The organism is Parapedobacter brassicae (genome assembly GCF_051400755.1).
In the GTDB taxonomy this organism is placed as follows: domain Bacteria; phylum Bacteroidota; class Bacteroidia; order Sphingobacteriales; family Sphingobacteriaceae; genus Parapedobacter.
In genome coordinates, this window is the sequence record NZ_JBLFFL010000001.1 from 634385 (window position 1) to 749727 (window position 115343).

Consider the following 115343-nt stretch of genomic DNA (forward strand, 5'->3'; position numbering starts at 1 on the left):
ATACCCAATGAGAACAGCCCATCTGTCTGGAAAGATTATATCACAGCAGGTATAGACGGAATTTTTGTTGATGATGTCGAAGAGTTCCATTCTTATATTGACAGCTTAACACGTTAATGATTAGATACTTAAAAGATTATGGTCTACATAGTCAGTCAGATGAAATATAATTTTTCAGGCATTCTCTTACTGCTTCTGTGTACCGTGGGCTGCAATGTCGAAAAGGCCGGGAACGACGTATGGGAAGTCACCGGCGGCGACAGAAGCAACATCAAGTACTCGACGCTAGATCAGATAGATACGGCTAATGTGGGTAATCTGCAGGTAGCCTGGATCTATCACTCCGAGGGAGGCGACTCTACGAGGTTCGGTCCGATGGAGTGCAACCCCATCATTATCGATAGCATACTTTACGGGGTTTCTCCCAAGCTCAGACTTTTCGCACTACATGCGAGCACCGGAAAAGAGATCTGGCATTTCGATCCGGCCGACTCGTCGGTCAACAAGACCTGGCACCGCAATAGCGTCAATATGAATAGGGGAGTTACTTATTGGCAGGACGGAGCGGACAAGCGGATACTGTATACCGTAGGGCCTATCGTATTGTCCGTGCATGCCATGACCGGGGCATTGGTTTCGACGTTTGGCAAGGATGGAGGCATCGATCTGCGCAAAGGCTTGGGCATAGACGAAGAAAAAGCATCGGTAAGTGTCACCTCGCCCGTCATGACTTATGGCGATTTGTTTTTCCTGAGCGGATATACGAGCGACGAAACCCCCGGGCATATCCGCGCGTTCGATGTCCGCACTGGGGAGCAGAAATGGATATTCCATACGATACCGCATCCAGGGGAGCCCGGCTTTGAGACGTGGGAAGATTCTACGGCCTACCGGCGCATGGGCTCTACCAATAGCTGGTCGGGTTTCAGCCTTGACGAAGAGCGGGGAATCCTGTTTGCAGGAACCGGCAATCCCACCAATGATTTCTATGGCGGAGACCGATGGGGCAAGGGGCTGTATAGCAACTGCATACTGGCTTTGGATGCCATGTCGGGCAAGCTGATCTGGCACTTCCAGACGGTGCATCACGACGTCTGGGATATGGACATCTCCAGCCCTCCCATCCTGGTGCGTGTAAACCGTGAGGGCAAAAAGGTCGATGCCATTGCGCAGACCACCAAGACCGGCTTGGTCTTTCTTCTGGAACGGACTACCGGCAAGCCGCTGTTTCCCATAGAAGAGCGGCCCGTCCCCACAGACGGCGTCGCCGGCGAAAAGCTGTGGCCTACCCAGCCGTTTCCGGTCTTGCCCAAACCCTTTGCCAGGCAGATCCTGACAGCGCGCGACCTCAACACCCTCGTCGACGACTCCTCTTATCAAGACATCAAGGCACGCTTTCAGTCTTATCGTTCGCAGGGGATCTACACACCGCCTACCAAAGAGGGGACCATAATTTTTCCGGGATACGATGGCGGGGGCGAATGGGGAGGTCCCGCTTTTGACCCCGAATCGAACATCCTATACGTTAATGCCAACGAAATGGCATGGGTCTTGAATCTGGTGGAAAACAAACCTCCAAAACCCACCACACGCACAAACCTGCAGGCAGGCGCCATCTTGTATGACAAGCATTGCATGGTCTGCCATGGCCCCGAGCGGCTGGGCAGCGGCGACTACCCGTCCATTGTCGGTGTGGAAAAGAAATATTCAAAGCAGCAATTTGCCAATTTGCTGGCAGCAGGCAGGCGCATGATGCCCGGATTCAACCATCTGAGCGCCGAAGAAAAAGAAGCCATCGCTTCCTTTGTTCTTGATTTGAAAGCCGAACAGCAGAAACCTTACCAAGGACCGATTGCTGCTGACGCGCCATCGGCAGCTACAGAGAAGCCCTCCTACGGTTCCACCGGATACAATAAATTCCTGACCAAAGAAGGGTACCCTGCGATTAGCCCACCGTGGGGCACATTAAACGCCATCAACCTGAATACCGGAGAATACGCATGGCGAATACCGCTAGGCGAATATGAAGAACTGAAAAACAAAGGAGTGCCCACAACCGGACGGGAGAATTATGGTGGCCCGGTCGTTACGGGTGGCGGTCTGATTTTTATCGCAGCCACGGCCGATGGAAAGTTTCGTGCAATAAATAAAAAAACTGGAAGCATTTTATTTGAAACCTCCCTTCCGGCTCCCGGAGTTGCTACACCAGCTACCTACGAAGTAAAAGGCAAGCAGTACGTAGTGATCGCCTGTGGAGGCTCAAAATGGGGAGGAGGCTCAAGCGATGCCTACGTAGCTTTTGCCTTACCAGAAAAATGAGAGAAATTCTATCCCGTGTATTTCATGCCGTATACGCGGTACGCCGTCAGGCCAGAAACGGATGCAGCAAAGCAAGCAGATACAGTGAATCTTTTAATCTCAGCGAATTGCGGAGCGCAGCCACGGCACGTGAACGATTGATATAAACTGCTGCCGTGCTCATGTTCAGCTTTTCGCTGATTTCTTCTGCCGTAAGGTCTTCCAGATAGGTGAGATTAAAGACATCGCGCTGTTTGGCCGGAAGCATGGAGGCCTCTTCGAAGATGGTCTTGAGCAGCTCCGTGCGAACCATCCGGGTAAAGGCGTCCGTATCTTCGCTCAACAGGTATTCTGCCTCTTCGATCGGATCCAACACAACGCTTGTACCCGGGGTCCTCAGGTGGTTCAGGCAAGCATTTTTGGTAGAAATGTACAAAAAAGCCCGTAGCTTGTCCAAGCTTTCAAACCGAGTCCGCAGCTTCCATACCTTGATGAACGTATCGGCCACGATCTCTTCGGCCGCCTCGCGGGTCTTGACATACTGCATAGCAAAGTACATGAGGGAGCGGTTGTACAGGCGATAAGCTGCTGTCAATCCCTCTTCTCTGCCTTGCTGGAGATCATGTATGAGTACCGAGTTGTCCATAAACCGTTAGATTTATATATTGCTTGTGCAATGAGAAAATAAAGATACTAACATTGCATGAGCGACCGCAATGAAATAATATAAATAATATTCGGATAACATCATGATAATATGCTAGTTGTCTCATCAAGGTGGTTTGTCCGACTTAATTAGCATCTCCCGCCGCAATTCGCATGTAAAGGCATGTTAATGATGGAGCAAATAATTGCAAATAAATTTGCGCAACCCAAAAGTTGCATATATATTTGCAACCTAAAAGTTGCGTAATTTAATTGTTGAAAAATGAAACAGGATCTATTTCAAGCCATAGCTGACCCAACACGCAGGGCTATTTTAACGTTACTCGCTATGCAAGCATTAACACCAAATGCAATGGCGGAAAAATTTGATATGAGCCGACAAGCCGTATCAAAACATATTAAAGTATTACAAGCATGCGAATTGATTAAACCGGAACAATCGGGCAGAGAAATTTATTATCACTTTAACCCAAAAAAAATACAAGAGATTGACAATTGGTTGTCCCAATTAAGGAAAATGTGGGAAACTCAGTTCAATCAACTCGACAACGTATTATTGACACTAAAAAAAACAGAAAAATGAAAAACAATTTGCTATTTGATTTTACCGTTGACAAAGCAGCGAAAACGGTATTCATAACAAGAGAATTTGATGCTGAACTTTCGCTGGTATGGGATGCATTTACCAAAGCAGAAATCCTTGACCAATGGGTGGCACCTAAACCCTGGACATCAAAAACAAAATTTATGGATTTTAAAGTTGGCGGACGAAGATTTTATGCGATGGTAAGTCCGGAAGGACAAGAGCGTTGGGCAATTCAGCAATACACGTCCATTAGCCCAAAAACCAACTTCAAACTATTTAATGCTTTTGCAGACAAAGATGAAAACCCTGAATTGCCGGGTTCTGATTGGAATTACACTTTCAGCGAACAAGACGGAAAGACAAAAGTCAGTATTACTATTTATAATGAATCGCTTGCCCGTATGGAGAAGATGATTGAAATGGGCTTCACAGAAGGATTCAACGCATCAATGAAAAATTTGGAAAATCTGTTGGCGGGTTTATCGCAAAAATGATGTTCGTTTTCAAAACGGCAGTATTACGTTGCCTGCTGCGTGGCTTGGCGGAAAAATGGCAATTAAAAAGTAATTTAATATGAACACACAAGAACAAATCAAAACGTATATCAACAACCAACCCGTAGCCAAACGCGCTGAAATGCAAACCTTGCACGAACGCATTTTGCAACTAATGCCGAGATGTAAATTATGGTTTTTAGACGGCAAAGACGATAAAGGTAAAACCGTTACCAATCCTAACATCGGCTACGGAACGCAAACCATAAAATATGCTGACGGAACAAGCAAAGAGTTTTATCAAATTGGTATTAGTGGCAATACTACAGGAATTTCGGTTTACATTATGGGGCTTGAAGATAAAAAATACTTGCCCGATACTTTTGGAAATACCATTGGCAAAGCGAGTGTAACAGGTTATTGCATTAAGTTCAAAACGCTCAAAGATATAAATCTTGAAGTCCTTGAAACAGCAATAAAATATGGTGTTGAACAGAGCGGTAATTGTAAAAACGATACGCGAATTGGACTGACATAAACTTAAAAATATGAGAAAAGTAATTGCAGCAATCAATATGACGCTTGACGGGTTTGTGACCATACAGCAGGTGATGAATACCAACTTTGTGTTCATCCTGTTGTTGTAGGAAGCGGTTTGCCATTATTTGAAAACATAAACGACAGAACTATTCTTAAACTCATAAAGACTAAAACCTTTCGTGGTGGTGCAGTAACGCTTTACTATGAGCCAACCAACGAAAAAACGATGAACGGCTAACAAGGTTAGCAAGCCCACTTGCCCCTAAAAAATTGGATAAAATATGGCTACTATATAGATATTTCATATCTTTATGCCAGTCTTTTTAGGATAAAATATAGATATTATATGGATAAATTTATTCGGAAACTAAATTTTGACTTTGCTGCCAATCAGCGAGTATTGCAACTTATCGGCTACATTGACGGCTTTAAGGGCAAGTGGAACATTGTAGAAAACAAGGAAAACCGCTACTTGAAAGAACTGCGGAAAATTGCTACCATTGAAAGCATTGGCTCTTCTACAAGAATTGAGGGAGCAACACTTACCGATAAAGAAGTACAGGAATTGCTGAACGACATCAAAACTACAAAGTTGAAAACCCGTGATGAACAGGAAGTAATCGGCTATTACGAAGTACTGGAGCTCATCTACGACCATTACACCGACATACGCCTTTCCGAAAGTTACATCAAGCAGTTACACCAAATGTTATTAAAGTATAGCAACAAAGACGAACGACATAGAGGCGGTTACAAACATTCCAATAAAGTGGTTGCCACTTATCCCACAGGAGAACAACGCACCATTTTCGCCACTACCGAACCTGCATCGGTGGTAGGAGAAATGCAGGAATTGGTTGAATGGACAAACAAACAATTTGAACAAAAGACCATTCATCAGTTAATTGTAGTCGGTAATTTTATTTACGATTTTTTGAGCATACATCCTTTTCAAGACGGCAACGGCAGGCTCTCCCGATTGCTTACTACACTTTGTCTGTTACAGAACGAATACGCTTTCATTCAGTACATTTCGTTTGAAAATCATATCGAACAACACAAAAAAGAATATTACGAAGCCTTGATGGCAGGACAGAAAAATCGTGGAACAGCGCAGGAACGTATTGACAAATGGCTCATTTTCTTTTTGAAAAGTTTAAAATCGCTTACCGAAAAATTGGAACAAAAATATGACGTGTTCAAATCCAAAGGCGGATATTTAAACGAACGGCAAAAGCAAATCAAAGATTTTATTATAGGCAACCAACCCGTTAAAGTAAGCGATATATCAAAGCATTTTCCCGAAATACAATTGAGCACACTGAAAAAAGATTTACAATACTTACGCGATGAACAAGTGCTTACAATGATTGGCAAAGGCAAAGGAACGGTTTACGTTATACGAGAGAAAGAATAAAAGTGAAACATACAGACATCGCATTCAAAGAATGATAAAGACCGCACAAAGAAACCAATCCTAAAAAATGAATAAATTATGACAAGAACAGTGGCTCAAAAAATGGGGATAAAAGAAAACTCAAGAACAATTATTGTCAACCCTGACAATAATGCTATTGACAATATTGAACTGCCTGATCTTGTTCTCTCTAATAAATTTGAAGGAGCGTTTGACTACATTCATTTATTTGTAAAAACCCAATCTGAATTTATAGACCATTTCCCGAAACTCAAACAACATTTAAAAACCAGTGGAATGCTTTGGGTTTCTTGGCCAAAAGGCGGAAAATTAGGAACCGACCTGAACATTAAAATAGTAATAAAATTAGGTTATGATTTTGGGCTTGTAGAAAGCACTTGCTTGAGTATTAACGACATTTGGTCGGGTCTGAAATTTACTCATCCAAAAAAAGGAAAAGTTTATGATAACAGTTATGGAAAATTGAATGTGTAAAAGAACAACGAGCCGCTATTCAATTGACATAATCAATAACCTTGGCAATCAACTTAATGATCAGATACGCATAGGCGATTGATATCACGATGATTACAATCCAAGTGGCTTGTTTGGTCCGGTTAATTTTCTTCATACGTTTAAATTGGTCGCGCTGAGCAACTAATAGTGCAACGAAAACCAGCTCTATAAGCGTGCATATTGAGCAATTCTTCCGCCTCCCCAGAAGCAAATGCCCATTTATGGAATGGCTTAGGTTGCTACTGCTACTTACTCATCAATTTTCTTCCTATTATATTCTCCCTGCAATGCGTATATTCCAAATACAATGAGTCCTCCAGTGATAATGGGCGTGAGAATAAAGGTATAAATAATCGCCGGAACCAAGCCTTCCGACTGATTGCTCTGAAACTGGGGGATTGCCTGGCTAACTAAAAAATAATAACCGGCCGCAAGCCCCAGCACGATCCACACGATGCCTAAAATTCTTCTGATGCTGTCCATCTTATGCGTTCTTAACTGGTTTCTTCAATACTATTCGATGATATTCCGTTTCTTGTTGCTCACATATAGCAAGCCGATGATAAAACTGGTACCGGCGATGATAATGGGATACCATAAGCCTTGGAGGTGTGGTTTATCCACCGGCGCTGCCTGCCCTGCGGCCACGGCCGCTTCGTTGATTTGCTGGGATTTGGTGACCAGGTAGGTGGCAATCGCCGGCAAGAGGCCGCCGAAAATACCGTTGCCGATGTGGTAGGGCAGCGACATCGAGGTGTACCGGATCCTCACTGGGAACATCTCTACTAAAAAGGCCGCGATGGGGCCATACACCATCGTCACGTACAGCACCAAGATAAAAGAAAGCAGCGCTAATGTCCAGAAGCTGCTCGTGCCCACGTGAATGCTCCGGGTGGCGGCTATGGGCGCTGCTACATCGGCATTCGTCAGGTGTTCGCGTGTCGTCTCCTCCAGGACACTGCCATCGGTGTATGTCGTTTTGGTCACGGTGGTCCGGATGATATCCGCACTGTCGTCTGCTTTATTTTCTGTTATCTGTGGGGGTGTGCGTTCGGCGACCTCCTTATTGGTCACATCTGCGGTTTGGTAAATCTTGTCGAAGATGGGGCGGTAAGTGAGTATGGCCAGCAACATGCCGGTAAGCATCACCACTTTCCGGCCGATCTTGTCGGAAAGCCAGCCGAAGACGACGAAAAAGCCGGTTCCCGCCAGCAGCCCGGCACCGATGATGTAGTTGGTCTGGTCGAAATCTACCTTACATACATTCTGCAAAAACGACAGGGCATAGAACTGACCTCCATACCATACCACGCCTTGTCCCATGGCGGCACCGAAAAGAGCCAGCAGGACAAACTTGAAGTTATAGCGGTGGCCAAAGGATTCCTTCAGTGGGTTGCGTGATGTTTCTCCCGCTGACTTGGCTTTTTTGAACAAGGGCGACTCTTCCATGTTCTTCCGGATGAAATAGGAGACGACCACCATCACGACCGATATCAGGAAGGGTACGCGCCAACCCCAGTCTTGGAAGCTTTGCTCAGACATGCTGTTTCTGGTCACCATGATCACGCCCAGGGAGATGAAGAGACCAAAAGTCGCTGTCGTCTGTATCCACGACGTCCGGAAACCCCGCTTATTCGGCTCGGAGTATTCCGCTACATAGGTAGCTGCTCCGCCATATTCGCCCCCGAGGGCAAGCCCCTGCAGCAATCGGAGGATCAGCACCAATATCGGTGCCGCAAAGCCGATGGTTTCGTATCCGGGCACCAGGCCGATGGCAAACGTAGAGATGCCCATGATCAATAAGGTGACCATGAACGTATATTTACGGCCGATCATATCACCCAGACGCCCGAAAACCAATGCTCCGAAGGGGCGCACCACAAACCCCGCCGCAAAGGTAGCCAGGGTAGAGAGGAATGCCGCCGTTGGATTGTCAGCCGGAAAGAACTTGGTGGAAATCACGATGGCCAGACTGCCAAAGATGTAAAAGTCGTACCACTCGATCAACGTGCCCAACGATGATGCTCCGATGACTTTCCATAGGGTCTTACTATCGGCTGCCTTTGCTGTTGCTAATGCCATAATCAGGTTCCAATATGTGCGTTTACTTGGCTTGGGGCTAAGATATTTAAAAACTATCCGAAATACGGCCATTTTTTTTCGTTTTTTTTATTCACACCGCCACATACATGTGAATGTTGCCCTCCAGTGTCCATCAATGAAACAAAAAAGGCCGTCGCGAGACAGCCTTTTTGAATGATTGACGAAGCCGTTAGTCCATTGTTGGAGGTTCGGCAATCCGGTACGACCCTTGCTGGGTAAACGTCCGGCCAAACATATCGGTAGCCCGCACTTCGATTTGATGCTCGCCTACGGATAGGTTGACGGGGATGCCGCCCCGCCACAGGTGCGTGCTGTTTACGGCGTTGGATGGCCGCCGTCCCGGCATCAGCTCATCGGTCACATCCCATTGGTACAGCGACCACACATAGGCAGGATCGGGCTCTGCTACATAGTCCATCGGCCGCCACTCGCCTCCGTCAATCCGATATTGCACGCTATCGCCCTCCCGTCCCATAAAGAAGTTGGCATAGATGCCCGATGAGGTGCCGCGCTCGTGCGCCACGACCTTGGGGTGGAATAATTTGATCTGTGTTTCTTTCGGCTCGCCTGCCACTTTGTAATCGATGCTGTAGCTGTTTCCTTTGATGTGAAGGAATGCATATCCCTTGGGAGTGCCATCGCGCATGGTAGAAGCCGGTACACCCGCCTTGTTGAATTCGCCAGAGTACCAATCGCCGGAGGTCGTGCCTGCGTTGTACTCATGGTGCGGCTTTTCTTGTTGCCAGCCGTCTTCGCGGCCATAATAATTCTGGCGTTGCAGGTGCGTATGGGCCGACATGGACAGCGTGTAGGGATAGTCCTTGAGCAAGTCGAACAGCCGCTGCCGGTTGGCGTTGCGGAATGCGTCTTCATTGTCGTGCAACAGGGGGATGTGGAACGCCAGCACGATCAGTTTGTCTTTACTCACATGCTTCAGGTTGTTCTCCACGAAATCCAGTTGGTCTTTGCGAAACCCGCCCCAATAGCCACCGCCATCGCGCGGATCGGGATACAGGATATCGTCTAGCACGATGAAATGCGCGTTGCCGTAATTGAACGCATAGTTTGCGGGACCGAAGCTGGCTTCGTAGGTCTCATCGGCCAGGGAATCGGCGGTCGCATCGTAGTCCATATCGTGGTTGCCCATCAGGTTGTACCAGGGGATCCCCACCTGCGCTACCGCCTTTACATAAGGACTGTGCAGCGCCAGGTGGTCGCCCACCAAATCGCCCAAGCTCAGTCCGAACGCGATATTTTTGATCCCCTGTACCTCGGAGACCACGCCCTTAGCAAAATAACCGATTTCGTCTTCGTTATACGCCTGGGGGTCGCCGAAGATCAGCGCCGTGAAATCCGCGGGCTCTTCTTGCTGAACCAGCGCAAAATCCACCGATTTCGGCAGCGGTCCGGTGGGTTTGACGCCTCCGTATTTCAGTTTCGGGGATCCGTCTGGTTTGTGGATGTAGTAATATTGGGGCTGGTTATTGTCGTCAACCGGCACGGCGTAGCCAGCGGGTTTGATAACGAATATGATGTTATCCCGGCCTACAGGCAGTTTGTACCGGCCGTCGTCATCGGTGGTCACCACCTCCACACCGTTGGTGACCGAAACGCCCGCAACACCGCGCTCACGGCGATCGCGCTTTCCATTGCCGTTGCTATCGTTGTAAACGCGCCCCGCGACAGTTGATTGGGCATAGAGCACGTGCCCGAATGCCAGCGCTAAGAGAATGAAAGTTAACTTTTTCAAGATTGATCTGTTTTTAGTTTTTAGACAGACAAATTAACAGCCAAAAGTCCAATTAAATGTTAAACCTATGCTACGTTATTGTTAAGTTGCATCGGGCGTCGCATTTGATTTGTGGCATGGAGCTATGAATCAGCCGTGCTGCCTGGCCGGAAAAGGATCTGAAAGCCAATTGGCAGGAAAGCCGTTAGCGAGCTTACGCAAAACAATCGGAGGAAACAAGTGTATCCGCTGGACGCCACAGCGGCACTTCAAACCGTTCGAACAAGACCGGTTCTGCCCGTTTTTGCCGCATCGCATGCTGGTCAAGCGTATGGTACTCCCCGATCAATAACAACCCTTCCTCTTTCTTCTCGATCGTCATGTGCAGGAAGCCATACCGATCGTCGCAGAAATTTTCCAGCCGTACCTGATGGGCAGTGGGCTGAAGTGCTTCCACACGTGGGTCATTTACCGCAGCAACCGGGTGCAGATCCGCATAGCCTCCGGCGCCGGCCACCACATAAGGGATGACCGTACCGTCTTCATATGCCTTGGAAAACCGCTGGTAATTGTGCACATGCCCACTGAAGACAATATCCGGTTTCACCCCCGCCGCTTTGAAGGCGCTTTCCAGAAAGGCAATCATGGCCGGACTGGAACCATGGTTACTATCCGCCGAATATGGTGCGTGATGTACGCAGACAATGATGGCCTGGTCGGGCCGCCAGGTATCGGCATAGCGGAGTTCCTCGATAAACCATTCCCGTTGGTCAGCATCAATTGTACCGTGTTTCGTCACATTGCCATACAGTCCGATGATACGGGCGAGCGGGGTCTCCAATGTCCAGTACACATGAGGCTGCACCATGCTCAGCCGCCTGCACCCCCGTCCAAACATGATCCTGCGCCGATAGGTATCGCAAAATACATCTACGAATGCATCCAAACTTTGATAGGCCAATTCGCTGTCCGGATTGACATCTCCGTCATGATTGCCTGCGATCGCAAAAATCGGTGCCGGATACGCCTCATACGGACCCAGGAACTGCTTGGGATATTCGCTAGCCTCTCCGTGATTGTACACGATATCACCCAAGTGGAAAAGGAATGCCGGGCGCGCCTCGATGGATTCGCCCATTTTCGCCTGCTCGGCCAACGCTGATGCAACCAGCGGCTGGAATACCGAATCCCGCACGCTGCCCGTGTCACCGATCATGTGGAAACTCATGCGCTCCTTCAAAAACCAGGAAGCATCACCTACCACATGCCGGAGATTCAGCCGATAAGGCGCCAGTCCCGTGGGGCGGGGCAATGGCTTGAATAGATGCGAATCATCCGAAATGTGGGTTAAAAAAACCGGTTCTGTCCGTTGTGCGTTCTTCATAGTGCAAAGTTGGTGTTATGAAATTGTTATCAACGCCCTGCGTAGAGCACCGCCGCGATGACGGTCAGCACCGTCGCCAGCACCGCTATCCAGATCACCGCCCGTTGCTTAGCCCGCCGGGACGACAATAAGTATTGCGTACGAACATGATATTTGAGGGCCACAAGCATTTTCCGCGCTATCCGCAGTTCATCATCGGTCCCAAGCGAAGGATCGTTCATTACTCCGGCCTGCCCTTCAATTTTCCGTTTTGCCATTTATACCTCAGCTGTTTATCTTCCAGGAGGGTACCCAACACATGGGGCAACCTCCGTACGCCTCCCCATGCATCCTCCATTAAGTTCATCAAATTCCACAGCGTGTCACCTCGGTCAAGGCCGCGTAGCCCATCACGAAGAAAATATTCCTCCGCCGTCGCGGTCATGTCAGGCAGGCGCCGCCGCCTATCCCAAAATTCCGCAAAAAACCCTTTCACCCACTCAAACGCAGCATCCTCATTGCCGATTTCCATCAACGCATGGGCATACAAGGATTTCCAATGCCGACGGCAGAACACATAAAACGCCTCCTCATCCGAATTCCGTATCCGCACTACCAGTTCGCTGTCGGTTAACTTTTCCACACAGCAAAGTTAGGATAGCAATGTAACGTAATGAGGTATAGGATATTACGTTTTTGTTAAGAACTGCTTTTTAATTGATTTCACCGTTATTTACGCAAATAACATGATTAATGCCCCAATGGCTTCGGCGATCATGCGGTTATTCAACCTCAATGTGTTCGCCCCAAGCCATTACAATAGCGGGTTTATGGAGCTGTTTGATCCTCCGGAAGGTCAGCCAATACGCCTCCCGATGATCGATCGTATGGCTCATTTCGTTTTCATGGCCGAGTATCACGAGCTTAGGGTCGATGCCTTCAACGATTTGTTCCATCGGGCGCATCCAGCAGTGCGCCAAGAGAATATCAACGTCGAATTGCTTGCCGATCGCTGTCAAAGCAGGAACGTCTTCGTCATTTGATTGGTCGCCGGTATGGGCGATGGTTTTCCCCTCGGGTGTAGAGACGATGTATACATTATTGGCCACCTTGTCCTGATGCCCTGGGAATACGGCAACATCAAGCGACACGTTGCTCTTAGTCAGTGTCAGCGTCTTCGTGGCGATACCCTTCTCCTCGCGGAGCGGTTTGACGTATGGCGACACTCCCTCCCATAGGCCGGTGGGCACGATCACTTCTTTTCCTTGATCGTAAAACATACGTGCCACAGCCGGGTCGGCGTGGTCTCGATGCTCATGCGTGACAAACATCACATCACAATGATCAACAATGGCCTGCATCAGGGAGTCGGCGAAAAATGGCTGGTCAGCACTTCCACCCCGCACCAAATCAAACGCGATGGTCACACTGGGTGTCTGGATAACGGCCCCTTGATTGTAAAACCGGTGTACCCGGATTTGCCCGGTCGGCACATCGGTCTTGAGTGTGGTGAGCATCCGTCTGCCCACACCGTCCATGTAGCGGTAGAGGGACGCCCCGTCATCCAACCGGGTATCGTGGAGCAAGGCATCAAGCGCGTATAGCGCCAGTTTCCGTTCATCACTTGGTTCCGCAGATGGGGGATGTTTTTCCAGTACGGCATAGGATTGCTGAAAAAGCAACGATGACTGCTCCTGCAATAGGCCTGGCACATCTTGCCAATAGTCCATTTTTTCCTGCGCCATCATCGGCGTGCTTCCAATGCTTGAAAAGATCCATAGCAACAGCAACGTGGTCAGTTTATAACGGTGCATCATAAGGGCGAAGTTAACATGATAATATTACCTTAATGTTATCTTTGACGGTGGATATCGCGGCGTTCCACCGTCCCCAAAAATTGGCTATTGGAAAAACATTTTTCCTCCCGGTCGCCTACGCAGGTATAGACCAACAATTGGCTTCCAATCGGTTCGTCGGCAATGTCCACACTGACACTTCCTTCGGCACGAAGTGCCTCGGCTACCGAAAAAATCTTCTTCTCGGCATTATAAGCTATCAAAAAAACCCGGTCATCGTTGAATGCATTCTTCTTGTTTGCATTAGGCGTCCAGCGTAGCTGTAGTTGATTATTGACGAGCTCCATTTCGATAGCTTCCACCCCTTTCAGGCTGCCCTGCGATAGCCGCACCTGCTCCGGCCTAATGGATAGGTTTGGGTATTCCCCATCCAAGGCGTTGTGATAAATATGCGAAACCGCCCGGTTCATGGCTGCTGTTTTTGAATACGAACCGTATGAAGATGCAAAACCACGATGAATGACGGTCTGAAGCGGCGTCAAAAATCCCATCACCAGTTTCATTTTTTCCCGGGCCTCCAGCTGTTTTGCTGACGGCGGTTTGTTAGACTTCTTCGGTCGGCTACGCACATAAAATCCAAATGGCCCTTTACAACCAACCAGGTCGCCAATGGTTCCTGAAAATGCAAATAAATCATTAAATTTTGCCATATCGTTTTCTTTTATCTCAGGCAAACATAAAAATCCAAGGGATAACCGCCAATAGCGAACGTGCGAATGTCCCGTAAGTGTCCCGCAAAACCCGCATTTTGTCATGCAACTGTCCTATAACTGTCCTACTCGACAGTCGTCTGTTCCGGCAAGGCCATCATCTAAATCACGTGTGGTATCGTCCCCTATTCGGCTTGTCCCCGGCTTCGGTGGAACCATGCGTGTCAAGGGCATTCCAAAGCGGACTCGATAGCGATGATTGCCTTTCAGTCGGCATCAAATTAGCATGGAGCGGGCATCAAGCTGGCCTCCGGCATCCAAGGCGTATTCAATCGGGATACAGCCGGTGTATGCATGATGATTCCCGTGCTTTGGCTACAGTCGGAGATAAGTCAAATCACTTCATATCCGTTTAGCGCATCACCCGTACTTTGTACATATTGATCTGCGGCACCTGCACCACGCCCGTCGGCTGCTGGAAGTAGATGTTGTGCGTCCACCAGCTGATTTCGCCTTTGGTATAGACAAGCGCTTGGGTCTCTTCGTTGTAGTGGGCAGACTTTACGTTATGTACACCCTCCAGTGGTTTAAAGATGGTGAAATCTCCTTGATTTATATCAAACAGCCATACATTCTCATGGGTGGTCAACATGAGCGTATTGCCCGATACTCGCGAAAGTTCGTGCCCGCCGATGTCCGGCAATGCCCATGTCTCCTCCAGCGCCAGCTTGGGCGTATCCGTCTCCCACTCGGCCAACGTATACGCCCGCAGCTCATCGTAGCCTAAGGCATACAGGCGCTCGGTTTCGGGCAGCCATACCACCCCGTGGCCCGAATATAGGCTGTCGCTGAATAGCACCTCATCCGGCTTGTCACCGTCGTATAGGGCGATGCTGTTGCCCGCTGGGTTCGTAGATAGCGCCACGACGATGCGGCCACCGGGCAGGGCTTCGATGGAATGCGCATTGGGTGCCTTGGCATAGAATAATGCTTTTTTCGTTTCCCGCTCCAACATCAGCGCCGCTCCTGAAGAGGCGGTCAGCAGCAGTGTATCCCCGTTCCCGACGGGTTTGCAGTCGTCCATCGTTTTCAGCAGGGGCAGGTATTCTGCGGGCAGGTCCACGGTCTCCGAAGCCTGCCAGGTCCATACAGTATCCACTTGGCTGAAAGCGGTGTCGGTTTCGATGAGGATGACCTTGTCATCGCCGCAGGCGAATACAGTCATCTTTTCTGCGTTCGTATTTCCGGTAATCAGTTGGCTGCATGCGGCCAATGCGAACAACGCCGCTAAATAATAAGATTTTATCATCTATACTAAAGCTTATCTCGGCGATAAATATAGGCACGTTATGTGATGTTAATGTTAATTATTCGCTGTCGATAGGTTGGTCAATCACTTTAATAAAGATATACTAAATACGGAAGTGCAGATACTGTATCCAAAAGAGTATTGAAAAGGAACGCGCCAAGGCCCAGGCCGAGAAGCTAAAAAGCGCTTTGGAATTCAAAAAATGGGCACCCCTATCGCTGACAAAAGGACTAGGGCTTGCCATCGAGAACCTCGAAAAGCTTTAAAAGCGGTATTTCCAAAAAAGCCATCGGTATCACAACGCAATCGTTTCAAAAGGGCACATATAGGATGTTGCTTTCTTTTTTTTTGGTTGTTGGATTGCGAATGGTATTGGATTGTTAATGTCATTCGATCTTATGAAGCCCTTCAAATGCCCAATAGTGTTTTTTAATGCCGATCTCATCCATTAACTCCCGGATTTCGATGGTTTCCCAGGTATGTGTATTGTAGCCCTTCCCGGCGTCGTTGTCGTGCAACCAGCGCGGGGTGGGCCACAAACAGGCTTTGAAACGGATATTGCGATAAAAATCCTTACGGACACCATTCTGTCCGTGATGGGCCATCTGCAAATAATCGCAGTTCAACTCTCCGCGGTAAGGCCCGTTCCACAGTTTATCCCCTGCTTCTATCCCGATATCCCCTAAGAAAAGTACCGATTTTTGATTGTCCCACACTTTGATGACCATACTTTGATTATTATATGGGTTGTTGGTTATTTCCTCATTTTTAACCCCTAATATTTTGAAGTGGGTGTCCCCGATATCAATCACCATCCCCGGTTCTGTCAAATTCACAACCTTTCCGCTAAAGTTGCCGAGGGTAGCATAATAGGCAGCGGTCAGCTCCTTATGCCCGAGTTCGTGCTGTTCGTAGAACGCCTTTGACAGCTCGGAATGGTAAATGGTATGGATCGTTAACCCATTTGGCGCTTTCAGAATCTCATTCAACGCCCCCAAATGGTCCTGATGCGGATGCGAAATAAACCAGGCCTCCACCTCGTTTCCCAACGCGGCCAGAAAACCCCTCAAGTAAGGGGCGTCCCCAGCCATTCCTCCATCCATGACGCATACTTTGCCATTGTCCGTCAAGAACACATAGGAATTCATTTGGGAGGGGGTTTGCGGTGGCAATTGCCACAACGTAAAACCTTGCTTTGCCGATGCGCCGAACGATAAGGCGGTATTCAACAATGCGAGCAAAACAATGAAAAAACGATGATTCATACTATTAAACATGCTCTGGCAGTAAATATAACAAGTTCATGTGAAGATCACGTTAAGCCATCTCTTCAAGAATAGCCATTTCAGGCCGGTATTGCCTTCCGCCAAGGTCAGCAATACGTCGGCATAACGCAGTACATACAGATTTTTACCGCTGGCCTGCCCATTGGCTTCCATATCCCAGAATTTGGGGCCATACCAAGCGCGGACCACCTACTTTCATGAGGCACTTATATCTCCCATGGATCCACCAACGCTAAATCAGAAATATTATTGAAATCGGATAAATTACGGGTTATCAGGGTCAACTCTCGACCCCTTAATGGCAGTTTGCCATTGGCCTAAATAGCTCCCTCGAAATCAACGGCTCCATGGTACGTAGCTTTATACAAAGCTAGGCCTGCCGCATTAAACTACGGTTAAGCCAGAATGAAGATAGTGGCCATGGGCAAGATTACGATTTAGAAACACTGTCTTAACACGATGTTCATGTGACTTCTATATTCTTGCTTTATACTTGAAAAATAAACTTAACGAAGATGATGAAAGGTAAACATTTACTGCCCCTGATCACGGTTGCAGCACTGTCTGCATGTGTGAAGGATGACGATGCAACAACACCCATATCGAACGAAGATCCCGCTACGTTTGCCGAAATCGGCACCCTGGACATCGGCGATGTAGGTGCGGCCGAAATCAGTGCTTATGATCCGTCTACCAAGCGGCTATTTGTGGTGAATAACGGTGGTGTGAACAAGATTGATGTGATCGACATGGCCGACCCCAGCAACCTGACGGTCATTCATTCCATCCCGACCAACAGCGGGGCCGTCAATAGTGTGTCTGTCTACAACGGCTTATTGGCCGCAGCTATCGAATCGCCTAACAAGCAGCAACCCGGCAACGTAACGGTGTACCATACCAATGACTACACCGAGGTCAAAACCGTCGCGACGGGCGCCTTGCCGGATATGGTGACCTTCAGCCCGGATGGCAATTATATCCTCACGGCCAACGAGGGTGAGCCCAGCAGCGACTACAGCGAAGACCCGGTGGGTTCGGTATCGATCATCAGTGTGCAGGAGAACTACAGCGTGGTCAATGTCGATTTCAGCGGCTTTGCTTCGCAGCAAGCGGCACTGCAACAACAAGGACTACGCGTGTTCGGTCCCGATGCGTCGTTTGCGCAGGATATGGAGCCTGAATATATAACGATTTCGCCCGATGCCAAAACCGCATGGGTGACCTTGCAGGAAAACAATGCCATCGGCCAGATTGATTTGGCCAGCAAAACTGCTACGGCTATCTTTCCGTTAGGTTTCAAGGACTATAGCCAAGAGGCCAATGCCATTGACCCTTCCAATGAAGACGGTGCGGTCGACTTCAACCCTTGGCCGGTAAAAGGCATCTATATGCCGGATGCGATCGCGGTGCTACAATCTGGTAGTACGCCTTATCTGTTTACCGTGAATGAAGGCGATGCCCGCGAGTACGACGCCATCGAAGAAGCCGAACGCATAAAAGATATTGAACTCGATCCTGCCGTTTTTCCAAATGCAGCGGAACTGCAAGATGATGCCCAACTGGGCCGCCTGAACATCACGACCACATTGGGCGATGATAATGGGGATGGCCGCTATGAGGCGCTTTACTCCTTTGGCGCGCGCTCGTTCAGTGTGTGGAACGGGACCGATGGCGAACTGGTGTACGACAGTAAAAACGAGCTGGACGTAAAAACCAACGAAGCGGGTTATTACGACGACGACCGCAGCGATGATAAGAGTGTCGAACCCGAAGGCATCGCCATCGGACGGATAGGCGATAAAGACATCGCGTTCATCGGCATGGAGCGGGTAGACGCCGTCGCAGTGTATGATGTCACGAATCCAACTTCACCAGTATTCCTGCAGATCCTGAAAACAGGCGATGCACCGGAAGGTGTTTTGTTTGTTCCGGCGGCCGACAGCCCTATCCAGAAGAGTTTGTTGATCGTCAGCAGCGAAGAAGACGGGGTGTTGAAAGTTTACGCGCCTGACACGCTGTAAGCAGGCGCTCAGTTTTTGAAAAAGGGTTTCCGCACATACTGCGGGAGCCCTTTTTTAATGATTACCCAACGCCTTCGCTACCTCCACGGGTAGATCCGACTCCAGCACCGTGGCGCCGTCGCGGATGATGTCGCGATAGGCGGCGGCTCGTTCTCCCTCCGTTTCCAGTTTGTCATAGGTGGGGGCAGCCGATATCATGCATCGAATACCTTTGCCGTGGAGCAAGCGGTACAGCGGCTGGTTAGCGGGTTGTATCTTCGGACCGATATAGGCGATCATCTGGGAAGTGGGTATTCCAACACGTTCATAGGCCGCTAACGCCTCGGGTGCCTGCACAAAGGCAGAGAACATGCGTTGTGGATTGTCGTCGTGGTAGAACTTGGCGTCTTCGGCATTATGCACCGTGACCATCACCCAGGCATCCGCCTGGTGTTTGCGGATGATGGCGGCAATCATCGGCAGGGGGACGTCCTTCTTATCGAAGTTCAATACGGTTTTCCCCTTCGCCCATTTGATCATCTCGGACAGGGTGGATATCCGGTAGGGCGTGACACGCCCCGAGCGGTCTTTCAGCCTTAGTTTTTTCAGTTCTTTCCAGGTATAGTCGGATACGTTGCCGGTACCATTGGTGGTGCGATCAAGCGTGGCATCATGCAGCACCACGATCACGCTGTCTTTTGTGAGCCGCGGGTCGATCTCGAAGAACGCTGGGGTGTGTGCCAGCACATATTCCAAACCTGCGATGGAGTTTTCGGGCATGCCCGATTCAACCGTGCCCCGGTGGCCGGCAATGATGGGCGCGGCGTCTTCGCGATAGGCGAAAAAGGAATGCAATTCGGCGGGGGTAGAAAAGGAAAGGTAATGCTGCTTATCCTTCCCTCCTTGCCCGAAGGACAGGAGGGAATGGAAAAGCAGAGCCCATAGGTAGATGGCTTTTGTCTGTATCATTTATTTCAATGTTATGGTCACCGTAGGATGCTTGTCGCTCCGAATATAGGCAGAAATGAGCTCATATTGCAAATTACTTTGCCCGCTCCCGGCCGTGATCGTTTGTGAAGAAGACGGATACAACACGATGTTTTGGGTGCCCTCGCCCGATTTTAACGCAAGTTCGAAATAAAGGTCGCTATTATTCTTGATTTCATAATAGTTGGTTTCGATCGCATTGCCCGATACGTCTTTGCCTGTTTTGGTGTGGTATGGGGCACTCACCGCGACAGAGGCGTCAAATAGGGCTATGATGTGTTCTTCCCTGCCTGCGAGGTATTTGCTGGACCAAGCGACAGTACGCCCGGCTTCGAGTGCCTCCCGGATGGCTGTGGCGCTGCGTTCCTTGGCCAGCACCAAGGTCATGGTACGGTGTACATACTCGTTCTCCAGATCATAGTCATGCGCAATCAAATTGTGGATATCTGAGGTGCCCATCACCGTCAGTCCTTTGTCCATGGCCCAATCCAGTGCCTTCTTGTGGAATCCAAGTCCGTTGAACACCTCAATGCCACCTAAAATACCTTCTTGGTGGAGGTTGTCGACAAAGTCTATCCATTCGTAGGACCCGTCGATGGAGTTGACTTTCCAACCCGGGTGGTTCCAAAAGATAAAAGCGTCCTGAGAAGCCGCTTTCATGATGGCTTCCTTGTCTTTGTTGCTGTCATTGTCCGCGATGTAGCCGGAAGCATCGCCGATAAACAGCGCATTGAAGTGTCCCGGAGGCGTATTACGAGTGATTTCCGTGCCCCTGACCAGGATGATGTTGTTCTCCGCTGCCATGGTTTCGGCGAGCTCGTATGAGCGGGTATTGTCTACCTTCACGTCCGCTTTGTGCGGCGTGTACTCCACATGCTCGGTATACGCGATGGCATCCAGTCCCTCATTCCACGCTTCCTGCACGCGTACGTTTGGCCAAACATGACCATCTGAGAAAACGGTGTGCATGTGGAAATCTACTTTCAATACCTGATATCCATTGACATCGGGAATATAGACGATCTCCCGTTTCTTGGGTTTCGCAAATTCACGCATGCTGAACATCCCATTGTCTTGTGCGGTACCGATGATCGAAGCCGCTAATAACGGCATCACTAACGCAATTTTTTTCACTTCCATAATGCTGACGATTTAAACATAAAACAATTGCTTACTTTTTTAGGGTTTCCGGATGAGTTCATCCACCACATGCGCCTAATCCCTTGTCTCCACGCCGGTCACCGCCTTCGGCAAGGTGCCGCCGGCGCAATGCAGTATTTGAACTTTTCTGAGGTAGTGTAAACACGGTGTTTATAAAAGTGTTATCGACGGGCGAAGCTAAGGCAATGATGTTAAGCCAAGGTTACATTTGTGTTTAGATTACACATTATTTATTCGTCAAACCGTCATTTGGTAGCCTCCAGCACGCCCAGATAAGCCTTCAAGGCAGCATGAGTTTGTCCTACCGAAGAATAAGCAACGGAATACGATCATTTCATATGATATTAGCGTGTCTTATGCTTCTTTTGGAAATCCCATCAGGGGATCAGTGATGCTGGGTTTCCCGGTTTCGACATGGCCTGCAAAACGTTGGCTGAACTCCGGAAACCCATCTACCTCTACCTGCACATCATACCATCCGCCAGTGGACGACAGGTCGATCCACAGCGGCTTACTGGTACCCTTCACGGTCAGCCGGTGCTCGCCACTTTCATATGATAGGTCGCGGATACGCAGTTGCAACTTGCTGGGTGCAATGCCCGCCACCTTCAGGTTGCCGCTTCGTGCGTCAGGCGTGACCAGTACCTGCACCTGCGGATCCCGTGCATTGCCGCTGAACTCGGTAAAGAAACCATTGGGGCCGTGCACCCGCAGTTGGTACTGTCCACCCTCGAATGCTGTGAGTGGCCAGGTATATGTCAGGGGCTCGTTTTCACGTACGGCAAAATCCCACGTGCGGCCCGGCTGGGTATCGGGCAAATAGGGTACCATCGCGTTCACGTGGAGCGGCACGCCCACCACCTTGGTTTTTGGCAGGTCACCCGCGGCCGTGAACTGCATGGAAAAGCTCCCCGTTGCGGGGTCCACACCGGCTGTCACCCTCAGGTTATAGGGGATCGCACAGGCCGGCTTGGTACCCGGTTCCTGCTTGGGCATATGGGGCGATGCCGGATCGAACAGCTTGTAATTACCGGGCAGGCCCTTCGTTTTTGCTGAGAATATCCGCTCCACTTCATCGTTGCGCACCAAGGGCGCCAACGCCGGTTGCTCGTCGGTGGTGGCCGGTCGGAATACGGATGTCAGGTTACCGCACACGAGGCGGCGCCAGGTACTGATATTGGGTTCGGGCAACTGCTTTCCCGTCTTTTTCTCCAGAAAATGTTCCAAGAATTGCAGGGGCGATGTGTGGTCAAACACCTCGGAGTTGACCCATCCCCCTTTGGTCCACGGCGAGGCGACCACCAGCGGCACCCGGAACCCCAGACCGATGGGACTATCCAACGTTGCCTCCGGATTGTTAGCACGTACTTTCTCCTGTTCGGCTGTAATATATTCGTCACGGGTATCCACGCCCGTGGCCACGGCTCCGGCACCTTCCCTACCGGAAAGCGGAGGTACAAACGGTGGAACATGGTCAAAATAGCCGTCGTTTTCATCGTAGGTAAGGATGAAGATGGTCTTCTTCCACACCTCGGGGTTTTTGGTCAGGATATCCAATGCCTCTGAAATATACCACGCCCCATACCAAGGGGCACCCGGATGGTCAGAGAAATTGCAGGGTGCCACCAGCCAGGATACGGTCGGCAGCGTACCCCCTTGCACATCCTTGCGGAACTGGTGGAAAATATCGCCTTTCGGTACTTGAACGCTTTTCGTTCCTTCTTCATCCGTATACGCGATGGTTTCCAGGTCATGGTAATCGGGGTCGTCCGTGTTGGTGGCAAACGCCCGGCGGTGGATTTCCCGCTCGAACGGCGACAACGCCTCGAAGTTCGCTGCGCTATACCGCTGTAGGTCGGCTTTCAACTGGGTCAATTGCTTTTGCTTCTCGGCCAACGCCTCGGGCTCCGTTCCGCCTTCGGCCAGCGCTTGTTCCAATTGCTTGACGCGTTTCTCCATAAAGGTCCGGTGGGCGGGATGGAAGCGTACGTTGTATTGCTGGTGGAACTCCAGGTTATTATCGGTAAAGTTGGCCAGCCAGTCTTCCTCCTGGCCCTCGAACCCTACGGGCAGGCTCAGCTCATTTTGGTGTACCTTCCACGAGACACCCGCTTCCTGCATCCGCTCGGGATAGGTTTTCCAGCGGACGTCCTTATAAACGATCTGCCCGTTATCCACATGGGCAATCGAGTCGCCGTTGCGCGGTTCTTCCCGGATGGTACCCGACCAGAAGTAGGAACGGTTGGCGCTGGTGCCGGTGAGGGAGGAGCAGAAGTGCTGGTCGCATACCGTAAAGGCATCAGCAAACGCATAATAAAAGGGGATATCTTCCCGGTCGTAATAGCCCATGGTGAGCGGCATGTGCTCGTATTCGGGATTACCGGCCTTCTTTGCTTCCAGCCAGGTATCCATTTTGCCCACATGGCGGGCATGCACCATGTCATGCCAACCGTGCGGCAGGGAGCCCATCCAGGTGGCTTTGGTATTTTTGATGTCCAAACGGAACGGTGCATAGCGCTCCCCCTGAGCATTGGTTTGCACCCATACCGGGTCGCCGTTGGGCAGTGTGATGGCTCGGGGGTCATTAAAACCCCTGACGCCCCGCAGCGTACCATAGCAATGATCGAACGATCGGTTTTCCTGCATCAGGAACACGACGTGTTCGGCATCCAGGTAGGTGCTGCCTGCCGCTGCGTCAATGGCCAGCGCCCGTTGGATGGAGGGAGGTGATGCATTAGCGGCCGCTGCGGCTCCAGCCAACAGGGATGCTTTTTTTAAGAATGACCGTCTGGATTCCATGGTTATTAGTTAGACATTAGACAGCAGACATTAGACATTAGACAACAGATATTAGACAACAGATATTAGACATTAGACATTAGACAGCAGACATTAGACAACAGACAACAGACATTGGGCTTTCGAACATGCGGACGTATGACTTAGGGGTAAAAAATATGCTCCGCCAGCCCAAAAGATAACGCCATCCCTGTCTGCCAGTTCCTGTACGGTAATCCCTTTGCTTTTTCTTCGCTCCCTGATCTGATTCCCAATCTGAATTAGAATATCTTCTTTCATTCGGTCATTCCTTTTGCCAGCAAAGATATTCCATTTCAGGAGAATGACAAATCCTCCGTTCGCTCAAGTCGTTGGCACACTAAATCAACCTCATTTGTAAAATTATCATCGATTCATCACGAGGGTTTCCATAATCATGCCTATATTTAGCGGTACTAACCATGAGAAATGTTAACGATACAATTGTTATGAACAAATCCCTCATCCCATTAGTCGCCATCATTCTATTATGGGGCTGCCGACAGCAAACAGCCAATCTGCCCCTGAAGAAAATGGATCCAGCCCGGACAGCCCAATTAGCTGCCGATGTCGAAGGGCGTGTCAAAGCCGAACTCGACAGTGGCCTCACGCTGAAGCTGTGGGGGATCGACTCTTTGGTCGTTTCGCCCATCGCCATCGACGTCGATGATCATGGCCGGCTATTTTATACGACCACCGACAGGCAAAAAAACTCGGAGTTTGATATACGGGGCCATGTTGATTGGGAAATACCGTCGATCAGCCTGCAAACCGTGGAAGATCGGCGAGCCTTCCTCCGCGAGGAGCTGTCGCCGGAAAACAGCGCACGCAATACCTGGCTTGCCGACCTCAATGGCGACGGCTCCCACGACTGGCATGACCTGACGGTACAGAAAGAAAAGGTATATCGCGTGGAAGATGTTTCCGGTGATGGGGTAGCCGATCAATCCCAATTGATCGTGGATGATTTCCATGAAGAGGTGACTGACGTGGCGGGCGGCGTGTTTGCCGATGGCGACGACCTGTACCTGGCCGTGGCACCCGACCTGTGGCGGATGAAGGACAAAAACGGGGATGGTATTCCGGATGAAAAGGAGTCGATCTCGCACGGCTACGGGGTGCATGTCGGATTCAGCGGTCACGGCATGTCGGGCGTGAAAATGGGACCTGACGGCCGTATCTACTGGCAGATCGGCGACATTGGTTTCAACGGCACAGGACCTGACGGCCAAAAATGGGAGCACCCCAACTCTGGTGTCATCGCCCGTTCCAATCCGGATGGCAGCGATTTCGAAATCTTTGCCTACGGCCTCCGCAACACCCACCAATTTGTATTTGACGAATACGGCAACATCATCAGCGAGGATAATGATGGCGACCACGCCGGGGAAAAAGAACGGTTGGTTTATATTGTGAATGGTTCGGATGCCGGATGGCGCAGCAATTGGCAATATGGCAAATACCGCGATCCGGATAACAATACCTACAAAGTATGGATGGATGAAAAAATGTACCTCCCCCGTTTCGAAGGCCAAGCGGCATACATCACGCCTTGCATCAGCAACTTTGTGAGTGGTCCCACCGGATTGGTATACAATCCGGGTACGGCGCTGAGCCCCGCTTATAAAAACACGTTCTTCATCGCCGAATTTGTGGGCAATCCTTCCAGCTCGGGCATCCACAGTTTCAAACTGAACCCGAAGGGCGCGACGTTTGAGCTGGGGGAGCATAAAAAAATATTGGGCGGGGTGCTGGCTACCGGGCTGGATTTCGGACCGGACGGGTCGCTGTATGTCGCCGATTGGATAGACGGCTGGGGGACGCATGACTATGGCCGCATCTGGAAAATGGATGATGCGGATGGCGCTGCACAGGCCATCCGCGAAGAAGTCAAAACGTTGCTGGCCGCCGATTTCGGCGATAAGGCTGACGATGAATTGGGCGACCTGCTACGGCATGAAGATATGCGCATCCGGCAGAAGGCGCAATTTGCGCTAGCGAAACGCGGCAAGAAGGGCCTGCAGATCTTTCAACAAGCCCTGGCACAACGGGATAATCAGCTGGCCCGTGTACATGCCATATGGGGCATCAGCCAGCTGGCGCGGCAAGATGAGCAACATGCGGCGCTTCTGCTGCCTTTGCTGACCGATCGCGACGCAGAGATACGCGCACAAGCCGCCAAATGGCTGGGCGACATGCGGTACCAAGCCGCGGGTACGGCGTTGATTCCGCTTCTGAAGGAAGAGAATAACCGGACACGGTTTTTTGCCGCCGAAGCACTCGGCCGCATCCAGCACAAGCCGGCCGTGCAGCCCCTTATCGCGATGCTACAGGAGAATAATGACGACGACGCCTTTTTGAGGCATGCGGGTGCGCTGGCGCTGGCCCGTATCGGCGAGGCGGGACCGGTCGCGGCGCTGGCCAACAGTCCATCTCGCGCCCTGCGGATAGCCGCCGTGGTGGCGCTTCGGCGCATGGGCGACCCGGGTGTCGCGGGTTTTCTCCAAGACGAGGATGAGTTTGTGGTCACCGAAGCCGCTCGTGCCATCAATGATGACCTTTCCATCGAGGGGGCACTGCCAGCCTTGGCCGATATCTTGAATACCACGCCGTTTGCAAATGAAGCCTTGATACGCCGCGCCATCAACGCCAATCTACGGGCGGGGAAACCGGGCAACCTGCAAAACCTGATTCAATATGCGCAGGGAAACCACCCCCCACTGATGCGTACGGAAGCCGTAGACGCCCTCAGCACATGGGCCAAGCCTTCGGTGGTCGACCGCGTGGACGGCCGCTTGAGGGGGGTTATCAAGCGCGATGCCGGGGAGCTCAACAAGCAGGCTACGGATCTGCTTATCGGCATGCTCACCGACGGCCAACTGCCGGTACGGCTGAGCGCCGCTAAAGCCATCGGCAAGTTGGCTATCAAACCGGCGGCTTCCGCCTTGCTGACCAGCCTGAAACAAGACCGTGAGGCGCTGATGCGCGTGGAGTGCTTGAAAGCACTCGTGAACCTGAACGATCCGCAGCAAGAGCAGGCGATCAAGCTGGCCCTCGCCGACCGGGAGAAAGCCGTGCGCGTAGCGGGACTCGAACTGCTGGAACACATGAGCATTCCCCCACCAGTGATGGTCGAGCTGCTAGCCGATGTCATCGCTACCCGGACCATGGAAGAGCAGCAGGCCGCCATTATTAGTCTGGGCAGGCTGCCGCTTGACCACACGGGCGACGTATTTGGTCAACTCCTGGATGATATGGAGCAGGACAAACTGGATAGGAACCTCTACCTGGAACTTGGCGAGGCCATTGACAGCACACGTTCTGAACAGCTCATCGCCCGTTATAAAGCGGTCAGTAAGCAACTTTCGCCCGACGAGCTGCTGGCGTCATACACCAGCAGCTTACAAGGGGGCAATGCCGATCGGGGTAGGCGGGTTTTCTTCCAACACCAACAGGCACAATGCATGAAGTGCCATGCGTATGATGACCGAGGCGGCAATGCGGGTCCGCGTCTCAACGGCGTTGGCAACATGCTGTCGCGTGAACAACTGCTGGAAGCACTGATCGACCCCGGTAAACGCATCGCGCCCGGCTACGGTGTAGTCATGCTGGAATTGAAAGACGGGCAAAGCGTATCGGGCATTTTCCAGGGCGAGGATGAGCGCGGGGTTAAGATCAAGAAAGGACAAGCCGACCAGCTGATCCCCCTAAGCCAGATCGCGAAAAAGACCTTCTCGCCATCGAGCATGCTGGATATGAAAACGATCTTGTCAAAACGCGAAATCCGCGACGTCGTGAGCTTCCTGGCTACGCTGACGGAGGGTGACTGACGAACGTCATGCACTCCGGAGCCGGCGCTGATACGCCGGCTCCGGACCATGCGTGTTGCTAAAGCGTGTAGCGGAATCCTCCGTCGCGTTCCCGGCCGGTCACCGTTCCGGTTTTCAGGAGGTGATTCAGCCGGAAGGCCACTACTTTCTTGAGCTTGGAAAGCCCGTAGTCGGGGTCCAACCCATTGAGGTGGTCAATCAGTTCTTCCTTGGTGCTATCGGGCTTTTTTTCCAACGCATAACGTATTTTTTGATCCATCGTAGCCGAGGGGTCAAAAGAAGCTTTCCTTCTGGGCCTTTTTACCGCCGTAGCGGCAACCGTAGCAATGGCCTCGGGTGTAGCCGTTGTCCGCCGCTTGCGCCGTGCCGGCTGCTCTTTTGGCTCTTTTACCGCCGCAGCGGCCACCGTAGCAATGGCCTCGGGCGTAGCCGCCGCCTTCGGTGGCTTCGGCAGACGCTTGGGCTTGGCGATCGGCTTGGTTAACTCCACGGGTGCCGGATCTGCGGGTGAGGCCTTCTTCGCCGCTTGCTTCAGGAGGACCTTTACCGCCTTTTCGTGCTTTTTCTTCTTCTTATTTTGTTTCTTGTACTTTTTATCCGCCGTTATATCGACTCCGAGGGAAATAAGTGCAGCCTCGATCTTGCTCAATTCTTCATACAGGGATTGCCTGCGCTCATGAAGGTAGGTGAGCACATCACGGTCGCCAATTTTTGATTTTGCCATGTTGCTATGTTAAATAATCTTTATCAAACTTAGGTAAATTCGCTGTTATATGCAATATAATCGCGTTGCATATCATAACAAACCCGTCGGTTTTACCGCCAGCAGGTTACAGCCTTGCTGCTGCGGCAGTGTCGACCAACCAAGTGACCCGTTCGTCTGATGAGTCAAGAAGTTGCGCCGGGTACTGCTCGATGTTCCGCGCTCCTTTCAGTACCTCGTAGAGCGCATCGGCTTTGCTGGCGCCGTAGGCGATGATCGCTAGGCGCGCCGCCCGGTTGATCAACGGTACCGTCAGCGTGATGCGGTACATATCTTGGGCATGAAGGTAGTAAGCCACTACCCATTTACCCTGTTCATGCAGTACGCCCGTATGCGGAAACCAGGATGCCGTATGCCCATCAGCCCCCATGCCTAACAGAACCAGGTCAAACTCCCCGTCGGGATGCAGGTGAAGCCGCAGGGTCCGCTCATATTCGCGGGCGAACTCTTCAGGTGAAATACCGGCCGCCCACATCGGGAAAATCTGCGCCTGTGGGACCGGCACCTGATTCAACAAGGTGTCGAATGCCATGCGTGCATTGCTCCGCTCGTCATCTAAGGGCACCCAACGCTCATCACCCCAAAATACATAGATCTGCTCCCATTGGACCTGGCTACGGCAGGGCTCCGAGGCCAGCAACTGATATAATCCAACCGGAGAAGAACCCCCTGTCAGTGCCACGGTAAAATGCCCCTTTTGCGCGATGGCCTCCTTAGCCGCTTGCACAAATAACTGAGCTGCCTCAGCATTGAGCAGCTGTAAATCATCAAATTTTCGTATCATTTGCTTTCTGCTAAATCCGGACACGCCCTTACGTATGTAAGTTCAATGCCCATACATGTCCCTGCCGCGCGATCAAGGCTTCGGCGCTCTCCGGCCCCCATGTTCCTGCCGCGTAGTTCGGAAAATCCAGCGAGTCCCTGCTTTCCCAGGTCTCCAAGATCGGGGTGATCACATCCCAGGCCTCCACCACTTGGTCCGACCGCATGAATAACGTCGCGTCTCCGCGCATGGCATCCAGCAACAAGGTTTCGTAGGCTTCCGGGGTTTGCGTAGAGCTGGTGTCATAATCAAACACCATCTCCGCGGGGTTGAGGCTCATCTCCAGTCCCTGCTTCTTCGCCGTGAAGCGCAGCCGGATATCCATGGTGGGTTGGATATTGATGGTCAACCGATTGGGCATCAGGTTGCCCGCCTGGCTCGGCGAAAAGGTGGAGTGCGGTACCGGCCTGAACTGAATCGTTATGGACGAGGTCTTGTCCTGCATGCGCTTGCCCGTGCGCAGGTAAATGGGTACCCCTTGCCAGCGCCAATTGTCGATGAAGAGCTGCACCGCCGCGTAGGTCTCGGTATTCGAATGAGGGTCTACTCCCACCTCTTCCCGATAGCCGGGGACCTTCTTACCGCCGATCCAACCCGGGCCATATTGCCCCCGTATGGCATATTTATGCACCTCCTCGGGCCGCAACCTCCGGATGGCCCGCATCACATCCACCTTGCGGTTGCGTATTTCTTCGGCCTGGAAGGAAATCGGGGCTTCCATGGCAATCATGCACAGCACCTGCAACAGGTGGTTTTGAATCATATCGCGCAGCGCGCCCGAATGCTCGTAATAACTGCCCCGGTCTTCCACTCCCACCTGTTCGGCCACGGTGATCTGGATGTAGTCGATATAATTGCGGTTCCACAGCGGTTCGAAAAGCGCATTGGCAAAACGGAATGCCAAAATATTCTGTACAGTCTCTTTGCCCAGGTAATGGTCGATGCGGTAGATCTGCTCTTCTTGAAAGGTTTGTGCCAGCAGCTGGTTGAGTGCAACCGCCGTCTGCTTATTATAGCCGAAAGGCTTTTCAACCACGATGCGGTCAGAAGCCGGGCTATTCGCCAGCTCGTGTTTGCTGATATTCATGGTCGCCATTTCGATGAACTGCGGCGCGATGGATAAGTAAAACAACCTATTGGCCCGTACACCCCACTCCTGGTCAAAAGCGTTCAGCTTTTTGGCCAGCTCTTGATACGCCACAGCATCATTGATGTTCGACTCAAAATACGAGATTGTCGTGTTGAACTGTTGCCATTGTGTATCTTCCGGCTTTCCCTTGCGGGAAAATTCCACCAACCCGTCGTGCAAGTGGTCTTTATAGGCTTCATCGGTCAGCTGGGTACGCCCTAATCCGATGATGGCAAACTTCTCGGGCATCCAACCATCGATATACAGGTTGAAAAATGCGGGTATCAACTTTCTTTTGGTAAGGTCGCCTGTGCCTCCGAATATGATGATAACGGTGGGGGCTAATTTTCTACCTGATTTCATTCGTGAATATTGTTCTTTATTTTATTAACTAATCCGTTATCCGATGTTGCTTCCCCCTTGGAGCGCTTGCCGCTCCAGTGCAAGCACCTTTTGCAGTCGTCGCTCAAAACGCACTCCGCCATCATACTTCGCCTGCAGAAATGCCACTACGAGTTCCCAGATCAGCATTGGCCCGATGACACGCGCGCCTAAACACAGGAGGTTCATGTCGTCATGTTCCACCCCCTGTCGGGCCGAGTAGCTGTCGGTGATCAATGCCGCACGCACGCCGGGTATCTTGTTGGCAGCGATGGATACACCCACCCCGCTGCCGCACACCGCAATACCGCGATCCACCTCCTTACCTACGATGGCCTGGGCTAGCGGCACGACGATGTCCGGATAATCATCCGCTGGATCATAATCCGCGGCACCGTAATCATGAACATGATAACCCTGCTCGGCGAGCTTAGTTATCAACTGTTGTTTCTGTTCAATGCCCGCATGGTCCGCCGCAATCCCGATCTTCATTGTCGTGTCGCTTATATTAAAATTTTTGCTATTCCCACATCTCTATTTAAAGGCGGCTCAAGTTAGCCAAAAAATTCATAGCTCACTTAACCGTTGTGTCAAAATTTGAAATGGAGGGGCGATAGGTATAATTCAAGTTTTATAGCAATTGATGGGGAAATATCAATGGTCTCGGTATCCAAACATCTGTTTTTGATGTTAGAAGGCAATCGCATTACAAAGGTTTTCTATACTGGCGTTGACGGATATTGTCTGCTTCAACCACTGTAAAAGCATCTTCGAATACCATGTCGGTCTGCTCCATCAGTCGCTGCAACATCCGGCCGGCAAACAACGGTTCAAGGCCTTTATCCCTGAAATAGATGACCGCTGGAGGGCTGTCAAGGCCATGGCGATAAATAATTTCACCATAGTCACTGTCAAATGTCAGTATAATCCGATTCTCCTGTTGGGCTACAGCAACGACCTCATTATCCGCGATACCAAACGTTTCCTCAGCAATACTTTTTATATCCAGTCCCAGTGTTCTTAGCAGTTTGATGCTCGGGAATGGAAAGTTTTCATTTGCAAGAAACCTCACGTTAAGCGATTTTGGTCAACGAAAAAAACAGTTCATTTTTCAGACAATCTTTTAAATAGGCAAATACCGCTTTGATATGGTCGGTTTTCAGCTGGGGGTAGCTTTCCAACAATTGCTGTTCAGTCCATCCAGACGACAGCAATTCAAGAATCAATTCGACAGATATACGTGTACCCTTTATCGTTGGCTTCCCAATCAGTATATTCCTGTCCGAAACGATATAATCTTGCCAAACCATGATGCTATATATTAATCATATCAACTATCACAAAGATACCAATAAATTTTAAGTCTTAAATAAGTTATCGATAACATCCTAATAGCCCCTAATCCCTTAGGGCGGAAGTATCACCCTTCCGCATGAATGGGTGCAATCGTTAATTTTGAAGTGCCGGTTTGGAGGCGGGTGCTTTTTTGAGTTTAAGCTGCTCCAAACTTTTTTTCTTCAATTTGCGATAAACAAGCAGGCTTATCGCGCCTAACACGATCCAGATCATGTCCAGCAGCAAGATGTCTATTTCCCCGTCTGCAAAGGTGGTCCACAGCCAGTTTTGGGCTAGGATACCATTGGCTAGGGGCACCATCAGCGACAGCACTGACCCTAGCAACAGGGTTTCGCGTGTGGTGCGGTTGATGCTCTTGCGGACCGTATAGTAGACGGCGAAGACCAGCCAGCTGAAGAAGTAGACGCGGTAGATGAATGCCATATCCGCAGCGGGGGCCATTTTGACGGCGATGAATGTCAGCGCCGTCACCGGAAACATGGTCAGGCAGATGGCCATGTAACTATTGGCCAGCCATCGGTTGAACTTGCGTTTGTGGGCCGCCACATTGTTCTTATCGCGCGCCACCAGCCAGATCATAATGCCAGAGGTAATTACGAGGCACCCCATCACGCCGAGCACGAAATAGACGATTTTCAGCAAAAAGCCGCCATAGTCGCCGAAATGCAGGCGGTAGATGGCTGCCTGCAGGTAGTCGGCATAGGCAGGCTGTCCGTAGGGCGATTCTTCTTCCACCACGGTCCCGGAAGCTACATCGTAAATCACATGGCCCGTGCCTGCCAAACTGCGCCGGTAGTCGGCATCAACCGCGATGGCCACGCGCATCTGCTCATCACCGAAGTTTTTGATCGCGATCCGCTTAATGAAGGCCGCTGGCCACTTGGCCTGCACCCGGTCTACATATTGCTGCACGCTCGGAAAGATGGGCAGGGGCTTACCGCTGTAGGTGCTTTCTACGGCTATTTCGAAACCCAAATCCTGATAGACCTTGTCGCCATCACCATCGTAGATGAAGCTCCGGAACGGCTCTACAAACAGCGTATTGACGATGAGGACAGCGCCCGTAAACGCAAAGACAAACTGGTAGGGAAAGCCGATGACACCCAGCACCGTATGCAGGTCGGTCCACGCCGCCTTGGTCTTTGCCCAGGGCCTGAACTGGTAAAACCCGGCTACCAGCTTATCCCAGTGGAGGAGCAGTCCGGTGATCAGCGCAAAGACGAATAAGAATGCCACCAAGCCCGCCACTACGTAGCCGAAGGGGTAACCGATCGGGATCGGCACTTCGTTGAGCTGTGCCAAGAAATGCAGGCGATATAGAAACTCGCCCATATCGTAATTTTCTTCGTAGGTTTTCTGCTTCCGGCTGTCAACATTATAGTAAAAGTAGCCGGCCTGGCTTGCACGTTTGTTTAACACGGTGTCCTGTGACGGCTCCACGTTGACATAGGCATCTGCCGAGTTTGGATAGCGATATATGATCACGTTGCGCCCGAGCAAGTCATACTCCCGCTCAAGCGAATCCATCAGTTGGGTATATACCTCCTTTTCCTTTGCCGCATTGACATAAGAAGCGTCGCGTTGCCACGCCGTGATCTCATCCTTGAAAAACGAAAACGATCCGGCGAAGAAAATGACGTAGAGCACAGCGCTGATGATGATACCACTGATGGTATGCAAATGAAAATAGGTATTATAGTTTCTGTTGTTCATGAGGATAACGATCAAGCGCAGCGGTGGATGATCAAAAACAGGGCGGTGAGGGCGATATAGAACAACCAGATCTTCCACCCAGACTTGGCAAGGAAAGCCAGCAGCAACAGGATTGCCCAAACGATGTAACCGAAAAAGATGGTCGATACCAACGCATCTCTCCTATCGATCAGGTGACTGAGCATCAGGAAAAACGAGATCATTACGGCATACCCCCCGAAAAATCCGGCAGTGATCTTTACCCATCGTTGCCAAGGGGATGCGGTGAGGTATTTTTTGTTGGCCGGCATGATTCAGAAGATAAACACCTCCAATGCCAGTAATACGGCATATAGCGCCGCCACATGCCTCGCCCGCAGCATCCGCAGCGGCGTCACCGATACGATCAACGTGCCCGCAGCCATCAACATGACGATGAAACCAAATATGCCAGACCCGGCACCCAACAGGATAATGAGCGCAGCCAGCGTCGCCACTGCTAAGCCGAGGCATAATGCGTGCGTCAACCCGCTATGCGCTGACAGGTAGATCAAATAGGGCGGCCGACGGCCGAATGACACCTTCTTCGAGGTATTATACTGCAGATAAAAGAGGGAGAAAATCGCTAAAAATACCGTACTGTACATCACACGCATCTATATTATTTAGATTAAATATAAACAGTGCGAAAGTATATAAATATTTTAATCACCGCAACATCCGATTGAAAAAATATCAACGGATGCCGCGGTGATCGTCTTCCTATGGGCTTTATTTATCTAATTCTTCTTTCGTCCAAGGCGTGATTCGGTCGGTCGTCTGCTCCCGGATTGCTTTCACCTGACTTTCCCGCACGGCAGGTGCCTTGTTACCCAAGTCATTCCGGATATAGCTGAGCACCGAGGCGATATACGCATCGTCATTGGCGGCCAATGGCGGCATCATGTTGGTATAGGTCTTACCATCGATGGGTCCGGTGAGTCCATGAAGCAAGATTTTGATGAGTTTATCCGGATTTCCGTTGACATCGGCATTACCCGCAAGCGAAGGGGCAGCGGAACCACTTCCACCGATATTCAGGCCTTTGCCGTCCCATGGCAAGTGGACCCGTTCCCCTTTTCGGAAACCCTTCATTATTTCCGTTGGGGTCTCAATACACTATACGACCCTTTCCCTTGAAACCAAGCCGCAGCCTGACCCGCTAGCCAAAGGTAATGATCGGTGGGCAAGTCGTCCTCGATGCCGACGAATCGGAGCCCCTCATCACCATTAAGGGGCGTATCTTTTTCATTGGCGGTTTTAAAGATAGCCGTACCTTCGTCAATCTCATCAAACATTGCAATATAGAGCGATTTGGCTCCGGCCTGCTTAGCAGCAACCACCTGTTGCCAGAAAAAATCGCCTTTCAGGCGCGGAATCTGATGATAGATCTCAGGATTTTGGTGCATATTACCCCATGTGAACCCAACGAATACCAATGGCACATAGTCCACATCATTGGCCGCACACCAGGCAATATCTTCGGCAACCACCGAAGGCTCGAACGTTTTACTGTTATAACGACCAACCGCCCATGGCATGATAACATCAGCCTTCCTGATGAGGGTGTGCAAAGCAGCCGAAGGCTCCGTATCCTTGCCCAGGCTACTCCAATAATAAGGTACTCCCAGCATAATAGAGACGTTATGCTCGGGCGACTTCAACCGATCGACCAGTCGGTCCACATCCGCAACGGTATAACGCCGCCGGTCATTGAATCCGACTCCCCAAATGGTCATCATGGGTTTTCCCCGGTGCCACAGATAAGTGGGGTTCACGGCCGGGTCGGTCAGTTTAAACGTTTTTACAAGCTCTTTCCAATCTGCCTCCACGAGTGCAATGTCCTCACTGCGGCAACCACTCAGATCGTACATCACACTGATCGCCCTGCCGTATTTTTTAGCGGCCTTCAATGCGTTTTCAAGCACCTTATTAAAATGTCTTTTACCGGATGTGCTCTTGATTTCACCCACAAAGCGTTGCATGTGGACACCATCAATTCCATACTCCTTCATCCATTTGAAATGCAAATCCACGCTTTCCTCATCATAGGGACTGTACAAATAGGCATCTCGTCCATCTGCAAACTTAAATGGCGATTTATACGTTTTCGTATATTCCCGGATATCGGGCCAGAAATCAACGTTCGTATTGCCCGGCTCAAAAACACCGCCCTTACCCCGATAATGGTACCATCCCCGATTGGAATCGTCTCCCTCGGCTGCAAACCACCCTTGATAACCGGCCATCACCAAGCCGGTGTAGGAAGGGTAGACGGGTTGTGCGTGGTTTTCTGTCTGGGCAAAAAGGCTGTGCCCGATGAACAACCATGTGAGCGTAGCAATAAGATGGCGTAAGCTTTTCATAATACTTATTTATTGGGTTGAATGATACGGTTATATAGTTCTTCGGCATGATCCACACAGGCAACAGCCTGTATGACGGCATTCGGATTATCAACGGTCAATGGTTCAGCTGCCGTATAATTGCGCATCCGGCAACCGAAAAGTGAAATGGTTAGCCGCTTGTCGCCTTTTACCCACAGAAAATCATAGGACTTCTCCAGATTGGTGAGTGCACCATTTCCTCCGGAAAATGCTTCCACATTCGAAATGGCGGTATGCCCTTGCCCTTCAATAATAATGGGGCGCGTTTCTTCCAGCGTGTTTCCGGCATTGGCGATAATGGAGCCCTGGGCAATCTGCCAATTCCGGTTTTTGGTATTCGCTCCTTCCTTGTATATTCCGACAGCAACGCAGTCCAGATTGAAGTTGGTCAACTGGCCATAGCTTTCACTGCCCAAATGGATGCCTCCCCAGGTGGCAAACGTAAATATATCCATCAACTGAGCGTTGTCGGTGTGATTGACGCTGTATGCGAAGGTACCACGGTCCACCACCGAGTCGATAACCGCCTTTGAAAAGCGGTAACCGATTTCACGCATAATCGCGGGATTGACATGGCAATGCAAAAACCGCGGAATGTCATAACAATAGTCTATCCGGATGAATTCGCCGCTCAGCGGATATCCGTAACAGTGTTCAACGAGAATCAACTCGCATTTGAACTTGGGATCAGCATTGAAATCCATGGCAACATACTCGCCATAGAAGGTCAAATCCGAAAGCGTAACCCCCTGCATGAACGCCGTTTTATTCACTTGTATCGTCGGCGGATAGGGGATCACCTTGGCTGGATCTTCAAGTTCCTGTTCGGAATACCAAAACTGGACACCTTCTATGCGGGTGCCGGATTCTACGACGATAAACGGTTGGCTATCGTCGGTAATATTGAACACGCTGCCCACGGGTCGCTTGGCTTCGGGATGTCGGGTACCCCTTGGCGTAGGGCCGTTGGCCCCTACAAGCGAAACATTTTTCTTTAGGATAATACCCCCGTCAATCGGATAAGGCACTTCAACAGGTTCGATGTATAACGCTGCACCGCTACGGGTTGCCCAGTCAATGGCTTTTTGCAGGTTTTTTGCATTTACGGATGCCTCGTTGGTGGGGAGCACCCCAAACTCCTGGATACTCTTCATTTGAGCGCTAACAGTTGATAATACACCAACTGCTAAAAAGAACATAAGTATAAAACGTGTTTGTTTCATGGATCTGGTATTTGATGAACTGATTACTGATTTTCCCAAATTTCTTTGATGGTATTTTCCTGGCTTTTACCCGTTGGGCAATTCGGACTTTGTGTATTTGCCCGATAACGGTTAGTTTCCGCGCCGGTGATGATACGGCTTCCCGGCATCTGTAAAAACCCATTGGGATCGGTTTGTCTCACCCATTGATGTGCATAATGAAGAAATTCATTGCGGTATTCCTCGGGTTGCCTGAAAAACCAGGTAATCTCGTCGTAACCCCAGGCGTAGTGATCTTTCCAATTGGGTTCGTCACGGTGCTTACTGATGCCGAAATTATCAAATTCAACGAGATACACACTATGGTCACAACTCCACCCACTGGGTGTAATACCCCCAGTCGTCTTCCGATAGATCCCATCGTAGTATCCCACCTCCAATTGCACTTTTTGCGGCTCATCGATGATTTCCTTCAGCCGGAGCGGGAACGACACATAGTCAAATAGCAGCTTTCCATCCACAGCCATCCCGCCATTGGGCAAATGTGAATCGCAGATGACCGTGCCACGGCGGGCAACGGTCAATGCAGCTGACCGCACTTTTTCCAATAGTTCTTTCCACGCCGCGGCACCTGCTTCGCCACCAGCCATCGACATCAGTTGAGCTTGCCCGAAATGGATGGCCTCGATACCGATTTCCATATACCGCCGTGCAAGGTAATAGAAAAACATTTTTGTTTCCGTTTGCGTAATATCCGGTACGCTACTGCCCTTGCGCCAATGGTCTACCAATCGTCCTTCGTTGTTAAGCATGGCTTCATAGACAAAGTTCCGTTTTTCGACAGGCAGACCAAACGCTTCAAATACCCATGCTGGTATCGCCACATCGTTTACCTTCTCCGTAACAATTTCAAATACACATGCTTGAAATACCATAGTATGATCAACGGCATGCAGGACCTCCATGGCTTGTTTAGCGTTATCCCAGAAAGTGGGCATGAGGAGAAAATTTTCCTTACCCCATGAATAGATAGCCCGGCCAATGAATTTTGCCCCGATGTTTCTGAGCATTCGAACGTCATCTTCCTTATCAGGATAAGGACCATCGTTGTAACATCCCTCGCTGTTTAGAAACTCCGCTTGCGTAATGCTCCTGCTGAGGTAGTTCTCCAATACAGGTTTTGATATCACGCCATCGGCGAAATGATAAGAAGGGGTCGTGCTTGAAGATAACGTTTGTGCATAGCTCTGCGGGAGCAATGCAATCGTGAAAAGAACCAGTCCGATAACGATTAATTTTTGTTTAGCCATGGTTATGATGTTAATTAGTTGGTTCCGGCAATGCCCCATGATCTATTGGGCTTATCGCCCATTTCGAACTCAAGGGTACCCCCGTTGGTCAAATCATCATGTGAAAACCAAGGGGTATCCAATACCTTTCCGTTCAGTTTAGCCCCTTGAATGTATTTATTGATTTCCGACGCATCGGGTGCAATTACTTCAAACACTTTGCCATTGGGAAGATTAATTCGGGCATGTTTAAATACCGGGCTCCCTATGGAGTAGATGGGGCTTCCCGGTGTAACGGGGTAAAATCCTAATTTAGAGAACACAACAAATGACGACATCCCACCACCATCTTCATCTCCCGGTACGCCCATCAAATCATTCCGAAACCATTGCTTGAGCAATATGCGAATCCGTTTCTGCGTTTTCCACGGCTGCCCAGCGTAGTTGTACAGGTAAGGGATGTGGAGTGAGGGCTCATTGGCCATAGAAAATTGACCCACATTGCCGGTATGGTCAGGGAGCTGCGCATAAAATTCAGACTTCGATTTACCCAATGGCTGATTAAACATATCATCCAGGTTTTTAACGAAGGCTTCCTTTCCCCCCATCAATTGGATAAGGTCTGGGATATTATGCTGCACGTCCCAGCGGTAAACCCAAGCGTTATTTTCTCCATAGTATCCTCGGGCTCCCTGCCCGCCCGAGAACACGTAATCAAACGGCTCTATAAACGCGCCTTCGGCATCCTTGGGGTGGAAAAAATGGGTTTCGGGATGGAAAAGATTACGGTAATTAACGGATTGTTTTAGAAAAAATTCATATTCATCGTCCTTTCCAAGCGCCTTAGCCAACTGAGCGAGGCACCAGGTGTCATAAGACGTGCCCAACGTCACCGCTACCGGTTGCCGCCTTTCAAACCCATTTACCTCTGGGATGTTTTCCTGCTCCCCGTCTTTCAAGGCGGGGATATACCCATGTTCTTTGTAGAACCGATCGAGTTCGCCTGCCGGTGCGCCCGACCATGGTGCCAGTGTCTTCTCGGTAATTGCTAGCTTAGCTGCCTCATAAGCCTTTTCCAGATCAAATCCTTTCAGTCCTTTTACATGTGCATCCAATAGGGTTGCCACACCATGGTTGGAATTCATCCTACGGCTATCCCCATTGATCTCGGGAAAGGTGGGTAACCAAAAATGCTCCATCTGGCTCGCCATCGTGACAAATGAATGCAAAATGTGTTCTTCCTTTTGAGTGTCAATCAATACATTGAGCGGATGATGGGCACGATAGGAATCCCAGACCCAATCGTCTGTATAAAAAGGTATCCCGTTGTCGTCATGAACCGTGCCGTCAAAAGCACTGAAATACCGGCCATCCTCAGATATACTTACCGGGCGCTCAAACGTCCGATATAGCGACGTGTAAAAAACAGCTGCGTCATTTGCCGTTGCCCCTGATACTTCAATTTTTCCAAGGGCTTCATTCCACTTCTTTTTGCCGGCTTCTTTCAATGAAGCCAAGTCGTAATCGGCTATTTCACGTTGGAGATTCTTTTTGGCCTGCTCTGCGTCGATGAATGAAATACCGTATTTCAAACGTAGTTGCTTGGTTTCTGCTGGATACTGAAGCACCACACACGCATTCCGCCCTTCGGCCGCGGTTCCGATAACTAATTGCCCCTTAGCTAAAATGCTGGTACCGGTGGGGGCCAACTCAGGTTCCAAGTACAGGTAAACATTGGTATGGTTACCGATGCTTTGATGGCCCGAAAGAGCCTTCCCGTCCCATTTTAATGATCCGTTTCCGGAATTTACCATTATAAAGGCAGGCTTGTCTTGTTCAAAATCCAATTGGTACAACGCAGATTGGTGTGATGGTGCAAAAGCTACTTCAATCTGCTCTTCATCTAAATAAACCGAATATGAATAAGGTTTGATTTCTTCCTGGTCATAACTATATGACATCACGGGCCGAAGCTCCGCTACATCTCTCTGAAAGGGACTGAGGTTGAAAGCCGAACTGCCCCGATGGCTCGTTACAACGAGTGGAAGCCCCCTTAGGCGGTCGCCAGTGAAATCAATGCGCTCCGGATAAACTCGCAGGAAGCTATTCGGAAGATGAATTGTCGGATAAGTGGGGACAAGCAAGTGGCTGATATTACCCATATAGGGATTTACATAATCCACCGGGCTTCTTTTTGGTTCATCCGTGTTACTACATCCGCTCAACCCGGCTATCGATGCAGCGGCTATGCCCGCATAGCAAATAAATGTACTTGTTTTGTTCTTGATTGTTTTAGTAGCTATCATATTATGGTATTAATTACTTATCTCAAAGCGCAACAGCGATTATCGGTTCGGTTTAGTGGAGCTGTAACCTGATTCCCCGTGGAACCAATTGGCTGCCTGGCCAGTCAGCCAGAGGTAATGATCCGTTTCCAAATCCTGCTCAATGCCCATAAACTGGAGATGCGCGTTAAGTGGCACCTCGTTCTCGCGTGCACATTTAAAAATGGCAGTCCCCTCATCCACTTCATCAAACATGGCAACATACAGGGATTCTGCCCCGGCCCCTTTGGCCCCGGCTACCTGCTTCCACAGGAAATCTCCTTTTAACCGCGGGATTGAATTATATTGTGATGGGTCATTGTGCATATTGCCCCAGCTGAATCCCGGGAATACCAGCGGGACATAATCCACACCGTTCTGCTTGCACCACATCAAATCCGTGACCATCGTGCCCGCCGCGTTGTTGTAGCCATCGTTATCGTATCGCCCGACTGCCCAGGGCATGATGATATCTACTTTTTTGATCAGTTCTAGTAACGCAGGATCATGCTCGGCATCGCGGTCCAACGTACGCCAATAATAAGGTACGCCGAGCATGATGGACACTTTATTAGAAGGACCTTTTAGCCGATCGACCAAACGGCTTACGTCGCTGATGGAGTATTGTCGGTTATCATTGAATCCCACACCCCATATCGTGACAAGGGGCTTGCCGTTGTGCCGGAGATAGGTGGGATGCTCGAAATTATTAAACAGATCAAATGTTTGTTGCAATTCATTCCAATCCTGCTCCAAATACGCGACATCCTCACTGTTCGAACCGCTGAGGTCATACATCACGCTGATGGCCCGCTCGTATTTCCTCGCGGCTTTCAAGGCATTGGCCAACACCTGATTAAAATGTCTTTTTCCTGCTGCATTGGATGGCTTGATCTCCCCCACAAACCGTTGCATATGCACGCCGTCCAATCCGTATTCTTTCATCCATTTGAGGTGGAGGTCTACACTCTCTTCGTCATAGGGGCTGTACAGGTATGCATCCGAGCCATCTGCATATTGGAATGGCGACTTATAGGTTTTCGCATATTCGGATACATCCGGCCAAAAGTCAATGTTGGTGACACCAGGCCTAAACGTATTGTTGGGTCCTTGGTAATGATACCAACCCCGGTTGGAGCCATCGCCTTCTGCGGCAAACCAGCCTTGGTATCCAGCCATGACCAGTCCGGTATATGAAGTGTATAAACATCCCGTTTCATCGTATACAGCCTCGGGGACCTCTTCGGGTTCTTCTTTGGGAGGTTCGTTTATGGGATTACTTCCTTTTGAACAGCTCAAGGCAACTGCCAACACCAGCAAGAGGTACGTGCATTTTCCGGTTGCCATCATCATGTTACATTTTTTTGTGCACATTCTGCATCAATTTAAATCACAAACCTACCCAAAACCACTAAAGACGGTGATTTAGCCGCTGGCAGTCGTACTCGGCTATTAAAAAATGGTTGCCCATCGCAATAGCGACGGACAACCATTAAAAACAATCAACTTCCCCATCGATTACCATACCATTCAGACAATTAACTAAGCAGATTATCTGGGAACGTCTACTTTAACAATGTCTGTATAGTTATATTTCCGATTTGCATCGTTCACATTAGCCCCCAAGCGGACATAATACGTATAACCCGCCTTTACAGGCAGCGGTCCGATGGTATAGACATCGCTAGTTTCGGAATCACCCACTTCATCCTGCCACGATTTGTTGATCTGTATCCGTTTATTGGAATACTCACCAATGTCAATGTTGTTGGTAGCGCCGCAGAACGTCGTCAGGCTTAGGAAAGGCTTAATCTCGACGAGATTCGGCAGCCCCGTACGAATCGGAGCCTTAAGCCGGCACTTCAACGTTAAATTCAGCCCATCCAATGACGTTTCAAAATCGATCAATTGCAGATACGGTGTAACGATGAAATCCTGTTCCGTAACACCATTAAAGGCGACATTTTTTACGGTATCCGTAACCGGCCAGAAAGGACCGCCATACGGAAGCATATCGTAGGTTCCGGCAAACAGTTTACTGTTGTTGTAGGAGCCGTCCTGTTTTACCGACAAATTTTGGTTGGTCGGCTCGGAGGCTGTCCAGCTCCGTTCCCAGATACGTATGCTCCAGTCATCTTGCGATGAAAGTAAATTCTCGCCCGTATATGAATCGATGACGCGTCCGTGGACACGCACACTCGGAGCATCCCAGTTGTCGGCCTTGTAACAGGAGGTAACCGACAAAAGACTTACGCCTAAAATTGAATATATGATTAACTTCTTCATAATACTTGTATCAACACGTTAACTAATAAAGCGGATTCTGTGGCAGCAAGTCATTGTTCTTGCCAATTTCACCCCAAGGAATCGGTTCATAATAACAACTCTTGGAGGCATTCCATTGGCGGTTAAACCGGTTGTCTTCGTCGAGGTAAATGTATTTCCCTTCGTCGGCCACGTAATAACAGCTCAGTAGCCGTTGCCGGAAATTGTTTAGGATCTGGTCGGCCGTCCGCCAGCGGCGAATATCCCACCACCAGTGGTTTTCAGCATACAGCTCACGTTGGCGCTCGTCGCGGATGAACTGCAGCGATTTTTCGAGCGAGTAGGTGTAGTTCGCCTTGTTGATGGTACCGATGTTGGTCATCGTCATATCGATCGCCGGACGGACCACTCTGGCGCCAGCACGGTCGCGGACCATCGCGACATAATCAAACGCCTCATCGCGTCTACCCAATTCATACAGCGCCTCTGCAGTATTGAGGTAAACCTCACCCAAACGGAAAACCACCCAAGACTGATCACTTCTATAGTCCCGGACATCAGCGGTCGGCATATCGGGATTGATGTATTTACGGATAAACGCCGACCCGAACGCATTATTTTCGCCGCCTTGATCCTCGAAATTCCCATGTGCACCAGTAATGGTATAGGTCACGCCGTCGATTTCGGTAGTCCAGCCCTTACCGCCCAGAATACGGTTGCCGTTGCTGTTGATCGGTGCCGAATTCACACCGCGTTGGATATCAGTGGCCACACCGTCGAATGTCCGGTAGATACCCCGCTGGATGCTGAACGTTTTTCCCCGCAACTCATCCCCGTCCAAGTACATGGTACCGAGCGCCCGGGGTTCCATTCCCTCACGGATGTCACTGCTGTTGTCAAAGCGAACGGGGGTTCCGTCCGGGTTGGTATAGGCCGGCATGTCGTACAATTCCATGAAGTCGAGTGGCACGAAGCTTTCTGCACCGACAAAGGAGGACATATCGGGTGCCGGAGACATCAACGCGTCGTAATTATGCTGCAACGAGTTGCCACGCGGCGAGTTCCTATCGTATTCTTTGACAAAGATGGTTTCCGGCGAACTGGGGTCAAGGAACAGGCTGGCAAAATTGGCTGCCTTGTCTGCATGTTTGTTATACAGGGAAAAAGGACCCGTTTCAATCAGTTTCCCGGCTGCCACCGCATATTCGAAGAACTCGTTGGCTTGTGAAGGTTCCATGCCTGCCAAGCCTTGTTGTGCCGCCAATTCCGTGGCCTTAAATCCCAGCGATTCCGAATATTTTGCAATAGATCCCGCATACAACATTGCGCGAGACATTAATGCCGCCGCAACGTATTTGTTCGCACGCCCCGTTTCTTTTGTATCACCCGACAGGTTATCCATCGCGAACTGCAGATCGTCGTGAATGAATTTCCACGTATCGTATTCGGTATTACGCGATACGTTCAATACTTCGGGGCCGGCCAGCGGATCCTGGACTTCTGTCACGATCGGAACCCCACCGTAACGTTTCGCCAACCCGAAGTAGAAATACGCCCGCAGGAAATGGGCTTCGCCCAGCAACTTATTATAAATCGTCTCGTCGGGGAACTTTCCCTTATAGTTCGGGAAACTTTGAATAAAGTTATTCACTTCACGGATGCGGTCGTACGGCCAGTAGCCGAACCCATCGTTATCGACACTGATCCAGGTATTGAAATACTCGCCGCTCATGGCACCCTGGCTGTTTTTCTCCGTTTGCCAGTCGGCCCTATGGTAGCCGTTGTTCGCGTAATACTGAAAATCCTCAATGGGCAGCCAATTGTAAAGCCCGGTGAAGTACATCTTTACGCCGTACTCGGTCCCGAAAAGTTCCGGTTCACCCATGATCCCTTTCGGCTCCAGGTCCAATTGCCGGCATTGGGAGAAAACGAGCGCACCTAACAGTGCAATATATGCTAACAATCTCTTTTTCATCTTCATAATTTTTTAGAATTTAATGCTTGCACCAAACGTATACGTTTTGTTATTCGGATAATTGTACAAGTCAACGCCCCCCACCCCAGGTTCGTCGTTTATCCGTTCACCCGGACGTTCCGGATCCATGTGTTCGAGGCCAGTAAATGTCAGCAGGTTATAGCCGCTGAAATAAACCCGTAGGTTTTTGATTCCTGCTTTCGATACCCAGCTGTCGGGCAGGGTATATCCCAGTTCAGTGGTTTTCAAACGCACGTAGGAAGCGTCCTGCACTCCGTTCGTTCCGGTACGCCGGCCGTCCCGTCCGGTTACCGGGAAATACCCGGGAATCCATTCGGTATTCGCATCGAAATAATCTGCCATCGGATCGACCGGACGCCAGCGGTCCATAAAAAATGCCAGCGTATTTTGTTCGCCAAAGGGCAGCGCTTCGACGAGCAACTCGTTATATTTCACGAAGACACCATGTACACCCTGGAAATCGAGCGCCAAGTCGATCCCTTTCCAGGAAGCTCCCAGCGAAAGGCCATAATTGAAAACCGGCAATCCGATAGAGGCGATAGGGTGATCGTCTTGACCATTAATTACACCGTCTTCGTTCCAGTCGGTCAGCCACCAGTCGCCCGGCAACGCTCCCTGTCCTTGGGGAATGGAGAAGTTACGGATATCGGCGTAATTGGTGAACATGCCACCTGATTCGTTGCCCCACCAAATATTGGTGTAACGGCCTGCGGTGCGGTTCCGCCAATAATCATACGAATTGCTGGCTGGTGTTTCGAGCCAATTGGTTCGTTTTATTCTGGTAGCAGATAGTTGGCCTCCTACGTAATATGAAAGCTCATTGACCCGGCTACGGTAATCCAGCGAAACCTCATACCCGAAGTTTCGGTCGCCATTGAGGTTTTCCTGTGGCAAATTGGCCCCTACTGTACCAGGGATCACCTCACCGCTAGTAGCCAGCAGCCCGGTACGATCACGCTGGAACACGTCGAACGTAGCATTCAGTTTGTTCTGCAGGAAACCTACATCCAAGCCTAGATTATACGATTTGATGTGATACCATGTTAAATTGGGATTTGGGATGGGTTGCGTCGTCACGCCTCCTTGAAGGCCGCCACCGAACATCCATCCAACCGCGTTGGGGTCGAGGTTGTAACCCAGTGTCGGCGGATAGTTACCAGCTGCATTATCGTCACCCATCTCTCCATACGAAGCCCGGATTTTCAGGTCGCTTACAACCGGTACGTTGTCTTTCATGAAATTCTCTTCGCTGATGCGCCAAGCGCCAGAGAGCGAGGGGAAGAATCCAAAGCGCTTTCCTTCGGGGAAACGGGACGATCCATCATACCGGAATTTGAAGGCAAGCATGTATTTGCTTGCGTAGTTATAATCCAACTGGCCCACCATCGATTTACTGGACCGGTCGCCAATACCGCCACCTAATGCCTGCTGATTTATAGTACTTCCTGCAAACAGGTATTCCGAATCGACGTGCATCTCCCGGAAAGCGCTGAAACTATCCCAATTGCTGTAGGTTTCTTCGTAAAGCAGGAAGTTGTTAAAGTTATGCAAGCCAAAGGACTTGTTGTAAAACAATCCCAACTGCATGTTGGTGTTGTTGTTAACGTTGACCCCCCGAGTGACACTGGCCGGTGTACCTTTTTGAATGGGCGAATAGGTATCGCTATCCGGATTATACTGATAGACGGTGAACGTCCGGTGGTAGTTGTGGTAATCAGGTAAACTGACCGCATAATCATACGATCCTTTTGCTGACAGGCCATCCACTCCCGGGATCTGATACTCCAGCTGCAAGGTTCCGTTAAACCGGCGATCCTTGTTGAGGTTGTACCCCACGTAGTCTGCGTCGGTCTGTACCATCGGATTCACACTTTCATTCAACAATTGGGTATTTCCATTGGGATACAGCGGGTTGTCGTTTGCATAGAAAGATGCATTTGGACGAGTCAACCACGTGTTTTTATAAGCCGTCCAGTCGACTCCATTCGGTTTCGTGGTATTGAGCATGATCCCACCAAGGGACACCCGGGCTTTCAACCGCTTGGTAATCTGTGCATCGATATTCGAACGCATGTTCCAACGATCGGAATTGTAATCGTCGCTTCGATAAGAACCGGACTGCTTTGAGTAACCGAGGTTAAAGAAATACTGTATTTTGTCGCTACCTCCATTTACACTCAGGTTATGTAGGGATTGGGGCGTCGTTTTCTTGAATACCTTGTCCATCCAGTTGTAGGAGGTCAATGTACCGTCCAGGTAAGGTTGGAATTGTTCCTCGGTTACAATGGGATTGCGTCGTACCATATAGTTGCCCCCGAAATCCTGCCAGTTTCTCTCGTTCCTTAACGTAAAATAATCAATAGCATTGGTTGTTTGCGGAACATTCAGAAACTGTTGCAGTGACGTGCTGGTACTAAACGTGATATCCACCTTACCGCCCATGTCCATACCGCTTTTGGTAGTAACCAAAATAACCCCGTTGGCCGCACGCAGACCATAGATTGCCGCGGTACCGTCTTTCAAGACCGAAACACTTTCAATTTCATCGCCGCTCATACGCGAAAAATAGTCTTTGTCTCTTGGAATCCCGTCGACCACGAACAACGGATCGCCCATCCCACGAATATCGATACGCGTACTGTAATCGCCCGGTGCGCTGCTTCGCTGTTGAACACGTACACCCGGCAATTTACCAGTCAGCATGTTTACGGCGTTTTCGTTTTTTGTACGAACCATATCTTGACCGCTAATCGATGAAACCGCACCGGTCAATGTTGCCTTGGTCGTTGTGGAATAACCGGTAACGACTACCTCGTCAAGCTCACTTGCGTCACCTTCCAGTTGAACAGTGATGGAGCTCCTGTTGCCTATCTGCTCAGTCAGTGTTGTTTTGCCCACGTAAGCAAACACAAGGGTTATCGCTTCGCCAGACACCTGGATTTGATATGCTCCACTTTCGTCGGTAGACGTAGCCTGTTCACGTCCGGCAGCCGTGTTGGCTACCACACTCACACCTGCCAGTGCCTCACCGGTCTGGGCATCGGTTACTCGCCCTTGAATGGTCCGCATTTGGGCAAGGCCATACAGCGGAGCAAGCATGATCAATAAATAAAATAAGTATGTTAATTTTTTCATCCCAAAATAGATAATTGGTTAAATATTGCTGATTAGGTGATATCTGAGCATGATTCCTCTCTCTATGATTTGCCCAGATAAGTCGTGCATCGGAAAAGCAAGACTACGTCGGTGGTGGGTCATTAGTGGTTGTTTTCATCGTTATCAATTTTAATTCAAATCCGTTGTTTAACAATTTCGAGACATCTCCGCAACAGCAGCCGCTGGTCAAAACGAGGACGCAAAAAAGCCTCACACCCATTGTCCCCTTAAGTAGGGGGGAGCAGGATCGAACTGCCGACCTCAGGGTATATGAATTCCTAGCTTTTAATTTTCAGAAATTCAAGATGGTTTTTATGGCCAATTAGTTACGGATAATATACAGCTACGACGGTCGCATATGAATTGTTAATGGTTATGTTGGAGAAGGTGTGATAGTAAACATCGTCAACGTTATACGAATCATCGTCATCAGATATATAGATATCCGCAAACACATTGCTCGTACTGACGGATATATCATACGTGCCGGTAGGCAACGATATACTTGCAGAGCTCATTGTGGGTGCGGTCAAATAATAGGTTTGACCAGTAGATGTATTGTAAGCCTGTATATATACGTCATTATTTAGTTGGCTAATGCCCCCTAAAGTACCATTGGCTAAGACTGCATCCGACTTTTTGTTGGGCTCATTGCTTAGCGCAGTTTGTTCTGGTTTTGTTGCTGTTTGAGTTTGCGGCTCTTTTGCAACTGCTGAGGTAGCCAAGATAGCGCTACCCAGCATTAATAACATTAATTTTTTCATCCCAAAATAGATAATTGGTTAAATATTGCTGATTAGGTGGCATCTGAGCACGATTCTATTGCCAGGATTTGCCCAGAATAGTCTTGCATCATAAAAAGCAAGCCTATGTAGGCGGTGGGTCATTAGTGGTTGTTTTCATCATAATTAGTTTAAATTTATTCCTGCTAGTTTGCAATTTCGAAACGGTCTCCGCGACAGCATACATCGAAATGATGATGCAGGAAAGCTCCGGTATCAGAAATTAAACCATAACAGGAATCAAAAATTTATAATTGTATAATTCGCTTACCGCATTCCTTAAACTGTTCCAAGGATACAAGCGCGCCTATAACAAATAATTAACAAAAGATTAACAAGATTAATGCAATGAATGTTGACCTCATAAACAACTGTTAATCAATTCCTTTATTCCAAAAAATAAATGTTCCCCGATTCGTAGATGAAACGATTTCCTGTTTACCGTCACCATTCAAATCGACGGCTAATAAATCAGATCCTGCCCCCGATCGGTTATGCACGAGTTCCGGTTCAAAGCGTGCTCCGCCGGGTGCATTGGCGTCGCGGACCGTCCGAAAACAATACAATACCGCGGCACCGCTAGGGTCGGGGTCAAGGTGCGTATCCAGGTGCGACCAATACCGCTTCCCAGCAATAAAATCGGGTATACCATCGCCATCGATATCCGCGAACGTGGTACCATGCAATTGTGAAAATGTGACGTCACCGGCATTGTCCGTTGAATAGTCATCCATAATCATGTGGCGCTGAAATGCGATTTCACCTTGTTCATTGCGTTGCTGCTCATACCAGGCCAAACCGAACCCATGGGCGTTGAGGCTGGTTACGACGTCGTTGTATCCATCACCATTTACGTCGTATATCGCCATGATACTACCGCCCATTCCACTACCGCGATGTCCGTACCGTCCAAAAGCTACTGGATGGTGTATCCAAGATGCACCGGTACCAAGTTGGGCTGGTTGCTCCCACCAACCATTGGGATTGGTAATATCGGGGCGCCCATCGCCGTTGATATCTCCCACACCAAAGCCATGTGCCGTATAGTACCCGGCATCAGATACAGAATAGGCCTTCCAAGGCTTGCTTGGGTCGGCAGGATCAAACTTAGCGTACTTCAATATGCGGTCACCACTGGTTCCATAAACAATTTCAGGTCGACCATCGCCGTCGATATCCGTAAAAACCGTTACTTCTGAGTTGATATTGCCCGGAATTACGGCCTGCATGTCCCAGCGGCGTGACTCACCCTCGGGATTGATGTACAACCGGCCAAAGGGCGCCGCAGAAAATACATCCGGCCAACCGTCACCATTAAAATCATAGGCATATTGGCAATTCACTTCGGAAAATTGCTGGGAAGGATTGTACGTTACCCCCTGAAAAATTTCACGGTAAGAAGTATACTCCGGTCCGTAGTAAATATGGGGGCCAGCCACCACATCCAGGATGCCGTCCCTGTTGAAATCTGCGGCAGCGGAGCTGAATGAATAATACATATCGCTGAGTTGCTGCACTTCAAAATGTGCTGAAGTTACTTCCTTTGGGGTATTCCGAAGCGCAAGATCTTTGTATTTGAAATCCTTGTACCGTATTTCTGCATCACCCTTTACATATAAAGCGACGGGTCCATATTCCCCGAATTCATCGTCTGCCGCCCCACCGGGACCATTACCGTCATTGATAAATCCCCGCAGAATATTCATATCCAACACGCATTCCAACTGATTCCAGTCATTGACTTGAAAAGCTGTTTGGGGTCTCGGGATCGGCAAGATCGGCCCCGGGGCACCACCTCGATTTGGCTGTCCTCCACCCCTATTGGTGTTGGACGAATTTGAAGCGTTGGGATCTGGAGGAGGCGCCACCCGCATCATCCCACCTGCTCGTCGCAGAAGTGTGCGGCTCAGTTCCTTCCCCTTGGCGTCAAGCACCAACCCGTAGGCAGCCGATTCCTCATTTTTTAACGAGACTAAAACCCCAGTCCATCCTGCATCGGTTTTTTCCAGCCTGAAAACAATTCCCGCTTCTCCATCGCCAACCATCTTGACCAATGTATTGACGGTCACATCCTGAAAAGATTGATCGAGGATCAACAAACTTGCCGTTGAGGTGTCGCCAGGCTTCCCTACCAATTGACCGCCTTCAGCACGCCAATCCGCAGTTCCGAATTTGTTCCAACGGGCCAGACTAGTTCCTTTGAATTGGTAGTCGGGCTTAAAACTAAGACCCCGTCCGTGGGTCTCACCCTCTTGTGCATACGAAAACCCTATGGCACAAGCCAGGGTAAACAGTGCGATAAGCATCTTCTTCATCATAAATCTTACGCTATTTAATATGGTTCTTTACGTGTTCAATGCCCCATCTAGCCACATCGTCATAATCGATATCCTGAAACTTTCCGCTCCACTGCGCAATCACATAAGTACCTTTGAAGCCCGCTTTTTCTGCCAATTGGATACATCGATCAAAATCGTACGAGATATGCTCCATTTGTTCGTTGAAGTCGACCATTTTTGCGGAAACAACATGGGCATAAGGCAGGATCTTAGACAGGGATTCCATCATGACTTCCTCCGTGTACTGGGGAATGTAATTACCAAAGTCGGGCTCCGTATATATACCCGATCTCCGGGCGATCTGCACATGTTTATCAGCATCCATCTCTATCCCGAAATGATTGGCCGTAATGATGGTCAGCTTCTTCTGCTTCGCATAACTATTCAGCTCTTTTAGCGATTCAATGCTTTTTTCGACCGTACCCTTTGGTGAGCCTGGATTTATACGCACGCACTTCGACCCCAGAAAAGACGCGGCATCCATCCATGTTTTCACGTCCGTGATACTTTGCCGCCGTTCGGCTTCGTCGGTAGCGGCAAGGTTATAGGAAATCCGGTCTATCTGTATATTCAGCAGTTCCGCCTTAGCCGATTTGATCTTGTCTCGCAGCCTGCCCAGGTAATCCGGATCCAGCGATTCGAAATGTTCGTTCCAGAATTCGATCTTGCGGATGCCAAATTTATCGCGGTGGTGTTCAGGGACGTCCAATAAGGTCAATTCGTCTTTGATCGTATCCCACTGCCGGGGTTTTGTACGTTGGAATCGGTACCTGAAGAGCAATGTGCCCAGGGCAATGCGATCCATTTTGGACTTAGGTAATCCAATCGTACCCAGTGCGGGCGAGACCCATGCCGATAAGACGATTCCTCCGGTGCTAAAAATAAATGCTTTTCTATCCATAACTATTTCTCCTTTTTGGGTAATGCATATACGATATACCCTTTAGGTACGTCGGATTCTGTTTTCGATTTATCTTTCAAGCTACCGACCGAACAGACCACCAGGTATTGCCTACCGTCTACTTCATACATCGCGGGAAGCCCGCCCGGATTATTCCTACCCAAATCAGTAGACCAAAGCATATTTCCATCATCTGTATTATAGGCATAGATCCGTCCATCCAAGCAAGTGGAAAATAGCAGGCCAGCTGAAGTGACAACCATCCCTTTACCTTGCGAGCCATTGGGCATGCTCAGGTTTTTACCGCCCGGTATGCTGTCGTCATTTCCCAATGGGATTTTCCATTTGATTTTGCCTTCATTCAAATCATAGGCTACAATAAGTGACCAAGGAGGCGTCAGTAGATTAGGCACCCCTAGCCCCCAATTATTAGTTTCGACATATTCGGACCGCGGACCGGTATACTCACTTGGGTAAACCGTCATGCGTTGCCCACCGGATGGTGGCAGGTCAACAGGAACACCGCCAGATGCCACTACTGGCCCGTCGGGCAACTCCGGCGTATCATCATCCCTGTTCCCGCGCCCTCCGGGACCTCGTTGTGCTTCGGGGGTAAGGTAGGCGTAGATGGCCGCAATCTCCGTCTCGGTAAGGTGGGGGAAGCCGGGCATCCGCCCTTTGCCAACGGCCATTATACCTTTGAAGGCTTCGTCATTTACTTTCACGCTCAAATTCACCAGTGTGGTCCCCAATCCGTCGATACCGGCCCGATTCTCGCCGTGGCATGTCTGGCAGTGTTGCACATACAAGGCCTTCCCCTGCGCCAACCTTTCGGGTGAAACGCCCGAATTGCGGCCTCCACCGAAGCCATTCCGCTGAAGTGTTGGTTCCCGCTTTTTTAGGCTATAAAAGTCGGCAAGTTCCTGTGTCTGTACGTAGACAATCCCGTTTTGGGGATCCGCTGCCGTGTTGCCGAAGTTCGCTCCGCCCACGGCTCCCGGATTGGTGACCACCTCATAGGTATCCGAAAGCGGATGGAAAAGGCCATTCTTTGCAGCGGTTACACGTGCCGTCCATTTCTCCTTATCGGCTGGAGAAAAATAGGGATTGATGTCATCCAGGGTTACGATCTGGCGATTGAACGGTGGAACGACGGTCGGAAACGGCTGCGTAGGCCAAGCCTGTTCATTGGGCATGTCACTCACAGGTACCGGCCGCTCTTCTATCGGCCACAGGGGTTCACCCGTTACCCGGTCAAATACAAAGAGAAATCCATGTTTGGAAGCAACCGCTACCGCATCTATTTTTTCTCCGCCGTGGTTGACGGTAATTAATTGAGGGGCTGCCGTGAGGTCATAATCCCAAAGATCATGATGAACGGTCTGGAAATGCCACAGTCTTTTGCCTGTACGCGCGTCCAGCGCCAGGATGCAATTACCAAACAGGTTGCTTCCGGGCCTGTCTGCACCGTCATAGTCATAGGTTGGCGACCCAATCGGAAAATAGGCAATGCCACGATCTTCATCAACCGATATCTCGCCCCACGTGTTGGTGCCACCTACGTATTTATAGGCCTCTTCCGGCCAGGTATCATAGCCATATTCACTGGGATGTGGAATGGTGTGAAATACCCATACCAGCTCACCAGTGATGACATTATACGCACGGAGATGGCCAGGGCCTGAAAACAGATTTTCGCCGGGAGCCGATCCAAGAATAACCAAATCCTCGAAAACCTTACCCGGGGTGGTCGATGTAGCCCGACCGAAAGTAGCCGGATCACGATCCAATCCCTGCTTGAGATCGACATACCCGCTCTTGCCAAACGTGGTAATGGATTTACCCGTATTCGCATCAATCGCTTGCAGCGTGTTATTCAGACAGATCAATAACCGTTTCTCTTTCCTGTCTTTGCTTTGCCAGAAATTGACACCTCTTTGTATGATTCCCCGCAGGTTGGCATGTATCCACAGTTCCTTCCCCGTGGCTGCATCGATAGCGACCAGCGAGTTATTTTTCGCCAGCACATACATCACGCCGTCGACAATGACCGGATTGAAGCGGTAATTTACGTTGTCACCGGTTGGGTATACGAAAGCAACCTCCAGTTGATTGACATTCTTCCTGGTGATCTCTCGGTAGTCTACATACTTCGAATGGTCGGCCCCTCCTCCATAGTCATTCCATTCCTTATAGCGTGTCCTGTTGCCTGAACTGCATCCGCAGCATACATAAACGAATAATGGTATAAAACCGATAATTCTCAGCATGGTTATTCTGTCGTTGATAATTGGTTTCTAGGTGAAAACAGCTTACAATAACTGGCCGCCTAAATTTGACCAAGATTAGGGTAGGAAGTATAATAAAGTATTAACAAAGCATTAACGATACTTAAAAAGGCTTAGGAAAGTACCATTTTATAATCTTTTCCGAATTCCTCGCCATAAATGTGACGATATTCGTTGCAGAAATTTTCAAATGTCTGGGTAGCCAATGAATGATTGCCCATATAGGCCAGTGCCTTGCATTTGATGATCATCGCTTCTTCATGCACCGGGTCGAAATAAAAAATATAATTGGCCAGCTCCACCATAAATTCCGGATCTTCGGCGATATTGATGGTTTCTGCAAAATGCATATAGGTATTGATGACCTGGATGGACACCTCTGCTTTGAATGGATCAACCCATTCATAGTCGGTTTCTGACAGGAATCCACCCCGCTGGACGATACTCGACAGCTCAACGACGCGCGCTTTGTCGAGTGTATCCTTGCTATTTACAATGGTCAGGTAGTTTTTATAGTCGATGTAAATATCATCATCCGCTCGAAACTTCCAATACCCCGTCTCTTTAGAGACCCTCGCATTCCCCAGTCGCTCCAATATGGTATTAATTTTAGCAATGTTGACGGAGCGGTTATTGCGGGCACTCTCTGCAGATTTATCAAACCAAAACTGTTCGGTCAGCTTTTCTGAGCTGATGCCTCTTCCCCGTCGAAGCGTATGGAGTAATATGACCAAAAATATGTCTTTAATAAGCGGAGTGAAACTGCGCGTCATATCCGCTCCTTCCGAATCAAAGAGTTGCAAATCTCCACCAAAAAGAAAGATACTACTCCTATCTGGTTGTTGTTCGGACACGACAGGATGATGTGCCAGATCTTCCCTACGCCCCGCCACTGACCGTGGATTGGTTGGGGCAACCCGTCTCTTTTTCAAATTTCTTTTCCTTAGGAAAACGAATAGACCCACGAGCGCCACCACGCCTAAGCTCAGATACAATAAATTCCATGTTCTTCGCATATCCCCCAGGGGCTCAAGCACAGCATCGTATGGAAGCGGCGGACTGGATAACCCATAAATCTTCGCTGTAGTGATCTCGTTTTGTTCATTATAGTATAGCGTTGCTGCTGCGAAGCGCTTACTGCCCGGACAATAAAACAGATCGGAAAATGATTGGATATCGTAGAAGAAATACGGAATAGGGGCCGCCAACTCCTTGAAACCGGGATTGGTCAACGAGCCGACAACCAGCTGCAAGCTCGAATGATATCTATTCTTTGGGAATACCAGCCCATAAAATTGATCGCTTTTCTCGTCTATAATCAATGAATTTGCCCAAGCAAAACCTTCTTCACGCGGACTAAATTCGTAGATTTTTGATAACGTTTTATTTTTAACATCAAAGAAAACCAAATCATAGATGTGCTTTGGATTAAGCATCTGCTGGCCGGAAACACTTCCATATCCCCCCAAAATATAAGCGCCATTTGGAGTTGAACCCAAAGCGGCAAGATATCGGGGAATCATCGGGTCTCCGCCCGGTGTAAGAAGATCCCATTTCCCATTTGATCCGTATCGATGGATATCGTTTTTGAAGAGAAAATGCCCATATCCTCCGATAAAGTACAAACTGCTATCGATCGACGATTGAAATTTGTTAAAATGAAGGTAGCTGGTACCTTCCCCCGGATACGTAAAATTTTCCGACCAGCTCAGTGATGTAAAGTCAAAGACCGAAACCGTTTGCTGGTCAATACATATATTCAACAGGTGATTGTTTAGCGTGTCAAAAAAAGATTGGTTTCCATTGATCAATTGCAACGGTCCCGATTGATACCTAAAAACGCTGCGCTGGCCCGTCGGGACGTGGACACGCAACAGGGAGTCTCTCCCGACGATGAATACACTTTCCGTTCGGGGATCGAATGCCGTACTGGCCCTCCCTCCAATCTTGACATCCTGCAGCAATCCCCATTCGTAATGGGATCGCTTGATCCATTGCGGATTGATGGACGAAGCAGTCATCCCTTTTATCACATCGGTTACTTCCGTACCTTCCTCTTCGTCCAACGGCCAGTGATGCACCAGGCGCTTCCCACTCCGGATTTGAACATTCCGTATTTTCATCGCCGGTACATCAGTGGTCTTAAATGTTTTGTAGTCGTTATATCCAAAGAGGACTTTTAAACAACTACGTGTGCCGATAGCCAACTTCCCGGTATAAACGCTATCGCCACATGTTACCGTTAGTAAACCTGACTGCGCATCCAACTTGATGGCAATGCGCACCCACTCCTTGAAAAGCTTACTGGAATCAATGTTAAAAGCAATGTTGGAAAATTTATCGCCCAGTACAATTTTAAAGTGCTTTTCTACGTTATCAAGGCGATCATAAAGTAAATCGATGTTAGTCTTGTCATCAGCAATGACCCGCACCACGTAGCCAAAATAATCGGTTCGGTTCGGCATGAATGAGAGTTCAAATGATAACTCCATTTCGTCGCCAAAACAGATTTGCTCACCGCTGCTTAAATCCAACCCTGTCCGTTGGTCTAAAACGGCTTCATGGCCTGCAAAACCTAATCCGTACTGGGCATTAACATCCACGGGAAATACAACTATACTTCCCAGAATACACCAAATTACACGAAAAACAAAAGCCCACGGTTTCAATGCCACATAGATTTATAGATTGCAGTTCACCGATAGCCAACAGACATCTTAAACTAAGGGATGCATTATGGTTATCAATCAGCGATTGCATTCGCCTTCCAAATATCGATAAACTTGCTAATATCTGCAATGGATGCATTTCAAATTGTCAAAGGGGATACATCTACCGGAATCCATCGGTTGCTACCAGAAGGATATGAGTTAGATACCTCTTTTGAGGTGGATGATTTTATAGGGTATCTCCTTATTGACGTCGGGATAAATGAATCCTTTACCATTGCTATCCATCACTTCTATTAAATACATCAGATCGTATTGCGGATCAATCTGATCGGCGGGTATAGTAGTCTGGAAAAGATCTTTTTCACCCGTTGCCGCCATTGGTAACATTTCAAAGTCCTTATACTGGTTCATAGCCCGGTATTGCAAGTGCACCCATTTTAATTCCCCCGGCGCGTGTACACGGACTTGCAGCGTGACAGGCTTCCCCACAGCCACGCTGTCCGGTGCTTGATGGTGGATGACAAAATAGTTGCTGTTTTCCGGATCGTCAGTAGGTTTATAGTAGGGTGAGCGGGTTACCTGTCCGTTTGGTTTGAACCTCCGGCGTTCTTCTTTCAGTTTTTCCAGGCCGTTGTTCAGCATCACCAACTCGTCCTTCCAATGACCTGAAAGCGGCTTTTTCCCAATCAATATCGGATCTGCATATAAATCGCCAGCAGCATTTACTAGCTGCGACCAAGCTTCGGTTGCCTTTTCCTCGTAAGCGATTGCATCGTCCAATGCCGATACGTCCTGCGTACGAAGAAACAAGCAGTAGCTCACCGCTGCCGGAACCCTACGGGAATGATAAAGCGCAAGATCGGCGAGCATCTTCAGATCGGTGACCGTGGCATGAAATTCCTTATTATCTTGATTGCCGATCAATTTTTCGGCTTCAGCGACCTTTTCTTTGATCGCTGCAGACAACTGTGCCAGCCATTCGCTGGTTGTCGACGGTAACGTTTTTGCAGTCTCCAGTTTCCCTAACAGCACCTGTGCCTCTTCGTCAAAACTGGCAAATTGCTGTAAATCGCTGCCTTCGGCTTTCGCATACAACGGCAAATCGCCTAAACGTTGTTTTTCCGGCCAGGCACTGGTAGTCGGAAAAAAACTGTACGGGTAACACGCTCCTACAATCCTCGGCAGTACCCAGCTGGCTTCATTTAAGGCCGACCGGATCAGCGGACCTGCTTTTTCCCCAAACCGCTTCTCAAATTCTTTGTCCCATACATCGTTCGGTGTGTGTGGATCGTATCCGACCAGACCAAATGTCTGATAGAAGTGCCAATAGCGTTCAAATTCATACGTGTAATACGAATAGGGTGGATTGAGCAGTTGAAAGGGTTTCGCATCATGCACCTGTGATTCCATTTTGGTTGCCATAGGTTCATACACGGCATATGCATCGCTGTTGTATAGATGGCTGCTCGCAGCAAAACGTCTGACGTATTCCGGATCGCCCCATAGGAGCACCCTGTTGGATCCGCCATTCCAAAGTTTCCAGAGCATCTGATAGTGCTGCGGATAGCGTAGCATATCGGCGTATCCATGGCGCCGGTTTTTTTGGTCTTCTCGATTAATGTGAGTAGGACTGTAAGGAAGTCCCATTTGCTCCATCCAAAACTTAGGCGCGATGCGAAAGTTGATTCCCATGGCGGTCGCACTTCTTATCAATGTATCGGTAATACCTTTTCCATGGACATCAATAAACATATCCGGCGCGGTTTCCTTTACAGTCTGGAAAAAATTGAGGCTGAATTCATGGAGTTCGCTTTCTTTGAGACCTGACTCGTTGTTGGTTTTAAATAGAATAGCATCCAGTTCGGGGAAGGTCTTTAAAAACTTGGCAAAGGCTGCTTTGGTATACCGGTTCAGATTGGTCGAGTCAAGCCCGGTTACCTGCCACGGCAATGAGTGGCCTTCATGGTATTCAAAATCCGGATTTCCACCAGCCTGCACACCGCCACGGTAGATATGATCCCATATACCCAGCCGGATCCCGATGCCACGGTCGTGCGCCATCTCAATCAGTTTATTCATCGTTGCTACATTCTTTTGCTGCTGCTCGGCAGTTATATCCGCCATTTTTACGCCGGAATATCCGTCAACATTAAAAAAGTAGGGGTAACAGGGTGCCATGAAGCCCCCGTTTTCATATCCGAACAGGATCTCTAGCATATTAAGCCGATTCTGCGCCATCATATCAAAATACTGAACCCAGAAATTCTCATCGTAAAAACGACTCTCCCAGTAACGGCGGTGCATGGTATACATCGCAATGCCGCGCTCTTTGATATCCGGCTTTGAAGTAACTTCCTTTACGAAGTGTAGCGGATCCGAAGATTCTATGCTCCAACTGATACGGTTGGCAACGTCGAGTAATCCGTACATCAGACCCCTGTCGTCATATCCGCTGATCACGGTGACCGGCTTGTTTTGCCAGGTTGTATTCCAAATGGTCAGTGCCTCTTTCGCTTCAGGCACCGAATGATTGCCTTCTTTCAGTAAACGTGCCGCCAAACCATTTCCATGGGCAATTCCGGTTATTAGCATTATCCGGCCTTTCGCAATACCCGTGGAAGTCAACGTTTCAAAATTCAGTTGTTTCTGCTGGAGTACTTCGATCAATCTGGTTAAGCCGTGCCTCGCCACCGGACTTAATTGGGTATCGGTAATAATCGATATGTCCGGACCCGACGAAGCCGCATAGGCATGTGAAAAAATCAAAGCAAATGCAAACAAAAACGCACGCAGGCAATTTAAAGCTTTCATAACAATAAATTTGGCTTATCGGTCATCTCCAATTCCAACACCCCCCATTCCCGAACACCAGTCCCAACCTTATAAAAATTGTCGGGACCCAATTGAACTCCGCCGAATGGCACATTGGCCCCTACAAATACATGCCTTTCTTTTATTAGTTGTCGAGTTCTTCTTTTGTCCAGGGTTGCGTCCTATCCGCTGTTTGTTCACGGATCCGTTTTACCCTACCGGGTCGTACAGCAGGTGCCTTATTGCCTAGGTCATTCCGGATGTAACTCAACACCGCAGCTATATATTCATCATCATTGGAACCTACCGCCGGCATCATATTGGTATAGGTCTTCCCATCAATCGGTCCGGTGAGTCCATGCAATAGAATTTTGATTAGCTTGTTTGGATCTCCGTTTACATCGGCATTACCCGCAAGTGTGGGAGCAGCCGCTGCACCACCGCCGATACTCAGCCCCTTGCCATCTGCTCCATGGCACGATGCGCAAAACTCCTTATAGATGACCGCTCCTTGCTTAACCCGTTTCTGGTCTTCAATGGCCAGCAATGCTGCCTCTTTTTCTGCTTTAGCCTGTTCAACCAACCGGTCTGCATAACGCCGCTGCGACAAAGCCAGTATATCGTCAGGATATGCTTTCAAAAGCTCATCGATGAGTCCTTTGGCCGGAGCGGATTCATCAAATCGCATATTGAGCCCCAATTGAAAACGTACTTCCGGATCCGGATCGTCCTTCAGCTGATACAGGGCATCGAACAACGCCCCATCGTTTTTCCACGCAGACCCATCCGCTACCCATACGGCGTTTTTGCGAACGTTGGCATCCTTATCACCCAAGGCGGCCTCAAGTGTCGCCTGATCTAATATCCCCAAACCATCCAATGTCCATAACGCATGGATACGTGCCAGCTGTACGGGCGACGATGCGACCAATTTTCGAAGTGCATCCCCGACGCTGGTATCGCCGCGCAATACCAATAGTTTCTGCGCATTGTCGCGCCACCAACCATTCGGATGCTGCAGGTATTGAACAAGTTGTGCCGGAGTTTCGTTAAGCATTTTTGGACGGGTCGTATCTGGCTTCATGCCTTCGTAAACCAGTCGGTAAATCCGGCCGCGCCCAATGTTTTTGTCCAGCCCGCGTTCCACAATTTTAGGCCGCAGGAAACTCCCCTCTTTAGTCCATTCGCTTTCTTGGATAATCCCCCGGTACATATCCACGATATAGAGATTGCCGTCAGGACCGGTCTGTGTATTCACGGGTCTGAAATTCATGTCAGACGATGCGATGAACTCCTCGTGGTCGTATGCATTCGTTAATGAAATTTTACCCCCCTTATTGGCTACTTTTGCCCGCCTGATCAACCTTCCGACCGGTTCGCAGATAAACAGGTCTCCTACCATATCCTCGGGCAATGACGTACCCCGGAAAATCGATTGTCCTGTACATGCCGTGAAGTGGTTTAATGTACTGTCTGGCCGTAGCCTGTTCAGCCCACCCTGTACGTCAGGCGTAGAGATCACCGGCCACACTGCCTTGAACTCGTCATCGTACTGATCGTTAAAATCGAGACGACCGTAATAGGGATTTTGCTGGAAACCCAATGCGGGGATTTCAGCACCCGCCGCCGAATAATACAACCGGCCATAATCGTCGTTGGCCAGCCCCCATTGCCCACCCGGGCTTTCTTCCAGCTCTTCAGCAACCAGTTTACCGTTCTCGTAGCGGTATCGCACATTTTCAACGGTCAGGTAAATCCGGTTATCCAGATTCCAAACCAGCCCACTGCGTTGGTGTTCCAGGTTGTTGGTATTCGGCCGTTCATTTACGAAGACCTCTTCCCGTTCATCTGCCACCCCGTCGCCATTGCTATCTCGGTAGCTGTAGATGCTGTTGTCGAACGTCTCGGCTACCAGCAGTCGGTCATCCAGTGGAAGGATCATCCGTGGCAACACCAAGCTATCGATAAAGACAACCGATTTATCCATTTTCCCGTCTCCATCCGTATCTTCCAACCGTTTGATCGAACACACTGGCTGCATTTCGCCTGAGCCATTAACATCCTGCATATACGTATTCATCTCCGCGACAAACAGCTGTCCATTGGCATCCCAAGCGATCGCTACGGGTTCATGGATCATGGGCTCACTTGCTACCAATTCCAGCCGGTACCCTGGCTGTAAATAAATCTGTGCCATACTTTCTTCCGGCGACAGGTATGCTGGTGAGGGCAGTGTGTCTACGATAACTTTGCCGTTTTCGTCCCGTTTAAGCGACTTAACCGGCCCATTGCATGACATCGAAAATCCGGCAATCGAAAGCGCACCGATCAAACCCGTTACATATAGTTTTTTCATTAGAATAAATTGTTTTTTAAGGCAATGAAGCTTGCATGAATTATTAATGTCCTTTTGTGAATTGCAATTCATGCAGGTATCATCTGTTTAATTTTAGTTATCTGCTTCTGAATTTCTTAATTTGTCACCTACAATCCCATCGCATAGGTGATACCGCCCCATAGATGCTGCAGGAAAAGCGGCTCCGAAAAGGATTCTTCCGTATGCCCCAGCCCGGTGTAAAACGCCCTCCCGCCATCGTATTCATGATACCAGGAAATCGGATGCGGATTGCCCATCCCTTGCTCTCCTGCATGGTAGCTTGTTTCGTCGAGATTGATCAACACCTGCACGTCCTCGGGCCGCTTTCTGAATTTGTACCATTCGTCCTTCCGCCTCCACTGCGCCGGTAACGGTTTGGTGGCCGGAAAGTCCCGGTTAATGACCTCCAACAACGCTTCCTGTGGTATCGGATGACCTGCAAAATATGCCCCTACCAATTTGCCGAACCACGGCCAGTCGTACTCGCAATCCGTTGCAGCATGGACGCCGGCAAATCCACCACCGGCTTGTATATATCGCTCAAAAGCCTGCTGCTGGGCGTCGTCCAGCACGTCGCCTGTTGTGCTTAAAAACACCACCGCATCGTATTGCTTTAGCGTTGCATCATTGAATTTGGTCGCATCAACCGTACTGTCTACCCCCACTCCATGGGCCGATCCAAGTTCCTGGATGGCTTGAATCCCTTGTTCAATGGAGTTGTGATGGAACCCTGCGGTCTTACAGAAAATCAGAATTTTATTTTTCTGCGCCAGCACTTGACCCGCAAAAAGCACCTGCACAATGATGCCCAGCATCACTATTGTGCCCATCATGTTTATTTTCTTCATATCAAATACGTTTTAAGCTACCATTCAAATCCAATATTTCACCTTTCTTGGTTTTAAAGCTGACCGTCCGGTCGCCAAGCCGCAGTGTCAGCCTCCCCCCTTTTTCCGCAAAAATGCGGGCTTCCTTCATCGTTCCCTGTTCCCATGAAAGATCGATCACAAAGCCGCCTCTCGCCCGCAACCCCTTCACAGATCCCTGCGGTAAAGCCGAAGGCAACGAAGGCAGCAGTTGTACTTCGAAGCGGTTGTCCTTAAGCGGCACATGGCTTTGCACAAGCATTTCGGCAATGGCGGCCGTGGCACCGAAATTCCCATCGATCTGGAAAGGCGGGTGATTATCAAACAAATTCGGCAATGTCTTCTCGCGCAACAATACGCCCAACAGCTTATAGGCATGATCACCATCGTGCAAGCGGTTCCACATATTGATCTTCCACGCCAGTCCCCAGCCGGTACCGTCATCACCCCGTGCAATCAGGGTCTTTTTAGCCGCTTCTGCGAGTTCAGGTGTTCCGGTTACCGATATCTGGTTGCCCGGATGCAGCGCAAACAGATGAGACGTATGCCGATGATGCGGATCTACTTCTTTATAGTCTTCCACCCACTCCATCACCCTGCCAGTAGAATCGCTGATCCGGATCGGTGCAAGTCTGGACAGTGTTTTTAAGCATGTGTTTCTGAAATCTTTGTCTACATCCAGAATCTTGGCCGCAGCAATACAATTTGTCAACAAATCATGGATGATCTCCATATCCATCGTCGCGCCGTATGTAAAGACCGATTGTTGCCCGTTTGGTAAAACAAATGAGTTTTCCGGCGAATAAGAGGGATTTGTCACGAGTTTACCCGCGACAGGTGTTCCAGGAGGAGCCTCTACCAAGAAATCCAGGATGAATTCGGCTGCTCCTTTCATCAACGGATAAGCACGCTTTTGAAGGAAAGCGGTGTCCAGCGTATAGCAATAGTGCTCCCATGGATGTTGTGCCAGCCAAGCCGCCCCGACGGGCCAGATGCCCTGTGGGCCATCTGCCGGGGCTGTGAATCCCCATGCATCGGTCAAATGGTGCACCACCCAGCCATCGGCGCCGTAAAGCACCTTGGCGGTGCGTTCACCGGGTTTCACCAGGGCCTCCGTCAGGTCGAACAACGGAAGATGCATCTCCGGAAGGTTCGTGATCTCTGCGGGCCAATAGTTCATCTGCAGATTGATATTGGTATGGTAATCTGCATTCCAGGGCGGATTCATCTGCCATGTCCACAGCCCTTGCAGGTTCGCCGGCATTGTCCCTGGCCGCGAACTGGAAATAAGCAGGTAGCGGCCATATTGAAAGAATGTTTCCACCAACGAGGGATGTGGCTGACCGGTTTTCCGGGCTTGCTCCAATAGCTCATCCGTTGCCAGTTTCTTGGCTTCCGTGTCTCCGTCGGGCGCATCCAGTGCAAGCTGAACACGGTTGTAATACGTTTGGTGTTCTTTGATATGAGTCGCTTTGGCTGTTTCATAGGGCACCCGCATAGCTTGGGCAATCCGGGCAGCGCAGGTATCCTCGGGAAGTCCGGGATAGTCCAGTATGTTTCCGTCCAGATGCGTAAGCCCGGGATAATTGGTCGCCCCAGCTATATAAAGTGTCAACGTATCGGCGTCGGTCACCGATAGTACGTCATTATCAAATTGAAGTTTGCCACCCGCAGCCACCGCCTTTACCTGCGCAGCAAAACGGAGCCCTCGTGTATTGCCCTGGGCGTCCTTAACCGGCAGTTTGCCCCTGAGGAGCAACGATGATTTGTCTTCCGGGTGAGGCATTACTTCGGCATCCTGCTGACGCCTCAAGGTGAACGAACTGGTAATTTTACTTCCGCCACTTGACGTGAACCGGACGATGATCACATCGTCCTCCGCAGATGCAAAAGTCTCCCGGGTGTACCAGGTGCCGTCATGCTGATAGCGGACGGAAGCGATACCCGTCGCCAGATCGAGACTCCGCGTATAGGAATCGGCGGTGAGGTGCGGTGTATCAAACCAAAGCTCGGCAAGCGACTGATAGGGTTTCACGCCCCTTGGCCGCCCCATCATGGTCTGCTCAGCAAGCTTCACCGCCTCGTTATTTTTATCTTCAAAGAGCAGTCGCCGTACTTCGGGTAATGTTTTCAGCGATTCGGGATTATTGGGATCAAGCGTGTAGCCGTCCCACAACGAGCTCTCGTTGAGTTGGATCCGCTCGTCTGCCACACCTCCGAACACCATGGCCCCCAACCGGCCATTACCGATGGGCAACGCCTCTTCCCATACGTCGGCCGATTGCTTATACCAAAGTACATTCCGTCCCATCGGGTGCTCTCCACCGCTTGGAAACCGGGCACGGTCCATCCATTCCGCACGGATATCACCGGTACGGGAACTGGCGACAGCGGTTTGCGCTGCTGCCTTCAATAGGAAATCAACAATCGGTGCAGGGTTGGGCAAGCTGTGGGGATGATGTTTAAAGCCATGTTTCATCACGACGGTGATGTCGCCGCCTGTGGCTTTTATCTTTTTTTCAAAGGCAAGGGTCTGGGTTTCCGGATCAACCGCCTCATCTTCATCGGCACAGAGTATCAATATGGGATAGTTGCCACGCACGATGTCTTCTATTTTATCCATCGGGCTTCCGGCAAACCGGTCGACGGCATCTTCCGTCGTGAGTTTATAGGCCTTCCGTATTTCGGCTGAGAGTGGTCTCCCTTGAGCAATATAGTCCCGCATATCCAACAATGGATTGTCAAGGTATACACCGGCTACCTTATCCGGGTTTGCAGCGGCCCAGTTCAAAGCATATACACCGCCACGGCTCATTCCTTCGAGAAGCACCTTACGGTTCAGTCCGGCGTTGTACAATATGGAATGGAACCTATTCCACAATGAGATGACGGCTTCATTGCCCATCAGTTCGGCAGCATCACAGTACGCAATGTGATAGCCCCGCTCCAGCAACGCAATGTCAGTTTGGGGTTCATGTCCCCAGAACCGGGTGCGCCAAACCCAGGGACGGTCATTCGCTGTACGTTTAGGCTTTACCACTTTACACGCATGTCCGTTTAAGGAAAAATCAACAGCAGCGTACCCAAAAAAAGAACTGGGTGTATAGGGTTTTTTGATGTTTTTGAAAATGTCATAATCCGTATCAAACTCCTGTTTAATCTGCTGGGACAATCGTTGTGCAATCATGCCTGCTGCCTCCTCTCCGGGGTGGATTTTATCAACATATAAATCTGGCTTATCGATAAGCAGCGAATGCATATCAAGCACTTCAACGTCTTCCTCCAAAGCTACTTGCTGTATCCGGGGAATAATATCCCTCACAATTACCCTGTCCCATATCTGGTTTGTATCGGTTTCAAACGATTTAAAAGGCAGCATCAGGATAACCCGCGGGTGCGACGGCAATTGGGAAAACGAACGCACCATTTCACGGCAATCGTTCATTAGTTCGTCGTAGTGGGACCGATTGACTGCTTTGGCATCATTACCTCCCAAATCGATGAATACGATATCCGGATTGAACTTCAGTGCGTCCCGGTAAGCTTGCGTATTCCAATAGGGTGAGTCACCTTTCCGGAGCAGTGTGGTGCCGCCAATCCCGAAATTTGACACCTGATAACGTCGGCCCAACAATGTTTGTAACTGGCCCGGATAAGAACGTTCGGTGGGGTTTTCAATTCCATGCCCGCCCGTAATGCTTGCACCGACACATGCGACCCTTACCTGTGCAGCAGCAAAGACACCAAGTAATAAAAAGAAAATGGTGAAAATAGATTTAATCGGTTTCATCACAAGTGGTTTATAAAATTTATTAAGCGGAAATGCTCAGCTATTTATTTTCCGTTACATTGCGTTCCGGCAATGTTAACGATAACGCTTTTTCCTTTCGAAGTACTTTGGCCGCTTCGCCGGTGAGCCAAAGATAGTGATCGGAAGGAACACCTTCCATGCCTAAAAAAGAAGTTGTTTGACTGATAGGTGGGATATCTGTTGTTTTAAAAATAGCCGTAGCTTCATTCACCTCGTCAAACATAGCCACATACAGCATGGATGCGCCCGACCGCAACACAGTGGCTAGCTGCTGCCAATAGAATTTGCCGCCCATTCGCGGTATGGATCCGACAGGCTTGATATCATCCGGAAATTCATATCGGCTTAGGTTGTGCCAGCTGAAACCGGGATATACACAGGGCACGTATTCGACGCCATTTTCCCTACACCATTTCATATCCTCCAGCGTATTGTCCCGTAATCGGTCCATGTCATTATGCAGCAATGGGCTGTACCGCTGCACCGTCCAAGGCAGCACAATATCTGCCATTTTAATGAGTTCGTGCAAGTACGGATCGGCCACACAATCGGCATTGAGTTCTCTAAAAGCCGTTGGCACACCCAGCATTACCGTACATCCACCGTATACCGGATCATTTTTCAAAAAATCGATCAGGCGCTCCAATCCGATATTCCGGATGTTATAGGGCCGGTCTGGAAAACCCACACCCCAAATGGCAACCACAGGTTTGCCGTTATGATGTAAATATGTTTTGGTCCCTCCCTGGTTAGTTACTTTCAACTCATCCACCAAATATTTCCAGTCTTCAATAATTACCGAACAATCTTCTCCCTTTGCTCTCAATCCCGACAGATCATACATGACAGCAATTGCCCGTTCATAGTTGGAAGCGGCGTCGAATGCATTTCTTAAAATGGCTGCCGCAGCATTGTCACGATTTTCCGGCCGAGCATTGCTAAAAAAACGTTGCATGAACACGCCATCCACCCCATAATCCTGCATCCATTTGAAATGAAGATCGACCGTGCTTTTGTCATACGAGCTGAAAAAACGGGCAGGTTCACCGTTGGGCAGTTTAAAGGGGGTTTCATAGGTTTTTTCGTATTCGGTTACGTCTGGCCACATGTCGATACCCGTCCGTTGCTCGTTTCCGTAACTACCATTTTTGGCACCCGAGCCATCCCCCGCTGCTCGAAACCATCCCTGATATCCAGCCATGACGAGGCCTTTATAAGTCGGATATTGCGTCTGACTACTGTGCTTCGTCTGCGCCAGCGCCATCAGGCCGCTGAGCGAAAATAGAATAACGAGCTGATTTTTGAAATTAACAAGGCTTACCATATCGCGTTTACAATTGAGTTTCCGCTAAAATAGTAGCACTTGTTAAAAAAAGCTTAACAAATGATTAATCAGGCCGAGTCGTTAGCAAAAACAACTACTAAAAGTCATTAAAATCCCATGACGACCGATAAGGGCGTGTTAACAGTTGGTTAGCCGCGGCATTGTCAAACACTTCCTTTTTCGGATTCCACTTCAGATCACGTTGGAGCTCGTAAACGATGTTCACGGCATTGCAGACGGACGCCGTGCGGTGCCCGATCTCGACATCCGCAACGGGGCGGCTCCGTTTCTTGATCGCATCGATCCAGTCTTGGTAATGGCTGTCACTTTTGTACAGCGGCTTATCCGTAGGTTTAAGCGTTTGGGCAACCAATGATTCGGGCGTGGAACGCAGAAATTGCCGCGACACCTCGATCGTACCTTCCGCACCGATGAATTGGATGGCGTTGCCCGGTCCCCATTGTTTATGGTTGACCGTTACCCCGTTGGCATACTGAAACGATACGCCCTCCTCAGCCAGTGGGTCTCCGGGAGCACGGAACGATACCGGTCCGGACTCGTCCATCCCCAAAGCCCATTGCACGATGTCAAACATATGCGCTCCCCAATCCGTCACGTATCCGCCGCCAAAGCCGCGGTAATTCCGCCAGCCCGCCCAGTCCTTATCATTTTCGATTGGCGGGGCAAGCACCGGATGATATCCCCGGTAGAGCGATGGCCCCACCCACATATTCCAGTCGAGGTAATCCGGTGTGGGTTGTGACGGAAGGTCGCATTGCCGTACGGGTCCGCCCACCGATACATTGATCTCCCTGACCTCGCCGATGTAACCATTGGTAATCAGCTCGCAGGCGTGGCGGAAAGGCTGCCACGACCGCTGCATGCTACCGGTCTGTAGTACACGCTTGTATTTCCGGACCGCATCCACCATTGCCCGGCCTTCGGCAATCGTCAGTGCCAGGGGTTTCTCGCAATAAATATCCTTACCCGCCTTGGCAGCGTCGATGCTGATCTGCGCATGCCAGTGGTCTGGCGTGGCTACCACTACGGCATCGATGTCTTTCCGTTCAAGAAGCTCACGGTACTGCGGGTATCCCGTGACTGCCGTAGCCGCTTTCTTTTTATTCGCTTCGGTGGCACGACCGACGAAGCGCTCGAGCTTCTTGCTGTCCACATCGCTCGCCGCCAATACAATGGTCTCGGGGCAACCGTTGATGGCGCCCAACAGGCCCATGGCCTGTTTACCCACACCGATATATCCCAGTGCGATCCGGTCGCTTGGTGCCAGGAAACCTGTGCCGCCGAGTACATGCCGGGGTACGATCGTAAAAGCCGCGGCACCCCAAGCCATGCTTTTGATAAATGTTTTTCTTTTCATGCGCGATACTCGTTTATCATGAGGTCGCGTAAATATACTATTAAGTATTAGAACCTCAATAATGGATGAATCGGATTACTCCGTTTTGCGAGTATGCACCATCGACCTTATACTCACCGGACTTACCCGCTTGCCGTCCTTAAAGGTTGCCGCCCGCACGGTGGTGTATTCGGCTACATCAATCGGTCCCTCGTATTTGGGCGAATCTGATGAAGGTTCGCTACCATCGACAGTATAGCGGATTTCCGGGCGGTAGCTGTCGGTCTTCAACGTGACGGTCGATTTTTCCGCGGCCGCATCATCCTCCACTTCAAAGTACACTTGATAAGCGCTCTTCGCGTAGTTGATGCCCGCCTGTTCATAGCGTAGGTATTGTGCTTCCAGCCGACGGGTGAAATCCTCCCAGTTTTTATGCTCCGGACTGCTCCAACCGATTTCAGCAACGGCGGCAGCACGCGGATAGGTCATATAGTCGGCTTTTTCAGGCGAGTGGATGTATTCTGCCCATACATTGCCCTGTACCCCCAGGATGTATTGTCGTTCTTCTGCGGTGAGCTCCTCGAGGTGCGGTTCAAAGGAATATACCTTGCGCAGGGGCAAATACCCCCCGATGCCGCTGGGCTCGTGGTAAGGTTCGCCCTGGAAATAATCCAGGTACATGTGGGTCGTGGGTGTCATGACGACGGGATGGTGCATACGGGCCGCTTCGATACCTCCTTTAGTGCCGCGCCACGACATCACCGCGGCATTGGGTGCTAAGCCCCCTTCGAGGATCTCGTCCCAGCCGATGATGCGCTTGCCTTTGCTATTGAGGAACTTCTCGATGCGGGTGATGAAATAGCTTTGCAGCTCATGTTCGTCTTTCAGGCCTTCGTCTTTAATGCGCTTCTGGCAATGCGGACAGGCCTTCCATCGGTCTTTCGGCGCCTCATCTCCACCGATGTGGATGATTTCGCCGGGAAATAATTCCGCTACTTCCGAAAGTACGCCTTCTAAAAAGGTGAAGACCTCTTCCTTGCCCGCGCAATAGATATCCTGCTGGATGCCCCATTGTTCGGGTATTTCGAATGGTCCGCCAGTGCACGACAATTCGGGGTAGGCCACCAGTGCAGAAAGCACGTGCCCCGGAAGCTCGATCTCCGGGACTACTGTCACGTATTTCGACTGTGCGTAGGCCACCACTTCCTTTACATCTTCATGCGTATAGAAGCCGCCATGCGGATTGGAATTAATGTAGGGTCCGCGTTGGAAGTTGGTGCTCGGGCGCCAGGCGCTCACATCGGTGAGCCGTGGATATTTCTTGATTTCGATACGCCACCCGTGGTCTTCCACCAAGTGCCAATGGAAGGTATTCATCTTATGCATGGCGAGGTAGTCGATGTATTTTTTGATATAGTCTACCGAATAAAAATATCGCCCAACATCCAGCATCAGCCCGCGCCAGCCGAAACGCGGTTTGTCTACGATCTCCACCGCTGGGATAGCAGCGGATCCACTGTCAGCCGACCCGGCTGGCAATAGCTGATAGATGGTTTGTATCGCATAGAACAGGCCGTTCCCTTTGGTTGCCCGGGCAATGATCCCATCCTTGCCCACCGTGAGGCGATAACCTTCGTCGCCTAAGGTGTCAGGCACCAATTGTAACGTAATCGTGTTATGCTTGGGCTGGTCAGCCGTCAGCTGCGGGCGCACGCCTGTACGCTCAAATAATCCCTGAGCCAATAACGCCCCCAATGCTTGTAATGCTGGATTACCGTCTTCCAATTGTATCGCTGTTGTCTCACTAAGCAAGAACTCACCCTGCTTCGGCTCCAATTCCAACGGCTGGGGAACGATTGCAAACTGGTGATCCTGAGCCATTAAGCCTGTTGAAAACAATAAAGCTAGGATAGCAGGTAGTATTATTAGTCTTTTCATAATCGGAATATCTCTTCACAAACATAGCAAACACCGCTTATAAAAATCCACGCAATCGATTGAGCATTTTTCAAAAAGTGTCATTTGTTTAATAAGTTTTGACAATGATGATTATTTACCTTAAAATTGTGCCTTATTTAAAACAAGTCCAAATAAGCATGAAAAATATAATACCCTATCTGCTGCTTGTCCTGCTGGTTGCGGCCCTGCATAAAAACAGTTATTCTCAAAATCCGTCACTCGCCGGACAAGTTGTGTCTGCTGCAAACCAGCAGCCGCTGCAAGGTGTCACGGTACGGGTATCCGGAATATCCGGTGGGCGCGTAACCAACGCAAACGGCAATTTTTCCTTTGAAAACCTATCCAATGGCCAATACACGCTTACCTTTTCTTACCTTGGATATGAAGCTACCCGTATCACGATCGCCTTGCCTTCATCCAATGGCACTGACCTGTCTGTTATCCTTAAGCCCATTGAAAATCAATTGCAGGCGGTGGAAATCATCGGACGTAAAGAGCAGACATATAAGAACACGTCGTCGTTTGCCGGCACCAAGACCGAGACCCCACTTAAGTATGTCCCGCAAGCGATCAGCTATGTAACTAAGGAGGTGATCGACGACCAGCAGGCATTTAAAACCAGTGATGTGTTGAAAAACATCAGCGGGGTGAATGTCTTCTCTTACTATAACAACGACTTTACACTGCGCGGTTTCCGGGCAGGTAATGCGCTGATCAATGGGCTTCGGGATGCGACTAATAGCTGGTCACAATCATTGCTCCCCAATGTGGAGCGCATCGAAGTGATCAAAGGTCCGGCTTCTGCCCTCTTTGCCAATACCGATCCGGGAGGCACGGTGAACACCGTGACCAAAAAACCATTGGATGTAGACCGCAAATCCGTGAGCTTCGCCACCGGCAGCTATAATACCTACCGGATGACGAGCGACTTTACCGGTCCGATGAATAAAGAAAAGACCCTATTATACCGCCTGAACTTAGCGTATCAAAACGCGCAATCCTTCCGGGTATTGCAGGGTGGCGAGGACATCGTGATTGCTCCGTCAATTTCCTTTATTCCGACGGACCGTACGCAGGTAAACGTGGATTTTGTATATTCCAAAACCAAGTCACGGCTGGATCGCGGACAGCCGATCTTCGGTGCCTCAGCCGGAACCGATCTTCACTCCACACCCGTCTCTTTTGCCATCGGCAAAGAAAATGACTACGAAAACGAACTTAATCTTTACACCACGGCATCGCTGCAACATAAATTTACCGATAACATATCATTCAACGCTTCCTACATGAAATTCCTCTATGACGAGGACTTGCTGGAGCATCGCACATCCAACCGCTATGCTGTCGATGCCGACGGTCAACAGATACCCACGCTGATGGAGATGCAGACCATCCGCCGTAAGCAGCGAAATTACAATGACAACATAACCTTGTACTTCGTTAGCGACTTTAAGACCGGACCATTGACGCACAAGCTCTTGGTCGGATATGATTATATTCAGAATGTATCGCCTGTGGGAGGATCGAACTACAACGCCGCTGGCTATCGCAACGCAGATAACAGCGGGATTATTGGTACGTATGTTCCGGAAAACCGCGATGACTACCTCATCAGCGACAACCGTCCGGTACCCAATGTACCGCACTTTGACCTGACGAATCCAGACTATGCTATTTCTGAAATATCCGGCTATTTTAACGTATCCAGTCAGCAGGCGATCACCAAATATTACGTCAATGGCGTATACCTGCAAGACCAGATCACGTGGGGTCCTGTGCAGGCGTTGTTGGCGGTTAGACAAGAATATTACACGGATATCCTCAATTACCAAAAGGATAATGAAGAAACGGTGCAACAACAGAAACTCATCCCCCGCTTTGGCCTCGTATATACTCCCGTGGAGCCCGTGAGCCTATACGTGACTTATGCACAGGGCTATCAGCCACAGGGAGCCGGCACCATTGGCGATCCGGAACGATTCGGAGGACCGTTTGACCCGCTCACCAGCACCATGTACGAAGGAGGCGCTAAGATGGAGTTTCTAAACAAGCACCTAAGCATCAATGCGGCCATTTACCACATCGAGCAAAACAACATCCTCATCAATGCCAACGATCCTGGAAATCCCGATTTACTACGGCAGCTGGGGCAGCAGCGATCGCGGGGTATCGAGCTGGATGTCTACGGACAGCTGCTTCCCAATCTGAGCGTAACAGCCAATATGGCCATTAACGAAACGATTATCACCGAAAGCGACAATGATGAAGAGGAAGGCAATTTGCTCCCCAATGCACCGAAGCAGCAGGGTGGTATCTGGGCAAAATACACCTTCAATATCCCAGCACTCAATGGTATCGGCATCGGGGCCGGGGCCAATTATGTGAGCACACGTGCAACGTTGAGTGACATCCTCACCTTGCCCTCTTACGTGGTCGCAGATGCAGCATTGTATTACACCATCGACAAGTTTAAACTGTCTGCTAATCTCAACAACGTGTTTAATAAAACACACTGGGTAGGTGGTTATGACTTCAACCGGTTGTATCCGGGCACGCCCCGGAACTTTCTGATCGGTATTGGTTATACCTTTTAAGCGGGTCGGATATGTCCAAGCGCGCAGATAAGGTTGAGAACAACAAAAAACTATTTTGGCGTCTTCACCATTGGGTAGGCCTATACACCGGCATCCTCATTGGTATACTCAGCCTTACCGGCGCGGTGGCCGTATTCATTCCAGAAATCGACGCGTTGATCGTCAAACATCATTACAATGCGATATCGTCTCCATCACCGACCGGCACCCCGCAATTTGGCCGGTCCGTCGATTCTTTGATCCATCGATATCCCGATTATACTTCGCTGTCCATTAGCATGCCCGATCACCCAGGGGACGTGGTACAGGTCGACCTCATCCTGCAGCCCGAAGGCGGTGAGCCAAGACGCACCGATTTTTTCATCGATGCAGGTAACGACCGTGTCATCGGGCAGCGTGACCACCAAAACTCATTGGCCAACTACCTGCGCCAAATGCATGTCAGGCTGTATGAAGGATATTGGGGCAGGCAATTGGTCGGTATCGGCGGGTTAGCCTTGGCTGTGGTGGCCATCACGGGATTGCTGATCTATGGCAACTTCATGAAAAAACAACGGTGGCCTCAGCTGCGGAAGACGATGGACATGCGCATCATCATGGCCGACTGGCACAAGCTATTGGGTGTAAGCGCCCTGGCATTTAATATGGTCATCGCGCTTACCGGCGCATGGCTGGGGTTACAGCCATGGCTGATGCGGTGGTTTGACATCACAACACCCAATACCTTCAAAGCGCCCACCGTTATGGAGGCTGACGCCGACAAGGCCATGCACATTGATTGGAATGAGGCCCTCCATACAGCGAAAAAAGAATTTCCCGATCTACAGCCCCGACAACTCAGCGCATCGACCAACGGCTCGGCGGCCATTACCCTGCGTGGCAATATCGCCGGGCAGATCTACGAGCGCAACATCAATGTCATGGTCATTTCAAAAACAGCCTATACCCCTATTTTCAAATACGATGTTCGCAGACAACCGTTTGGCCACAAGTTCTATTTTATCCAAGAAGCCCTGCACTTCGGTGACTTCGGAGGATTCCTGCTCAAAGCACTGTATGCCATACTTGGCTTAACCAGTGGTTTCTTGTCTATCAGTGGCTTCGTCATTTTCCTGCTTCGCCGTCAAAAGAAGAAGAAATTCAACCGAACGGATGCTTGGAAGACGACATTTGTATACAGCATGATCGTGCTGCTTTTTTTAATAAGCATCGCGCTGGTTAGCCTGTTTATCGGATATGCACCCGCCGCTTCATTAGCGGGCATGATCATCAATACCCTGTTGATTGTGTTGATCGGCTATGCCCTTTTTCGCTACTTGTTTAATCGTTTCCGGCGTAAACAACAACCAGCTGCATGAAAACAACCATGAAGCAACCTAAAAAGCGATACGACAGTCACATGGAGCACTACCTCGTGCCCACCGCATTGTTTTTGCTCAATGTCAGTGCCGTACACGTCATCTATGCATATTCCAATGCCGCGGGGGGCCAAGGTTGGTGGTTGCTGTCGCTGACGGTCGCGCTCGCTGCATTAGGCAGCGCCGTATGGATTAAAAACCGTATTTACTTGTGGTGCTCGATGGCGTATTACCTATTGTTGTTTATCTATTGCTGCCTGTAAGGGCCTACCCAGCTCATCAACTCGTTGCTACGCTCGGTAAGCCAACCGTAACCCGCAGCCTCCGCTGGCTTGGCAAACAGCTTGGAACCCAGCCCGACAGCACTCACACCGGCATCGAACCAGCCTGTCATGCTCTCTTTCGTCGGGTTCACGCCGCCTGTCGGCATAAACCGCATGGCTGGGAATAACGGTTTGATGGCTTTAAGAAAGCCCGTGCCCAGGGTGTCTCCGGGGAAGAGCTTCACCAATGGCGCTCCCATGTCTTCGGCCAAGCTGATCTCTGTAGGCGTCATGCATCCCGGCACCCATAGGATACCCTGCTTGAGCGTTACCTCTGCTATTGCCGGTTTGACCACGGGACTCACGATAAACTTAGCGCCCATCTCGATGTAAGCCGATGCCATTGCAGCGCTTTTGATGGTGCCGATGCCCAGCAGCAATTCGGGCCAGTATTCCTGCTGGTATGTGAGGAGCTTGGAGAAGTTTTCCGGCGCCTGCTCACCGCGATTCACAAATTCGAAGACACGTATGCCCCCTTGATAGCAGGCATTCACCACTGCTATACAGGTTTGAATGTCATCGTGGTAATAAACCGGAAGCACCGGATAATTGAGGATGTGGCTGAGCGTATGTTTCATTTAACTGGTCATTGAGTAATGCGTAGTGCGAATAGCGTTTTTCCTTACAGGTCTCCGTTGCCGAAGTCGCCTTTTACAAATAATTTCTGAAACCCAGCAGCAGTGGCTGTATTGATGACCGCTTGGCCCTCTTTCCCTGCTACCAACGCATAGATCAGTCCCGCCATGAACGCATCGCCACTGCCGATACGATCTACCACATGATTGGTTTCATTGATCGATGAGATAACGTCTGTTCCCTGTGCGTGATAGGTACCATAGAGGAGGTTATGCGTGGGCGAATCCATGAAACGGAAGGTGTATGCGATGTGCCTGCAATGCGGCACCATGCTTTTCACCTGGTCTGCGGACTCAATAGCGTGCTCAAAATATGTTTCGGGCGGTGTATCCCTATCCAATGTCTCCAATACTGCTGTGCCCAGCATTTTATTGGCCGCCCAGATATTGCCCATGATCACATCGCAATATTGAAGCAGTTCGGGCATCACTTCGATGGGTTGCTTTCCATAATTCCATAGTTTATTGCGGTAGTTGAGATCCACAGACACGCGCAATCCTCGTTGATTTGCCGCTTTCAACGCCTCCAGGCAAACCGCAGCCAGCGACTCGCTCAAGGCAGGCGTGAGCGCACTCCAGTGAAACCAGGTATACGGCTCGAGTACTTTGTCCCAATCGATCATCCCGGGCGTTAATTGGCTGAAAGCCGAGTATTTCCGGTCGTAGACGACCTCTCCCTTGCTGAGGCCATTGGCCGAGAGCAAGAAATACAAGCCCAATCGATCTCCTTCAAGCAAGGTGGGCGACACATCGACGCCAAGCGATTTCAAGGTAGTCAGTGCCTGGGTGGTCAGCTCGTTATCTGGCACACGGCTCAAGTAGCTGCACGGAACGCCCCACCGCCCCAGCGATGCGGCCACGTTTGCCTCGGAGCCGCCGGGAAAAACGCTTACCTCGCTGTCCGATCCTAAGAAAGAACCGCCTGATGAACTCAGCCGCAGCAATAACTCTCCGAATGATAAGATATGATGGTCACTCATGGGAGGCTAAAATACGAATTAATGGGTTACCGCGTTACTCTTTGTCCTTCGTATTGCGGACCAACGAGATGCCCGATATAAAAAATATCAACCCAATAACGCCTACGACGATTAATTCACGCACTTGGGTGCTTTGCTGCACAACCATTGCACCGGTGTAGATCAGTCCGCCTATCCCCAAGATCGTGAGGATCGTGCCGAAAATTCGCTTGACATTCATATGGTTCGTATTTGATGTGTAATTGATGTACTAACCTGCAATATCTGTGCCTGTTTGGCCACGATGGCAAGCAACCTCGCCCGTCTCCCCACCTTTCCTTATGCCCTATCCGTGCCTGATCCCTGTGATATCCCTGTGATATCCCACCATACTCCGGTAAAAACCCCAAAAGACGGCATCTTATCGGAGAACCATCGGGAAAGTATAGGGAAAAAGGGACTTTCGGATGGGGAAAAACTATCGTAAATTTGATGGCATGGAGAAGCACGACATCACGACAACCGCCGACATCCACCTGCTGGTGGATACCTTCTACGGTAGCGTACGGATGGACCCGCTGATCGGCCCGATTTTCAACGGCGTGATCCAAGATAGGTGGCCAGCGCACCTGGCTACGCTGTATAATTTTTGGGAAACCGTTCTCTTTGGCGAGCAAACTTACCATGGTAGCCCATTCCGGCCGCATGCCAAACTGCCGGTGAATCAGGCGCACTTTGATGCCTGGTTAAAGCTGTGGCATGGCACCATTGATGATTTTTTTGTAGGGGAAAAAGCGGATGAAGCGAAATGGCGGGGCGAAAAAATGGCTGCGATGTTCCTTGCTAAAATCGACTACTACCGGGATAACCCGTCGGCACCCTTGTTGTGACTACGCCGCCATATCGCTTAATATCCGAATCGCCAGCCCGATATCCGGCACGTGCTCAAAGGCAATGCGCAAGCCTCCTTTTACTTCCTTGAGGTTGCAGATGGTGGGGTTTTGCTGCACGAATTGCAACACCTTGCCGAAGCGCTCACTTTCGAAGTAGCCGGGGTTGCTGGCGAAGTATCCGCGCAATATGTTTTTCTTAAAGGAGATTTTTTCGAAACCGATGTCCTTGCCTAGCCATTGCAGACGCAGGGTGTTGAGCAACTCTTCTACCTGGCCGGGCACGGGACCGAACCGGTCGCGCAACGACTGCTTAAATGCCTCCAACTGCTGCTCACTCTCGAGCTTGGCGATCTCGTTGTAGAGATTATACCGCTCGGCGACATTCGTCACATACTCATCCGGGATGAGTACCTCCAGGTCCGTATCGATCTGCGTGAAGGATACGAAATCTTTCGGCTTTACATCCTTGAAAAGATCCGCAAACTCATCATCCTTCAGTTCCTGAATCGCTTCGTCCAATATCTTATGATACATCTCAAAGCCTATTTCGGCAATGAAACCGCTTTGCTCAGCGCCCAGCAGGTTGCCACTGCCGCGGATATCAAGGTCGCGCATGGCCACATTGAAGCCGCTCCCCAGTTCAGCAAATTCTTCGATGGCATTGAGCCGCTTGTAGGCTTCGGAGGTAAGTGTCGACAATGGCGGACTTAGGATGTAACAAAAGGCTTTCTTGTTTGACCTTCCCACGCGCCCGCGCATCTGATGGAGGTCGCTCAGGCCAAACATATGGGCATGATTGATAATGATGGTATTGGCATTGGCAATGTCCAGCCCGGCCTCGATGATGGTCGTAGCGACCAACACGTCATAATCGTTGTTGACGAACTTGAGCATCACATCTTCGAGCGCATCACCCTCCAGCTGCCCATGGGCGATGCCCACACGGGCATGCGGCACGAGTTTCTTGATCATGTTGCCCAATTGCGGCAGGTCGGCTACGCGGTTGTGGATGAAAAATACCTGTCCGCCGCGGTCAATTTCATAGGAAACAGCCTCTTGGATCAGCGTTTCATTGAAGACGTGCAGTTCGGTCTGCACGGGTTGGCGGTTTGGCGGCGGGGTATTGATGATGCTCAGGTCGCGCGCACCCATCAGTGAGAAGTGGAGCGTGCGCGGGATGGGTGTGGCCGTGAGCGTGAGCGCGTCTACATCGGCGCGCAGCTGTTTTAGCTTCTCTTTCACCCCCACACCGAATTTCTGCTCCTCATCGACAATCATCAGACCAAGGTCCTTGAATTTTACATCCTTGCTCACCAAGCGATGCGTGCCGATGATGATATCCAGCTTACCCTCGGCCAATCGCGCCAAGGTATCCTTGATCTCCTTGGCTGTTTTAAACCGGTTGATGTAGTCGATGTTACACGGAAAGCCTTGCAAACGCTCGCTAAAGGTGCGGTAATGCTGCATGGCCAAAATGGTCGTGGGCACCAGTACCGCCACCTGCTTACTGTCGGCCACGGCCTTAAACGCTGCACGGATGGCGACCTCGGTTTTGCCGAAACCCACATCGCCGCATACCAGGCGGTCCATCGGATGGGGCGATTCCATGTCGCGCTTTACATCCAGGGTAGCTTTTTCCTGATCGGGGGTATCTTCGTAGATAAACGATGCCTCTAATTCGGTCTGCAGGTAGGTATCCGGACTGAAAGCCTTGCCGGTTTTTGCCTTGCGCTTGGCATAGAGCTTGATCAGGTCGCGCGCAATGTCTTTAACTTTTTTTTTAGTGGTTTTTTTCAGCTTATCCCAGGTATCGGTACCCAGTTTATTCATCCGCGGCACATTCCCTTCCTTGCCCGTATACTTGGAGATGCGGTTGAGCGAGTTGATATTGACGTAGAGCAGGTCATTATCGGCATATACCAGCCGGATCATCTCCTGCATCTTGCCGTTGACCTCCACCTTCTCCAGCCCGGCATATTTGCCGATGCCGTGGTCAATGTGGGTGATGTAATCGCCCGGCTTCAATTCGCGCAATTCTTTGAGCGTGATCGCCTGCGACCGCTCATAGCCTTTTTTGCGTTTGTATTTGTAATAACGGTCAAATATCTGGTGGTCGGTATAGCAGGCAAACCCGAGTTCGATATCTACGAAACCCTCACGCAACGCGGTATGGATGGGTGTAAACGTGACCGACTTGTCCAAATCATCGAGGATGGACAGTAGCCGCTCAATCTGTTTGGTCGAATCGCTGAAGATGCAATTTTGGATATGGGCCTGCTCGTTTTGCTTGAAGTTATGGATCAGCAGGCTGAAATCCTTGTTGAATGAAGGTTGCGGACGCTGATCGAACGCAATGGTTTCTGTGGCCTGATAAAAAAACTGTTTACCAAACTCCACAACCGCGAAATCCTGCAACATGGCAGCCAGGTTTTTTTCATCGGTGAAGCAATATCGGGGGTCTATCCATTCGGGGTTTTGAAGCTTATCTGCTTGGGGAAGTGCCTTCCAGAGATCTCCGGCTTTCTTATAGCCCTTGGCCAACACATCTAACGTGAACTGCACGTCTTCAAACCAGATAGCCGAATCGGCCGATATGTATTCGAGCAGCGAAATATTGCCCTCGGTAAGAAACTTCGCCTGCACATTGGGCACGATCGTGACCGTGTGGATCTTACTCACTGATAGCTGGCTTTCGACATCGAAGGTTCGGATGCTTTCGATGTCATTGCCGAAAAACTCGATGCGATAAGGCAGGTCGTTCGAAAAGGAGAAAATGTCTACAATGCCTCCCCGGATGGCATACTGCCCCGGTTCGTACACAAAATCTACCCGCTCAAATTCATATTCCTGTAGAAACTCGTTGATGAAATCAATGTCAAGATTAGTGTTTTGGGTGATCTCGAGCGTGTTTTTCTCCAAATCCCTGCGGTTGATGACCTTTTCGGCCAACGCTTCGGGATAGGTGACGATCATCTTGGGCAGCTCGGTGGCATGATTGAGCGTACTCAGCGTTTCAGCCCGTTGCAGCACATGCGCGCTGTCTGTCTGTGTGAAGTCAAACGCTTTGCGGTAAGAAGCCGGGAAAAACAAGACCTGCTTATCCAACAGGCCCTCCAAATCGCTCAGAAAGTAGGAGGCAGCTTCATGCGTGGGCAGTACAAACACCAACGGGCGCTCCTGCAATTGATAGCAAGCCACCGCCACCATCGCATCGGCCGACCCAATTAATCCACGGAGGTGGATTTTCGGATGCTTCCCGTGCAATGCGTTCGCTAAAGCGACCACCTGGCCGCTTTCTCGGTATTTCGCTAAAATATCACGTATGCCCACAGTTGTAAAACGGGGCAAAGGTATGGAAAAAATAGCCGATTCTCAACTAAAACCGATAACCAATCGATATCGAGAAAGCACCATTGCGCTGGTCATAGGAAGCCTTATCTGGCGCAACATCTCGAATACCGGCAAGGTAATTGAATGATATCCTATATCCGCGTTTCGTTTGGTAGCCAATACCCATTTGGAAGCCGTAGTCTATGGATTGCTGTGTACCGTCGTTGCCAAATGAAACGTCTTCGCTTGCTGAACCGTCATACGAACCCGAAAGGTAATTCTTTCCGTACAGCCCATAGCCAATGTACCCGCCAACGTTTAAAAACACATAACTCGAATCGCTGAACGGCATCCTGCCCACAATCGACAGGGGGGCCTGCAGCCAATAGGTATGCTGGGTCACCTCCCGGGTACCGAATTCAGACCGCTCCAGCTTGGCGCCCAACCCGGCAACCGACAGTCCGGTTTCGAAACCCACGTATTGCGTGGGATAGATGGAAACCAATGCCCCCAACTGCCCATTGACCGTGGGGGCTGCTTCGCGGCTTACCCCACTGCTAATATCACTCAGAAAATAGCGAGGAAAGGTGACCCCCGCATATACGCTGTAATCCCCGGTCCATTGCTGTGCTTGCGCAGCCTGTGTTAAGCAGAGGACGGTCAAACAGAAAAGCAAACCAATTTTTTTCATGTCTTTCGTATCTTTTTCAAACGTTACATTAATCCTATCGCCATGCCTTACCATGGAAGCGGTACGAACCGCCACATGTCATCAAACGGTATCGTTCCGCTGCGCCCGGTGACCAGATAGGCGGCACCATCATGCACAAAAGCGACCGCCTGCTGGCGATATGACCCCAAAAATAGCTGATGCTCTTCCCAATAGTCACCCGAAGCTACGTACCGCCAGGTGGTCCCCGTCGCGGAACCATTGTATCCGGTGATACCGCCACTGATAAATGCCGTGCCATCCAACACAAACGCCGCCGGACTCAAACGGGTTAGGTTGTACGTGTAATCATCATCGCGACCCGAGAGCGGCTCTTTCTCCACCCACGCTGTGCCGTCAAACGTATAAAATGACGTGACATTTTGATTGTTGTTGGTGCCGCCACCCAGATAAGCCAATCCGTTGAGCACAAAGGCAAAGCCAAAAGACCGCTTTACAGGCGTGCTATTGACCTTGGTCCACCCCGTGCCGGGGGAATAGCTATAAAAGTCATTGTAATCCTGTGCATCGATGTCGCGGCCCGTCCCCACGTATCCCTGATCATTTAACGTGAAGGCCACGGCCCCGTAACGGGCCTCGCCCTCAAAATTGGCAATGCGCGTCCACGCGTCCGCATCGGGGTCATACTCATAAAAGTCATCGAACATCACGGTGGAATTGGTTCCGAGCCCTACATAGCCCTTACCGCCAACCACAAACGCTACGGCATTATTCCGTGCTTCGCCCGGGAAATCAGCCATCTTCTGCCATGTCTGCTCGGTCGGACTATACCGCCAAGTATCCGTAAAACGGGTGGAATTGGTGCCATAACCAGTGGTTACGTAGGTGTATTCGCCAATGGTAAACCCGACGGCACCACTGCGCGGCAGACTCTCAAAATCAGCCACCCTCACCCATTCATCCGGATCCTCATCATCACTTGTACAAGCGCTTACGGCCACAAACACCGCTACCAATAATAGTAATCTATTCAACCATGTTATCTTCATCTGTTTAGAATTTTGTATATAATATGTGTAATTTAATAGCTGGTTTATGTCCTTGGGCCGCAATGGACAGCCGGTTGACCGTGCCCATCAGGTCTTCCGTGGGGATCGTCAGCAACAGGCTCTCCGTCTCGCTGGCCGTACTGTTGCGCATTTCGCTGATGTATTCCGTCAGGTCGAAGGTGTATTTTCCATTGCCCGCCCCACCAGCCTGGCTTGGGGCTTGGTAAAAAGCACTTTGTGTCCCATCCTGGTAGCTGGCAGTTAGCAGGGAGGTGGGTGTACCATACTGATTGGCCACCATCATTGCCAACGCCTGTGGCGGAGCAAACAGTCCATCGGCAGGTTGGTCCGTTTCGACAATCAGCTGCGCTTTGCTCACGCCAATGTTTGCGCTATTGATGAATTGCCTGGCGGTGGGAAACCGCAGGCGCGTAACCACCCCAGATGAACCTTGGATAAAGGTGCGGTAGCCGGTGGCCGATGCAGGCACCTCTTCGTGTTCGTAAGCAAGGTCCTCCAATACAGTACCTCGGCGGTCTGCCGCTACCTGGTTGTACTGATACTCGGTAGCGCCAATGGTAAACCTGAGCGTATCCGACACGCGCATGCCGTCAGACTGCCGCTCATAGGAGTAATGGAGATTCAGCGCCAGTGAATCTTGAAGGCCCACGATGCACTTGCCTTCGCCCTTTGGCACCAGCAAGAAACCCTTGATGTAGTCGGTAAAATCCTCGGCATTGGTCAACCGGGTGTCGTTATTCAGTGCCATCGTAAAAAGCGTCTGCCCAAATGCATCGTCCAGCCTTATTTTCACCGTGTCCGACGTCGAACTGGGTTTGGGAAAGAAGGCAGCTTCGCCCAGCGGAGATTCATCAACCGCAAATCGTTGATCGCTCCATAGCGTCTCTCCCTGCACGAATACTGGATACTCATCATCCTCTAGGGCTACCGGCAATTCGGACAATTCCATCTCTTCGGAGAGGCGATAAAGCGCGAGGTGCATACGGGCAGTGGTATCCCCGTAATAATAATGATCATAAAAGAGCCTCAGCGACAACGAATCAAAGACTGCATCAGCAGGCAGGTCAACGAGATTCAACTCACCATTGCCTATCCTGAAACCGGACGAAAGCATGGCCGAGCCTAATGTCTCATCGGTCAGGTTGCCTACTAATAGGCGTCCGGTACCGGCAGTGGGCAATGGGTCGAGCAAAAACGTACTCGCTTCAATCGTCAGCGTATCCACGATCTCGACGCCCATGCCTGTATCGTCATTGCCCAACCGGATGTTTTCGCCTTGCTCGCAAGCCATCAACGAAAGCACACTTGCCGCACATTGGATTAAAAGAAAAATACCATTAAACCTATTGTATTTATGGGTGTCCATCAGCTATGTATTAAAACTGTCACAAAGCTGCCGATATCGAGTGTTAATGAATGTTACAATTTGTTAAATATGGTTAATCTATACTTCCGTCAGCTTTCTTGACTTTACATTTGGCCTGAAATGCAGCATAACCTTAGGCTCATATTGTTACTCATCGTAGCGGCTGGTATCGGCATCATCGTCGTACTTGGCTCCTGGCTTTACGGCAGCTATCACCAGCGCATGGAACTCTTTGTGTCAACCGCGGAGCGCACCTTGTTTGACGCCATACAGGCAACCATCCAGCAGCAAGAAAATGCAGGCACGTTAGCGCTCCACAAAAAACATCGGGGCACGCCGGATGCCCGGTATGCCCGATGGGGCGGCCGTTTTCCGTATTCCAAAAAGCTGGTTGCCAAAATCACCGAACGGTATCCGACCATTGCGGCCGATTCGCTCGCGCTGTTGTTGGATAGCCTCGCCTTACAAGAAGGCAAGCGGTTTATTGCCCACCGGAGCAATGTGTTGGCGACACAAGCCGCCGCCACGCCCGGCACGGAAATGCGCATTGCCCTGACACTCGGACCTCGCGCCCGGCCACAGCAATTGCTGCCCAATTTCCTGTTTGGCCAGGCACCGTTTGATAGTACGGCATTCGCTGCCATTGAGGATGCGTTTAAAACTGGACTGGAAGGCAATGGCATACACACGGATTTCACGTTTGAGTTGATCACCGCCAAACGAAGCGAAGAACGCCGCAACGATCCGTCAGATTCGACCCTGACCCTGCTGCGGTTGGAGCCCCCGCTTTTGGACAGCGCAATGAGTGCCGGACTTTCCATTCGACCTATCCTCATCGATCCCGAAAACGGCCGGTTTATCACCGTCACCTTCAACAGCCCATGGCAGTATCTGCTGTATAACCTGAGCTGGCAGCTGACGATTTCTGTGGCGTTGGTGGCGACCATCATCGGCTGCTTCGTATACTTATTCCATACGATATTCAAACAAAATAAATTGGCATTGCTCAGAAAGGCATTTGTAAACAACATGACGCATGAACTGCGCACCCCGGTGGCTACCGTATCCGCGGCCGTGCAGGCCTTGCAAAGCTACGCCGGGATGGAAGACGAAGGGCGCCGCGACCTGTACCTATCTATCTCGAAGGAAGAGCTGGATCACTTGTCGGCCATGATTGACAATGTGCTGTTGGTAGCCGAGGGCGAACACCATACCATCAAGCAACTTCAATATCAGCACTATAACATGATCAGTCTGGTTAAAAAATGTATTGCAAAGGCAAAGATCAACAAATGGAGCAGGCGGGTAGATTTCATATTCAACCCTATCCATACAGTGGAAATGATGTATGGTGATGCGGAGCATATGAGAAATGTGATGACCAACTTGCTTGACAATGCCGCAAAATACGGTGCCACCGAAGTATCCGTGACGATGCAATCTTCCAAGGCTGGACGGTATGTTGAACTACACGTGCGCGACAACGGCATCGGTATACCTCATGCCTATCAACAGCAGGTCTTTGAGCCCTTTGTCAGGGTGCCCCAAGGCGATACCTATCAGGCCAAAGGATTTGGCTTGGGGTTGTCTTATGTCAAACAGGTCGTCGCGCAGCACGGGGGCGAAGTAAGACTCAAAAGCGCACCGGGTGAGGGGAGCACCTTCATCCTCGTCCTCCCCAAAAACGCAACGCCATGATCGATGTGCTCTTTGTGGAAGATGAATTTAAACTGGCCAAAATTGTGACCGAAAGTTTGCAAACCCAGCATTTCAGGGTCAGGTACTGCGCCAATGGAACCCTGGCGTGGAACTCGTTCCTGCTGTCAAAACCAGATATCGTAGTATTGGACGTGATGATGCCCGAAATGAACGGTTTTACGTTGGCCACGAAAATTCGTGAACACGACAGTACCATTCCCATGATCTTTCTCACGGCCCGCACGGACATTGTAGATGTACTGAAAGGGTTCCGTTCAGGAGGCAATGACTACCTGAAAAAGCCATTCAACATTGACGAGCTTATCGCCCGGATGGAATCCTTGCTGAAACTCAGCAAGAAATACAATCCCAGTGAACAATTGGCCATCGGTAGCTACCTGCTGGATCATGTCACCCATACCCTGCATATCGACGACAAGCACATTCAGCTATCCTATCGCGAAAGCGAACTGCTCAAAAGGCTTTATGAACGCCGCAACAACGTCATCCACAGACAGGAAATCCTATTTGAATTCTGGAATAACGACCGCTTTTTCACCGGCCGCAGTCTTGACGTATTCATCAGCAGGTTACGAAAATACCTCAAGGAAGACCCCAATATCAAGATTATCAATGTACGTGGTGTCGGGTATAAGATGATCATCAATGATACAGATGCGCCTTGAACCGCCGGGCCAATAGCCCCGTAGCGGCATCGGGGTCTAGTTCGCCGATGACAATGCCCGCCTCACCATAGGGCTGATATGCGATACAACTGCCATTTGGCCCGATCAACGCACTGGCTGAATCGGGGTATCGAAATCTGTAATTGGAGCTGGCGAAGTAGATGGTGTTTTCCATCGCTCGCATCATCTGGGCCTTTTCATAATAAGGATTGCCCTTAGCGCCCCACTCCGTTAAGTGTGGCCCCTCGATGTTGCTCCCCGTACAGTTGGGGTGGAAGACGAGCTTGGCTCCCTGTGTAGCGGCCCACCTGACGGACTCGGGATAGCGGAACCCTTCGTGGCATATGGTGATACCAAACTTCACCCCCTTTACGTCAAAGATACGGCGCTCGGTACCTGCCGTCCACTGCTGGTCTTCACTGGGGTCGAGCTGATTCTTGGTTTGAAAGCCAAGCAACTCACCTTCGGCAGAAATCACCTGCGCCACATTGTATACCTTGTCGTCATGGTGCCAGTCCATCGGGATGATGATCGCCACCTGATTCGCTGCGGCTACCTGGCGTACTTGCTCTAGGGCGTCCTGCAATTGCCCGGCCGTGCATTTTTCCGCCTCAAACTCCAAGAGCGGGTAACCGGGAAGATACGACTCTGGAAAACAGATAATATCCGCATGCTGCATCGCGGCATCTCTCGTGCATGTGGCAACCCACTGCAGGCCATCGTTCAACGATTTGGGATACGGCGGGGATGCTAAGGCGATTTTCATGATCATTTATTTGTTACAAAAATAGGCCAATTAAACATTCCGAACACTATTCAGTTTCCACTAACAAGACAACGCTTTCCCGGCCCCTCCGTACCTGCGGATTGAATCCGATCTTCATCAGGAAGTCACCGGAATATACCCGCGCGCTATCTATCGGCGATGAAGTGCCCGGGTACAGGTTTATCTCCGATATCCGGTAGTTGCGTTCGGGATCCAGTCCCTCCAGTTTGATGGGAAGCCGGCTGCCTTCATCATACCGATTGCTTACCAGGTAATTGAACAACACCCCCTTCGTTTTTTCCTTATCGACAAACAACATGCTGGCCACGCTATTTTCGCGCGGGTGGGTCAACCGGTATTGGTCGCCCTGCCAAATCACCTGTTTCACACCATTATAGGTTTGTACGGCCCCTTGGCAAAACTGGAGGTCTTTTTCATTCAGGTGGCTGACGACAATGTCAAACCCCAGCTTACCCATCATGGCCACATCCGTGCGGAATTTGATGGGTTGCTTCCCCCAGTCGGTCACGTGATTGGCACTGGCAATGGCCGGATAGAAATAGGAGTTTTCCCATTGGATAAAGATGCGTTCCAGCGGGTCGGTATTGTCGCTGGGCCAGTATTCGGTAAAATACTGCAACGCCGCATAATCGACCCGGCCGCCCCCGCCCGAACACAGCATCATGGGAACGGTGGGATATTTCGCCCGTATCCGCTCCAGTACGTTATACAACCCACGCACATAGTCGATGTATAAATGCGACTGGTTTTTCAAATGTGCGGAGTAGGCATTATAAACGACTGCATTGCAATCCCATTTGATGTAGGCTAAATCCGGATTGCTGGTAAACAGATCATCCACCACCCCAAAAACAAAATCCTGTACTTCGGGGTTACTAAGGTCCAGCACCAATTGATTCCGGAAATAATACTCGTCACGTTTGGGTTGTTTGATGACCCAATCGGGATGCTTTTCATACAGCTCGCTTTTGGGATTCACCATCTCCGGCTCGATCCAGATACCGAACTTCACCCCGTTTGCTGCAGCCTCTTTTACCAGCGTACCGATACCATTGGGTAGTTTCGTCCGATTTTCCTGCCAGTCACCCAAACCGGCATTATCCCCATTGCGCGGGTATTTATTGGCAAACCATCCGTCGTCGAGCAAGAACAATTCCACGCCCAGCTTTTTCGTATCTTTGAGCAAGGCTTTAAGCTTCTCCTCATTGAAATCGAAATACGTGGCTTCCCAATTGTTCAGCAACGTCAGCCGCTGCCCATTGCCATCAAGCAGTTTATGATTGCGCGCCCAGTTATGAAGGTTGCGACTGGCCAGCCCTTTACCGTCGGCAGAAAAGGTGTACATAAACACCGGTGTCGCAAATACCGCTCCTGCCTTCAACGAATAAGCTGATGCGTAATTGTTGATACCCGATAGGATACGCAGGTTGTCCTGCGGGTCCAATTCGAGATCGGTCCTGAAATTACCACTCCACTGCAAGGACCCGAGCAATACCTCGCCTTCGCGCTCCGTTGCTGGTTTATCCAAGGAAATCATAAACACCGGAGGCTGGAATAAGTTGGCGCGTGTGCCCAATTTGGAATCGAGCGTTTTGATGCCGTGCGTCAGTTTTGACTCCTCCGGCTGCATCTCCTTCGCCCAGTCTCCGTGGTACTGCTGCAGCCAGTACGACTTCGCTTTCAAGTGCAGGTTTGCAGAGGCAAATTTATGCAGGACCACTGTTCCTTTTTCCTCGTGTTTGATTTCGCTCCACTGCTCCACGACATCTTCATTGAAGTAAGCTTTGTAAAACAAGGTCACTTCAAACGGATAAACCGGGTCTTTCAATAAAATTTTAAGCAAGGATACGCCATCCGCCAGTTGTTGCTGCTCATGGCTCACATATTGCAGATCCAATGAATTATTGCCGTCGGCGTGGGTAACGGTAATCGCAGGTTCCACCAAATTGCGCGAACCCGACGGTGTATAGGCGGAGTTGAGCAGGCCTGTGTAATCGGCCGCTTGCCGATACGCTCCAGATATGAGTGCATATTCGTTAACCTGACTTAACCGCTTACCGAGGTAACCGATCGTTACGTCTTTGCGCTCGCTGACCTGAAGGACCAGCGCGTGATTCTGTGTTTCGAGCGGGATAGTTGTCTCTTGTGAAAAGGTATTGAAAGTGCATGCAAACAGGCCAATCAATAGCAATGACCATTCTTGTTTTTTGGGCATCATTAATAAAAACTTCAAGGTTAAACCGATCGTTAATCATCCAAGGCTAGTACAACCCTGTTCACCTCGCTAAAGTAGGAGTATATTTCAATAATCCAACAGCGGTTTTGACTTATAAATGCTATTTTTACCTGCTATGTACGTCTGTAAGATTATATTTCTGGCGCATCTGATGATTTGGACAACCTTGTCTGCGCTCAAGGCCCAGGACGTTGCCGCCATCGATCGGATACTCGCGCCGTACCAAGGCAAAAATCCTGGCGCTGCGCTGCTCGTGGTAAAGGATGGGAAGATCCTGCTGCAACGGAACTATGGATATGCCGACCTTGGGCGCGGGGAAAAAGTGACGGCAACAACCAATTTCAGGTTGGCATCCGTGACCAAGCAGTTTACCGCCGCTTGTATATTGCAACTTATTGATAAGGGCCGGTTATCCTTAAACACGACACTTACACAAGCATTTCCGGGATTCCCGGCGTACGGTGCTGCCGTCACGGTGAAGCATCTCCTCACCCATACCTCGGGAATACCCGATTATGAAGATTACGTGGCGGATACCGCGTTTAACCCCCAGATTAAAGACCAGGGCGTTTTGGATATCCTGATGACGCTCGACAGCGGCTATTTTACTCCCGGCACCCAATTCCGGTACAGCAATTCGGCTTATGCGCTGCTCGCGCTGATGGTGGAGCAATATAGCGGTCAGCCGTTTGCGGACTACCTTGAGGAACATGTATTCAAGCCATTGGGCATGACCACCACGCTAGCCCATGAAAAAGGGAAGACCACGGTACCTTCGCGCGCTTACGGATATACAGTGATGGATGGGCATTGGGAGCAACGGGACCAAAGCTCCACCAGCGCCGTGCTGGGCGATGGCGGCATTTACAGCAATGTGATGGATTTGCTCAAATGGGACCAAGCCTTATATACCGCAGCGGTATTACCAACAAAGCTGCTGGAGGAGGCTTTTGCATACCATCACCTAGCTGATGGCGACACCGTGAAATACGGCTATGGGTGGCACCTCAAGAAAAAGGATCAGGACGAACAGGTGGTGTATCATACCGGCAGCAGTACCAGTTTCCGGAATATCTTTTACAGGATTCCGTCCCAACATTTCAGCATCATCCTGTTAACCAACCGCAACCAACCCCGGGAAGAAGAGATGCTTATCCTGGCGGAGCAGCTAGCCGAAGTGATAAAACCATAGCGGTTGATAGTTCAATTATCGTTCCACTCCTCACGGAAAGCGACATAGTTAATTGACTACCAAATAATTACCTACAAGCAGACTGCAGTGATCCCTTCCTTGGCATGGCCTTTGCCCCTTTATTCCTGTAACAAAACTATATCGTGATGAAAAATAAAATGAAATTTTTTGGTGCGTTAGTGATAGCTTCATTAATGTTTGTAGTTTCGTGTGACGAGGATACTAGTCCGGGCGACAGGGACTTGTTCGTGGGCACCTACGAAGGTACCATTACCTTCAATGATGACGAACGGACCATTACCGATGAGGATGGCCGGGTAACCGTAGCGAAAGCAGGCGAATCGTATTCTTTTGTGTTTGGCAGTGGCATACCGGATATCACCGGCGTTAGATTTGAAGAAAGCAGTGATGAAACGTATGTGAGTGTCGGAGAAGGCCTCACGGGTATCACCATTTCGGCAAGCTCGCTCAATATGCTGGTCACCAACGACCGCGGTACGTGGACGGCTGACTGTAGCAGATAAACCGGCTGTAAACGGATAAACCATCCAAAAAATGCTGGGGCGGTCCTATCGGCCGCCCTTTTTTCTTACCTTGCAGCATGATAGCGTATAGAAAGTATGACACGGCGTAATCCAGAGAAGACAAATCGATCGAAACGGTGGACAGCTGCCAAGATTTGGCTGCTTGCCACGGGCATACTGCTTGCTATCGCGTCCTGCGCACTGGATAGGCAGGCCAAGGCACTGCGGGCGCTGGAAAAATGCCAATATGAATTTATATCGGCTGATAGCGTTTTCCTGGCCGGAACGGATGTGAATAAGCTCGTTGCCAACGGCAGGGTAGATATCAGCCGTCTGCCGGGGGTGGCATTCGGGTTCTTGAACAGCGACGTCCCGCTCTCGGGCATACTCAACATCCGGATTACCAACCCCACCTCTGATCTGGCCGGTATTCAGCAGTTTATGTACAAAGTAGCTGTAGAAGGTAAGGAGGTGCTCGATGGCACTTCGGATTTGCCCATTGAAGTGCCTCCCGGGGAAACCGTGGTGGTGCCGGTGAAATTACAAACCAACGTCTATCCGTTCCTCGCCGATGGTCCGACGCGCAATAAACTGATTGCGTTTATTCAAGGCGTACGCAATGGCAACACATCTGACAAGATCAACCTGACCTTCAGTATCAAGCCCACGCTGGCGCTGGGCAATAAGCAAATCAATTATCCTGGCTATATCCGCATAGACAAGGAGGTGGATGGCGAATTTCTCATCAAAAATGGGATGGCCAATCCGCGCTAACCAGAGATATTTTCTATCTTTAGAGCCTGATTCACCTGTTCGTTCGTCCGATGGCGTTACCGTGTTTGGCAGACGCTAATGGACCGTGTGAAAAAGATTGACCAATTACATTTCCCGTATTAAATCGAGCCAGGAGGAGCAAACGATCAAATGCAGATCAAATGAGCGAAACCAAACTAAAAAAGACGCTCACACCTTTCGCGTTATGGGCATTGGGTGTGGGTTATGTCATCTCAGGCATGTATTTCGGATGGAACCTCGGGTTGGAAAAAGGGGGGACATTGGGTATGGGGATCGCTACGCTGGCAGTCATGGTGATGTATGTGACCTTTACTTTCAGTTACACGGAGCTTGCCTGCGCCATCCCGAAGGCAGGTGGGGTCTTTGATTATGCCGAAAGAGCGTTCGGCAAAGATGTAGGATTTGCCGCAGGTATCGCGCAAACAGTGGAGTTTGTGTTTGCGCCTCCGGCTATCGCCTTTGCCATAGGTGCTTATTTCAATGCCTTTTTCCCGGATATCCCGATTCTTGCCAGTGCCATAGTGGCTTACCTGCTATTCACCGGGCTAAACATTGTCGGGGTAAAGGCTGCCGCCACGTTTGAGATCATCATTACCATCCTTGCCGTCGGTGAATTACTGCTATTCGTGGGCATCGCTTCCCCCCGCTTTGAGGTGGCTAACCTGACCAAAAATGCTTTTCCAAACGGGTGGGGAGGTATATTGGCATCACTGCCCTTCGCCATTTGGTTTTTCTTAGGTATCGAGGGTATCGCCAACGTGGCGGAGGAGACCAAAAACCCACAACGGGATATACAGAAAGGATTTGGCTGGGCCATCTTCACCCTGGTGATGCTCTGCGTGATGGTTTTTGTTACATCCGTAGGTATCGGAGGCTGGGAAGCCATTGTTTATAAAAATGGGATCAGCGGAGACACCTCCGACTCGCCCTTGCCGCTGGCGCTATCAATCGTCACCGGCGAAAACCACCTGATGTACCACCTGCTCATCACGGTTGGGCTGTTTGGACTGGTTGCTTCGTTCCACGGCCTGATACTGGCCGCGGGAAGGTCGACCTATGAAATGGGCAGGACACGAAATTTCCCCTCCTTTTTTGGGGTCATATCTAAACGTTTCCAAACACCGGCTTATGCGTTGTGTGGTAATATGGTGGTGGGATTGTTGGCGCTTTTTACAGGCCGTACCGGCGACATCATCACGATGGCCGTTTTCGGTGCGCTCACCCTTTATGTGATTGCCATGCTATCCATCATCCGGCTCCGCCAAAACGAGCCTGATTTGGACCGACCTTTCAACGTTCCGCTTTATCCGTGGTTTCCCATCGTCGCATTACTGATCGGAAGTGTATCTTTGGTTGCGATGTTCATCTATAATTGGGAAATCGGCTTGATTTATTTTTCGATTCTCCTCATATCGTACATCCTCAATAAACGCTTCAAAAAATGACGGCTCAACAGATCAAAGACTACGTAAATAACCATCCTGCTGCCAAGGTGAAACTGGCCGTTTCGGATATTGACGGGGTATTGCGGGGTAAGTATATTTCCGCCGATAAATTCAATGCCTCGCTGGATAAAGACCTGGGATTTTGTGACGTGGTTTTCGGTTGGGATTCCAATGATGCGGCTTATGACAACGCAAAATTTACCGGTTGGCATACCGGCTATCCGGACATGGCGATGAAGCTTGACATCAGCACCTACCGGAAAATCCCCTGGGAAGAGGAAGTGCCCTTTTTTTTGGGCGACTTCGTAAACGGAGCGGGTGACGCCTCGCCCATCTGCCCGAGGCAACTGCTGAAGGGCGTAGTCCAACAATGCATCGACATGGGATTCAATCCTGTTTTTTCTCAGGAATTCGAATGGTTCAATTTTGCGAGCACACCGGAGGAGCTACACCGTAGCGACTTCAAGGCCTTGAATCCGTTGACCCCCGGCATGTTTGGATATTCGATCCTGAGAAGCAGCCTGAAAAATGAATACATCAGTGACCTATTCCGCTTGCTGAAGGCCTTCGGAATACCGTTGGAAGGGCTGCACACCGAAACCGGTCCCGGCGTATACGAAGCAGCAATCGTTTATGCTGACGCATTGGAGGCCGCCGACCGGGCGGTGCTATTCAAAACCGCAGTCAAGGAAATTGCTTACAAACATCAGGTAGTGGCCACCTTCATGGCCAAATGGAATGAAAATTTGCCCGGATGCAGCGGACATGTGCACCAAAGTCTCTGGGATGGCTATGGTAAGCATAACCTGTTTTACGACCACACCGCGCCAGAAAAAATAAGCCCCTTGATGCGGCAATACATCGCCGGACAGCTTCATTGCCTGCCGCATATCTTACCCATGTACGCGCCCACCATCAACAGCTACAAACGGCTGGTGGAGGGCGCTTGGGCGCCCACTACCTGTACCTGGGGTGTGGATAACCGGACGGTTGCCCTACGGGTGCTGGCGGGCGGTGAAAAATCAGCCCGACTGGAAACACGAGTCGTCGGCTCCGATACCAACCCCTACCTGGCAATTGCCGCCTGCCTGGCATCGGGCCTGTATGGCATCAAGCACGGCCTAACACTCAACCAGCCGCCAACCACCGGGAATGGATACCGGGAGGCAAGCTATGGCAAGCTCCCTTCCAACCTATGGGATGCCACAAACAGCATGCGGCAATCGGAGGTGGCCAGGGAACTCTTTGGGGAAACGTTCGTAGACCACTTCTGCGCCACCCGCGAGTGGGAATGGCGGGAATTTGCCAAAGCCGTTACAGACTGGGAATTGAAACGCTATCTCGAAATCATATAACACCACTATGGACGTTGACAAAATCTCGCAATTCAGCATACCCACAACCATCCGGTTTGGTTGCGGCGCTGTACATGAACTTCCAGGTTACTTGCAAAAACAGGGATTGAACCGGCCATTGGTGGTGACCGATGCTGTCATCTCGCAACTGCCTTTTTTCAAGCGCATTGTTGCGGATTTGGAAAGGAACGGCATGTCGGTCAGGATGTTCGATCAAACCCATAAAAATCCGGTCAAATCTGACGTCTACCACGGAACACAAGTGTGGGATGATACCGACCGGGACAGCATCATCGGTATTGGGGGCGGGGCTGCTTTGGACATCGCCCGTGCGATAACCTTACGCGTGTATCACCGCGAAGACCTGTTCATGTACGACGACTTGATTGGCGGCGATGTCTATGTGACCAACGAGGTACCACACTTCGTCACGATCCCGACCACGGCGGGTACCGGAAGCGAGGTGGGCAGGAGCGCCATTATCGCGGATGACGAAACGCACCGCAAACGGATACTCTTCTCTCCCAAGCTGATGGCAAAGATGGTCTTTGCCGACCCGCTGCTGACCATGGACCTGCCGCCGGCCATTACCGCAGCTACCGGAATGGACGCCCTGACGCACAATCTGGAGGCTTTTCTGGCAAAAAATGATAACCCGATTTGTGACGGTATTGCGTTAGAGGGTATCCGATTAATCAACGGGGCACTTGAAAAATCGGTTACGGATCCAGATAAAACCTCGCGGAGTCAGATGCTCATGGCTTCCATGATGGGGGCGATCGCGTTCCAGAAAGGTTTGGGAGTCGTGCATTCCCTGGCGCATCCGTTGTCATCGTTGCTGGATACCCACCATGGCTTAGCCAATGCGGTGAACCTCCCCTATGGCATGCGATTCAACATCGCCGGGCAGGAAGAAAAATTCAGGCGGATTGCCCGCACCTTGATGCTAACAGAAGAGACCGGCGATGCCGTAGTGGATTACCTTTTCGGTTTGGGCGAAAAAATAGGAATACCGAGCCGCCTGCGCGATATCGGGGTGAAACCAACCCATATCGATGCCTTGTCTGACCTGGCTGTGGCGGATTTTGCCCACCCCAATAACCCCAAACCGGTGACCCGGGCAGATTTTAAATCATTATACGAGCAGGCGCTATGAGCAAAACGGTTATCGGCATGACAGACGGCAGGATGTATGACTTGTATGCCAACTGGCTTTTGAGCCTTACAGACCAAGTAGCAATCGTGCGATTGGGATACAGGTTCGCAAACCTGCGGGATATCGAGCAATGCCAGGGTCTCGTATTCACCGGCGGAGAAGACGTGCACCCCTCGCGCTACCAAGGCGAAGCCTATTTGCCTTACTGTGTTCCGGAGGATTTCGATATCCGCCGTGATGAATTTGAGTTCCAGCTGCTGGAGCATGCCGTGAAGCGGCCATTGCCGATATTGGGGATATGCCGGGGGCTGCAACTCGTGAATGTTTTCTTCGGGGGCTCATTGATTCCGGATTTGCCCCGATGGGGGAAATTCGAACACGGCAAATTGCCCGATGGAACGTTGCGTGAACACCCTGTAATGGTAGACCCCTACTCCCAGTTGTCGGACATAACCGGCCGCCGGGAGGGAATGGTAAACAGCCTTCACCACCAAAGCGCCGATAAAATTGGGGACGGCCTGGTGGTGGCAGCCATATCGCCCGATGGCGTAGTGGAGGCCATTGAACGAAAAGAAAAACAGGGTATGCCTTTCTTGTGCCTGATTCAGTGGCATCCCGAACGGATGGCTGATACGGATAATCCCTTTGTCAGCAATATCTTAACGGCTTTCGTCACGGAGGCCCAATCGACAACTTTGGCATAACATACCCCATGAATATCATTAATCCTGCAACAGAAGAGATTATCACATCCCTCACAGTGGATGACGCTGAAACGTTGAAGGCTAAGCACACGCGGCTTGGCAAAGGCCAGCTGGCATGGTCGCAAGTACCGCTGGATCATCGGATCAGCATCGTCGAACAGTTTGCCGTACTGCTCAACCAGGAATCCGAAGCCTTAGCAGATACCTTGACAGCGGAAACAGGCAAGCCGGTATGGCAGTCCCGGAATGAGATCAAAGGAGCCATCAATCGCATTTCCTGGCTGTGCAGCAACGCATCCAACTACCTGTCAGACGAACTCATGGGCAGCGGGGAAGAAGTGATCAGCTACGAGCCGCTGGGCACGGTCTGCAATATTTCGGCCTGGAACTATCCCTACCTGGTTGGCGTGAATGTTTTTGTCCCGGCACTCCTGGCTGGAAATGCCGTGCTCTACAAACCATCCGAACATGCGGCGCTGACCGGACTGCACATCGAAAGGCTCCTGAAACAGGCAGGGGTACCCGACGATGTCTTCCAAGCAGGCATAGGAGCCGCCGATGCGGGAAAGGCCTTATTGGCATTACCATTCGATGGTTATTTCTTTACCGGCTCGTACGCCACTGGCAAATACATCTATGAGCAGGTGTCTCCGAGATGGGTTCCCTGCCAACTGGAACTCGGCGGGAAAGATCCGGTATACGTAACCGACGGTCAGGAAGATATTGAATCCGTCGCCGCTGCCACAGCGGACGGTGCTTTCTATAACAACGGGCAGAGCTGTTGTTCCGTTGAGCGGATTTATGTGCACGAGCAGGTATATGATGCCTATGTCAACGCATTCATTGCCCAAGTAAAGGCCTGGAAAACCGGGGATCCGCACGATGACGACACCTATTTTGGTCCGCTTAGCCGAGGCGGGCAACGGGAGGTGCTGGAAAGCCAAATTGAAGATGCGGTCAGCAAAGGGGCCAAGGTAGTTATAGGAGGCAAACGTGTCGGCGGAAAGGGGTATTATTTCGAGCCTACCGTACTCACTGAAGTAGATCACCGCATGGCTGTAATGCGGGAGGAAAGCTTTGGCCCGGTCATCGGCATCATGAAAGTGAGAAACGATGAAGACGCCCTGGCATTGATGCAGGATACCGGCTACGGCCTTACCGCCGGCGTTTATAGCCCCGATCGGGAAAGGGCGCTTTCCATACTCAAACGTATTGACGCAGGAACCGGTTATTGGAATTGCTGTGATCGGGTGAGCCCTGCCCTGCCATGGAGCGGTAGGCGCCACTCCGGCATCGGGATGACCCTGTCGCACCAAGGATTACGGGCATTTACCAAGCCAAAGGCCTTGCATTTAAAGGGTTGAGGAACATCCTAACGGCGGCATCAGCCGCCATACTGCGCTTCGTAATACTGTTGGTAGTGCCCCGAGGTGACGTCTTGCAGCCACGCCTCATTGGCCAGGTACCAATCTACCGTTTTTTCCAATCCTTCTTCAAATTGCAGGCTGGGCTCCCACCCCAGGTCGCGTTTCAGCTTGCTGGCATCGATGGCATAGCGCAGGTCGTGTCCTGCGCGGTCTTTCACGAAGGTAATGAGCTTGGCCGACTCACCCGTTGCACGCCCCAGTTTGCGATCCAAGATGCTGCAGAGCAAGCGGATGAGGTCAATATTTTTCCACTCATTATGCCCACCGATGTTATAGGTCTCGCCGGAGGCCGCTTTGTGAAAAATCAGATCGATCGCCCGCGCATGATCTTCTACCCATAACCAGTCGCGCACATTCTCGCCCTTGCCATATACCGGCACAGGTTTGTTGTTTTTGATATTATTGATCGCCAATGGGATCAGCTTTTCCGGAAAATGGTGCGATCCATAGTTGTTCGAGCAATTGGATATAACGGTGTCCATGCCATAGGTATCCTGATAAGCACGCACAAAATGATCAGAGGATGCTTTGGAAGCGGAATATGGCGAATGAGGATCATACTTGGTTTCTTCGGTGAACATGCCGCTTTCACCCAGTGCGCCGTATACCTCATCGGTAGATACATGATAGAAGCGATGCTTATCATAGGCGCCATCCCAATGCTTGCGCGCTGCATTCAGCAAATTAACGGTGCCTACGACATTCGTCAACACAAAGTCAACCGGATTGCTGATCGAACGGTCGACATGCGACTCCGCTGCCAGGTGGATGACCGCATCGGGTTGCTCAGCAGCAAACAAGTTATCGATAAATGCAACATCGGTAATATCGCCTTTGACAAACCGATAATTCGGGCGGTCTTCAATATCGGTGAGATTGGCTAGATTGCCGGCGTAGGTAAGCTTATCGAGGTTAACGATGTGATAGTCGGGGTAGGTTTTCACCAATCGGCGCACCACATGGGAGCCGATAAAGCCCGCACCTCCGGTGATGATGATTTTTTTCTTCATTACAAATTAGTCCGTTAGCGGATTCTCTTTCAAATACTGTTCCCATTTCCAGGCCGATTGCATCATCTCCGCTATCCCCAGCTCCGCCTTCCAGCCCAGTTCGCGGCTGGACTTGGAAACATCGCCCCACACCTGCTCTACGTCGCCGGCCCGGCGGGGCCCGATCTGGTAATCGAGCTTCACACCGGTCGATTCTTCAAACGCCCTGATCACCTCCAGCACCGAATTTCCCCGTCCGGTCCCGATATTGAATACGTCATAGTTGCCATTTGGGTTGCCTTTTTCGAGCAGCTTGATGGCTGCCACATGCGCTTTGGCAAGATCGACCACATGGATGTAATCGCGTACCGCCGACCCGTCAGGCGTATTATAATCGTTGCCGAAAACCGTGATCGCTCCCCGTTTGCCGATAGCACTCTGCGTAATGAATGGCACCAGGTTTTGAGGCACCCCCAACGGCAGCTCGCCGATCAGCGCACTTTCATGGGCGCCCACCGGATTGAAGTACCGGAGGGAGATGATGTTGTAATTACCGAAAGCCGCCGCGGTCTCCGACAAAATTTCCTCAGCCACCTGCTTGGTATTGCCATAAGGCGATTCGGCCCGCTTTACCGGAGCAGCCTCCGTGACGGGCAGGTCATCGGGCTGTCCATATACCGTGCAGCTGGAGGAAAACACGAAATTAACCGGTTTACCCTGATACGCATTGAGCAGGTTGATCAGCGAGAAGAAATTGTTATAATAATATTTCAGGGGTTCGCGGACAGACTCTCCGACCGCTTTGTAGGCTGCAAAATGGATAATGCCCGTGATATCCGGGTGATCCGCGACAAATTGCCTGACCGCTGCTTCATCGCACAGGTCAAAATTATAGAAATCAGGCTTGACCCCTGTGATCCGCTGTATTTGGTCCAGCACACCTATATTGGAATTGGCCAGATTATCCACCACAATAGGCGTATAACCTGCTTGTTGCAATTCGACAACTGTATGCGAACCGATGTAACCGGTACCTCCCGTTACGACAATCTTGCTCATCTATTTTTTGTTGTAATAGGTAAAATCTTTATGTCTTATCTCTTGATCAGGCAGCGATTTAAAATACGCGTACGTAATACGCAACCCCTCAGCACGGTCCACTTTGGCTTCCCACCCGAGCAGTTCTTTTGCCTTGGTAATATCCGGCTGCCGCTGCTTGGGATCGTCTACCGGCAATTCCTTATACACCAGTTTCTGGGTAGTGCCCGTAAGCTTAATGATCTCTTCACCGAATTGCTTGATGGTGATCTCGTCGGGGTTGCCGATATTGACCGGATAAGGGTAATCGCTGTGGAGCAAGCGGTAGATGCCTTCCACCTGATCGTCGACATAGCAAAACGAGCGGGTCTGTGAGCCATCGCCAAAGACGGTGAGGTCTTCCCCGCGCAGGGCCTGGCCGATGAAAGCGGGCAATACCCGCCCGTCGTTGAGCCGCATACGCGGTCCGTAAGTGTTAAATATGCGGACGATGCGGGTCTCCAGCCCATGGAACGTATGATAAGCCATGGTAATCGCCTCCTGGAAACGCTTGGCCTCATCGTATACGCCGCGCGGCCCTACCGGATTTACATTCCCCCAGTATTCTTCGGGTTGGGGACTGATCGTCGGGTCGCCATATACTTCAGATGTAGAGGCCACTAAAATGCGTGCACCCTTTGCCCGCGCCAGGCCTAACAGGTGATGGGTACCCAATGATCCGACCTTAAGTGTTTGGATCGGGATTTTCAGGTAGTCTATCGGACTCGCGGGAGAGGCAAAATGCAGGATATAATCCAGCTTGCCCGGCACGTGTACGAAGGTAGACACATCGTGATTGTAAAATTCAAAATTCTCCAGTTTGAAAAGGTGCTCGATGTTACGAAGATCGCCCGTGATGAGGTTATCCATGCCGATGACATGGTAATCTTCCTTAATAAAACGATCGCAAAGGTGGGAACCTAAAAACCCTGCAGCACCTGTGATGAGTATGCGTTTTCTCGACATAATTTGTGCAGTATTAACTGATTCCGAAATCAGTGTGACACATTTCCTCCACGAAAACAGTCTTTTTATGGTGGAGGAGAAACCGATAAATTTACGCTTGTAACGTAAATTTAGCTAAGTTTGGTGCGAATATAATGATTTATCGCAAAGATGTGGGTGATCTACCTTGCTGGAGTAAAAATTTACGGAAGCTTAATCTGGGTTTTGTCATTTTTTAACGACAAAGCAAAAAAGTGGTTCAGCGGACGACGAGATTGGCAATCTCGGATTGCTCAAGAAGTGGATCAACGCCGGGGCTGCATTTGGTTTCATTTTGCTTCCCTGGGAGAGTTTGAACAAGGCCGTCCGGTATTGGAAGCGATGAAAGCGCAGCGACAGGATAAGGCGATCATCATCACCTTCTATTCGCCGTCAGGCCATGAAATACGAAAAAACACCCCATTGGCCGATCATGTGTTTTATCTTCCCGAAGATACGCCCGGCAATGCCGAGAAGTTCATCCGGCTGATCAACCCTGAACTGGCTGTATTTACCAAATATGAATATTGGCCGTTCTATTTCAGGGCCTTGGCCTCCCGCCATACACCGCTATATGTCATCTCAGCGATTTTCAGGTCCGATCAGGTATTTTTCAAGTGGTACGGCGGGTTTTTCAGGCAGGCGCTCGCCGCAGTGACCCATTTTTTCACCCAAAACAGCGAAAGCTTGGCATTACTGGCCCGGCTCGGCTATACAAATGCAAGTGTGGCGGGAGACACCCGTTTTGACCGGGTGGTGGAATTGCCGAAAGCGCCAAATCCGATCCCTGCCATTGATGGCAGCATCAACGGTCGGCCCGTACTGGTAGCCGGCAGCACCTGGCCGGCCGATGAGGAGCTACTTGAGCGCTTACACCAAGCCTACCCCGATTGGGTCCTTGTTATTGCACCTCATGAAGTACATGACGAACACATACGTTCTATTGAAAAGCTATTCCCGCATTCCGTCCGGTTCTCCCAACTCCCCCACCACCCATCACCAACCACCGGTCACTCACCACAGGCCACCAGCCACCAACCGGTCATCATCATCGACAACATCGGCATGCTGTCCTCCCTCTATGCATACGCCGGAGTAGCATACATCGGCGGGGGGTTTGGAACAGGCATCCACAATACGCTCGAAGCCGCCACATATGGCATCCCGGTCATCTTCGGACCTAACTATCAGAAGTTTCAGGAGGCGAAGGACCTGATTGCATGCGGGGCTGGATTCAGTGTGCGGAATGCAGCGGAATTTGTAGCCGTTTTTGGCAAGTTGACCGACAGACCGATACGGGATACCGCAGGAAACACCGCCAGGCAATATGTGCAGGAAAACGCCGGGGCAACGGCTTTGATACTTGACCACCTTACGTCCGATGGCTGGTTGGCTTGATTTCAAACAACTCCGCCGCAATGTGATCTGCCAGCAGCTTCCCCTTCCTGGTGAGGGTCACCACGGACCCTTGACGGAGCACATCGGCACTCGCGAGAAAGGGCTGCAGTCCGGACGTGAGTGCATCGCGGTAAGCGTTGCCGAATTTATCCTCCACATGATCCAAATCGACCCCCCAAACCGTCCTTAGGGCCGTCATGATGTACTCATTAAACCGGTCTTGCTCGTCCAGCTCCTCTTGCTCAAATGGCAATACGCCGACCTGCAACGCCTTGATATAGTTTGCATTGTTGCGCACATTCCATTGCCGCGTATAGCCATTAAATGAGTGGGCCGAGGGGCCGATGCCGAGGTAGGCCACCCCCCGCCAGTAGTTGCTATTGTGACGCGCATACTCTCCTGCTTTAGCAAAGTTGGATATTTCGTAATGCACATATCCCGCTGCTGTCAGCACATCCGCCAGGTATTCGAATTGCGTGGCACTCTGCCCTTCGTCCATGGCCGCCTGTCTGCCCTTGCGGATAAAGGCTGCCAATGCCGTTTGCGGTTCAACGGTCATGCTGTACGCGGACACGTGGGGGATGCCAATATCCAGTAACCTACCGATGTTGTACTGCCATTTTACATCAGTAAGCAATGGATAACCATAGATCAGGTCGGCCGTGATGTTGGCATATCCGGCGTCCTGCACACGCTGGATTGCTTGCTGTGCCTCTTCGGCGGTATGTGCACGGTTCATCCACCGGAGGTCCTCTTCAAAAAACGATTGGATGCCGATACTAAATCGGTTGACCAAGGTATCTTTTAGCGCCAGTACCTGCGTATGGGTAAGATCGTCTGGATTCGCTTCCAAGGTAATCTCCGCATCGGGCCGGACCTGAAAATGGTTTGCCACTTGATCAATAAGCCCTTGGATATCCGTTGCCGATAGCAGCGATGGCGTGCCGCCGCCGAAATAAATGGTTTCGACCGGCGCTCCTTGCAGGTAATCGGATTGCAATGCAACCTCCTTAAGCATGGCATCCAGCAGCTGATCTTTGTATTTCAGCGATGTACTGAAATGAAAGTCACAGTAGTGGCATGCTTGTTTGCAAAAAGGAATGTGAAGATAAATGCCCGCCATGGTACAAAGGTAGGTTTTATTTGGTGCCGAATATTCTTACCTTGCATGCATCATGGAAATCATTCAAAAATCCATCACCTTACGCCCACGGCCCAGGGGATTCCACCTGATAACGGCCGAGATCGACCAGCACCTCTCCGGTATCGCCCACTGGGAAGCGGGGATATGCCATGTCTTCATCCAGCATACATCCGCTTCGCTCACCATCAACGAAAATGCAGATTCGACCGTGCGAATGGACTTTGAAATGTATTTCAATAAAGCTGTGCCCGAAAACGACCCCGATTACCGCCATGATTACGAAGGGGCAGATGACATGCCCGCGCATATCAAAGCCTCGGTATTGGGTGCTTCGGTATCCATACCCATCCAAAATGGGAGACTGGCTTTGGGCACCTGGCAAGGACTATATCTTTGCGAGCATCGTAATCGGGGTGGCGGCCGAAAACTGGTCATTACCGCATGCGGAGCATAAAAAATGCGGTGACCCTATCAGGCACACCGCATTTTCCTCAGTTTAATATAACCGTTGGCTAAGAGCCAGCTTGGTCCAAAGCTTCTTCTTTCATCTTGTCATTGGCGACAATGACGATTTCAACCCGCCGGTTTTGAGCACGGCCTGCTTCTGTTTCGTTTTCAGCAATGGGTTCGTGGAAACTTCTTCCTTCTGTCTTTATGCGCCTACCTGCCAAACCTTGCGAAACCGCGTAATCCTTAACAGATCTTGCACGGCGCTCAGACAACCCCTGGTTATAACTGTCCGTACCCTTATTGTCGGTGTGGCCGACCACTAAGATATCCGTGTCCGGATTACTATTCAGGTTTTCGACCAATTTTGCAACATTTGTTTTGGCATTTGGCTTCAAGTCGGTCTTATCGAAATCAAATAAGATGCCTGAATCAAACTTCACAATGATGCCCTCATCGGCCTTGATTACCTCTGCACCGGCTACTGTACGTTCGATCTCTGCAGCCTGCTTATCCATCTTTTTGCCGATCAGACCGCCAGCAACACCACCGATGGCGGCCCCTGCAAGCACCCCTACAGCCGTATTACCAGCTTTCTTGCCAATAATAGCGCCCAGCGCTCCTCCGGCGACGGCTCCTGTGGCAGCCCCTTTTTGGGTATTGCTCATGGATTGGATCGTGGCGCAACTGCCTAGCAACATGGCCGATGTGGCTACCGAAAGTCCGAACAAGGCTATCTTTCTATTCGTTATCATGATAATATCTTTTGGTTTAAACCATACAAATGCAAACCAGATGCCAAAAATACGAGATGGCACATGGACGAACCGTGGATCATTGATTTGGCGTTGCTTCTAACTTGGGCAGCTTAGGTGCAGCCGGACGGCCATCGCGATCGAATTGTTTAAAGGATTGAACAATGTAAGCGGTGATATCGTACTCGCCCCAGTATTGCGCCTTCTCATAAGCGGGTCGATACCAAATCATGAAATTGGTGAGGTCGTCGCCTTCAAGTCCGGTCAATTCATGGATCCTTCCGCGGCTGAATTTTTTATCTACGGCCGTTTCTTCGAGCTCTTTTTCCATGTAATTTCCAAATCGTCTGGCATTTCGCGGCGTACGGCCCAGCAGTTCGTAGAGCGACGTGACGGGGTTGAAGATGTAGGCCAATGCCGGCGGTTTGCCGTCAAAGTATACCCCTTGCTTGCGGTAGCCGCGCATCACTTCGCGAAGCTCAGCTTCTTTGCCCATCCGGTTTACATCGACCTGCTCCAGCATAATGCTGCCTGGTTTCATGTCGATGAGGATATCGCTCAATGTCTTGACTTCGGTACTGGCGGCTTCGTAGCCCATGATATTTGCCGTAAGGGTATCGCCTACCGACGCCCTGATCTCAAACGTACCCAAGCTGCCGGATGCCGTTGTCTGACCCGTATTCTTATTGGCGACGGTGACGCTGCCCAGCCGTTTGCTGGTACCTGCTTCTACCACGATACCCCGGATGGTTCCGGACTCCTGGGCGTATAACGCCACCGGAAACAGGCAAATCGAAACAAATAAGACTATTTTGATGACATGATCCATATTCAGTCGTTATTTGACTCTTTTCTTACTCAAACGTTTAACCGCATGGTTTGTTGCGGGGTGTATTATCCCTTGCGATATGGATAAAACACAAAGTTGGCTCCCTCGGGTACGATGACAAACAGGCACATGAAGTCTTCGGGTTTTTTATACTGTTTGATGAAAAGTGCCTTGCGGTCTTCGTTGATAATGCCCCGATCGACAAACTCTTCCAAGGTGGAGGCATGGATAGACCACTCCGTACCGAGTTCGTCTTTATCCAGTATCACTTCGCCCAAGCTCACGCGATGCTGGTGGGCAACGAATATGGGGTAGGCAGACAACCCTTCGGCCATGATCTCCACCGCGGTTTCCTTGATTGACTCACCGTAGAAATCCAGGTCGGCCTTGAGGCTCTTCAATGGGCTTTCGCGCTTGGGTTGTCCATCGCCGTCTGCCTGCGCACCGAACAAGTCTTGTAGTTCCATGGGAAAGTTTGTTAGCTTTTCAAAACGAGTAAGACCACATTTTCGACGTGTTGCGTATGCGGAAACATGTCTACGGGACGGATTCGATCAACGGTATAGTGTTCGCTGAGCAACGCAATATCCCGCGCTTGGGTGGCCGCGTTGCAGCTGACATACACGATTTTCGGCGCGCCGATCTCCAGCAGCCGGGCGACAACATCGGGATGCATGCCTGCGCGCGGCGGGTCGGTGATGATCACATCCGGCCGGCCTTGCTCGGCGACGAACTGGGGTGTCAGCACGTCTTTCATATCCCCTGCATAAAACCGGGTGTTGCCTATCCTGTTGATTTCGGCGTTGATCTTGGCATCTTCGATGGCTGTGGGCACGTATTCTACACCCACTACCTCTTGTACGTGCCGTGCAATAAAATTGGCGATCGTGCCCGCTCCGGTGTAGAGGTCGTATACGCGCTCATGGCCCTCGAATGCTGCGAAATCGCGTGTGATCTGATAAAGCTCGTAAGCCTGCAGGGAGTTGGTCTGGTAGAAGGACTTGGCCCCGACTTTGAACCGCAAGCCTTCCATCTCTTCAAAAATATGATCGCGCCCCGCGAAAACGTGGATATCCTGATCAAAGATGGTGTCGTTTTTTTTCTGGTTGAGGATGTAAAGCAAGGACGTGATCTGCGGAAATGCTTGCTGTAGGAATGTCATTGTTTTGGCCACCGTTTGTTCATCAGCATAGGCAAAAACAACGATGACCATCAACTCACCCGTAGAAGCGATACGGATAATGAGGTTGCGAAGCATTCCCTCATGCTGCCGGAGGTCATAGAAGGAAATGCCTTCCTGCAGGGCAAAGTTGCGCAGGCTGTTGCGGATCGCATTGGAGGGGTCTTGCTGCAAATAACAGTGGTCGATATCGAGTATCTTATCGAACCGCGAGGGCACATGAAAACCCAGGGCATTGAGCTGTGACGCATCCTGCACGTCATCTACACTGGTGAGCCAGCGTTTGTTTGAAAAGGTATATTCGAGCTTATTGCGGTAATATTGTGTCTGAGGCGCGGGCAGTATGGCCTCCATGGAAGCGGTGTCGACCTTGCCCAGCCGGGTGAGCGCGTTGTCTACGCTCTTTTGCTTGTAAAACAGCTGGGCTTCATAGTCCATGTGCTGCCACTTGCAGCCTCCGCAGGTACCAAAATGTTGGCAAAAAGCATCCACCCGATGGGGCGATGCTTGTTTGAGCCGCGAAATCCTGGCTTCGGCAAAATTCTTTTTCTTGCGCAGCAGCTCTACATCCACCACATCCCCCGGGATAGCCTTATCCACAAAAAGCACCAGTTCGTTTGCTTTGCCTACGCCTTTACCTTCTTCGGCGATGTCGATAATCGAAATATCCGACAGCAGTCGCTGTTCAGGTGAAAACCTTCTTTTACTCATCAGGATGCAAAGGTACGGTTTTTTGGCAACTCCTTAGTCTACCGTGGCCTTAACCAGATAAGGCAGTATCTCCTTTTGGAAAGAGACAAAATTCTTCCGCACGTCGGCCTCACTGACCGAAGTGAAGGCAAAAGAGAACACGATGTTTTTGCTGGCCTTGATGAGGAAGGCAAGTTTTTCCGGACCGACTGCCTTGCCGATCTCCGCATTGTTCATAAACGAACTGATGAGCAAAAACTCCAGGTCGTCAGACAATGTCCGGAGGTATTCCTGGGTGTTGGCCGATTCGCGGATAAAATCCCACCCCAAAAATTCGTTGCAGATGGTATAGGTGAGGCGGCTGACGCGCAGGATGGTATTGCCGAGGTACGTCTCGAGGTCGGCTCCCTTGTCATACTTGGCCAATAGATCGTCTACACTCTCACGGATATAATCCATCAAGATGGCGTGCAGCACCAGCTCCTTGCTGTCGAAATATTTATAGATGGTCGCCTTGGCGATCTTGGCCTTTCGGGCAATCTCATTGACGCTGGTCTTCTTATAGCCATAGCGCCTGAAAAGCTCGCGGGCGGCTTTCTTGATTGACTCCTTTACTTTATCGGCTTCCATCAGTTTGATACGATTATGGTTTCGCCGTTTCTGGCGGCCCTGTAGGGTTTGAGCGGACACTCCGCGAGCTCGGCAGGTGACCCGTTGACCAATAAATAACGGGCTCCCGAACAGGGATCCTTGGCCACGATGCCGCCCTCCTCTACTTCCACCGCACATCGCCGCTCGGGGTCTACTGTACTGCACCGGTCGTAAGCCACGTATCCTTGCCCTGTATTGATGATAATCAAACCGGCTACGCCCCCTCTTTCGGTCATCGCATACCCCCCGGGCACGTGTAGCTGCGAGTATTGCACCATGGAAACCTGCTCGATCACCGGTACATCTTGCACCACATTGCATCCGCCTTTTTTGCACGCCATAGGCAGCAACGAAGCCATGGAAAGCGCGATATACCCGGCCGTTTTAATCATTTAAAGGAGTTCTGTTTCAAACTGGCTTAAAAAGCGGACATCATTTTCGGAAAACAGCCGCAGGTCTTTGATTTCGTATTTGAGGTTGGTGATGCGCTCGATACCCATACCAAATGCGAAACCGCTGTATTTTTCGCTATCAATGCCGCAGTTTTCGAGTACGTTGGGGTCTACCATACCACATCCCAGTATCTCCACCCAACCGCTGTGTTTGCACATCGTGCAGCCTGCTCCTTTGCAGATCGTGCAGCTGATGTCCATTTCGGCAGACGGCTCGGTAAACGGAAAATACGAGGGACGGAAACGAACCTTGGTATCTTCGCCAAACAATTCTTGTACAAAATAATAGAGCGTCTGCTTGAGATCGGCAAACGAGACATCCTCATCGACATACAGCCCTTCTACCTGATGAAAAAAACAATGTGCACGGGCGGAGATGGCCTCATTGCGGTATACCCTGCCGGGCATGATGGCCCGAAAGGGCGGAGTGCCTTTTTCCATCATCCGCACCTGCACCGAGGAAGTATGTGTACGCAACGCAATGTCGTTGCCCGCTTGCTTCTTGATGAAAAAGGTGTCTTGCATATCCCGTGCCGGGTGCTCGGGCGGAAAGTTGAGGGCTGTAAAATTGTGCCAGTCATCTTCAATTTCGGGGCCTTCTGCCACCACGAAGCCTAGCTTTTTGAAGATCTCGACGATCTCTTTGCGCACCAACGACAATGGATGCCGCGATCCGAACACGAACCCCTCTCCAGGCAGCGTGAGATCTTCGGCCTCGTGCTTAGCCACAGGCGCTGCCGTGGCGAATGCGGCCTGGTGGGTCTTATATTGCTGCTCGGCTTTTTCTTTGAATTCGTTTAATGTCTTTCCCAACACCCGCTTTTCATCGGCTGACACGGCCTTGAATTCGTCGAATAGACTACGCACCAATCCCTTGGCCACCAAAAATTTCAATCGAAACGCTTCTACGTCTTCAGCGGATTGGGGTGCAAACCGCTCAATCTCTTCGGTATACTGCTGTATCTTCTCTTGCAACATGAGGCCAAAGATAGGAATTTCCTACCTCAAAACAGCGCGTCTTCTTCGCCGTCATTCTCCTTGAAGTCCACCGTCGCGCCATTGTCGTCCCGCTTTGCCGATCCCTGACCGGCGGCGCCAGGGCCACTCGGGGTTTCGAAATCGCTTTTGCGCCCCAGGAGCGTGAAGTTTTCTGCCACAATCTCGGTCGTATAACGCCGAATCCCTTCTTTATCTTCGTAAGTGCGCGTGCGCAGCTTGCCCTCTACATATACCAGCTTACCTTTAAACAGGTATTTTGCGGCCACTTCTGCGAGGCCCCGCCACATCACGATGTTATGCCACTCGGTCTGCTCTACCTTGCGGCCGTCTTTATTATATATTTCTGAAGTGGCCAATGGAAAACTAGCCACGGTCACGTTTCCTTCTAAATGACGGATTTCGGGGTCTTTTCCCAAATGCCCCACTAAAATAACTTTGTTGATGCCTGACATAATAATTTAGGTAACTGGTTCATTATTCTACTATAAAGTCCTCAAAAAAGGAATAAATCAGCTTTGGTTTAGCTAATGTACCTAAATCTTTTATAAATACATAATCCCAATTCATTTTTTTGCGGGGTTCGGCGCATGCCGTAACGGCAATGAACTGGGCGTACAAATTTTGGTGGCTCAATACATGTTTGACCGGACCGGTCACGAGCCGCAACTCCGCATGAGGCCCAAAACAGTCCATTACATCAGCTGCCGTGGCCAGTTCGCGTACCTCCATCTGATGGGCGGTTTCGATTAAGGGCAGTTCATACAGGTTCTCCCAAATGTCACCCCTGCCCCGTTTGTTCATCAACAGGCGATCCCCATCCATCACCAAGAAGTAGTTGAAATAGCGATTGCGACTGGCTTTGCCTTTGGTTTTAACGGGCAGGTGGCTGACGCGCCCTTCTTTCAGCGCCCGGCAATCCATCCGGAGGACACAGGCGGCACAGTCGGGATTGTTAGGCTTGCACTGCAGGGCACCGAACTCCATGATGGCCTGATTGTAGATACCGGGGCAGGCTACATCGAGCAACTCCTGAGCCAGTGCCTGAAAAAGCTTTTTTCCGTTGGGCGAATTAATGGGCTGGTCGATTCCGAAATAGCGCGCGAGCACCCGGAATACATTGCCATCGACCACGGCCTTGGCCTCATCGGCCGCAAAGGAAGCGATGGCGGCAGCAGTGTACTCACCTACCCCGCTCAGTTTGATCAGCTCCTGGTAGGTTGCCGGAAAGACACCCCCATATTCGGCTACCACCGTTTTGGCCGCCTTATGCATGTTGCGCGCCCGAGAATAATACCCGAGTCCCTGCCAGTGCAAGAGGATTTCGTCTTCGGGTGCGCTGGCAAACGATATCACATCTGGATAATACGATAAAAACCGATGGAAATAAGGAAGCCCCTGCTCTACCCGGGTTTGTTGCAGAATGATTTCGGAAAGCCAGATGATGTAAGGGTCTTTGATATGACGCCACGGAAGATCCCGCTTATGCAGGTGGTACCAAGAAATAACGTCACTGGAAAATGCCATGTGGCAAAAATCCTAATTTTTTCTTACTCTGCCCACAATCTGCCAAACTGTCATCTTTTAAAAATATTATTATTACCTTTGTAGGCTTTAATCTATTACGATGTTTGAGACACCGACAAGTACGAAACAGCACGATGAATCGCGGCAAGGGGAGGCGTTGCTGCTCGAAAAAGATCCGCAAAAAAGTACGGGCCGCAAGCTGTACATCGAAAGCTACGGCTGCCAGATGAACTTCTCAGACAGCGAAATCGTTGCTTCGATCTTGCTTGATAAGGGTTTTGAAACCACGGGTGATTATAAGGAGGCTGATGTGATATTCATCAATACCTGCTCCATCCGGGAAAATGCGGAACAGCGCGTACGCAACAGGCTCAAGGAATTTGAGTCGGCCAAGGCGAAAAACCCGGGCATGGTAGTAGGGGTATTGGGCTGCATGGCCGAACGCCTGAAATCCAAATTTCTTGAAGAAGAGAAACTGGTGGATGTGGTGGTAGGCCCGGATGCCTACCGGGATCTGCCCAACCTGATTGAACAGGTAGATGAGGGGTCGCGAGCGGTGAACGTATTATTATCCCGCGAGGAGACCTATGCCGATATCAGCCCGGTGCGGCTCAACACCAATGGCGTCACGGCCTTTATCTCGATCATGCGGGGCTGCGACAATATGTGCTCGTTCTGTGTGGTACCCTTTACACGGGGCCGTGAGCGGAGCCGCGACCCGCACTCCATCGTGAAGGAGGCCCGCGACCTCTTCGAAGCCGGATACCGGGAGGTGACTCTCTTGGGACAAAACGTGGATTCCTATAAATATGAAAAAATAAACTTCGCCAATCTGTTAGAAATGGTGGCGCTGGTAAACCCATTGCTGCGCGTACGTTTCTCGACATCGCACCCCAAAGACATTACGGATGAGGTGCTGCATACAATGGTGAAATACGGAAACATCTGCAAATACATTCACCTGCCTGTGCAATCGGGCAACTCACGGGTGTTGAAACTGATGAACCGCACCTATGACCGCGTTTGGTACATGGAACGGGTGGATGCCATCCGCAGGATCATACCCGATTGCGGCATTTCTACTGATGTCATCACTGGCTTCTGCAGCGAAACGGAAGAGGAACACCAGGATACCCTCTCGATCATGGACTATGTCAGGTATGACTACGCTTATATGTTTGCCTATTCGGAGCGCCCAGGTACCTTGGCCGCTAAACGCTATGCCGATGATGTACCCGAAGAGGTAAAAAAACGACGCTTGACAGAGGTGGTAGACCGGCAGCGCAAGCATAGTCTGGAACGGCTTCAAACGTATGTCGGCAAGGTGCATCAGGTGCTCATCGAAGGGTTTTCTAAACGCTCGGATCAGGACTATTGTGGACGAAATGATCAGAATGCGATGGTGGTGTTCCCCGTTGACGAACGTTACAAAATCGGCGATTACGTCAATGTATATACCGAAAGGTGCACCTCGGCAACCTTGATCGGAAGGATGGTTAGTTAGTATAGCGTAATGGATATTCAAGACCTCAAAAATAGATTCGGCATCATTGGCAATTCGCCATTGCTCAACCGGGCCATCGACATCGCGCGGCAGGTGGCGCCCACGGATATTTCCGTATTGATTACCGGTGAAAGCGGAACCGGCAAAGAGGTGTTTTCGCACATCATCCACCAACTCAGCGCCCGCAAGCATGGCCCTTTTATCGCGGTCAACTGCGGCGCGATTCCGGAGGGGACCATTGATTCGGAACTTTTTGGGCATGAAAAGGGCTCCTTTACCGGGGCGCATGAAGCCCGCAAAGGGTATTTTGAAGTGGTGGATGGCGGCACCATCTTCCTGGATGAGGTGGGTGAATTGCCGCTGGGCACACAGGCACGGCTGCTGAGGGTACTGGAAATGGGTGAATACATCCGCGTAGGTTCTTCCAAAGTGCAGAAAACCAACGTCCGTGTAGTAGCGGCCACCAATGTGGACATCTACGATGCCGTGCAAAAAGGCAAATTCAGGGAAGACCTTTATTATCGGCTCAATACCGTACCGCTGCGCACTCCGCCGCTGCGTGACCGCAAGGAAGATATCTACTTGCTTTTCCGCAAATTTGTGGCTGATTTTACCGACAAATACCGCAGCCCCAATGTGCAGCTGACGGAAGACGCACAGCAACTGCTGACGGGCTACCCATGGCCCGGCAACGTGCGGCAACTGAAAAATATTGCCGAACAAATCGCCGTGCTGGAAAAAGAACGATTGATCGATGCGCAGATACTCCATCAATACCTACCCAGTGACAACAGGAGTACACTCCCCGTGCATGTGACCGCGGGTGGGAAGGACGATTTTTCGGAGCGCGACCTGCTATATAAAGTGCTTTTCGATATGAAAAAGGATATGGTGGAGCTCAAGAAATTGGTGGTTGAAATCATCCAAAGCGGGATCAATCCGCGGACGTTCGAAAATAACTCCCCTTATATCAACCAACTTTACCGGGAGGTAGACCGCCCCAGTCAAGAACAACTGGGAGCACCATCTACCCTCACCATCCACCATCCGCAGGGAGGGGGACAGAACGACGATTTTCATTTCCATACGCAAGAAGCTGAAGAGGTGGAGGAAGAATCGCTTTCCTTGGTAGATAAGGAGTCAGACCTGATCAAAAAGGCGCTGAAAAAACATAAGGGCAAACGCAAATCCGCCGCTCAGGAATTGGGTATCTCCGAAAGAACACTGTACAGGAAGATAAAGGATCTCAACCTTAATTGAAATACGTACAATGGCAAAAAGTAATTGTTATATAAGTCTGTTGGTTGCTACCTTGCTCATCCAAGGGTGCGGCGTCAAATATGGTTTCACCGGGGGCTCCATTCCCGAGGATATGAAAACCTATACCGTGGAGTTTTTTGAAAATACCGCTCCCATCGTATACCCCACGCTGAGCCAGAGTTTCACCGAGGCCCTCAAAGACCGGATACGCAGCCAGTCGAGCCTCAGCCAGGTGACCACTGATGGCGATGCCATCTTTGAAGGGCGCATTACGGGGTATAGCATTGCCCCGGCTGCGGTGGAAGCGGGCACGGACCGCGCGGCACTCAATAGGCTATCGATTACGATCAGTGTTAAATA

96 protein-coding genes (2 of these 96 running past the window's edge) are annotated in these 115343 nt (G+C 50.3%); 29 read left to right on the plus strand and 67 right to left on the minus strand.

Annotated features, from left to right (window positions below; all coding sequences use genetic code 11):
• Positions 1-117, plus strand: partial view of a glycerophosphodiester phosphodiesterase gene (locus ACMGDE_RS02550; RefSeq protein ID WP_436831187.1) — the final stretch only. Its footprint begins 1512 nt before the window's first position; 117 of the gene's 1629 nt are visible here — the last part of the coding sequence; its start codon lies beyond the left edge, outside the window; the stop codon is at positions 115-117.
• 21 nt (positions 118-138) lie between these two features.
• Complete coding sequence (locus ACMGDE_RS02555; protein ID WP_436831188.1) at positions 139-2319, plus strand: outer membrane protein assembly factor BamB family protein; 2181 nt, start codon at positions 139-141, stop codon at positions 2317-2319.
• Positions 2320-2365: 46 nt separating this feature from the next.
• On the opposite strand, the gene ACMGDE_RS02560 is transcribed toward ACMGDE_RS02555, so the two are convergent.
• Positions 2366-2944, minus strand: a complete 579-nt coding sequence (locus ACMGDE_RS02560; protein WP_436831189.1) for an RNA polymerase sigma factor — start codon at positions 2942-2944, stop codon at positions 2366-2368.
• Between the two features lie 282 nt (positions 2945-3226).
• Here ACMGDE_RS02560 and ACMGDE_RS02565 point away from each other — a divergent pair, with 282 nt between their 5' ends.
• The 5 genes from ACMGDE_RS02565 to ACMGDE_RS02585 all read left to right on the plus strand — a co-directional run bounded on the left by ACMGDE_RS02565 (position 3227) and on the right by ACMGDE_RS02585 (position 6496).
• Positions 3227-3547 (plus strand): ArsR/SmtB family transcription factor, encoded by a 321-nt coding sequence (locus tag ACMGDE_RS02565; protein ID WP_436831190.1) that lies wholly within the window; start codon positions 3227-3229, stop codon positions 3545-3547.
• Complete coding sequence (locus ACMGDE_RS02570; protein ID WP_436831191.1) at positions 3544-4044, plus strand: SRPBCC family protein; 501 nt, start codon at positions 3544-3546, stop codon at positions 4042-4044. The genes ACMGDE_RS02565 and ACMGDE_RS02570 overlap by 4 nt, the downstream gene beginning before the upstream one ends.
• A 79-nt stretch (positions 4045-4123) precedes the next feature.
• On the plus strand, positions 4124-4582 hold the full coding sequence (locus ACMGDE_RS02575) for a hypothetical protein (RefSeq protein ID WP_436831192.1): 459 nt from the start codon (positions 4124-4126) through the stop codon (positions 4580-4582).
• A 348-nt stretch (positions 4583-4930) separates the two neighbouring features.
• Entirely contained in the window at positions 4931-6001 is a 1071-nt protein-coding gene (locus ACMGDE_RS02580) for a Fic family protein (RefSeq protein ID WP_436831193.1), read from the plus strand.
• A gap of 78 nt (positions 6002-6079) precedes the next feature.
• Positions 6080-6496 (plus strand): hypothetical protein, encoded by a 417-nt coding sequence (locus tag ACMGDE_RS02585; RefSeq protein WP_436831194.1) that lies wholly within the window; start codon positions 6080-6082, stop codon positions 6494-6496.
• Positions 6497-6766: 270 nt separating this feature from the next.
• Here the strand turns inward: ACMGDE_RS02585 and ACMGDE_RS02590 are convergent, their stop codons facing one another.
• From ACMGDE_RS02590 to ACMGDE_RS02640, 11 genes are all read right to left on the minus strand, one after another.
• On the minus strand, positions 6767-7000 hold the full coding sequence (locus ACMGDE_RS02590; protein WP_436831195.1) for a DUF6814 family protein: 234 nt from the start codon (positions 6998-7000) through the stop codon (positions 6767-6769).
• A 30-nt stretch (positions 7001-7030) separates the two neighbouring features.
• Positions 7031-8599, minus strand: a complete 1569-nt coding sequence (locus ACMGDE_RS02595) for an MFS transporter (RefSeq protein WP_436831196.1) — start codon at positions 8597-8599, stop codon at positions 7031-7033.
• A 190-nt stretch (positions 8600-8789) separates the two neighbouring features.
• On the minus strand, positions 8790-10370 hold the full coding sequence (locus tag ACMGDE_RS02600; protein WP_436831197.1) for a calcineurin-like phosphoesterase C-terminal domain-containing protein: 1581 nt from the start codon (positions 10368-10370) through the stop codon (positions 8790-8792).
• A 193-nt stretch (positions 10371-10563) separates the two neighbouring features.
• Positions 10564-11733, minus strand: coding sequence for a metallophosphoesterase family protein (locus ACMGDE_RS02605; RefSeq protein ID WP_436831198.1), 1170 nt, complete (start codon positions 11731-11733; stop codon positions 10564-10566).
• A gap of 29 nt (positions 11734-11762) precedes the next feature.
• Entirely contained in the window at positions 11763-11990 is a 228-nt protein-coding gene (locus tag ACMGDE_RS02610) for a hypothetical protein (protein WP_436831199.1), read from the minus strand.
• A complete protein-coding gene (locus ACMGDE_RS02615; RefSeq protein ID WP_436831200.1) occupies positions 11954-12355 on the minus strand; it encodes an RNA polymerase sigma factor in 402 nt (133 codons plus the stop codon). The genes ACMGDE_RS02610 and ACMGDE_RS02615 overlap by 37 nt, the downstream gene beginning before the upstream one ends.
• A gap of 139 nt (positions 12356-12494) precedes the next feature.
• Positions 12495-13529: an MBL fold metallo-hydrolase gene (locus ACMGDE_RS02620; RefSeq protein ID WP_436831201.1), complete on the minus strand. Its 1035-nt coding sequence runs from the start codon at positions 13527-13529 to the stop codon at positions 12495-12497.
• A 35-nt stretch (positions 13530-13564) separates the two neighbouring features.
• Positions 13565-14218, minus strand: a complete 654-nt coding sequence (locus ACMGDE_RS02625; protein WP_436831202.1) for a DUF6266 family protein — start codon at positions 14216-14218, stop codon at positions 13565-13567.
• A 412-nt stretch (positions 14219-14630) separates the two neighbouring features.
• The gene (locus ACMGDE_RS02630; RefSeq protein WP_436831203.1) at positions 14631-15527 is read right to left on the minus strand and encodes a DUF6528 family protein; all 897 of its coding nucleotides are present in this window, start codon (positions 15525-15527) and stop codon (positions 14631-14633) included.
• Positions 15528-15913: 386 nt separating this feature from the next.
• A complete protein-coding gene (locus ACMGDE_RS02635; RefSeq protein ID WP_436831204.1) occupies positions 15914-16792 on the minus strand; it encodes a ComEC/Rec2 family competence protein in 879 nt (292 codons plus the stop codon).
• Between the two features lie 36 nt (positions 16793-16828).
• A complete protein-coding gene (locus tag ACMGDE_RS02640) occupies positions 16829-16966 on the minus strand; it encodes a hypothetical protein (protein WP_495911614.1) in 138 nt (45 codons plus the stop codon).
• A gap of 365 nt (positions 16967-17331) precedes the next feature.
• Here ACMGDE_RS02640 and ACMGDE_RS02645 point away from each other — a divergent pair, with 365 nt between their 5' ends.
• Positions 17332-18834 carry a choice-of-anchor I family protein gene (locus tag ACMGDE_RS02645; protein ID WP_436831206.1) on the plus strand — a complete coding sequence of 501 codons (1503 nt, stop codon included), beginning with the start codon at positions 17332-17334 and terminating at the stop codon, positions 18832-18834.
• A gap of 54 nt (positions 18835-18888) precedes the next feature.
• Here the strand turns inward: ACMGDE_RS02645 and ACMGDE_RS02650 are convergent, their stop codons facing one another.
• The 3 genes from ACMGDE_RS02650 to ACMGDE_RS02660 all read right to left on the minus strand — a co-directional run bounded on the left by ACMGDE_RS02650 (position 18889) and on the right by ACMGDE_RS02660 (position 23760).
• On the minus strand, positions 18889-19782 hold the full coding sequence (locus ACMGDE_RS02650; RefSeq protein ID WP_436831207.1) for a glycerophosphodiester phosphodiesterase family protein: 894 nt from the start codon (positions 19780-19782) through the stop codon (positions 18889-18891).
• On the minus strand, positions 19783-20940 hold the full coding sequence (locus ACMGDE_RS02655) for an Sb-PDE family phosphodiesterase (protein WP_436831208.1): 1158 nt from the start codon (positions 20938-20940) through the stop codon (positions 19783-19785).
• Positions 20941-21315: 375 nt separating this feature from the next.
• Complete coding sequence (locus ACMGDE_RS02660; RefSeq protein ID WP_436831209.1) at positions 21316-23760, minus strand: phosphocholine-specific phospholipase C; 2445 nt, start codon at positions 23758-23760, stop codon at positions 21316-21318.
• Positions 23761-24227: 467 nt separating this feature from the next.
• On the opposite strand from ACMGDE_RS02660, the gene ACMGDE_RS02665 reads away from it, so the two are divergent.
• Positions 24228-27608: a HEAT repeat domain-containing protein gene (locus ACMGDE_RS02665; protein ID WP_436831210.1), complete on the plus strand. Its 3381-nt coding sequence runs from the start codon at positions 24228-24230 to the stop codon at positions 27606-27608.
• Positions 27609-27666: 58 nt separating this feature from the next.
• On the opposite strand, the gene ACMGDE_RS02670 is transcribed toward ACMGDE_RS02665, so the two are convergent.
• From ACMGDE_RS02670 to ACMGDE_RS02815, 30 genes are all read right to left on the minus strand, one after another.
• Complete coding sequence (locus ACMGDE_RS02670; protein ID WP_436831211.1) at positions 27667-28332, minus strand: hypothetical protein; 666 nt, start codon at positions 28330-28332, stop codon at positions 27667-27669.
• Between the two features lie 106 nt (positions 28333-28438).
• Positions 28439-29155 carry a 6-phosphogluconolactonase gene (gene pgl / locus ACMGDE_RS02675; protein ID WP_436831212.1) on the minus strand — a complete coding sequence of 239 codons (717 nt, stop codon included), beginning with the start codon at positions 29153-29155 and terminating at the stop codon, positions 28439-28441.
• Between the two features lie 28 nt (positions 29156-29183).
• Positions 29184-30686, minus strand: coding sequence for a glucose-6-phosphate dehydrogenase (zwf, locus tag ACMGDE_RS02680; protein WP_436831213.1), 1503 nt, complete (start codon positions 30684-30686; stop codon positions 29184-29186).
• 36 nt (positions 30687-30722) lie between these two features.
• Positions 30723-31196 (minus strand): RpiB/LacA/LacB family sugar-phosphate isomerase, encoded by a 474-nt coding sequence (locus tag ACMGDE_RS02685; protein ID WP_436831214.1) that lies wholly within the window; start codon positions 31194-31196, stop codon positions 30723-30725.
• A gap of 214 nt (positions 31197-31410) precedes the next feature.
• Positions 31411-31776 (minus strand): DUF5615 family PIN-like protein, encoded by a 366-nt coding sequence (locus tag ACMGDE_RS02690; RefSeq protein WP_436831215.1) that lies wholly within the window; start codon positions 31774-31776, stop codon positions 31411-31413.
• Position 31777: 1 nt separating this feature from the next.
• Complete coding sequence (locus tag ACMGDE_RS02695; RefSeq protein ID WP_436831216.1) at positions 31778-32014, minus strand: DUF433 domain-containing protein; 237 nt, start codon at positions 32012-32014, stop codon at positions 31778-31780.
• A 139-nt stretch (positions 32015-32153) separates the two neighbouring features.
• Positions 32154-33773 carry a PepSY-associated TM helix domain-containing protein gene (locus ACMGDE_RS02700; RefSeq protein WP_436831217.1) on the minus strand — a complete coding sequence of 540 codons (1620 nt, stop codon included), beginning with the start codon at positions 33771-33773 and terminating at the stop codon, positions 32154-32156.
• A gap of 11 nt (positions 33774-33784) precedes the next feature.
• A complete protein-coding gene (locus tag ACMGDE_RS02705) occupies positions 33785-34063 on the minus strand; it encodes a hypothetical protein (RefSeq protein ID WP_436831218.1) in 279 nt (92 codons plus the stop codon).
• Between the two features lie 3 nt (positions 34064-34066).
• Positions 34067-34399 (minus strand): hypothetical protein, encoded by a 333-nt coding sequence (locus ACMGDE_RS02710; RefSeq protein WP_436831219.1) that lies wholly within the window; start codon positions 34397-34399, stop codon positions 34067-34069.
• 124 nt (positions 34400-34523) lie between these two features.
• On the minus strand, positions 34524-34886 hold the full coding sequence (locus ACMGDE_RS02715) for a c-type cytochrome (protein WP_436831220.1): 363 nt from the start codon (positions 34884-34886) through the stop codon (positions 34524-34526).
• Positions 34886-36157, minus strand: coding sequence for a glycoside hydrolase family 99 protein (locus ACMGDE_RS02720; RefSeq protein ID WP_436831221.1), 1272 nt, complete (start codon positions 36155-36157; stop codon positions 34886-34888). The genes ACMGDE_RS02715 and ACMGDE_RS02720 overlap by 1 nt, the downstream gene beginning before the upstream one ends.
• Before the next feature lie 5 nt (positions 36158-36162).
• The gene (locus ACMGDE_RS02725) at positions 36163-37332 is read right to left on the minus strand and encodes a hypothetical protein (RefSeq protein ID WP_436831222.1); all 1170 of its coding nucleotides are present in this window, start codon (positions 37330-37332) and stop codon (positions 36163-36165) included.
• Between the two features lie 92 nt (positions 37333-37424).
• Positions 37425-38690 (minus strand): hypothetical protein, encoded by a 1266-nt coding sequence (locus ACMGDE_RS02730; protein WP_436831223.1) that lies wholly within the window; start codon positions 38688-38690, stop codon positions 37425-37427.
• A gap of 14 nt (positions 38691-38704) precedes the next feature.
• Positions 38705-40975 (minus strand): GH92 family glycosyl hydrolase, encoded by a 2271-nt coding sequence (locus tag ACMGDE_RS02735; RefSeq protein WP_436831224.1) that lies wholly within the window; start codon positions 40973-40975, stop codon positions 38705-38707.
• A 39-nt stretch (positions 40976-41014) separates the two neighbouring features.
• The gene (locus ACMGDE_RS02740) at positions 41015-42346 is read right to left on the minus strand and encodes a glycoside hydrolase family 99 protein (protein ID WP_436831225.1); all 1332 of its coding nucleotides are present in this window, start codon (positions 42344-42346) and stop codon (positions 41015-41017) included.
• Positions 42347-42544: 198 nt separating this feature from the next.
• On the minus strand, positions 42545-43279 hold the full coding sequence (locus ACMGDE_RS02745) for a DUF3823 domain-containing protein (RefSeq protein WP_436831226.1): 735 nt from the start codon (positions 43277-43279) through the stop codon (positions 42545-42547).
• Between the two features lie 22 nt (positions 43280-43301).
• The gene (locus ACMGDE_RS02750) at positions 43302-45233 is read right to left on the minus strand and encodes a RagB/SusD family nutrient uptake outer membrane protein (protein WP_436831227.1); all 1932 of its coding nucleotides are present in this window, start codon (positions 45231-45233) and stop codon (positions 43302-43304) included.
• Between the two features lie 12 nt (positions 45234-45245).
• On the minus strand, positions 45246-48389 hold the full coding sequence (locus tag ACMGDE_RS02755; RefSeq protein WP_436831228.1) for a SusC/RagA family TonB-linked outer membrane protein: 3144 nt from the start codon (positions 48387-48389) through the stop codon (positions 45246-45248).
• 347 nt (positions 48390-48736) lie between these two features.
• A complete protein-coding gene (locus ACMGDE_RS02760) occupies positions 48737-49174 on the minus strand; it encodes a hypothetical protein (protein ID WP_436831229.1) in 438 nt (145 codons plus the stop codon).
• A 392-nt stretch (positions 49175-49566) separates the two neighbouring features.
• Positions 49567-51510, minus strand: a complete 1944-nt coding sequence (locus ACMGDE_RS02765; protein ID WP_436831230.1) for an FG-GAP repeat domain-containing protein — start codon at positions 51508-51510, stop codon at positions 49567-49569.
• 10 nt (positions 51511-51520) lie between these two features.
• Positions 51521-52432 (minus strand): sugar phosphate isomerase/epimerase family protein, encoded by a 912-nt coding sequence (locus ACMGDE_RS02770; protein WP_436831231.1) that lies wholly within the window; start codon positions 52430-52432, stop codon positions 51521-51523.
• A gap of 2 nt (positions 52433-52434) precedes the next feature.
• Positions 52435-54702 carry an outer membrane protein assembly factor BamB family protein gene (locus ACMGDE_RS02775; RefSeq protein WP_436831232.1) on the minus strand — a complete coding sequence of 756 codons (2268 nt, stop codon included), beginning with the start codon at positions 54700-54702 and terminating at the stop codon, positions 52435-52437.
• A gap of 131 nt (positions 54703-54833) precedes the next feature.
• Positions 54834-57185 (minus strand): galactose oxidase, encoded by a 2352-nt coding sequence (locus tag ACMGDE_RS02780; protein ID WP_436831233.1) that lies wholly within the window; start codon positions 57183-57185, stop codon positions 54834-54836.
• Positions 57186-57590: 405 nt separating this feature from the next.
• Positions 57591-60203 (minus strand): hypothetical protein, encoded by a 2613-nt coding sequence (locus ACMGDE_RS02785; protein WP_436831234.1) that lies wholly within the window; start codon positions 60201-60203, stop codon positions 57591-57593.
• A gap of 145 nt (positions 60204-60348) precedes the next feature.
• The gene (locus ACMGDE_RS02790; RefSeq protein ID WP_436831235.1) at positions 60349-62559 is read right to left on the minus strand and encodes a DUF7133 domain-containing protein; all 2211 of its coding nucleotides are present in this window, start codon (positions 62557-62559) and stop codon (positions 60349-60351) included.
• 128 nt (positions 62560-62687) lie between these two features.
• Positions 62688-63428 carry a ThuA domain-containing protein gene (locus tag ACMGDE_RS02795; protein ID WP_436831236.1) on the minus strand — a complete coding sequence of 247 codons (741 nt, stop codon included), beginning with the start codon at positions 63426-63428 and terminating at the stop codon, positions 62688-62690.
• Position 63429: 1 nt separating this feature from the next.
• Positions 63430-67236, minus strand: coding sequence for a glycosyl hydrolase family 95 catalytic domain-containing protein (locus tag ACMGDE_RS02800; protein WP_436831237.1), 3807 nt, complete (start codon positions 67234-67236; stop codon positions 63430-63432).
• 40 nt (positions 67237-67276) lie between these two features.
• Positions 67277-68581, minus strand: coding sequence for a glycoside hydrolase family 99 protein (locus ACMGDE_RS02805; protein WP_436831238.1), 1305 nt, complete (start codon positions 68579-68581; stop codon positions 67277-67279).
• A 97-nt stretch (positions 68582-68678) separates the two neighbouring features.
• Positions 68679-69959: a Gfo/Idh/MocA family protein gene (locus ACMGDE_RS02810; RefSeq protein WP_436831239.1), complete on the minus strand. Its 1281-nt coding sequence runs from the start codon at positions 69957-69959 to the stop codon at positions 68679-68681.
• Between the two features lie 75 nt (positions 69960-70034).
• Entirely contained in the window at positions 70035-71876 is a 1842-nt protein-coding gene (locus ACMGDE_RS02815) for a beta-N-acetylhexosaminidase (protein ID WP_436831240.1), read from the minus strand.
• Positions 71877-72034: 158 nt separating this feature from the next.
• Here ACMGDE_RS02815 and ACMGDE_RS02820 point away from each other — a divergent pair, with 158 nt between their 5' ends.
• Genes ACMGDE_RS02820 through ACMGDE_RS02830 form a run of 3 tightly spaced genes read left to right on the plus strand, consistent with a single transcriptional unit; the run spans position 72035 to position 76112 of the window.
• Positions 72035-74491, plus strand: a complete 2457-nt coding sequence (locus tag ACMGDE_RS02820; RefSeq protein WP_436831241.1) for a TonB-dependent siderophore receptor — start codon at positions 72035-72037, stop codon at positions 74489-74491.
• Positions 74492-74502: 11 nt separating this feature from the next.
• A complete protein-coding gene (locus ACMGDE_RS02825; RefSeq protein ID WP_436831242.1) occupies positions 74503-75849 on the plus strand; it encodes a PepSY-associated TM helix domain-containing protein in 1347 nt (448 codons plus the stop codon).
• Positions 75846-76112, plus strand: coding sequence for a hypothetical protein (locus ACMGDE_RS02830; protein ID WP_436831243.1), 267 nt, complete (start codon positions 75846-75848; stop codon positions 76110-76112). Before ACMGDE_RS02825 ends, ACMGDE_RS02830 begins: the two co-directional genes overlap by 4 nt.
• Here ACMGDE_RS02830 and ACMGDE_RS02835 read toward each other — a convergent pair.
• The 3 genes from ACMGDE_RS02835 to ACMGDE_RS02845 are packed head-to-tail and all read right to left on the minus strand — an operon-like array spanning position 76097 to position 78007.
• Complete coding sequence (locus ACMGDE_RS02835; RefSeq protein ID WP_436831244.1) at positions 76097-76750, minus strand: beta/alpha barrel domain-containing protein; 654 nt, start codon at positions 76748-76750, stop codon at positions 76097-76099. The genes ACMGDE_RS02830 and ACMGDE_RS02835 overlap by 16 nt on opposite strands.
• A 44-nt stretch (positions 76751-76794) precedes the next feature.
• Complete coding sequence (locus tag ACMGDE_RS02840; RefSeq protein ID WP_436831245.1) at positions 76795-77787, minus strand: PfkB family carbohydrate kinase; 993 nt, start codon at positions 77785-77787, stop codon at positions 76795-76797.
• A 34-nt stretch (positions 77788-77821) separates the two neighbouring features.
• Complete coding sequence (locus tag ACMGDE_RS02845; protein WP_436831246.1) at positions 77822-78007, minus strand: hypothetical protein; 186 nt, start codon at positions 78005-78007, stop codon at positions 77822-77824.
• A gap of 63 nt (positions 78008-78070) precedes the next feature.
• Between ACMGDE_RS02845 and ACMGDE_RS02850 the strand changes: the two genes are divergently transcribed.
• Both ACMGDE_RS02850 and ACMGDE_RS02855 read left to right on the plus strand, forming a co-directional pair.
• Positions 78071-78253, plus strand: a complete 183-nt coding sequence (locus tag ACMGDE_RS02850; RefSeq protein ID WP_436831247.1) for a hypothetical protein — start codon at positions 78071-78073, stop codon at positions 78251-78253.
• Complete coding sequence (locus tag ACMGDE_RS02855) at positions 78234-78656, plus strand: group III truncated hemoglobin (RefSeq protein ID WP_436831248.1); 423 nt, start codon at positions 78234-78236, stop codon at positions 78654-78656. The genes ACMGDE_RS02850 and ACMGDE_RS02855 overlap by 20 nt, the downstream gene beginning before the upstream one ends.
• Here ACMGDE_RS02855 and mfd read toward each other — a convergent pair whose 3' ends face one another.
• Genes mfd through ACMGDE_RS02875 form a run of 4 tightly spaced genes read right to left on the minus strand, consistent with a single transcriptional unit; the run spans position 78657 to position 85095 of the window.
• Positions 78657-81989, minus strand: a complete 3333-nt coding sequence (gene mfd, locus ACMGDE_RS02860) for a transcription-repair coupling factor (RefSeq protein ID WP_436831249.1) — start codon at positions 81987-81989, stop codon at positions 78657-78659.
• Between the two features lie 46 nt (positions 81990-82035).
• Complete coding sequence (locus ACMGDE_RS02865) at positions 82036-82680, minus strand: outer membrane beta-barrel protein (RefSeq protein WP_436831250.1); 645 nt, start codon at positions 82678-82680, stop codon at positions 82036-82038.
• A 47-nt stretch (positions 82681-82727) separates the two neighbouring features.
• Entirely contained in the window at positions 82728-83708 is a 981-nt protein-coding gene (locus tag ACMGDE_RS02870; RefSeq protein ID WP_436831251.1) for a Kelch repeat-containing protein, read from the minus strand.
• Positions 83709-83712: 4 nt separating this feature from the next.
• Complete coding sequence (locus ACMGDE_RS02875) at positions 83713-85095, minus strand: DUF4270 family protein (RefSeq protein WP_436831252.1); 1383 nt, start codon at positions 85093-85095, stop codon at positions 83713-83715.
• Positions 85096-85215: 120 nt separating this feature from the next.
• Here ACMGDE_RS02875 and ACMGDE_RS02880 point away from each other — a divergent pair, with 120 nt between their 5' ends.
• Positions 85216-86793, plus strand: a complete 1578-nt coding sequence (locus ACMGDE_RS02880) for a sensor histidine kinase (protein ID WP_436831253.1) — start codon at positions 85216-85218, stop codon at positions 86791-86793.
• Entirely contained in the window at positions 86790-87479 is a 690-nt protein-coding gene (locus tag ACMGDE_RS02885; protein WP_436831254.1) for a response regulator transcription factor, read from the plus strand. Before ACMGDE_RS02880 ends, ACMGDE_RS02885 begins: the two co-directional genes overlap by 4 nt.
• Here ACMGDE_RS02885 and ACMGDE_RS02890 read toward each other — a convergent pair.
• Both ACMGDE_RS02890 and ACMGDE_RS02895 read right to left on the minus strand, forming a co-directional pair.
• Positions 87457-88245 carry a carbon-nitrogen hydrolase family protein gene (locus ACMGDE_RS02890; protein WP_436831255.1) on the minus strand — a complete coding sequence of 263 codons (789 nt, stop codon included), beginning with the start codon at positions 88243-88245 and terminating at the stop codon, positions 87457-87459. The two genes, ACMGDE_RS02885 and ACMGDE_RS02890, sit on opposite strands and share 23 nt — an antisense overlap.
• Before the next feature lie 46 nt (positions 88246-88291).
• On the minus strand, positions 88292-90481 hold the full coding sequence (locus ACMGDE_RS02895) for an alpha-galactosidase (RefSeq protein WP_436831256.1): 2190 nt from the start codon (positions 90479-90481) through the stop codon (positions 88292-88294).
• Positions 90482-90653: 172 nt separating this feature from the next.
• Here ACMGDE_RS02895 and ACMGDE_RS02900 point away from each other — a divergent pair, with 172 nt between their 5' ends.
• The 8 genes from ACMGDE_RS02900 to ACMGDE_RS02935 all read left to right on the plus strand — a co-directional run bounded on the left by ACMGDE_RS02900 (position 90654) and on the right by ACMGDE_RS02935 (position 99037).
• On the plus strand, positions 90654-91694 hold the full coding sequence (locus ACMGDE_RS02900; protein WP_436831257.1) for a serine hydrolase domain-containing protein: 1041 nt from the start codon (positions 90654-90656) through the stop codon (positions 91692-91694).
• Between the two features lie 194 nt (positions 91695-91888).
• A complete protein-coding gene (locus tag ACMGDE_RS02905; protein WP_436831258.1) occupies positions 91889-92218 on the plus strand; it encodes a hypothetical protein in 330 nt (109 codons plus the stop codon).
• Positions 92219-92314: 96 nt separating this feature from the next.
• The gene (locus ACMGDE_RS02910) at positions 92315-92992 is read left to right on the plus strand and encodes a hypothetical protein (RefSeq protein ID WP_436831259.1); all 678 of its coding nucleotides are present in this window, start codon (positions 92315-92317) and stop codon (positions 92990-92992) included.
• Between the two features lie 161 nt (positions 92993-93153).
• Positions 93154-94458 (plus strand): ethanolamine permease, encoded by a 1305-nt coding sequence (gene eat / locus ACMGDE_RS02915; RefSeq protein ID WP_436831260.1) that lies wholly within the window; start codon positions 93154-93156, stop codon positions 94456-94458.
• A complete protein-coding gene (locus ACMGDE_RS02920) occupies positions 94455-95813 on the plus strand; it encodes a glutamine synthetase family protein (protein ID WP_436831261.1) in 1359 nt (452 codons plus the stop codon). The genes eat and ACMGDE_RS02920 overlap by 4 nt, the downstream gene beginning before the upstream one ends.
• A gap of 7 nt (positions 95814-95820) precedes the next feature.
• Positions 95821-96969, plus strand: a complete 1149-nt coding sequence (locus ACMGDE_RS02925; protein WP_436831262.1) for an iron-containing alcohol dehydrogenase — start codon at positions 95821-95823, stop codon at positions 96967-96969.
• Complete coding sequence (locus ACMGDE_RS02930; protein WP_436831263.1) at positions 96966-97673, plus strand: gamma-glutamyl-gamma-aminobutyrate hydrolase family protein; 708 nt, start codon at positions 96966-96968, stop codon at positions 97671-97673. Before ACMGDE_RS02925 ends, ACMGDE_RS02930 begins: the two co-directional genes overlap by 4 nt.
• 8 nt (positions 97674-97681) lie before the next feature.
• The gene (locus tag ACMGDE_RS02935; RefSeq protein WP_436831264.1) at positions 97682-99037 is read left to right on the plus strand and encodes an aldehyde dehydrogenase family protein; all 1356 of its coding nucleotides are present in this window, start codon (positions 97682-97684) and stop codon (positions 99035-99037) included.
• A 20-nt stretch (positions 99038-99057) separates the two neighbouring features.
• Here the strand turns inward: ACMGDE_RS02935 and rfbB are convergent, their stop codons facing one another.
• Genes rfbB through ACMGDE_RS02950 form a run of 3 tightly spaced genes read right to left on the minus strand, consistent with a single transcriptional unit; the run spans position 99058 to position 102132 of the window.
• Positions 99058-100110: a dTDP-glucose 4,6-dehydratase gene (gene rfbB / locus ACMGDE_RS02940; protein ID WP_436831265.1), complete on the minus strand. Its 1053-nt coding sequence runs from the start codon at positions 100108-100110 to the stop codon at positions 99058-99060.
• A gap of 6 nt (positions 100111-100116) precedes the next feature.
• Positions 100117-101148 (minus strand): UDP-glucose 4-epimerase GalE, encoded by a 1032-nt coding sequence (gene galE, locus ACMGDE_RS02945; protein WP_436831266.1) that lies wholly within the window; start codon positions 101146-101148, stop codon positions 100117-100119.
• The gene (locus tag ACMGDE_RS02950; RefSeq protein ID WP_436831267.1) at positions 101149-102132 is read right to left on the minus strand and encodes a UDP-glucuronic acid decarboxylase family protein; all 984 of its coding nucleotides are present in this window, start codon (positions 102130-102132) and stop codon (positions 101149-101151) included.
• Between the two features lie 150 nt (positions 102133-102282).
• Between ACMGDE_RS02950 and ACMGDE_RS02955 the strand changes: the two genes are divergently transcribed.
• A complete protein-coding gene (locus tag ACMGDE_RS02955; RefSeq protein WP_436831268.1) occupies positions 102283-103548 on the plus strand; it encodes a 3-deoxy-D-manno-octulosonic acid transferase in 1266 nt (421 codons plus the stop codon).
• Here the strand turns inward: ACMGDE_RS02955 and hemW are convergent.
• A complete protein-coding gene (hemW, locus tag ACMGDE_RS02960) occupies positions 103523-104671 on the minus strand; it encodes a radical SAM family heme chaperone HemW (RefSeq protein WP_436831269.1) in 1149 nt (382 codons plus the stop codon). The two genes, ACMGDE_RS02955 and hemW, sit on opposite strands and share 26 nt — an antisense overlap.
• Positions 104672-104723: 52 nt before the next feature.
• Here hemW and ACMGDE_RS02965 point away from each other — a divergent pair, with 52 nt between their 5' ends.
• Positions 104724-105146, plus strand: a complete 423-nt coding sequence (locus tag ACMGDE_RS02965; protein ID WP_436831270.1) for a secondary thiamine-phosphate synthase enzyme YjbQ — start codon at positions 104724-104726, stop codon at positions 105144-105146.
• Positions 105147-105204: 58 nt separating this feature from the next.
• On the opposite strand, the gene ACMGDE_RS02970 is transcribed toward ACMGDE_RS02965, so the two are convergent.
• From ACMGDE_RS02970 to mutY, 9 genes are all read right to left on the minus strand, one after another.
• Positions 105205-105894 carry a YiaD family glycine zipper/OmpA-like lipoprotein gene (locus ACMGDE_RS02970; RefSeq protein WP_436831271.1) on the minus strand — a complete coding sequence of 230 codons (690 nt, stop codon included), beginning with the start codon at positions 105892-105894 and terminating at the stop codon, positions 105205-105207.
• A 79-nt stretch (positions 105895-105973) separates the two neighbouring features.
• Positions 105974-106723, minus strand: a complete 750-nt coding sequence (locus tag ACMGDE_RS02975) for a carboxypeptidase-like regulatory domain-containing protein (protein ID WP_436831272.1) — start codon at positions 106721-106723, stop codon at positions 105974-105976.
• Between the two features lie 65 nt (positions 106724-106788).
• Positions 106789-107190, minus strand: a complete 402-nt coding sequence (locus ACMGDE_RS02980; protein ID WP_436831273.1) for a hypothetical protein — start codon at positions 107188-107190, stop codon at positions 106789-106791.
• An 11-nt stretch (positions 107191-107201) separates the two neighbouring features.
• Positions 107202-108614 (minus strand): 23S rRNA (uracil(1939)-C(5))-methyltransferase RlmD, encoded by a 1413-nt coding sequence (gene rlmD, locus ACMGDE_RS02985; RefSeq protein WP_436831274.1) that lies wholly within the window; start codon positions 108612-108614, stop codon positions 107202-107204.
• 33 nt (positions 108615-108647) lie between these two features.
• The gene (locus ACMGDE_RS02990; protein WP_436831275.1) at positions 108648-109223 is read right to left on the minus strand and encodes a TetR/AcrR family transcriptional regulator; all 576 of its coding nucleotides are present in this window, start codon (positions 109221-109223) and stop codon (positions 108648-108650) included.
• Complete coding sequence (locus ACMGDE_RS02995) at positions 109223-109636, minus strand: hypothetical protein (protein WP_436831276.1); 414 nt, start codon at positions 109634-109636, stop codon at positions 109223-109225. The genes ACMGDE_RS02990 and ACMGDE_RS02995 overlap by 1 nt, the downstream gene beginning before the upstream one ends.
• Positions 109637-110674: a phenylalanine--tRNA ligase subunit alpha gene (pheS, locus tag ACMGDE_RS03000; RefSeq protein ID WP_436831277.1), complete on the minus strand. Its 1038-nt coding sequence runs from the start codon at positions 110672-110674 to the stop codon at positions 109637-109639.
• Between the two features lie 26 nt (positions 110675-110700).
• Positions 110701-111147, minus strand: coding sequence for a single-stranded DNA-binding protein (locus tag ACMGDE_RS03005; RefSeq protein ID WP_436831278.1), 447 nt, complete (start codon positions 111145-111147; stop codon positions 110701-110703).
• A 22-nt stretch (positions 111148-111169) separates the two neighbouring features.
• Positions 111170-112219 (minus strand): A/G-specific adenine glycosylase, encoded by a 1050-nt coding sequence (gene mutY / locus ACMGDE_RS03010; RefSeq protein WP_436831279.1) that lies wholly within the window; start codon positions 112217-112219, stop codon positions 111170-111172.
• A 100-nt stretch (positions 112220-112319) separates the two neighbouring features.
• Between mutY and miaB the strand changes: the two genes are divergently transcribed.
• The 3 genes in view from miaB to ACMGDE_RS03025 are tightly spaced (at most 10 nt apart) and all read left to right on the plus strand, a layout consistent with a single transcriptional unit that may run on beyond the window.
• Positions 112320-113723 (plus strand): tRNA (N6-isopentenyl adenosine(37)-C2)-methylthiotransferase MiaB, encoded by a 1404-nt coding sequence (miaB, locus tag ACMGDE_RS03015; RefSeq protein ID WP_436831280.1) that lies wholly within the window; start codon positions 112320-112322, stop codon positions 113721-113723.
• Between the two features lie 9 nt (positions 113724-113732).
• Positions 113733-114983 carry a sigma 54-interacting transcriptional regulator gene (locus ACMGDE_RS03020; protein ID WP_436831281.1) on the plus strand — a complete coding sequence of 417 codons (1251 nt, stop codon included), beginning with the start codon at positions 113733-113735 and terminating at the stop codon, positions 114981-114983.
• A gap of 10 nt (positions 114984-114993) precedes the next feature.
• Positions 114994-115343, plus strand: the 5' portion of a protein-coding gene (locus tag ACMGDE_RS03025) for an LptE family protein (protein ID WP_436831282.1). Its footprint extends 166 nt past the window's final position; only the first 350 of its 516 coding nucleotides appear in the window; it begins with the start codon at positions 114994-114996; the stop codon falls past the right edge of the window.

Coding starts and splice junctions, on each gene's coding strand:
- ACMGDE_RS03020 (WP_436831281.1), top strand. CDS start 113,733: ATGGATATTCAAGACCTCAAAAATAGATTCGGCATCATTGGCAATTCG.
- ACMGDE_RS02555 (WP_436831188.1), top strand. CDS start 139: ATGGTCTACATAGTCAGTCAGATGAAATATAATTTTTCAGGCATTCTC.
- ACMGDE_RS02880 (WP_436831253.1), top strand. CDS start 85,216: ATGCAGCATAACCTTAGGCTCATATTGTTACTCATCGTAGCGGCTGGT.
- ACMGDE_RS02930 (WP_436831263.1), top strand. CDS start 96,966: ATGAGCAAAACGGTTATCGGCATGACAGACGGCAGGATGTATGACTTG.
- ACMGDE_RS02625 (WP_436831202.1), bottom strand. CDS start 14,218: ATGGCAAAATTTAATGATTTATTTGCATTTTCAGGAACCATTGGCGAC.
- ACMGDE_RS02560 (WP_436831189.1), bottom strand. CDS start 2,944: ATGGACAACTCGGTACTCATACATGATCTCCAGCAAGGCAGAGAAGAG.
- ACMGDE_RS02660 (WP_436831209.1), bottom strand. CDS start 23,760: ATGGAATCCAGACGGTCATTCTTAAAAAAAGCATCCCTGTTGGCTGGA.
- ACMGDE_RS02710 (WP_436831219.1), bottom strand. CDS start 34,399: ATGTACAGTACGGTATTTTTAGCGATTTTCTCCCTCTTTTATCTGCAG.
- ACMGDE_RS02770 (WP_436831231.1), bottom strand. CDS start 52,432: ATGGATAGAAAAGCATTTATTTTTAGCACCGGAGGAATCGTCTTATCG.
- ACMGDE_RS02720 (WP_436831221.1), bottom strand. CDS start 36,157: ATGAAAAGCTTACGCCATCTTATTGCTACGCTCACATGGTTGTTCATC.
- ACMGDE_RS03005 (WP_436831278.1), bottom strand. CDS start 111,147: ATGTCAGGCATCAACAAAGTTATTTTAGTGGGGCATTTGGGAAAAGAC.
- ACMGDE_RS02840 (WP_436831245.1), bottom strand. CDS start 77,787: ATGAGTGACCATCATATCTTATCATTCGGAGAGTTATTGCTGCGGCTG.
- ACMGDE_RS02925 (WP_436831262.1), top strand. CDS start 95,821: ATGGACGTTGACAAAATCTCGCAATTCAGCATACCCACAACCATCCGG.
- ACMGDE_RS02585 (WP_436831194.1), top strand. CDS start 6,080: ATGACAAGAACAGTGGCTCAAAAAATGGGGATAAAAGAAAACTCAAGA.
- ACMGDE_RS02965 (WP_436831270.1), top strand. CDS start 104,724: ATGGAAATCATTCAAAAATCCATCACCTTACGCCCACGGCCCAGGGGA.
- ACMGDE_RS02570 (WP_436831191.1), top strand. CDS start 3,544: ATGAAAAACAATTTGCTATTTGATTTTACCGTTGACAAAGCAGCGAAA.
- ACMGDE_RS02670 (WP_436831211.1), bottom strand. CDS start 28,332: ATGGCAAAATCAAAAATTGGCGACCGTGATGTGCTCACCTACCTTCAT.
- ACMGDE_RS02805 (WP_436831238.1), bottom strand. CDS start 68,581: ATGGTAAGCCTTGTTAATTTCAAAAATCAGCTCGTTATTCTATTTTCG.
- ACMGDE_RS02700 (WP_436831217.1), bottom strand. CDS start 33,773: ATGAACAACAGAAACTATAATACCTATTTTCATTTGCATACCATCAGT.
- ACMGDE_RS02765 (WP_436831230.1), bottom strand. CDS start 51,510: ATGATGAAGAAGATGCTTATCGCACTGTTTACCCTGGCTTGTGCCATA.
- ACMGDE_RS02595 (WP_436831196.1), bottom strand. CDS start 8,599: ATGGCATTAGCAACAGCAAAGGCAGCCGATAGTAAGACCCTATGGAAA.
- ACMGDE_RS02825 (WP_436831242.1), top strand. CDS start 74,503: ATGTCCAAGCGCGCAGATAAGGTTGAGAACAACAAAAAACTATTTTGG.
- ACMGDE_RS02775 (WP_436831232.1), bottom strand. CDS start 54,702: ATGCTGAGAATTATCGGTTTTATACCATTATTCGTTTATGTATGCTGC.
- ACMGDE_RS02635 (WP_436831204.1), bottom strand. CDS start 16,792: ATGAATCATCGTTTTTTCATTGTTTTGCTCGCATTGTTGAATACCGCC.
- ACMGDE_RS02610 (WP_436831199.1), bottom strand. CDS start 11,990: ATGGCAAAACGGAAAATTGAAGGGCAGGCCGGAGTAATGAACGATCCT.
- ACMGDE_RS02715 (WP_436831220.1), bottom strand. CDS start 34,886: ATGAAGGGTTTCCGAAAAGGGGAACGGGTCCACTTGCCATGGGACGGC.
- ACMGDE_RS02795 (WP_436831236.1), bottom strand. CDS start 63,428: ATGAAGAAAATAAACATGATGGGCACAATAGTGATGCTGGGCATCATT.
- ACMGDE_RS02620 (WP_436831201.1), bottom strand. CDS start 13,529: ATGATGCACCGTTATAAACTGACCACGTTGCTGTTGCTATGGATCTTT.
- miaB (WP_436831280.1), top strand. CDS start 112,320: ATGTTTGAGACACCGACAAGTACGAAACAGCACGATGAATCGCGGCAA.
- zwf (WP_436831213.1), bottom strand. CDS start 30,686: ATGAAATCAGGTAGAAAATTAGCCCCCACCGTTATCATCATATTCGGA.
- ACMGDE_RS02605 (WP_436831198.1), bottom strand. CDS start 11,733: ATGAAGAACGCACAACGGACAGAACCGGTTTTTTTAACCCACATTTCG.
- ACMGDE_RS02855 (WP_436831248.1), top strand. CDS start 78,234: ATGGGGAAAAACTATCGTAAATTTGATGGCATGGAGAAGCACGACATC.
- ACMGDE_RS02835 (WP_436831244.1), bottom strand. CDS start 76,750: ATGAAACATACGCTCAGCCACATCCTCAATTATCCGGTGCTTCCGGTT.
- ACMGDE_RS02695 (WP_436831216.1), bottom strand. CDS start 32,014: ATGGTTTGGCAAGATTATATCGTTTCGGACAGGAATATACTGATTGGG.
- ACMGDE_RS02995 (WP_436831276.1), bottom strand. CDS start 109,636: ATGATTAAAACGGCCGGGTATATCGCGCTTTCCATGGCTTCGTTGCTG.
- rfbB (WP_436831265.1), bottom strand. CDS start 100,110: ATGAAGAAAAAAATCATCATCACCGGAGGTGCGGGCTTTATCGGCTCC.
- ACMGDE_RS02950 (WP_436831267.1), bottom strand. CDS start 102,132: ATGTCGAGAAAACGCATACTCATCACAGGTGCTGCAGGGTTTTTAGGT.
- ACMGDE_RS02910 (WP_436831259.1), top strand. CDS start 92,315: ATGACACGGCGTAATCCAGAGAAGACAAATCGATCGAAACGGTGGACA.
- ACMGDE_RS02730 (WP_436831223.1), bottom strand. CDS start 38,690: ATGGCTAAACAAAAATTAATCGTTATCGGACTGGTTCTTTTCACGATT.
- hemW (WP_436831269.1), bottom strand. CDS start 104,671: ATGGCGGGCATTTATCTTCACATTCCTTTTTGCAAACAAGCATGCCAC.
- ACMGDE_RS02650 (WP_436831207.1), bottom strand. CDS start 19,782: ATGATACAGACAAAAGCCATCTACCTATGGGCTCTGCTTTTCCATTCC.
- ACMGDE_RS02815 (WP_436831240.1), bottom strand. CDS start 71,876: ATGAAAAGACTAATAATACTACCTGCTATCCTAGCTTTATTGTTTTCA.
- ACMGDE_RS02980 (WP_436831273.1), bottom strand. CDS start 107,190: ATGGAACTACAAGACTTGTTCGGTGCGCAGGCAGACGGCGATGGACAA.
- ACMGDE_RS02875 (WP_436831252.1), bottom strand. CDS start 85,095: ATGGACACCCATAAATACAATAGGTTTAATGGTATTTTTCTTTTAATC.
- ACMGDE_RS02575 (WP_436831192.1), top strand. CDS start 4,124: ATGAACACACAAGAACAAATCAAAACGTATATCAACAACCAACCCGTA.
- galE (WP_436831266.1), bottom strand. CDS start 101,148: ATGAGCAAGATTGTCGTAACGGGAGGTACCGGTTACATCGGTTCGCAT.
- ACMGDE_RS02580 (WP_436831193.1), top strand. CDS start 4,931: ATGGATAAATTTATTCGGAAACTAAATTTTGACTTTGCTGCCAATCAG.
- ACMGDE_RS02905 (WP_436831258.1), top strand. CDS start 91,889: ATGTTTGTAGTTTCGTGTGACGAGGATACTAGTCCGGGCGACAGGGAC.
- ACMGDE_RS02935 (WP_436831264.1), top strand. CDS start 97,682: ATGAATATCATTAATCCTGCAACAGAAGAGATTATCACATCCCTCACA.
- eat (WP_436831260.1), top strand. CDS start 93,154: ATGAGCGAAACCAAACTAAAAAAGACGCTCACACCTTTCGCGTTATGG.
- mutY (WP_436831279.1), bottom strand. CDS start 112,219: ATGGCATTTTCCAGTGACGTTATTTCTTGGTACCACCTGCATAAGCGG.
- ACMGDE_RS02745 (WP_436831226.1), bottom strand. CDS start 43,279: ATGAAGAAGTTAATCATATATTCAATTTTAGGCGTAAGTCTTTTGTCG.
- ACMGDE_RS02975 (WP_436831272.1), bottom strand. CDS start 106,723: ATGGATCATGTCATCAAAATAGTCTTATTTGTTTCGATTTGCCTGTTT.
- ACMGDE_RS02565 (WP_436831190.1), top strand. CDS start 3,227: ATGAAACAGGATCTATTTCAAGCCATAGCTGACCCAACACGCAGGGCT.
- ACMGDE_RS02630 (WP_436831203.1), bottom strand. CDS start 15,527: ATGATAAAATCTTATTATTTAGCGGCGTTGTTCGCATTGGCCGCATGC.
- ACMGDE_RS02735 (WP_436831224.1), bottom strand. CDS start 40,975: ATGATAGCTACTAAAACAATCAAGAACAAAACAAGTACATTTATTTGC.
- ACMGDE_RS02665 (WP_436831210.1), top strand. CDS start 24,228: ATGAACAAATCCCTCATCCCATTAGTCGCCATCATTCTATTATGGGGC.
- ACMGDE_RS02590 (WP_436831195.1), bottom strand. CDS start 7,000: ATGGACAGCATCAGAAGAATTTTAGGCATCGTGTGGATCGTGCTGGGG.
- ACMGDE_RS02645 (WP_436831206.1), top strand. CDS start 17,332: ATGAAAGGTAAACATTTACTGCCCCTGATCACGGTTGCAGCACTGTCT.
- ACMGDE_RS02955 (WP_436831268.1), top strand. CDS start 102,283: ATGTGGGTGATCTACCTTGCTGGAGTAAAAATTTACGGAAGCTTAATC.
- ACMGDE_RS02800 (WP_436831237.1), bottom strand. CDS start 67,236: ATGAAACCGATTAAATCTATTTTCACCATTTTCTTTTTATTACTTGGT.
- ACMGDE_RS02830 (WP_436831243.1), top strand. CDS start 75,846: ATGAAAACAACCATGAAGCAACCTAAAAAGCGATACGACAGTCACATG.
- ACMGDE_RS02865 (WP_436831250.1), bottom strand. CDS start 82,680: ATGAAAAAAATTGGTTTGCTTTTCTGTTTGACCGTCCTCTGCTTAACA.
- ACMGDE_RS02990 (WP_436831275.1), bottom strand. CDS start 109,223: ATGGAAGCCGATAAAGTAAAGGAGTCAATCAAGAAAGCCGCCCGCGAG.
- ACMGDE_RS02655 (WP_436831208.1), bottom strand. CDS start 20,940: ATGGAAGTGAAAAAAATTGCGTTAGTGATGCCGTTATTAGCGGCTTCG.
- ACMGDE_RS02755 (WP_436831228.1), bottom strand. CDS start 48,389: ATGAAAAAATTAACATACTTATTTTATTTATTGATCATGCTTGCTCCG.
- ACMGDE_RS02685 (WP_436831214.1), bottom strand. CDS start 31,196: ATGAAGATCGGGATTGCGGCGGACCATGCGGGCATTGAACAGAAACAA.
- ACMGDE_RS02640 (WP_495911614.1), bottom strand. CDS start 16,966: ATGGAAGCCAATGGGCAGGCCAGCGGTAAAAATCTGTATGTACTGCGT.
- ACMGDE_RS02845 (WP_436831246.1), bottom strand. CDS start 78,007: ATGAATGTCAAGCGAATTTTCGGCACGATCCTCACGATCTTGGGGATA.
- ACMGDE_RS02870 (WP_436831251.1), bottom strand. CDS start 83,708: ATGAAGATAACATGGTTGAATAGATTACTATTATTGGTAGCGGTGTTT.
- pheS (WP_436831277.1), bottom strand. CDS start 110,674: ATGTTGCAAGAGAAGATACAGCAGTATACCGAAGAGATTGAGCGGTTT.
- pgl (WP_436831212.1), bottom strand. CDS start 29,155: ATGATACGAAAATTTGATGATTTACAGCTGCTCAATGCTGAGGCAGCT.
- ACMGDE_RS02920 (WP_436831261.1), top strand. CDS start 94,455: ATGACGGCTCAACAGATCAAAGACTACGTAAATAACCATCCTGCTGCC.
- ACMGDE_RS02740 (WP_436831225.1), bottom strand. CDS start 42,346: ATGATGATGGCAACCGGAAAATGCACGTACCTCTTGCTGGTGTTGGCA.
- ACMGDE_RS02810 (WP_436831239.1), bottom strand. CDS start 69,959: ATGAAAAGAAAAACATTTATCAAAAGCATGGCTTGGGGTGCCGCGGCT.
- ACMGDE_RS02850 (WP_436831247.1), top strand. CDS start 78,071: ATGGCAAGCAACCTCGCCCGTCTCCCCACCTTTCCTTATGCCCTATCC.
- rlmD (WP_436831274.1), bottom strand. CDS start 108,614: ATGAGTAAAAGAAGGTTTTCACCTGAACAGCGACTGCTGTCGGATATT.
- ACMGDE_RS02890 (WP_436831255.1), bottom strand. CDS start 88,245: ATGAAAATCGCCTTAGCATCCCCGCCGTATCCCAAATCGTTGAACGAT.
- ACMGDE_RS02760 (WP_436831229.1), bottom strand. CDS start 49,174: ATGAAAAAATTAATGTTATTAATGCTGGGTAGCGCTATCTTGGCTACC.
- ACMGDE_RS02900 (WP_436831257.1), top strand. CDS start 90,654: ATGATTTGGACAACCTTGTCTGCGCTCAAGGCCCAGGACGTTGCCGCC.
- ACMGDE_RS02790 (WP_436831235.1), bottom strand. CDS start 62,559: ATGAAAAAACTATATGTAACGGGTTTGATCGGTGCGCTTTCGATTGCC.
- ACMGDE_RS02750 (WP_436831227.1), bottom strand. CDS start 45,233: ATGAAAAAGAGATTGTTAGCATATATTGCACTGTTAGGTGCGCTCGTT.
- ACMGDE_RS02785 (WP_436831234.1), bottom strand. CDS start 60,203: ATGAAAGCTTTAAATTGCCTGCGTGCGTTTTTGTTTGCATTTGCTTTG.
- ACMGDE_RS02820 (WP_436831241.1), top strand. CDS start 72,035: ATGAAAAATATAATACCCTATCTGCTGCTTGTCCTGCTGGTTGCGGCC.
- ACMGDE_RS02780 (WP_436831233.1), bottom strand. CDS start 57,185: ATGCCGAACCGAACCGATTATTTTGGCTACGTGGTGCGGGTCATTGCT.
- ACMGDE_RS02895 (WP_436831256.1), bottom strand. CDS start 90,481: ATGCCCAAAAAACAAGAATGGTCATTGCTATTGATTGGCCTGTTTGCA.
- ACMGDE_RS02705 (WP_436831218.1), bottom strand. CDS start 34,063: ATGCCGGCCAACAAAAAATACCTCACCGCATCCCCTTGGCAACGATGG.
- ACMGDE_RS02885 (WP_436831254.1), top strand. CDS start 86,790: ATGATCGATGTGCTCTTTGTGGAAGATGAATTTAAACTGGCCAAAATT.
- ACMGDE_RS02725 (WP_436831222.1), bottom strand. CDS start 37,332: ATGAAGAGTATCCAGGAGTTTGGGGTGCTCCCCACCAACGAGGCATCC.
- ACMGDE_RS02970 (WP_436831271.1), bottom strand. CDS start 105,894: ATGATAACGAATAGAAAGATAGCCTTGTTCGGACTTTCGGTAGCCACA.